This is a genomic window from Mesorhizobium sp. WSM4832 (genome assembly GCF_055811115.1).
On sequence record NZ_JBVVQH010000002.1, the window covers coordinates 56,091 to 170,441 of the forward strand.

General features: G+C 64.0%; 107 protein-coding genes (2 of these 107 running past the window's edge). 65 read left to right on the forward strand and 42 right to left on the reverse strand.

What is annotated here, in order from left to right:
• Nucleotides 1–626, forward strand: partial view of an MFS transporter gene (locus AC0L2L_RS03350; protein WP_473576174.1) — the end only. It extends 721 nt beyond the left edge of the window; the window shows 626 of its 1,347 coding nt (coding positions 722–1,347); the start codon falls outside the window, past its left edge; the stop codon is at nt 624–626.
• 7 nt (nt 627–633) lie between these two features.
• Here AC0L2L_RS03350 and AC0L2L_RS03355 read toward each other — a convergent pair whose 3' ends face one another.
• Nucleotides 634–2,304, reverse strand: coding sequence for a winged helix-turn-helix domain-containing protein (locus AC0L2L_RS03355; protein WP_473576631.1), 1,671 nt, complete (start codon nt 2,302–2,304; stop codon nt 634–636).
• Nucleotides 2,304–3,500, reverse strand: coding sequence for a winged helix-turn-helix domain-containing protein (locus tag AC0L2L_RS03360; protein ID WP_473576176.1), 1,197 nt, complete (start codon nt 3,498–3,500; stop codon nt 2,304–2,306). Before AC0L2L_RS03360 ends, AC0L2L_RS03355 begins: the two co-directional genes overlap by 1 nt.
• A gap of 131 nt (nt 3,501–3,631) precedes the next feature.
• Here AC0L2L_RS03360 and AC0L2L_RS03365 point away from each other — a divergent pair, with 131 nt between their 5' ends.
• The 4 genes from AC0L2L_RS03365 (at nt 3,632) to AC0L2L_RS03380 (ending at nt 8,206) form a co-directional block, all read left to right on the forward strand.
• Nucleotides 3,632–4,546 carry a helix-turn-helix domain-containing protein gene (locus tag AC0L2L_RS03365; RefSeq protein ID WP_473576177.1) on the forward strand — a complete coding sequence of 305 codons (915 nt, stop codon included), beginning with the start codon at nt 3,632–3,634 and terminating at the stop codon, nt 4,544–4,546.
• A 137-nt stretch (nt 4,547–4,683) separates the two neighbouring features.
• The gene (locus AC0L2L_RS03370) at nt 4,684–5,442 is read left to right on the forward strand and encodes an alpha/beta fold hydrolase (RefSeq protein WP_473576179.1); all 759 of its coding nucleotides are present in this window, start codon (nt 4,684–4,686) and stop codon (nt 5,440–5,442) included.
• Nucleotides 5,443–5,534: 92 nt separating this feature from the next.
• Entirely contained in the window at nt 5,535–6,776 is a 1,242-nt protein-coding gene (locus AC0L2L_RS03375) for an MFS transporter (protein WP_473576180.1), read from the forward strand.
• 524 nt (nt 6,777–7,300) lie between these two features.
• A complete protein-coding gene (locus AC0L2L_RS03380; protein ID WP_473576182.1) occupies nt 7,301–8,206 on the forward strand; it encodes a LysR family transcriptional regulator in 906 nt (301 codons plus the stop codon).
• Here AC0L2L_RS03380 and AC0L2L_RS03385 read toward each other — a convergent pair.
• The 5 genes from AC0L2L_RS03385 to AC0L2L_RS03405 form a co-directional block, all read right to left on the reverse strand.
• Nucleotides 8,190–8,894 (reverse strand): peroxiredoxin-like family protein, encoded by a 705-nt coding sequence (locus AC0L2L_RS03385; RefSeq protein ID WP_473576183.1) that lies wholly within the window; start codon nt 8,892–8,894, stop codon nt 8,190–8,192. The genes AC0L2L_RS03380 and AC0L2L_RS03385 overlap by 17 nt on opposite strands.
• 139 nt (nt 8,895–9,033) lie before the next feature.
• Nucleotides 9,034–10,380, reverse strand: a complete 1,347-nt coding sequence (locus AC0L2L_RS03390; RefSeq protein WP_473576185.1) for a dihydrolipoyl dehydrogenase family protein — start codon at nt 10,378–10,380, stop codon at nt 9,034–9,036.
• A 19-nt stretch (nt 10,381–10,399) separates the two neighbouring features.
• Complete coding sequence (locus AC0L2L_RS03395; RefSeq protein WP_473576186.1) at nt 10,400–11,794, reverse strand: NAD(P)/FAD-dependent oxidoreductase; 1,395 nt, start codon at nt 11,792–11,794, stop codon at nt 10,400–10,402.
• 41 nt (nt 11,795–11,835) lie between these two features.
• Complete coding sequence (locus AC0L2L_RS03400) at nt 11,836–12,993, reverse strand: patatin-like phospholipase family protein (protein ID WP_473576187.1); 1,158 nt, start codon at nt 12,991–12,993, stop codon at nt 11,836–11,838.
• A gap of 23 nt (nt 12,994–13,016) precedes the next feature.
• A complete protein-coding gene (locus tag AC0L2L_RS03405) occupies nt 13,017–13,799 on the reverse strand; it encodes a 3-hydroxybutyrate dehydrogenase (protein WP_473576188.1) in 783 nt (260 codons plus the stop codon).
• 268 nt (nt 13,800–14,067) lie between these two features.
• Here AC0L2L_RS03405 and AC0L2L_RS03410 point away from each other — a divergent pair, with 268 nt between their 5' ends.
• Entirely contained in the window at nt 14,068–14,979 is a 912-nt protein-coding gene (locus tag AC0L2L_RS03410) for a LysR family transcriptional regulator (RefSeq protein WP_473576189.1), read from the forward strand.
• A gap of 64 nt (nt 14,980–15,043) precedes the next feature.
• Here the strand turns inward: AC0L2L_RS03410 and AC0L2L_RS03415 are convergent, their stop codons facing one another.
• From AC0L2L_RS03415 to AC0L2L_RS03440, 6 genes are all read right to left on the reverse strand, one after another.
• Nucleotides 15,044–15,508, reverse strand: a complete 465-nt coding sequence (locus AC0L2L_RS03415; protein ID WP_473576190.1) for a DUF302 domain-containing protein — start codon at nt 15,506–15,508, stop codon at nt 15,044–15,046.
• Between the two features lie 44 nt (nt 15,509–15,552).
• Nucleotides 15,553–16,755 (reverse strand): MFS transporter, encoded by a 1,203-nt coding sequence (locus AC0L2L_RS03420; RefSeq protein WP_473576191.1) that lies wholly within the window; start codon nt 16,753–16,755, stop codon nt 15,553–15,555.
• Nucleotides 16,756–16,847: 92 nt separating this feature from the next.
• On the reverse strand, nt 16,848–17,330 hold the full coding sequence (locus AC0L2L_RS03425) for a cupin domain-containing protein (RefSeq protein WP_473576192.1): 483 nt from the start codon (nt 17,328–17,330) through the stop codon (nt 16,848–16,850).
• A gap of 193 nt (nt 17,331–17,523) precedes the next feature.
• Nucleotides 17,524–18,438 carry a LysR family transcriptional regulator gene (locus AC0L2L_RS03430; RefSeq protein WP_473576193.1) on the reverse strand — a complete coding sequence of 305 codons (915 nt, stop codon included), beginning with the start codon at nt 18,436–18,438 and terminating at the stop codon, nt 17,524–17,526.
• A gap of 237 nt (nt 18,439–18,675) precedes the next feature.
• Nucleotides 18,676–18,951 carry a hypothetical protein gene (locus AC0L2L_RS03435; RefSeq protein WP_269906800.1) on the reverse strand — a complete coding sequence of 92 codons (276 nt, stop codon included), beginning with the start codon at nt 18,949–18,951 and terminating at the stop codon, nt 18,676–18,678.
• A 191-nt stretch (nt 18,952–19,142) separates the two neighbouring features.
• Nucleotides 19,143–19,418, reverse strand: a complete 276-nt coding sequence (locus AC0L2L_RS03440) for a hypothetical protein (protein ID WP_473576194.1) — start codon at nt 19,416–19,418, stop codon at nt 19,143–19,145.
• Nucleotides 19,419–19,637: 219 nt separating this feature from the next.
• Between AC0L2L_RS03440 and AC0L2L_RS03445 the strand changes: the two genes are divergently transcribed.
• The 5 genes from AC0L2L_RS03445 (at nt 19,638) to AC0L2L_RS03465 (ending at nt 23,328) form a co-directional block, all read left to right on the forward strand.
• Nucleotides 19,638–20,483, forward strand: a complete 846-nt coding sequence (locus tag AC0L2L_RS03445; protein ID WP_473576196.1) for a patatin-like phospholipase family protein — start codon at nt 19,638–19,640, stop codon at nt 20,481–20,483.
• A 233-nt stretch (nt 20,484–20,716) separates the two neighbouring features.
• Complete coding sequence (locus AC0L2L_RS03450) at nt 20,717–20,986, forward strand: BufA1 family periplasmic bufferin-type metallophore (protein ID WP_473576197.1); 270 nt, start codon at nt 20,717–20,719, stop codon at nt 20,984–20,986.
• Nucleotides 20,987–21,030: 44 nt separating this feature from the next.
• On the forward strand, nt 21,031–22,065 hold the full coding sequence (gene bufB / locus AC0L2L_RS03455) for an MNIO family bufferin maturase (RefSeq protein ID WP_473576199.1): 1,035 nt from the start codon (nt 21,031–21,033) through the stop codon (nt 22,063–22,065).
• Nucleotides 22,052–22,837 (forward strand): HvfC/BufC family peptide modification chaperone, encoded by a 786-nt coding sequence (locus AC0L2L_RS03460; RefSeq protein ID WP_473576200.1) that lies wholly within the window; start codon nt 22,052–22,054, stop codon nt 22,835–22,837. The genes bufB and AC0L2L_RS03460 overlap by 14 nt, the downstream gene beginning before the upstream one ends.
• Before the next feature lie 11 nt (nt 22,838–22,848).
• Nucleotides 22,849–23,328, forward strand: coding sequence for a DoxX family protein (locus AC0L2L_RS03465; RefSeq protein WP_473576202.1), 480 nt, complete (start codon nt 22,849–22,851; stop codon nt 23,326–23,328).
• A gap of 375 nt (nt 23,329–23,703) precedes the next feature.
• Here AC0L2L_RS03465 and AC0L2L_RS03470 read toward each other — a convergent pair whose 3' ends face one another.
• Complete coding sequence (locus AC0L2L_RS03470; protein WP_473576204.1) at nt 23,704–24,375, reverse strand: FadR/GntR family transcriptional regulator; 672 nt, start codon at nt 24,373–24,375, stop codon at nt 23,704–23,706.
• Between the two features lie 224 nt (nt 24,376–24,599).
• Between AC0L2L_RS03470 and AC0L2L_RS03475 the strand changes: the two genes are divergently transcribed.
• From AC0L2L_RS03475 to AC0L2L_RS03530, 12 genes are all read left to right on the forward strand, one after another.
• On the forward strand, nt 24,600–25,478 hold the full coding sequence (locus AC0L2L_RS03475) for a fumarylacetoacetate hydrolase family protein (protein WP_473576206.1): 879 nt from the start codon (nt 24,600–24,602) through the stop codon (nt 25,476–25,478).
• Nucleotides 25,475–26,254: an alpha/beta fold hydrolase gene (locus AC0L2L_RS03480; RefSeq protein ID WP_473576208.1), complete on the forward strand. Its 780-nt coding sequence runs from the start codon at nt 25,475–25,477 to the stop codon at nt 26,252–26,254. Before AC0L2L_RS03475 ends, AC0L2L_RS03480 begins: the two co-directional genes overlap by 4 nt.
• Before the next feature lie 52 nt (nt 26,255–26,306).
• Nucleotides 26,307–27,629: a metal-dependent hydrolase family protein gene (locus AC0L2L_RS03485; RefSeq protein ID WP_473576210.1), complete on the forward strand. Its 1,323-nt coding sequence runs from the start codon at nt 26,307–26,309 to the stop codon at nt 27,627–27,629.
• Nucleotides 27,626–28,675: a branched-chain amino acid ABC transporter permease gene (locus AC0L2L_RS03490; protein ID WP_473576211.1), complete on the forward strand. Its 1,050-nt coding sequence runs from the start codon at nt 27,626–27,628 to the stop codon at nt 28,673–28,675. The genes AC0L2L_RS03485 and AC0L2L_RS03490 overlap by 4 nt, the downstream gene beginning before the upstream one ends.
• On the forward strand, nt 28,672–29,700 hold the full coding sequence (locus AC0L2L_RS03495; protein ID WP_473576213.1) for a branched-chain amino acid ABC transporter permease: 1,029 nt from the start codon (nt 28,672–28,674) through the stop codon (nt 29,698–29,700). Before AC0L2L_RS03490 ends, AC0L2L_RS03495 begins: the two co-directional genes overlap by 4 nt.
• A gap of 50 nt (nt 29,701–29,750) precedes the next feature.
• Entirely contained in the window at nt 29,751–30,992 is a 1,242-nt protein-coding gene (locus AC0L2L_RS03500; RefSeq protein ID WP_473576215.1) for an ABC transporter substrate-binding protein, read from the forward strand.
• A 23-nt stretch (nt 30,993–31,015) separates the two neighbouring features.
• On the forward strand, nt 31,016–31,801 hold the full coding sequence (locus tag AC0L2L_RS03505) for an ABC transporter ATP-binding protein (protein WP_473576217.1): 786 nt from the start codon (nt 31,016–31,018) through the stop codon (nt 31,799–31,801).
• The gene (locus AC0L2L_RS03510; RefSeq protein ID WP_473576219.1) at nt 31,794–34,013 is read left to right on the forward strand and encodes a Tm-1-like ATP-binding domain-containing protein; all 2,220 of its coding nucleotides are present in this window, start codon (nt 31,794–31,796) and stop codon (nt 34,011–34,013) included. The genes AC0L2L_RS03505 and AC0L2L_RS03510 overlap by 8 nt, the downstream gene beginning before the upstream one ends.
• 89 nt (nt 34,014–34,102) lie before the next feature.
• Entirely contained in the window at nt 34,103–36,289 is a 2,187-nt protein-coding gene (locus tag AC0L2L_RS03515; protein ID WP_473576220.1) for a flotillin family protein, read from the forward strand.
• A gap of 78 nt (nt 36,290–36,367) precedes the next feature.
• Nucleotides 36,368–36,805: an SRPBCC family protein gene (locus AC0L2L_RS03520; RefSeq protein ID WP_473576221.1), complete on the forward strand. Its 438-nt coding sequence runs from the start codon at nt 36,368–36,370 to the stop codon at nt 36,803–36,805.
• Between the two features lie 9 nt (nt 36,806–36,814).
• Nucleotides 36,815–38,320, forward strand: a complete 1,506-nt coding sequence (locus AC0L2L_RS03525) for an SRPBCC family protein (protein ID WP_473576223.1) — start codon at nt 36,815–36,817, stop codon at nt 38,318–38,320.
• A gap of 261 nt (nt 38,321–38,581) precedes the next feature.
• Nucleotides 38,582–39,220, forward strand: coding sequence for a LuxR C-terminal-related transcriptional regulator (locus AC0L2L_RS03530; protein WP_473576224.1), 639 nt, complete (start codon nt 38,582–38,584; stop codon nt 39,218–39,220).
• A 78-nt stretch (nt 39,221–39,298) separates the two neighbouring features.
• On the opposite strand, the gene AC0L2L_RS03535 is transcribed toward AC0L2L_RS03530, so the two are convergent.
• The 5 genes from AC0L2L_RS03535 to AC0L2L_RS03555 all read right to left on the reverse strand — a co-directional run bounded on the left by AC0L2L_RS03535 (nt 39,299) and on the right by AC0L2L_RS03555 (nt 44,735).
• The gene (locus AC0L2L_RS03535) at nt 39,299–41,128 is read right to left on the reverse strand and encodes a S8 family peptidase (protein WP_473576225.1); all 1,830 of its coding nucleotides are present in this window, start codon (nt 41,126–41,128) and stop codon (nt 39,299–39,301) included.
• 86 nt (nt 41,129–41,214) lie between these two features.
• Entirely contained in the window at nt 41,215–41,826 is a 612-nt protein-coding gene (locus AC0L2L_RS03540) for a hypothetical protein (RefSeq protein ID WP_473576227.1), read from the reverse strand.
• A 367-nt stretch (nt 41,827–42,193) separates the two neighbouring features.
• A complete protein-coding gene (locus tag AC0L2L_RS03545) occupies nt 42,194–42,949 on the reverse strand; it encodes an SDR family NAD(P)-dependent oxidoreductase (protein ID WP_473576228.1) in 756 nt (251 codons plus the stop codon).
• A gap of 52 nt (nt 42,950–43,001) precedes the next feature.
• On the reverse strand, nt 43,002–43,772 hold the full coding sequence (locus AC0L2L_RS03550; protein WP_473576229.1) for an SDR family NAD(P)-dependent oxidoreductase: 771 nt from the start codon (nt 43,770–43,772) through the stop codon (nt 43,002–43,004).
• Nucleotides 43,773–43,901: 129 nt separating this feature from the next.
• A complete protein-coding gene (locus tag AC0L2L_RS03555) occupies nt 43,902–44,735 on the reverse strand; it encodes a GNAT family N-acetyltransferase (protein WP_473576230.1) in 834 nt (277 codons plus the stop codon).
• Nucleotides 44,736–44,994: 259 nt separating this feature from the next.
• On the opposite strand from AC0L2L_RS03555, the gene AC0L2L_RS03560 reads away from it, so the two are divergent.
• Nucleotides 44,995–45,870: a hypothetical protein gene (locus AC0L2L_RS03560; protein WP_473576231.1), complete on the forward strand. Its 876-nt coding sequence runs from the start codon at nt 44,995–44,997 to the stop codon at nt 45,868–45,870.
• Nucleotides 45,871–45,881: 11 nt separating this feature from the next.
• On the opposite strand, the gene AC0L2L_RS03565 is transcribed toward AC0L2L_RS03560, so the two are convergent.
• On the reverse strand, nt 45,882–47,084 hold the full coding sequence (locus AC0L2L_RS03565) for an ROK family transcriptional regulator (protein WP_473576232.1): 1,203 nt from the start codon (nt 47,082–47,084) through the stop codon (nt 45,882–45,884).
• 223 nt (nt 47,085–47,307) lie between these two features.
• Between AC0L2L_RS03565 and AC0L2L_RS03570 the strand changes: the two genes are divergently transcribed.
• The 6 genes from AC0L2L_RS03570 (at nt 47,308) to AC0L2L_RS03595 (ending at nt 53,379) form a co-directional block, all read left to right on the forward strand.
• Nucleotides 47,308–48,546 carry an extracellular solute-binding protein gene (locus tag AC0L2L_RS03570; protein WP_473576233.1) on the forward strand — a complete coding sequence of 413 codons (1,239 nt, stop codon included), beginning with the start codon at nt 47,308–47,310 and terminating at the stop codon, nt 48,544–48,546.
• A gap of 86 nt (nt 48,547–48,632) precedes the next feature.
• Complete coding sequence (locus AC0L2L_RS03575; RefSeq protein ID WP_473576235.1) at nt 48,633–49,517, forward strand: carbohydrate ABC transporter permease; 885 nt, start codon at nt 48,633–48,635, stop codon at nt 49,515–49,517.
• The gene (locus tag AC0L2L_RS03580; protein ID WP_473576237.1) at nt 49,517–50,362 is read left to right on the forward strand and encodes a carbohydrate ABC transporter permease; all 846 of its coding nucleotides are present in this window, start codon (nt 49,517–49,519) and stop codon (nt 50,360–50,362) included. Before AC0L2L_RS03575 ends, AC0L2L_RS03580 begins: the two co-directional genes overlap by 1 nt.
• Nucleotides 50,359–51,381, forward strand: a complete 1,023-nt coding sequence (locus AC0L2L_RS03585; protein ID WP_473576633.1) for an SIS domain-containing protein — start codon at nt 50,359–50,361, stop codon at nt 51,379–51,381. The genes AC0L2L_RS03580 and AC0L2L_RS03585 overlap by 4 nt, the downstream gene beginning before the upstream one ends.
• On the forward strand, nt 51,381–52,319 hold the full coding sequence (locus tag AC0L2L_RS03590) for a PfkB family carbohydrate kinase (protein WP_473576635.1): 939 nt from the start codon (nt 51,381–51,383) through the stop codon (nt 52,317–52,319). The genes AC0L2L_RS03585 and AC0L2L_RS03590 overlap by 1 nt, the downstream gene beginning before the upstream one ends.
• On the forward strand, nt 52,306–53,379 hold the full coding sequence (locus AC0L2L_RS03595; protein ID WP_473576238.1) for an ABC transporter ATP-binding protein: 1,074 nt from the start codon (nt 52,306–52,308) through the stop codon (nt 53,377–53,379). The genes AC0L2L_RS03590 and AC0L2L_RS03595 overlap by 14 nt, the downstream gene beginning before the upstream one ends.
• A 30-nt stretch (nt 53,380–53,409) precedes the next feature.
• On the opposite strand, the gene amaB is transcribed toward AC0L2L_RS03595, so the two are convergent.
• The 8 genes from amaB to AC0L2L_RS03635 form a co-directional block, all read right to left on the reverse strand.
• Nucleotides 53,410–54,924, reverse strand: coding sequence for an L-piperidine-6-carboxylate dehydrogenase (gene amaB / locus AC0L2L_RS03600; protein WP_473576239.1), 1,515 nt, complete (start codon nt 54,922–54,924; stop codon nt 53,410–53,412).
• A 280-nt stretch (nt 54,925–55,204) separates the two neighbouring features.
• On the reverse strand, nt 55,205–56,479 hold the full coding sequence (locus AC0L2L_RS03605; protein WP_473576240.1) for an RNA polymerase sigma factor: 1,275 nt from the start codon (nt 56,477–56,479) through the stop codon (nt 55,205–55,207).
• Nucleotides 56,476–56,850: a YciI family protein gene (locus tag AC0L2L_RS03610; protein ID WP_473576241.1), complete on the reverse strand. Its 375-nt coding sequence runs from the start codon at nt 56,848–56,850 to the stop codon at nt 56,476–56,478. The genes AC0L2L_RS03605 and AC0L2L_RS03610 overlap by 4 nt, the downstream gene beginning before the upstream one ends.
• 109 nt (nt 56,851–56,959) lie before the next feature.
• Nucleotides 56,960–58,051, reverse strand: a complete 1,092-nt coding sequence (locus AC0L2L_RS03615; RefSeq protein ID WP_473576243.1) for a DNA topoisomerase IB — start codon at nt 58,049–58,051, stop codon at nt 56,960–56,962.
• A 269-nt stretch (nt 58,052–58,320) separates the two neighbouring features.
• On the reverse strand, nt 58,321–59,205 hold the full coding sequence (locus AC0L2L_RS03620; RefSeq protein ID WP_473576244.1) for a transglutaminase family protein: 885 nt from the start codon (nt 59,203–59,205) through the stop codon (nt 58,321–58,323).
• Between the two features lie 123 nt (nt 59,206–59,328).
• Nucleotides 59,329–61,740 carry a circularly permuted type 2 ATP-grasp protein gene (locus AC0L2L_RS03625; protein ID WP_473576245.1) on the reverse strand — a complete coding sequence of 804 codons (2,412 nt, stop codon included), beginning with the start codon at nt 61,738–61,740 and terminating at the stop codon, nt 59,329–59,331.
• Nucleotides 61,741–61,746: 6 nt separating this feature from the next.
• Nucleotides 61,747–65,106, reverse strand: coding sequence for a transglutaminase family protein (locus AC0L2L_RS03630; RefSeq protein WP_473576247.1), 3,360 nt, complete (start codon nt 65,104–65,106; stop codon nt 61,747–61,749).
• 309 nt (nt 65,107–65,415) lie between these two features.
• On the reverse strand, nt 65,416–66,612 hold the full coding sequence (locus AC0L2L_RS03635; RefSeq protein WP_473576248.1) for an acyl-CoA dehydrogenase: 1,197 nt from the start codon (nt 66,610–66,612) through the stop codon (nt 65,416–65,418).
• A 105-nt stretch (nt 66,613–66,717) separates the two neighbouring features.
• Between AC0L2L_RS03635 and AC0L2L_RS03640 the strand changes: the two genes are divergently transcribed.
• Complete coding sequence (locus tag AC0L2L_RS03640; RefSeq protein WP_473576250.1) at nt 66,718–67,629, forward strand: LysR family transcriptional regulator; 912 nt, start codon at nt 66,718–66,720, stop codon at nt 67,627–67,629.
• Here AC0L2L_RS03640 and AC0L2L_RS03645 read toward each other — a convergent pair whose 3' ends face one another.
• The 8 genes from AC0L2L_RS03645 to AC0L2L_RS03680 all read right to left on the reverse strand — a co-directional run bounded on the left by AC0L2L_RS03645 (nt 67,630) and on the right by AC0L2L_RS03680 (nt 78,443).
• Complete coding sequence (locus tag AC0L2L_RS03645) at nt 67,630–69,945, reverse strand: Tex family protein (RefSeq protein ID WP_473576252.1); 2,316 nt, start codon at nt 69,943–69,945, stop codon at nt 67,630–67,632.
• 123 nt (nt 69,946–70,068) lie between these two features.
• On the reverse strand, nt 70,069–71,247 hold the full coding sequence (locus AC0L2L_RS03650; RefSeq protein WP_473576254.1) for a serine hydrolase domain-containing protein: 1,179 nt from the start codon (nt 71,245–71,247) through the stop codon (nt 70,069–70,071).
• 23 nt (nt 71,248–71,270) lie between these two features.
• Nucleotides 71,271–72,467, reverse strand: coding sequence for a serine hydrolase domain-containing protein (locus AC0L2L_RS03655; protein ID WP_473576255.1), 1,197 nt, complete (start codon nt 72,465–72,467; stop codon nt 71,271–71,273).
• 246 nt (nt 72,468–72,713) lie between these two features.
• Nucleotides 72,714–73,742, reverse strand: coding sequence for an extracellular solute-binding protein (locus AC0L2L_RS03660; RefSeq protein WP_473576257.1), 1,029 nt, complete (start codon nt 73,740–73,742; stop codon nt 72,714–72,716).
• A gap of 46 nt (nt 73,743–73,788) precedes the next feature.
• On the reverse strand, nt 73,789–74,601 hold the full coding sequence (locus AC0L2L_RS03665) for an ABC transporter permease (protein ID WP_473576259.1): 813 nt from the start codon (nt 74,599–74,601) through the stop codon (nt 73,789–73,791).
• Nucleotides 74,594–75,541: an ABC transporter permease gene (locus AC0L2L_RS03670; RefSeq protein ID WP_473576261.1), complete on the reverse strand. Its 948-nt coding sequence runs from the start codon at nt 75,539–75,541 to the stop codon at nt 74,594–74,596. Before AC0L2L_RS03670 ends, AC0L2L_RS03665 begins: the two co-directional genes overlap by 8 nt.
• Nucleotides 75,541–76,644, reverse strand: a complete 1,104-nt coding sequence (locus AC0L2L_RS03675) for an ABC transporter ATP-binding protein (RefSeq protein WP_473576262.1) — start codon at nt 76,642–76,644, stop codon at nt 75,541–75,543. Before AC0L2L_RS03675 ends, AC0L2L_RS03670 begins: the two co-directional genes overlap by 1 nt.
• Before the next feature lie 140 nt (nt 76,645–76,784).
• A complete protein-coding gene (locus AC0L2L_RS03680) occupies nt 76,785–78,443 on the reverse strand; it encodes an amidohydrolase (RefSeq protein WP_473576263.1) in 1,659 nt (552 codons plus the stop codon).
• Nucleotides 78,444–78,614: 171 nt separating this feature from the next.
• On the opposite strand from AC0L2L_RS03680, the gene AC0L2L_RS03685 reads away from it, so the two are divergent.
• The 3 genes from AC0L2L_RS03685 to AC0L2L_RS03695 all read left to right on the forward strand — a co-directional run bounded on the left by AC0L2L_RS03685 (nt 78,615) and on the right by AC0L2L_RS03695 (nt 81,562).
• Nucleotides 78,615–79,646 (forward strand): histone deacetylase family protein, encoded by a 1,032-nt coding sequence (locus AC0L2L_RS03685; protein ID WP_473576265.1) that lies wholly within the window; start codon nt 78,615–78,617, stop codon nt 79,644–79,646.
• A 438-nt stretch (nt 79,647–80,084) separates the two neighbouring features.
• Complete coding sequence (locus tag AC0L2L_RS03690; protein WP_473576267.1) at nt 80,085–80,795, forward strand: helix-turn-helix transcriptional regulator; 711 nt, start codon at nt 80,085–80,087, stop codon at nt 80,793–80,795.
• Entirely contained in the window at nt 80,792–81,562 is a 771-nt protein-coding gene (locus AC0L2L_RS03695) for a helix-turn-helix transcriptional regulator (protein WP_473576268.1), read from the forward strand. Before AC0L2L_RS03690 ends, AC0L2L_RS03695 begins: the two co-directional genes overlap by 4 nt.
• Before the next feature lie 54 nt (nt 81,563–81,616).
• Here the strand turns inward: AC0L2L_RS03695 and AC0L2L_RS03700 are convergent, their stop codons facing one another.
• The 6 genes from AC0L2L_RS03700 to motA are packed head-to-tail and all read right to left on the reverse strand — an operon-like array spanning nt 81,617 to nt 86,501.
• Nucleotides 81,617–82,051 carry a hypothetical protein gene (locus AC0L2L_RS03700; protein WP_473576270.1) on the reverse strand — a complete coding sequence of 145 codons (435 nt, stop codon included), beginning with the start codon at nt 82,049–82,051 and terminating at the stop codon, nt 81,617–81,619.
• A gap of 17 nt (nt 82,052–82,068) precedes the next feature.
• Complete coding sequence (flhB, locus tag AC0L2L_RS03705) at nt 82,069–83,151, reverse strand: flagellar biosynthesis protein FlhB (RefSeq protein WP_473576271.1); 1,083 nt, start codon at nt 83,149–83,151, stop codon at nt 82,069–82,071.
• A 24-nt stretch (nt 83,152–83,175) separates the two neighbouring features.
• Nucleotides 83,176–84,198 carry a flagellar motor switch protein FliG gene (locus tag AC0L2L_RS03710; protein ID WP_473576273.1) on the reverse strand — a complete coding sequence of 341 codons (1,023 nt, stop codon included), beginning with the start codon at nt 84,196–84,198 and terminating at the stop codon, nt 83,176–83,178.
• A 43-nt stretch (nt 84,199–84,241) separates the two neighbouring features.
• A complete protein-coding gene (gene fliN / locus AC0L2L_RS03715) occupies nt 84,242–84,622 on the reverse strand; it encodes a flagellar motor switch protein FliN (RefSeq protein ID WP_473576275.1) in 381 nt (126 codons plus the stop codon).
• 30 nt (nt 84,623–84,652) lie between these two features.
• Nucleotides 84,653–85,591, reverse strand: coding sequence for a FliM/FliN family flagellar motor switch protein (locus AC0L2L_RS03720; RefSeq protein ID WP_473576276.1), 939 nt, complete (start codon nt 85,589–85,591; stop codon nt 84,653–84,655).
• Between the two features lie 34 nt (nt 85,592–85,625).
• Nucleotides 85,626–86,501: a flagellar motor stator protein MotA gene (gene motA, locus AC0L2L_RS03725; RefSeq protein ID WP_473576277.1), complete on the reverse strand. Its 876-nt coding sequence runs from the start codon at nt 86,499–86,501 to the stop codon at nt 85,626–85,628.
• 147 nt (nt 86,502–86,648) lie between these two features.
• Here motA and AC0L2L_RS03730 point away from each other — a divergent pair, with 147 nt between their 5' ends.
• The 31 genes from AC0L2L_RS03730 to AC0L2L_RS03880 form a co-directional block, all read left to right on the forward strand.
• Nucleotides 86,649–88,460, forward strand: a complete 1,812-nt coding sequence (locus AC0L2L_RS03730; RefSeq protein ID WP_473576278.1) for a DUF1217 domain-containing protein — start codon at nt 86,649–86,651, stop codon at nt 88,458–88,460.
• 7 nt (nt 88,461–88,467) lie between these two features.
• Complete coding sequence (gene flgF, locus AC0L2L_RS03735; RefSeq protein WP_473576280.1) at nt 88,468–89,190, forward strand: flagellar basal-body rod protein FlgF; 723 nt, start codon at nt 88,468–88,470, stop codon at nt 89,188–89,190.
• Between the two features lie 4 nt (nt 89,191–89,194).
• Complete coding sequence (gene fliI / locus AC0L2L_RS03740; protein WP_473576281.1) at nt 89,195–90,601, forward strand: flagellar protein export ATPase FliI; 1,407 nt, start codon at nt 89,195–89,197, stop codon at nt 90,599–90,601.
• Nucleotides 90,582–91,370: a hypothetical protein gene (locus AC0L2L_RS03745; protein ID WP_473576282.1), complete on the forward strand. Its 789-nt coding sequence runs from the start codon at nt 90,582–90,584 to the stop codon at nt 91,368–91,370. Before fliI ends, AC0L2L_RS03745 begins: the two co-directional genes overlap by 20 nt.
• Before the next feature lie 82 nt (nt 91,371–91,452).
• The gene (gene flgB, locus AC0L2L_RS03750) at nt 91,453–91,833 is read left to right on the forward strand and encodes a flagellar basal body rod protein FlgB (RefSeq protein WP_473576283.1); all 381 of its coding nucleotides are present in this window, start codon (nt 91,453–91,455) and stop codon (nt 91,831–91,833) included.
• 2 nt (nt 91,834–91,835) lie between these two features.
• Nucleotides 91,836–92,252, forward strand: a complete 417-nt coding sequence (flgC, locus tag AC0L2L_RS03755) for a flagellar basal body rod protein FlgC (protein ID WP_473576284.1) — start codon at nt 91,836–91,838, stop codon at nt 92,250–92,252.
• On the forward strand, nt 92,253–92,582 hold the full coding sequence (gene fliE, locus AC0L2L_RS03760; protein WP_473576285.1) for a flagellar hook-basal body complex protein FliE: 330 nt from the start codon (nt 92,253–92,255) through the stop codon (nt 92,580–92,582).
• Between the two features lie 4 nt (nt 92,583–92,586).
• Nucleotides 92,587–93,375 carry a flagellar basal-body rod protein FlgG gene (gene flgG, locus AC0L2L_RS03765; protein ID WP_473576287.1) on the forward strand — a complete coding sequence of 263 codons (789 nt, stop codon included), beginning with the start codon at nt 92,587–92,589 and terminating at the stop codon, nt 93,373–93,375.
• A 6-nt stretch (nt 93,376–93,381) separates the two neighbouring features.
• The gene (gene flgA, locus AC0L2L_RS03770; RefSeq protein ID WP_473576288.1) at nt 93,382–93,903 is read left to right on the forward strand and encodes a flagellar basal body P-ring formation chaperone FlgA; all 522 of its coding nucleotides are present in this window, start codon (nt 93,382–93,384) and stop codon (nt 93,901–93,903) included.
• A gap of 149 nt (nt 93,904–94,052) precedes the next feature.
• Nucleotides 94,053–95,141: a flagellar basal body P-ring protein FlgI gene (locus AC0L2L_RS03775; protein ID WP_473576637.1), complete on the forward strand. Its 1,089-nt coding sequence runs from the start codon at nt 94,053–94,055 to the stop codon at nt 95,139–95,141.
• A gap of 8 nt (nt 95,142–95,149) precedes the next feature.
• Nucleotides 95,150–95,755, forward strand: a complete 606-nt coding sequence (locus tag AC0L2L_RS03780) for a MotE family protein (RefSeq protein WP_473576289.1) — start codon at nt 95,150–95,152, stop codon at nt 95,753–95,755.
• Nucleotides 95,752–96,456 carry a flagellar basal body L-ring protein FlgH gene (gene flgH, locus AC0L2L_RS03785; protein ID WP_473576290.1) on the forward strand — a complete coding sequence of 235 codons (705 nt, stop codon included), beginning with the start codon at nt 95,752–95,754 and terminating at the stop codon, nt 96,454–96,456. The genes AC0L2L_RS03780 and flgH overlap by 4 nt, the downstream gene beginning before the upstream one ends.
• Before the next feature lie 18 nt (nt 96,457–96,474).
• Entirely contained in the window at nt 96,475–96,969 is a 495-nt protein-coding gene (locus tag AC0L2L_RS03790; protein ID WP_473576291.1) for a flagellar basal body-associated FliL family protein, read from the forward strand.
• Entirely contained in the window at nt 96,966–97,697 is a 732-nt protein-coding gene (gene fliP / locus AC0L2L_RS03795; protein WP_473576292.1) for a flagellar type III secretion system pore protein FliP, read from the forward strand. Before AC0L2L_RS03790 ends, fliP begins: the two co-directional genes overlap by 4 nt.
• 276 nt (nt 97,698–97,973) lie before the next feature.
• Entirely contained in the window at nt 97,974–98,960 is a 987-nt protein-coding gene (locus tag AC0L2L_RS03800) for a flagellin N-terminal helical domain-containing protein (protein ID WP_473576293.1), read from the forward strand.
• 252 nt (nt 98,961–99,212) lie between these two features.
• Nucleotides 99,213–100,283 (forward strand): flagellin N-terminal helical domain-containing protein, encoded by a 1,071-nt coding sequence (locus AC0L2L_RS03805; RefSeq protein WP_473576295.1) that lies wholly within the window; start codon nt 99,213–99,215, stop codon nt 100,281–100,283.
• A 178-nt stretch (nt 100,284–100,461) separates the two neighbouring features.
• The gene (gene fliF / locus AC0L2L_RS03810) at nt 100,462–102,108 is read left to right on the forward strand and encodes a flagellar basal-body MS-ring/collar protein FliF (RefSeq protein WP_473576296.1); all 1,647 of its coding nucleotides are present in this window, start codon (nt 100,462–100,464) and stop codon (nt 102,106–102,108) included.
• Nucleotides 102,109–102,111: 3 nt separating this feature from the next.
• A complete protein-coding gene (locus AC0L2L_RS03815) occupies nt 102,112–102,738 on the forward strand; it encodes a hypothetical protein (RefSeq protein ID WP_473576298.1) in 627 nt (208 codons plus the stop codon).
• Complete coding sequence (locus AC0L2L_RS03820; protein WP_473576299.1) at nt 102,735–104,153, forward strand: MotB family protein; 1,419 nt, start codon at nt 102,735–102,737, stop codon at nt 104,151–104,153. Before AC0L2L_RS03815 ends, AC0L2L_RS03820 begins: the two co-directional genes overlap by 4 nt.
• 164 nt (nt 104,154–104,317) lie before the next feature.
• The gene (locus tag AC0L2L_RS03825) at nt 104,318–105,676 is read left to right on the forward strand and encodes a chemotaxis protein MotC (protein WP_473576300.1); all 1,359 of its coding nucleotides are present in this window, start codon (nt 104,318–104,320) and stop codon (nt 105,674–105,676) included.
• Nucleotides 105,673–107,037: a flagellar hook-length control protein FliK gene (gene fliK, locus AC0L2L_RS03830; protein WP_473576302.1), complete on the forward strand. Its 1,365-nt coding sequence runs from the start codon at nt 105,673–105,675 to the stop codon at nt 107,035–107,037. Before AC0L2L_RS03825 ends, fliK begins: the two co-directional genes overlap by 4 nt.
• Nucleotides 106,967–107,557 carry a lytic transglycosylase domain-containing protein gene (locus tag AC0L2L_RS03835; RefSeq protein WP_473576303.1) on the forward strand — a complete coding sequence of 197 codons (591 nt, stop codon included), beginning with the start codon at nt 106,967–106,969 and terminating at the stop codon, nt 107,555–107,557. Before fliK ends, AC0L2L_RS03835 begins: the two co-directional genes overlap by 71 nt.
• Before the next feature lie 222 nt (nt 107,558–107,779).
• Nucleotides 107,780–108,448 (forward strand): response regulator transcription factor, encoded by a 669-nt coding sequence (locus AC0L2L_RS03840; protein WP_473576304.1) that lies wholly within the window; start codon nt 107,780–107,782, stop codon nt 108,446–108,448.
• A gap of 89 nt (nt 108,449–108,537) precedes the next feature.
• The gene (locus AC0L2L_RS03845; protein WP_473576306.1) at nt 108,538–109,788 is read left to right on the forward strand and encodes a flagellar hook protein FlgE; all 1,251 of its coding nucleotides are present in this window, start codon (nt 108,538–108,540) and stop codon (nt 109,786–109,788) included.
• 30 nt (nt 109,789–109,818) lie between these two features.
• A complete protein-coding gene (gene flgK / locus AC0L2L_RS03850) occupies nt 109,819–111,273 on the forward strand; it encodes a flagellar hook-associated protein FlgK (protein ID WP_473576308.1) in 1,455 nt (484 codons plus the stop codon).
• A 3-nt stretch (nt 111,274–111,276) separates the two neighbouring features.
• Entirely contained in the window at nt 111,277–112,326 is a 1,050-nt protein-coding gene (locus tag AC0L2L_RS03855; protein WP_473576310.1) for a flagellar hook-associated family protein, read from the forward strand.
• A gap of 31 nt (nt 112,327–112,357) precedes the next feature.
• A complete protein-coding gene (gene flaF / locus AC0L2L_RS03860; RefSeq protein WP_320236620.1) occupies nt 112,358–112,705 on the forward strand; it encodes a flagellar biosynthesis regulator FlaF in 348 nt (115 codons plus the stop codon).
• Entirely contained in the window at nt 112,702–113,139 is a 438-nt protein-coding gene (gene flbT / locus AC0L2L_RS03865) for a flagellar biosynthesis repressor FlbT (RefSeq protein ID WP_473576312.1), read from the forward strand. Before flaF ends, flbT begins: the two co-directional genes overlap by 4 nt.
• Nucleotide 113,140: 1 nt before the next feature.
• Nucleotides 113,141–113,548 (forward strand): flagellar hook assembly protein FlgD, encoded by a 408-nt coding sequence (gene flgD, locus AC0L2L_RS03870; protein ID WP_027165132.1) that lies wholly within the window; start codon nt 113,141–113,143, stop codon nt 113,546–113,548.
• A gap of 88 nt (nt 113,549–113,636) precedes the next feature.
• Nucleotides 113,637–113,903 carry a flagellar biosynthesis protein FliQ gene (gene fliQ, locus AC0L2L_RS03875; protein WP_040989996.1) on the forward strand — a complete coding sequence of 89 codons (267 nt, stop codon included), beginning with the start codon at nt 113,637–113,639 and terminating at the stop codon, nt 113,901–113,903.
• A 308-nt stretch (nt 113,904–114,211) separates the two neighbouring features.
• On the forward strand, nt 114,212–114,351 hold the beginning of the coding sequence (locus AC0L2L_RS03880) for an MFS transporter (protein ID WP_473576314.1). It continues 1,504 nt past the right edge of the window; only the first 140 of its 1,644 coding nucleotides appear in the window; its start codon is at nt 114,212–114,214; its stop codon lies off the right edge, out of view.

The window sequence follows — 114,351 nt, forward strand, 5'->3', positions numbered from 1 at the left end:
CGGTGCTCAGGGTGTGCCTAGTCAAAGGGGCGCTCGGCATTGGTGACTACGCTCTGATCTCCTGGCTGCCGACGCTCCTGCAGCGCACGCACGGTATGACCCCGTTCGAGGCGGGCGGCCTTGTCGCGCTGTCGATCACGACCAGCGGGGTCGTCGCATCGCTTGCCGGCGGCGCGTTGTCGGATTGGGTCGTGCGGCGCTGGGGCGTGCCGACCCGCGTCGTCCTGCTGCTCGGTTGCTACACGCTGACGATCGCCGGCGCATCGACCACGTTCTTTGCTGCCACCGGCCAGCAGGCAGCACTCGCCTTTGCCATATGGGCCTTCGGTTCGATAAGCGGCTATGTGATCGGGCACGTCGTCATGCAGGAAAGTGTGCCCAACGAAATGCGAGCCACGACGATCGCGCTGTCGCTGACCGTCACCGCGCTGCTTGGAATCGGGCTCGGTCCATCGCTGGTCCCGCTGGTGGCGGAACATGGTTTTGGCGGCGGGGCAGCAAGTCTACAAGCCTCCATGGCTACAGTCAGCCTGGGAGCCGCGCTACTAGCCTTCATTGTCATTTGGCCGCCAATCCGGAAGGGTATAGCCGTGTTGCGCCGGCCAACGGCGGGCGAGGCACCCTGACGCCGCGTCAAAATTTCGGGCGCAACGCCAGTAGCGCTTGCGCCTGTTTCAGGTCGCCAGTCCAGAACCCTTCGGTGAAGCGGTCCAAGCAAGAAGCGAGCATCTGTTCGGCCTCGTCATTGCCTCCATGCCGGCGCCAGAGCTTGACCATGCTCATGGTAGAGCGAAGCTCCCAGGCGAGTGCGTAGTCCCGCCGCGCCAGCTCGATCGACTCCAGATAGCACGCGAGGGCTCGTTCCCATTCGTGGGACTCCTGGAAGCGGATGACGTTGCCCTTGATGCGAAGGATCTCCGGGATGCCGACAATCTGGCCGCTGTTCCTCGAGAGGGCGATCGCCTCGTCAATGGCCGCGAGGCCGCCTTCGAGATCGCCTTGCCGCGCCAGTGCCTCGCCATAATTGGTGAGATAGTTGGGGTAGCGCATGCGGAAGCCGCCATCCCGCACTTCTGCCAGGGTCTCGCGGAACGCCGGCAGATCAATGGGTCGACCCGTGTAGAGGTTCAGCCGTGCATGGGGTCCCGCTGCCATTGCCCGCCAGATGGCGAGGCGGTGCCGCGTCGCATGTTCGACGCCGCGCTCGAGATAGCGATACGCGGCCTCGTAGTCCCGCACATACATGGCGATGATGAGCGAGCAGTGCAGCAGCGCGTAGCAGAGCGACACGGCATAGTTCGACGTCTCGGCATCCTCGAGCTGGCGCTTGGCTGTCTCGACGGCCTGATCGGCAAGTCCCTGCAGCCACAGCACTGTCGCCAGCGAGCCGCGTGCGGTGAGCCGCTGGTCGAAATCGAACCGTGCCGCGTCCGGACGGCGATCGGTGATCGCCGGCTTGTGTACGATACCTTGCAGCCGGTTCCGGGCTGCCCCTAATGCGCCGAGCCACGATAGCGCGGAGCCGGCCTGGGCATCCGCATCACCGGCTGCAGCCTTCTGTCCCTTGCCTTCCAGGGCGCGAATTTTCTCGGCAACGGCCATGGCCGATCGGGAATCGCCGGTCCAGAGCTCGTATTCGGAGAGCCCACGAAGGCATTCGAGCTCCATGTCCGTATCGCCCAACTGTTCGGCGATGCCGAGCGCCTTGCCGAGCGCGTCCTTCACCCGCAGCAACGGCCCCCGCGCATGCAGAAGGGTAGCGCCCAGCGTCAGATTGAGCAGTAGCTCGTCGCGTACGCTTCGATGTTCGGCGAGGCCATCGTCGAGAGCCCGTTCGACGGCGATCCGACATTCTTCGATCAGCGACATCTGCTTGCCGAAGGGAATGGACGCCACCGTCAGCTTCACACTCAAGGCGTTGCTGTCCGGGTTCGAGAAGGTCCAACGCAGCGCCCCGCGCACATCGTCGACCTTGCCGGCGTACTTGGCTACCCACTCCGCTCGAGGGAGCCGCTCGATGTCATCCTTGGCAATGGCGAGGAGGTCGAGGCAGTGCTCGGCGTGACGTCGCCGGATTGCGTGGAGCTCCCCGCTTTCCGCCAGTTTTTCCATGGCGTAGGCGCGGGTCGAGTCGAGCTGCCGGTATTCCATTTCGAGGCCGCGAAACTCGGCCGAGATGAGCGATTTGGAAATGAGTTGAGAAAGATCGGCAGTCACGGCGCCCCTGCTCGCCCCGTCGTCCATGGCGATGGCGCAGGCGGAGTCCAGGCTGAATATACCGGCGAACGCCGAGAGCCGACGCATCAGCTGCTGTTCTCCCTTGGACAAGAGGGCATAGCTCCACTCGATGGTCGCCAGCAGCGTGCGGTGCCGCTCCGGTCCCCCGCGGCGAGTTTCAAGCACACGGAACCGATCGTCCAAGGCGCCGAGCAATCCACGGACACCCAGCGTGCCGACATGCGTGGCGGCGAGCTCGATAGCGAGCGCCAAACCGTCGAGCCTCCGGCAGATTTCGGCCACTGCCGGTGCATCCCCGTCGCCCAGGCTGAATGTTTCGTCGCGGTCCACGGCGCGGTCGACGAAAAGCTGAACTGCCGGGTAGCTGAGCGCTTCGCCGGCGCTGAGTGCGCTCGATGCCGACGGCGCGGCGAGACCGGGCAGCCGACGGACGCGCTCACCCTTGATGCGGAGCGGCTCGCGGCTCGTCGCGAGAATACGGAGATTGTCCGCGCCTCTGGCGACGAGATCGACGCAGGAGGCCACCCCATCGATGACATGCCGCAGCTATCGAGGATCAGCAACATGTCCCGATGGCGCAGATATTGGCGGAGTGCCTCGAGCATGTTCTCGGAATGCGCCGTGAGCCCGATAACGGTCGCGACGGCATTTGGCACGAGGGCAGGGTCGGTCAGCGTCGACAGGTCGATGAACCACACGCCGTCGCGAGTGGTGCCGAGCGTCTGCTCGGCCAGCGCGAGGGCGACGCTCGTCTTGCCGATGCCACCAGGGCCGACGATTGAGACTATGCGCGCCGCCCGCAACTGGGCTCGGATGGTCTCGATAGCCGAGTCACGGCCGACGATACGCGTGGTTGCGGCGGGCAGATTGTGCCGGACTGGCGCTGCATTCGTTGGTGCTGTCGCCCAGTCGGGTAACCTCAACGTTTGGACCGGCCCGATGAAGCGGTAGCCACGCCCGACCACCGTCGCGATGTATTGCGGTGACGCCATCTCCTCATCGAGCGCCCGGCGCAGGGCGTTCATGTTGACCTTGAGGTTGCTTTCGTCGACGAATAACTTGGGCCAGACCCGCGCTATGAGCTCACGCTTGCCGACTGTCTCGCCTGCTTGCTCGACGAGCACGGTCAGGATGTCGAGGGCCCGGCCGCCGATCCGCACGGGCTGACCATCGCGAAGCAGCAACTGCCGCTCCGGCACCAGCCGAAACGGCCCGAAAGCGTAGGATCGGTCAGCGCTTCCGCCCGCCAGACTTTCGGCCATGCCCCCTCCATACTGCCGGACTTGGCAGCAATCTAGCACAGCCGATGCCGGGTTTAACCGCACTTAACTCGCCCGAGTACACGGCGCAGGAGAAGGTAGCACGACTGCTCAGACAATGCGGGCCAGGTTGCATGACGCCACCGATCGACGACGACAAAAAGGACCAGGGCAGCAACATCCTCACCGCAGTGGCCGTGTGGACGGGGCTGCATGTCGAGCGCCGGCGGATCGGGGCAGGCGTACATCATTGCGGTACGCAGGCAGCGAACGAGCTGGCCTATGTCCTTTCGGGACGGTCCGCCTTGCGGCGGCGGGCCGAAGGAAGGCTGCAGGAGAGGCTGGCGCTAACCGGTACGAGCTGGCTGGCGCCGGCGGGCATGGTCGAAACTGTGCTCGAATTCGATGGAGACACCGAGTGCCTAATCATCCACCTGTCTCCCCGGCTGCTCGAAGACAGCGCCCTGATCGACCACGGAATCGATCCGGCAAGGGCAGAGTTGGTTTATGAGGGTGGCTTTGCCGATCCGACGCTGTCGCAGATCGGGATGGCGATCCATGGCCTGCTGGGCCGGCCCAGCCAGTCGATCGACCGGCTGTTCGCCGAGGGTCTGCGCACGGCCCTGGTAGCGTATCTGATTGGCAACTACACCGTCGACCGCTGGCGCCATCCATCCCGCCAGCCATCGCTGGAACCTCGGCGCCTGCAACGGGTGCTGAGCTACATCGAAGAACGAATGGGCGAGACCATCACGCTTGATGACCTTGCGAGCGAGGCCTGCCTCAGCCCCTACCATTTCGCCCGCCTCTTCCACCAGGCGACAGGGCAGCCGCCACACCGCTACGTGGTCGAGCGGCGGGTTGCCGCTGCCCAGGAGCGACTGCGCACCAGGCGAGCCCCGATGGTAGAGGTGGCGCTCGACACCGGCTTCGGCACGCAGGCCAACTTCTCGCGGGTGTTCCGCAAGCTGACTGGGCTGACACCGCGCCAGTATCGCGACGCGCAGCTAGGGCTGACGCCCGCCGCCGCAATATCTGCAGAAAGATAGGCAAGCCCTGGAAATACGGGGGGCCCTCGGCCTCCCTACAGTCTTCGCATCAAAGCGGCGTGGTGCCGCTGACCCGTGCCATTGCCCCCGTCCTGCGGGCCAACGGCACAGGGCAAGCCCAAGCGAAGGAGACCAGCATGTCCATCAAAGCCACCCTTGCGGCCGCTGCCATCGGCACGGCCAGCATGGTTACTGTCGCCCTCGGCCAGGAAGCCCCCTCGATCGTGCTGGTGCACGGGGCCTGGGCCAATGGCTCCAGCTGGGCGGAAGTCGTGCCGTTGCTCCAGCAGCACGGCCTCCACGTCGTTGCTGTCCATAACCCGTCGTCCTCGTTCGAGGCCGACGTGGCCGCGACCCGCCGGGTCATCGACGACCAGCCCGGCAATGTCGTCCTCGTCGGCCACTCTTATGGCGGCGCCGTCATCACTGAGGCCGGCAACAGCGATAAGGTCAAGGCGCTGGTCTACGTCGCCGCTTTCGCGCCAGCGGTCGGGCAGTCGGTCAACGCCATCGTCGGGTCCGCACCGAAGCCGCCGGCCTGGCAGGGCGAGATTCACGCCGATGCGCAGGGCTGGCTGACCTGGTCGGGCGCTGGCATGGCCAAGTATTTCGCGCCGGACATCGCCCCGCAGGCGGCGGCGCTGCTGGCCGCCACCCAGGCACCATTATTCTCAGGCGCCTTCGACGGACAGGTGACCACAGCCGCCTATGCATCCAAGCCGAGTTGGTACGTGATCGCCGACAACGATCAGATCATTCCGCCCCAGCTGCAGCAGATTTTCGCCGACACCATGAAGGCGACGACGGTGCATGTGGCCTCCAGCCATGTCGCCATGATCTCCCAGCCGCAGGCCGTGGCCGACGCTATCCTCGCTGCGGCTGAGGCGGTCAAGTAGGTCGCCGATAACTCCCCGGGTCGGCGGCGTTGCAGCTCCCATACGCCGCCGGCCGCACCCTGACCTTCAGACTTCGCCAACGAGGAAGAGCCATGTCTAATGACGGCACCCAGGCCCATGCAGGCCTGATCGACGAAATTGGTTCGGCTGCGGGGAAGGCACGGGGACGAGGGCTGGTGCTCTTCGCCCTCGCACTAGGCACTTTCTGCATCGGCACTACCGAGTTCGCCAGCATGGGGATGATCCAGCTGTTTTCGGCCTCGCTTGGCGTCGACATCCCCACTGCGACGCACGCCATTACCGCCTACGCGATCGGTGTCGTCATCGGCGGACCTGCCCTGACGCTGTTCGCCGCGCGGCTCAACCGTCGTTCGTTGCTGCTGATGTTGATCGGGATCTTCATCCTCGGCAATGTGCTGTCGGCCATGGCCGACGGGCTGGGTATGTTCGTTGTCGCCCGTTTCGTCACCGGACTGCCGCAGGGGGCTTATTTTGGCGCCGGAGCAGTCGTGGCGTCCTACGTGGTTGGTCCCGGACATGCCGGCCGGGCATTCGCCACCGTCATGGCCGGATTGACCATCGCTACGATCCTCGGTTCGCCGATCGCCACCTTCCTGGGCCAGACCGTCGGATGGCGAGCCGCCTATCTGTGCATTGGCGGGCTGGGCGTCGCATCCCTGCTGTCGCTGTGGTTCCTGGTGCCGCGCAGCCCAGAGCTCGACGGAGCCTCGATCGATCACGAACTCAGCGGTCTGCGGAACGGTCGCGTCTGGCTGATGATGGCGGTCGCTGCATTGGGCATCTCTTCCATCTTTGCCGTCTACACTTTCATTGGCCCCTTCGTGACGGACCTGGTGATGCTGCCCCCGCAGGCTATCCCGCTCGCCCTGGCACTGTTCGGCATCGGCATGACCTTCGGCAATCTCTATGGCGGCCGCCTCGCTGATGTACACCCGAACCGCGGCATTATAGCAGGCTACGGCTATGCTCTTGTCGTGCTCGTGGCCTTGGGCATTTGGGGCGCCAACACCTGGATACTGTTCGCGGCGTTGTTCGGCGTCGGCGCGACGATGATGGCGGCAATCCCGGCCATCCAGGTGCGCCTCACCAGCCTCGCGCCGGAATCGAGGACGCTGATGGGTGCGATGAATCTCGCCGCGCTCAACGTCGCGAACGCCCTTGGCGCCTGGGCCGGCGGCCTCACCATCGGGGCGGGCTTGGACCTGCTATCGGCCGTCTGGGCCGGCTTTGCCCTTACCGCGGCTGGATTGGTGCTATTCCTTGCTACGATGGCGGCACCGAGCCGGTTGGGAGTGAGAACCAGACTGGGTTAGTCTTGTTCTGTCATCCAAGACAACTGAGCAGGAACCGCCGATCTGATGAGTGGGGGGAAAGGCGGTAGCACTCTCCCGCTACCATCACGGTTATCTAACGACCTGATATTGTTACAGATTTTTTGACAAGAAAGTTCAGCACGGCGCCCTCGGCAGTCTTGATTTCTCTCAACTCCTTGATAACAAATGCGTTTTCGCCTCGGGGATTCAAAACCCCGCCGCTGCTACACGGCTTGGATTTGCAATCACGAATGATTTTTGCGGGCCCCAGCTTGCGTTGAAAGGAGGTCTCGCTGTCACGAGGCATCTGCACAGCTGAGCGCGACCTTCGGAACCTCAAAGTTGGAATCCAGGCGAGGATGTGACAAGAGTCACCGGCAACCAGCTCGCCAAAGCCAGCGGCACTTAGACCCGATTGCACCGCCTCCACAAGCCCGCGCCTTGCCTAAGCCTCCGGTTGCGTTAGCATAGGCGCAAATTAGCTATGCCTGACGAATCGGATTTCGCTGAGGGGGCGAAAATTCATGGAAATGCAGCAGGTCCGCTATTTCCTGGCCCTGTCCAGCACTCTGAACTTCACCAGGGCCGCCGAAGAGTGCAACGTCACGCAACCTGCATTGACGCGCGCGATCAAAACACTTGAAGATGAGTTGGGCGGCGAGCTCCTTCGGCGCGAGCGCCAGCATTCTCATCTGACAGAACTCGGCCGGCGCATGCTGCCCTTGCTGCAGCAATGCTACGACGCCGCCACTTCCGCCAAGTCGCTCGCCAAGGCCGTGCAGAGCAGCGACGTGGCCCCCCTCAACGTCACCATCTCGAACAGCGTCAACATCGCGCTGCTGGTTTCACCGTTCACGGAGCTTTTCCGGGCCTATCCCGGGGTTCATCTCAAGATCAGCCGCGGTTCGCCGACTGCTGTCGTCGATGCGCTCAAGAACGGCGAGGTCGAGCTGGCCGTTGCCGGCCCGCTGGGACAGGCTTGGGATCGGCTCGACACCTGGCCGCTCTTCCAGGAGAGCATAGAACTCGTCGTAAGTTCCGATCATCCGCTTGCCCGCCGCAACGAAGCCGACGTCGCGTTAAGCCAGTTGGCTGCGGAGCCCGTGCTCAGCAGGATTGATTGGGAAACCAGCGAGGAGCTGACGCGTTGCCTTGCTGCGAAGGGTCTGGCGCCGCGGACCGCGCATGAGGTGGAGACCGACCATGATCTTCTGGCGTTGCTGGAAGCCAATGCCGGAGTTGGGTTTGTCTCAGTGACCGCTCCGCGTTCGCCTAACGTCCGCAGGCTCAAGCTGCGTGACTTGGACATTGCGCGGATCGTCGCCGTCTACGCGGTTGCCGGTCGACATCGCTCGCCGGTAGCGATGACCCTTCTGAACTTGCTGCGGTCGACGGACTGGTCGACGTTCGGCGTCAGCGAGCCCGTCTGAGCGCCGCGACCAAGTCATCGATATCCATGCGCCGACGGTAGTCGGGATCGACGAAGCGATCCGTGATCACCCCGTTCGTGTCGACGACGAAAGTCGCGGGGATCGGCAGAAACCAGCTGGCGTTGCCTTGGTAGTTTGGCAGATCATACGCAACGCCCATCAACCGCTCCATCTCGGTCCCGATCCAGATCGCGAGATTGAGCGAGAGGGCATAGCCGTTGTCCATGTCGGTCAGGAACGGAAAGTCGGCACCCACCGCCGCCTTCATCGCCTTCGCAAATCTGCGCCGCTCCGGCATGATCGCCACGACCTGCCCACCCAGCGTTGCAATCTCCTGCTGAGCTTCAACGATGCCGATCGCGTTCAACCGGCAGTAGGGACACCAGTGGCCGCGCTGAAAAGTGATCACGGCAGGACCTCGCAGGAGGATGTCGCCAAGGCCAACCAGTCTGCCCTCATCGTCGGGCAACAGAAATGCCGGCATGATATCGCCAGGCGCCGGCGCCATCGCCCCGGCCTCTTGTTGTTCCAGGCGCACAACCAAGCGGTCCACCGCATCGGCGAAACTCGGATTGAGGCGACGCACTGCGGCCGCGATCACCGCCAGCCGCTCGTTCAGGGAAGCGTCGAGTTCTATGGCAGCCTGGACGGACTGTTCAAATGTCATTGACTGGTCGTCGACGGCCATTTCCGCACTTTCATAGGTCTCATGCAGCCTATCATCGAAGACTCGCCGCCACGGCCATGTTTTTCTCGCATGGTTTTGATGCCGCGCGTGCATCATCGCAGGAGACGTTCGTATTCTGTTCGTCGCCTCACTGGATTCGTTACATCATGTTCCTGATATCCGAGGCAAAGGTCGGGAAGGCGTAGACGGTTTCGGACAGCTGCGACGCCGTGATGCCATGTCTCATGGCAAGCGCGAAGATATGGATCAGCTCCTCGCCCGCATGGCCCACCATGTGCGCCCCGAGGATCCTGTCCGTGGTGTCCTCGACGATGATCTTTGACCACGCCACGGTCTCGACATAGGTCTTGGCGGACAGCCAGCCCTGCATGTCGTTCACACGAACCTTTACAGCAAGCCCCTGCTCCTTGGCCTTGGCTTCGGTCAATCCAACGCTGGCCAGCGCCGGAACCGTATAGAGACAAGCCGGTATCTCGCCATAGTCCGGACGATGTTTCGCTCCATCGACGATGTTGCGACCGACGATGCCGCCCTCATAGGTCGCGACGGGGGAAAGCTGCGGAGAATTCCACACCGCATCACCACAGACATAGACGTCCGGGTTGGAACGCGAACGCAGGTGATCATCGATTTCGATTCGGCCTTCACGATGCACGATGACGCCGGCGCCAAGATCGAGCCGGTCGACATTGGCCACGCGCCCGGCGCAATTGACAACCCTGTCCGCATCCACGACGCATTCGACGCCATCCGCCACAAAGGTGACGCGTAACCGTCCGTCGGCTTTGTCGATCCTCTGCACCCAGGCCAGTGTGCGGACACGAATGCCGATGCGTTCGCTCTCGTCGCGGATCCGGGCAACGGCATCGGCGTCGAATGTTGCGAGCAGATGCGGCAGCGCTTCGAGGATCGTCACCTCGACGCCGGCGCGCGCGTAGACGTGACCCAGTTCGAAGGCGATGACACCGCCGCCGACGAATACCACTGCGCGTGGCAGCACCGGATCGCTCAGGACATCGTCGGAAATGGTCATATGCTCGGCGCCCGGAATCGGAAGTGGACGCGGCTTCGAGCCCGTTGCGATGACGATGTTCCTTGCTTCGAGCTCGCGGCCGTTGACGCTGATGGCATTGCTGCCGATGAACGCGGCCTCGCCGACGATGACGTCGACGCCCCGCCTGGCCATCAATCCGGACAGGCGGAACGGAATGTCACTGATGATGTCCTTTTCGCGTTCGATCAGGGCAGGCCAGTCGAGCCTCGGCCTGTCGATCGCGATCCCGTGCCGGTCGGCCCGTTCGATCTCATGGAGCGCATGGGCGGCCGCGACGAGAACCTTCTTCGGCGTGCAGCCGCGATTGGGGCAAGTGCCGCCGAGGTCGCGCGCCTCGATCATCGCCACCGACAGGCCGGCAGCGCGCGTGGCCACCGTCACACCCATCCCGGCATTGCCGCCGCCGAGGATCACGACATCATATTTTTCCACCGTCCCGGCCTCCTGGGAGTCAATGCAGTTTGACTCGCGGCCTTGTGCGTCGCGTCAAGATCCCGGCGATCGTATCCAGCGTGGTCTTGAACGTCCCTTGCACCGCGTTGAGATGCATCTTGTAGAGCGAGCGATACGTCAGCCGGGCCAGCAGACCTTCGATCTTCAACCCGCCGATCAAGCTGCCAAATGAACCGTAGTCGGCCAGTGAAACAAGGGAGCCGTAGTCGCGATAATGCAACGCCGGCGCGGCCCGTCCCTCGAGACGCGCGGCAATCACCTTGACCAGGTGATCCGCCTGCTGATGGGCTGTCTGGGCACGCGGCGGCAGCGGGCTATCCTCCCCGGGCAAGACACAGTTCGCGCAGTCGCCAATCGCAAACACGTGTTCGTCCCCCCTCGCCCGCAGCGTCTCATCCACGACCAAGCGGTTGATGCGGTCCGTCTCCAGGCCATCGAGCTTTTTCAAAAAATCCGGAGCCTTGATCCCGGCGGACCAGACGACGAGCTCCGCAGGCACGAACAGCTTCTCGCCAAGCCTGATGCCGTCCTCGGTCACTTCGGTGACCTTTATACCGCAACGTATCTGGACACCCAGATCGACGAGCAGGCGTGCCGAATCGCGTGCGAGGTGTTCGGGCAGGGCCGGCAGGATGCGCGGGCCCGCCTCCACAATGGTGATACGGATCAGCCTTTCGAAATCGATGTTATCAAGATTGTGCGACGCGATTTCCCGCATCGACTTGTGCAGCTCGGCCGCCAGTTCGACGCCGGTGGCTCCGGCACCGACAATGACGCAATGGAGCTGGCCCGGCGACAGCTGCTCGTATTGCGCATTGGCTCGCAGGCATGCGTCGATCATGCGCCTGTTGAAGCGGGCGGCCTGGCCGGCCGTATCGAGCGCGATGGCGTGACGCGCCGCGCCTGGCGTGCCGAAATCGTTGCTGACGCTGCCGACGGCCAGCACCAGCGTGTCGTATCCCAGCACACGCGGCGGGATGATCTGCCTGCCGTCTTCGTCGAAGCTTGGCGCGACAAAGACCTGGCGTTTGGCGCGGTCGATGCCGACGACCTCACCGATGCGGTAGCGATAATGGTGGCGGCTGGCATGGGCGATGTATTCCACCGCATCGGTCGACGGGTTCAACGTCCCGGACGCTAGCTCGTGCAGAAGAGGTTTCCAGACATGGGTGCGATTGCGGTCGACGAGCGTGATCGAAAGCCGTCGCTTGCCAAATTTGCGACCAAGGCGTGTCGCCAGTTCCAGTCCACCCGCACCGCCGCCAACGATGACCACACGATGCCGCGAGCTGTCCGCATGGGACGGTGTCTCCGTTATCGCACGGAAGAGCGCGGCGTCGTTGGCGAGCACGGCTTCCGGAACCAGCCGCATCCCCGGAGTGATGATCTGCATCGGTATTCTCCGTCTTCTTCTCGACGTCGCGCTCGAACCGATCACTCTTGCGATTCGTGGATGACGATGCCCTGCAACATGTCGACGTCGCATACCCATGGTTTTTCCGAGAGGACGCGCTGCCCGTGCTCGTATCCGGCCTGCCAGCGCGTGCGGATGCCTGCGCGGGTGAAGTCGATGTCCTTGGTGTGATCCTCGCCGTCGAGACGGGGCGACAGCAACCGCACAAGGTGCATGACCGACGGGCAGCCATAGGAAGCAAGTTCCTTGAACATCGGATCCTCACGCCGCTCCTCGGGAACCAGCCTTCCCATTTCACGCACGACGTGCCGGAGACGGTGCAGTTGTTCCTGTCTGGCAACATGGCTTCGGCCGCGGCTGGCGTATTGAAGGTCCTTTTGCCGGCCCATGACCTGCCAGATCGACTTCGGCTCGGTGGCGCGGGGCTGCCACATGTTGACGGCAAAGATCAGCGCGTCGCGCCGCGGACGCGCGTCGAGGACGACCTCGATGGGCGTGTTCGAATAGATGCCGCCATCCCAGTAAGGCTCGCCGTCTATACAGACCGCCGGAAACGCCGGCGGCAACGCGCCCGACGCCATGATGTGCGCCGCCGACAGGGTCATCTCTCGGGTATCGAAGTATTTGAGTTCACTGGTGTTGACGTTGACCGCGCCGACCGTCAGGCGGGTATGGCGCCGGTTGAGATAGTCGAAGTCGATCAGGTCGTTCAGCGTCCTCTTGAGCGGATCGGTGGTGTAGTAGGAGGCGTTCTCGACACCCACTTCGCGGTTCACTCCGAACATGGCGCTTGGATTCGGTTCGAAGAATCCTGGTATGCCGCGCATCACGGTGCCCATATTGGCAAAGACATTGCTTGGAACCATCATCCGGAAAAACTCATCGAACGGGCTGATCCGGCTGACGCCTTCCCAGAATTCCTGAAGCCTCGCCAGCCGAACGGTTGGTTCGTTTCCGGCAATCAGCGCCGCGTTGATGGCCCCGATCGAGGTGCCGATGACCCAATCCGGCTCAATCCCGCCTTCGACGAGCGCCTGGTAAACGCCGGCCTGATAGGCTCCCAGAGCGCCGCCGCCTTGCAATACCAATACTGTTTGCCGCTGGACGGCAGCATCGGCCGCCTGGGCGGCCTCCGGCAAAGGGTCAGCGGTCGGAGGATGTCGGGTGATCTTGTTCATGGTCTTTGCTCCTCGTTGCCGGTTCAATGAGCGGTCCAGCCGCCTTCGATCGGGATGATGGCGCCGGTGATCGAGGCCGCGTCGTTCGAGGCCAGGAACAGGCACAGCGCTGCGACCTCGGCGACGGTCACGAACTGCTTGGTCGGCTGGGCCGCCAGAAGCACATCCTTGATGACCTGCTCCTCGGTGATACCGCGAGCCTTGGCCGTGTCCGGTATCTGCTTTTCGACCAGCGGGGTGAGCACGTATCCCGGGCAAACCGCATTGACCGTGATGCCCTGTTCGGCGACCTCCAGCGCAACCGTCTTGGTCAGGCCTGCAACCCCGTGCTTGGCCGCGACATAGGCGGATTTGTATGGTGAGGCGACAAGGGCATGGGCGGAGGCAACGTTGATGATGCGGCCCCATTTGCGCTCCTTCATCGCCTGCAGCGCGCGCCGGATCGTGTAGAACGACGACATCAAGTCGATCGCCACGACCGCTTCCCATTTCTCGATCGGGAAGTCGTCGATCGGCGCGACGTGCTGAATGCCGGCATTGTTGACGAGTATGTCGATCGCGCCGAACTCGGCGATCGCCTTGTCCATCATGGCGGTGATCGCCCCCCCCTTGCTCATGTCCGCGTTGTCGTAGCGGACGGTCACCCCGTGGTCGGCGGCAAGTTTCGCGCGCAGCAGTTCGATCTCGTTGGCGTCGCCGAAGCCGTTGAGAACAATGTTGCAGCCCTTGGCCGCGAAGGCTTCGGCGACGCCTTGGCCGATGCCGCTGGTCGAGCCTGTGATGAGTGCCGTCTTTCCTCTGAGCATCGTCGTTTCCTTCGGTTGGAGCCATGGCCGGAAGGCGGGCATTGGCTGCGAGCAACGGGCTGCGCGCCCAGGTCTGATTTCTGGAGCAAGTATGGCGAGCGGCTCGAAGCAGCGGAAATGCCGTTGAGACATGGATTCGATAGCCGACGGTCAGATCATCGGTTCGACGCCGTCGCTCCAGCCGCCTTGGCTTGTTTGACGTTGGGGCAGCTAGTAAGATCGCCCGCAATACGGCCAAGCCGTATGCCAGCCGCTGGGGGAGCGTGCAGTGGAGATCAGCCAGGTCAGATATTTCTTGGCCGTCGCCAAGGAGTTGAATTTCACTAGGGCAGCCGAGCAGTGCAATGTCACGCAGCCGGCGCTGTCGCGCGCAATCAAGCTTCTTGAGGATGAATTCGGCGGGCCGCTTTTCCACCGTGAGCGCCGCTTCACCCACCTCACCGAGCTCGGTCGCATGGTCGAGACGTATCTCGAAGGTGTCTTCGAAAACTCCCGCCAAGCAAAGCAGATCGCCGAGCAATATGTGAACCTGAAAAGGATGCCGCTGAGGGTCGGCATCATGAGCACGATCGCGCCGGACGAGATCATCGAGCTGATCGCAGCTGTCCGTGGGCATCACCCCGGCGTGGAGCTTCACCTTTGCGATTCAGACGCCGTGAATCTTCGCAAGAGGCTGCTCGAAGGCGATCTCGAGGCTGCCATCTATGCGCTGCCGTCGGACGTTGCCGACGAGGAAGTGCACTCCCTACCGCTGTTTCGCGAGCAGATGGTGATGGCGGTCCACCTGGCCCATCGGCTGGCGAACCAGCGGGTTGTGCGGGTGAAAGACATGAGCAACGAAAGTTACATTCACCGCAACAACTGCGAATTTGCCGGCTACGCGGATGCCATTCTCGCCAAGCAGGGTGTCACCGTCAGTCCCGTCTACTGGAGCGATCGCGACGACTGGACCCTGGCCATGATCGCGGCCGGGCTTGGTTTCGGTTTCATGCCAGAGCACACCGCCAAGCACCCGGGTGTCGTTGCCCTGCCGATCACCGAGCCGGAATTCTGGCGCGACGTCAATCTCGTCACGGTGCGCGGCCGCAGGCATTCGCCGGCGGTTGGTGCGCTGGTTCGCGAGGCGACGCAGAAGACGTGGTTCGGCGAGCGGACGAAGGCGTTGTCTGCCGCAGAGTGACAACGCCGCGAGTAGCAACCTGCCTCGCATGCGTGGACGGCGTATCTCCGGCACACAACCGCACTCAGTTCTTTCTGATCGTCGAGGTCACGGACTGGATGACTTCAGTCGCCATCTTGAACTGCGCCTGCCGGTCGGTGATGCCATGCCGGTTGGCGATCCAGTCGAAGTCGCTGTAGGCGGCGTAAACAGCGCCGTCGGGCATCTGGTAGACCAGCACGCGCACTGGCCAGTCCAGACCCGCCTCGGGATTTGAGGTGATGAACGTCGTGCCTAGCGCCGGATTGCCGAACATGACGAGCCGCGAAGGCCTGACATCGTTGCCGGCTTTGTTGCCGAGCTTTGCCTGGTCGATCACGCCAAAGAACATGATGCCCTTCTTGAGGACGTCCTTCTTGATGCGGGCGACGGTCTCGGCGACGGAATAGTCGCTCTTGACAGTGACGACGCCATCGGAGGCGGCAGCCGGGACGACGACCGCCATCAGCATGGCGGCGCCGGTAATCATGGTTTTCAGGTAGTCGGTCATGTCAGTCTCCTCTGTTGGATAGTCAAGTTTTCGGTCTTTAGATCTCAGGTCTTTGGCGTTTGCAGCACGCGCGCCACGGCTATGGCCGCCACAAGGACCACGACGAGCGCGGCTACACATGCAGTCCAGCCGACTCGGTCGTAGATCTGTCCGATGACGAAGCTGCCGGCGAGCCCACCCGCATAGTAGGAGGCAAGGTAGATGCCGCTTGCAGCGGCCCGGTCGCGCGAAGCGGTCCGGCTGACGTGTCCTGTGGCTATCGCCTGCGCCAAAAACGTGCCGATGGCGACCAGCGCCATGCCGGCAAGAACGATCGGCAGGCTGGTCGTGAGCAACAGCAACAGACCGAGGATCGCCAGCGCAAGCGTTGCACCGATGCCCATCCTTGGGCCAAGGCCGGCGGCGACACGCCCGGCGAGGGGAGTGGTCAGCATGGAGGGCAGGAAGACGAAATAGACCAGCCCCAGCGTCATCGGCGACAGCGACAGCGGCCCGGCGACGAGCTGGAAATTCACATAGGTGAAAGTGCCGATGAAGACGAAGAGGATCAGGAAGCCGATGGCGAAACACGCGCGCAGCTCGGCGTTGTTCAGCGGTCCCTTCCAGGCTGCGCGGGCAGATTGGCCCATCGTGTCGGCGCGCATCATTGCGGACGTCTTCTGCAGCGTGAACCAGACCAGGGCCGCGCCAACCAGGTTGAGGGCGGCGAATGTCAGGAAGTTGGTGGAAATGCCGAACGTGTCTGCGACGGCGGCCGACATCAGCCGTCCGAAGAAATTGCTGGCAACATTGCCGGTCACATAGGCCGCAAGCGCGCTTGTTGTCTGGCGCGCAGAAAAATGCTCGGCCAGGTAGGCCATCGTCAGCGTGAACGCGGTCGACATACACAGGCCCTGGACGACGCGCAGCAGGGCAAACACGACGATGTTATCGGTCTGCGATAAAAGCGTCGTCGGGATCGCCAGCAGCGCAAGGCTGATCCAGATGCCGTTTCGGCGATCGAGGTTCCTGCCGAAAAGCGCCACCGCGATGCCGGCCACAGCCATGCCGAACGTGCTGGCATTGACGGCAAAGCCCATGGTCGCGCGGCTGACGCCGAACTTTGTCACCAGCGAAGGCAGGATGGCCTGAGTGGCGAACAGATCGACTAGCGTGAGAAATGCGATCAGGGCGATCAGGCCGAAGCGCCAGCTGTCGGCGGCAACCATGCGCAGCCGTGTCGGTTCAGTCTGTTCACTGGTGGTCATGACAAGGCTCCGTGGCCACACGTCCCCAGGCGATCACCCGAGGACGCGGTTTCAGTTGCTGATGCCGGAATCCGTTCGCCGCGCCGGGCGGCTTACATCATGTGGTCTTCGTGCATCGCCGGCGGCAGGACATCCGCAGAATAGAGCACTGCGGGCACCTTGCCGTTGTTCTTCCACCAATGGGCGAGCTGGCCGAACTCGGCCGTCACGTCGCCGGCCGGGTGCTCGATGCCGACCTTGCAGGTGCTGGCGTATTCGGTGATCGATCCCTCGACGACGATGATGTTGGCCGGGCGAACATTATGCTCATGCCACGGCACGACGCCGCCGGGCTGCACGACCAGCTTGCGCAGGCGCAGCATGTTGCCTTTCCAGGCCTCACCCTTGCTGCTCAGATCGATCGCCGAGAGAACCGTGTCGGTGACGCCAACCGGCTTGCTGGGATGTTCCTGGATGTCGGTCGTGGCGGCCTGGCCGGCGGGGCAGCCGCCGGCGAAGGCCGGAGCAGCGGAAAATGCAGCGGTCGCGGAAAGCAGCCCGATCGCAAGCGCAAGGTTAACCTTCTTGGTAGCCATGTTGTATTTCTCCTTTGTCGGTGCCCAAACGCGGGAGGCGGGGCATGACAAAGAGAGTGACCGGAGCAGCAAAGAAAGAGAAATGCTGACTGGCTCTTAAATCGATACCTGAAAACTATCGTGGTCATCGTGGCCGCACGTAAACGCACAGCAAGGCGCCGTCGCACGTTGCCGGAATTTCTTGGATCTTGCTTCAGGCTGCGGTCTTGTGGATCGCCTGAGGAATGGCGCTTTGCGGCCAGCCATGCGCCTTGACGCTGTTGACGAAGGCCGATGCCGCGGGCGAGAACCTGCGTCCTGCAACGACGACCAAAGATACTTCCCGCCAGACTTCTGGGTCGATAACGGGGCGGACCTGCAGGCCCGGGATCACCGCGCTGAACTCGGGGATGAAGCAGATGCCTAGCCCTCCCGAAACCATGTTCTGGATCCAATCCTCGCGCTCGCTGGCGTAAGAGATTCTGAGCTTCACGCCGCGATCCGTGCACAATCCGGCGAGGTGATCGCGATACTCGCAATTGAGCCGCCTGAGATAGTTCTCGCCGTCGAGCTCGGAGATGGCGACGTTGTCGTTGCGGGCCAGGCGGTGGCCGTTTGGAAAGGCAAGGACAAAGCGTTCGCGATACAGTGGAGTGACGTCGAAGCGGTCCGGGAAGCTGTCACTCGACGCCATGATGGCCACGTCGATCTCGCCAGATTCGAGCAGTTGCGATAGCGATGCCGGCACGCCTTCGACCAGTTGCAGCTGGATGCCCTGCTGGCGCCGGTTGAAATCGGTCAGCAGGCCGGTGAAGCGACGCGGGCCGATTGTGCACATGACCCCGACCTTGAGGTTGGCATTTTCCAGGCACAGGAATCTCGAAGCCTCCTGCCGAACACCCGTCAGCTCGTCGAGGATCTGCTGGAACCGGGGGCGCAACAGCACTCCCAAATCGGTGAGGTGGGTGAGATTTCGTTCGCGGCGAAACAACAGTCCACCGACTTCGTCCTCCAACTGCTGGATGGCACGCGAGAGCGCCGGTTGGGTGACATTGCACTTTTCGCCCGCGCGCGTGAAATTCCGCGTCTCGCAAACTGCCAGGAAATAGCGGATGTGATGAATGTCCATGCCGATTTGTTCCGATTGCAAACGAGGCTTTTCGTAGCTTCGGAGCCTGTCGCAAAGTTTGTCTCGGCGCCAATGCGCTGCGGCTATAAAGTCGATAGCGATCCGTCATGGCGGATGGTCGCCCGCTGCAGGCTATTGCGTGCAGAATCGAGGCTGAGGCCTCGCCGAATGACCTAATGGCGAGCAACCTGCTCGCCATTAGGTCGGTTCCAATGTTGCTTGAGACGGTCAGCCAGCTCAGTTGGCGCCGCCGAGCGCCTGCAGGTTGGCGCAGAATTCGGCGTGCGGCTTGCTCATCGCCGCATCCTGACATTCCTTCATCATCGCGCCCTGCTTGTCCTTGGCCATCGAATCCCAGGCGGCCTTGAACTCGGCCTTGGGCTTCATCGTCTTCATGCTGGCGTCGGTGAAGAAGGGCTGCATGTTGGACGGTTCGTCGAGCGCGCCGGCAAACGCAACGCCGCTGAGAACGGAAAGTGCAAAAGCGCCGAGGCAAATAGCTTTGATATTCATGGTGTGATCCTTCTCTGAGGTTAAGCAATCGTCCCATCGACGATTGCGGTAATGATCGGCAGCAATCCAAACTCTGCGGTTCTTGCTTGCCGGGGTGAACATTGCTGCACTCGGTGGCCAACTTGCCAATGCCATCTGCGTATGGAGTTTATGCCGGTTCTGCATTCCGCGGATGCTGGGCGTTGTGATTGTTAATTGGCTTCGCCCAAAGCAAGCACGTTGGCGCAGAATTGGGCGTGGGGCTTACTCATCGCCGAGTCGTTGCATGCCTTCGTCATCTTCACGCGGTCATGCTTCGACATAGCGAACCAAGCCTTCTTGAACCCAGCCATCGGTTTCATCGTCTTCATCGTTGCGTCCGCATAGAACGTCGGCAATGCGGCGAGGTCACTGAACGGGTCGGCTGACGCTGGACTCGCACCAAGACTGGTTGCAAGCGCAGCTACACAGGCGAGTTGTCTTCTCATCATCCATCTCCTGGTCCAGGCCGCGTTCTGACAACAGTGTCAAAGCAAGCGATACTCATCGCCAGGCCTGATCGGGGTGAAGGATGCGGCGCTCGAAGACCGGCAGCCAATGCAATCTGCCTATGGACTTCATGCCACCTTGGCATTTCGATTGGACAGGAAGATGCGGCAGTCTCTCTCCCATCGCCTTGTTGACGATCTTGGGATGGAGATCAAACCATGCTTGCCCAGTCCCCGACGAGAATAGACCAAGCCACCGTTTCGGTGGATCTTGGTGCGGAAGGCCGAACGATCGAAATCGTGCTGGCAAACGATGCGCATGGCGCGTTCATCTGGGGCGTGCTCGATCGCCTGCTCGACGAGCCGAACTGCAGCGTCAGCGGCGTCACCGCGTCGGGTTTTGCAGCGATGGAGGCGGCGGTCTTTGTCTATGGGCTAAGCGTCGGCGGCAGGCGCGGCGCGCGGACGGCACTCGCCAATTTCTGGCGGCGCGTCAGCCACGCCTCGGTTTTTGCCGACGACAGACCCAGCCTGCTTCGATCTATCCTGGAGCAGTCAATCGAGATCGAGCAGATCCGCGACGAAGGTTGCCCGGTGAAACTCAGAGTCCTGGCCGCAAACGCGCGCACGGACGCGGTGAAGGTATTCACAAGCGACCAGTTGTCGATCAATGCGATCGTCGCGGCGGCCACGATCCCCTTCCTCTCGCTGCCTGTCGAGATCGACGGCGATATCTACTGGGGTGACGGCGACCTGCTGCAGCCGACTAGCCTGTCAACTGAAGCCCGCCATCGCCTGATTGTCACCGGCAGACCTGCCGTGTTCACCACACCGTGGCAGGATCGCGGCTTCGCAGCCAGTCATTGCGTGACCAAATGCGCGCTGGTTCACACCATATTCGACAGCCGATACCGTGCCGGAGCTCCGCTGCTCATGCGGTCCTGGATAGACTGGGGCGAGTTGACCGACATGCGCGACAGGGGACGGCAGCGTGCAGCAGACTGGCTTGCGGCCGATCCGCTCGACACCGACGAAATCCCGGCTCGCGAAAGACGATACATCTAGGCGCTTCGCTCCCGCCTAGCCGCGCCTGCTTCGCATACTCCCGAATGCAGGCGCCAGGCCCTCCGGCTCCCCGGCCGGAGGGCCTTTTTCGCGCCGCTCGTCAGAACATAGTGAGTGCGTATCAATTCCATGCCGAGACAGCATTTCAGCTCCGCATCACGATCGGAGAAACTGATCTGCAGACGGGCCCAAGGCCGGTCTTTCCCTCGAAACGCCAACCAGGAGACAAGCCTGTGATCAACACCAAGTCCCTAATCGGATCGGCACTTGCAGCCGCCACCTCGCTTGCCGCGACAGCGGCATACAGTGCCCCAGCCGCCAAACCCGGCTTCGCCTTTGAGAAGTGCTACGGCGTCGTCAAGGCCGGTCAGAACGACTGCCAGACCGCAACACATTCATGCGCCGGCACTTCGACCGCCGACAACCAGCGGGATTCCTGGCTCTACGTGCCTGCCGGCAGCTGCGCCAAGATCACGGGCGGCAGCGACAAGCCGAAGGCCTAGCCAACATCCACCTCGAGCCAACCAGACTAGAATGGAGGAGACCGATGTCCAGCTTGTTTTCACCTCTTGCAATCCCCGCATCGGCGGGCATCGGCCTTCGCTCGCCTCACATCGCAGAGATGCTGACGCGGCGTCCATCCGCAGGCTGGCTTGAGGTCCATGCCGAGAACTACATGGGTGACGGGGTCGGCATCGAAGCGTTGGAACGACTACGCCAGATCTACCCGCTGTCTGTGCATGGCGTCGGTCTATCGCTGGGGAGCGCAGGAGGCCTGGACCGCGACCATCTGGAAAGGCTGCGCAAGGTCTGCGAGCGCTTCCAGCCCGATTTGGTCTCCGAGCATCTCGCCTGGAGTGTTGCCGACGGCGCCTATCTCAACGATCTGTTGCCGCTGCGCTATGACGAAGAGGCGCTGGCGATCGTCGCCCGCAATATCGAGACGCTCCAGGACACGCTGAAGCGGCGTGTGCTGATCGAGAACCTGTCGGCCTATCTTGCTTTCGCGGACTCCTCGATGAACGAGGCCGAGTTCCTGGCAGCGCTCGTGGCCCGGACCGGCTGCGGGCTGCTGCTCGACGTCAACAACGTCCAGGTCTCGGCTCACAACCTGCAATATGACGCCAAGGCCTTCATCGACACGCTGCCTGAGGAGGCTATTGGCGAAATCCATCTCGCCGGCCATGCCACCAATCAGGTCGGATCCGACACCGTGCTGATCGACGACCATGGCTCGCGGGTCCCGCCAGTCGTCTGGGCGCTCTATCGGCATGCCATAGATCGGCTCGGGCCGCGCCCGACATTGATCGAATGGGACACCGACGTTCCCGTTCTCGACGTGCTGCTTGGCGAAGCCATGTGGGCCGACATGCTGACCGCCTCGATCATGTTCAACCGCAAGCAAGCAGCGCGAGGCCAACAAACGACCCGCGCCCGAGCGACCCCGATCTGCCTTTCTGTCGAATGTGAAACGACGACCAGCATGCCGGTCCTTGCGGCGTTTGCAGCTGTCAGGGCTGCGAGACCATCCATCCCTTTGGCGCTGCCCTCGCTCCAGGAGGAATACCATGCTGCCGCTTGAGCACCTGCAGACCTCCGTGGCGCGGTCGGTGCTGGCCATGGAACCAACGATCGCCGCGACATTGCTGACCGCGGGCAAGGCCGATCCGTTGGCCCGCCTGCGCATCTACCAGAACAACACCCGCAGCTCGCTGACCGCGGTGCTGATGGCGGTTTTTCCGGTCACGGTTCGCCTGGTAGACGAGCGCTTCTTCCGCTACGCAGCAAGCGAGTTCATTCGACGCCATCCGCCGGCGGAATCGCGGCTGGCACGCTATGGCGCCGGCTTCCCGCGCTTTCTCAAATCGATCGACACGCTGTCCGACATGCCGATCGTTGCCGAAACGGCGCGGCTCGAATGGGCCATAGCCGAGTCGCTCGATGCGGCCTGGCTGCAGCCCCGCACCCTGGCTAACTATGACAAAACCGATCTCGGGCCTTCGCCCGATATCCTGCTGCAGCCATCGCTGCGGCTGATCATCTCGCACTGGTCGATCCTGTCCATGTGGATGGCGCATCAACAGCAGGCTGCTCTCGACCAGTCCCATGACTGGACAAGACGACCCGAACGCGTGGCGTTGTGGCGGACCGGGGACAGCGTTCGCCTAGTTCTTCTCGATCGCGCGAACTTCGCGTTCTGGCATTCACTGAAACACGGCCTCGGCCTGGAACAGGCAATCACCCGCGCCCTTGCTCTCGATCCGGCATTCGATCTCGTGTCCGCACTCGTGCATCTGTTCGGCGACGGGCTCGTCACGGATGTGCGGATCCGGACGCATCCCCTTTCAAACTGATGGAGACAATCATGACCGCGATACCAGAATATTCCTCATCCGCCCCGAACGGCCTTGTCGGCCTCTACAGGTGGGCCATCAAACTGCCGGAACGCATACCGTTTTCAATCGTCCAGCTCGCCGCTCGAGTCGCCGTGGCGCACGTCTTCTGGCAGTCGGCGCAGTCGAAGCTGGCATCCTGGCCGGTGACGCTGCAGCTGTTCGCCAGCGAATACAACCTGCCCTTCATCGATCCGTCGATCGCGGCGCCGCTGGCGACGACCGCCGAAATCACCGGCTCGGTGCTGCTTGTCCTGGGGCTGTTCTCGCGCCTCGGCGCGCTGATGCTGCTCGGTGTCGTCTCGGTTATCCAGATTTTCGTTTTCCCCGAGAACTGGGCCGAACACCTGCTGTGGGCATCATTGCTGCTTCTTGTGCTAACACGTGGTGCCGGCGTGATTTCGCTTGATCGTATTGCTGACAGCCTCTTTGCAGCGAAACGCCAGAGTTAGCTCGCGCCTACTGAAGGTCCGCTACTGACACCACCGCGACCTGCAGGGTGGGCGACGGTAATGTCCGCTTTGCACGAGGCGCCAAGCTGTCGTTCGCATCGTGGAAATGTACGTCGAAGGAAGCACGTGCGAGAGAACACATCGACAACGCCCGGCGGCTGCGCTTGCAACAATTGTTCGGCGAGAACGGCTCGCTCGACGCTGGCGCTTGCGCAAGGGCAGTGGCGTACCGCAACATAAAAGAACCAGGGGCAGAACAGGAAAGTCTGACAGCCAAAGAGCTGTCAGCCCGAGCACGTTCGACGCACCAATGAGGCTCGTTTTCCCTCGCAGAATCCGGCGCTTCCGATAACAGCGAATCCTGCCATCGTTTTTCTACCTTCCCAGAAGATTGCGCTCGACCGTCCTGAGATGCGCCAGCATCGCCTTGCTCGCCCCTTCCGAATCGCGCCCAAGCAATGCATCCACTATGGCTTGGTGCTCATTGCAATAGACGGCGCGACGCTCCTCGGAGAAGGAACGCTTCTTCATTTCAAACCAAGGTTTCTGGTTACGCAGAACGCGCATGAGGTTGTGGATTTCCTTGAGGAAGTCATTGCGTGAGCACGCAAAGATGCGGTGATGGAATTCCGCGTCCCAATGCTCAAACGTCGGCATATCTTCGGATGCCCAGGCAACTTTGTGCGCCTCGCGCACGGCGTTCAATTCGCCGGCGCTCGCATTGGTCGCGGCGAAGGACGCGGCCGCCGGCTCCAGCAGTTGCCTGATCTCCATCATGTCGGCCGGGCTGGTCCCTTCCATACGCGCGACGGCCGCGGCCATGGAATCCGGATTGGCCGCCGTCAAAAAAGTTCCACGGCCCACATGCCGCACGACGGTGCCGTCATCCTCGAGCAGGCCGACGGCGCGGCGCACCGTGTTACGCGCCACGCCGAATTCACTGGCGAGGTCGCGCTCGGGCGGCATGCGGCCGTTTTCCAGCCACTCGCCTAGCGAAATCCGTTTCCTCAAGGCGATGGCGATATCGTTGGCAACAAGCTTGGGCATGTTCGTCAGCGTTTATCTGATCCAATAATGAACCATTCATAGCAGCTTTTCGCTCGCCCGTCCATCATGCAGGCCGCTGGACATTTCTGCATTTGTCCGCTTTTCAGCATTGGAATTATTTGATGCGGCCAATCCGAATCCAGCTTGCGGGCTAAGCCAATTGAAGCTAGCGTGTACTGAAAGAGCGAAAAATTGGCTCAATATTGGTTCACGGGAGGAAACGGATGCGGGTCGCGACTTTCTCGCTCGCCGGCGAAAGGCGGGTTGGCCTGGTGGATCTCGCCGCGCAGACTGTCGCGCCCTTCGATCTCGCCGTCGAGCGCGCCGAAGCGGGACTCCTGGCGTTGATCGAGCGCAACGGAGCCGGCCTGCCGCGCACCCTCTCCCCAATCCCGCTGGCAGGGGTGGAGATCGAAGCTCCGATTCCGCAACCGCGCCGCAACATCTTCTGCGTCGGCAAGAACTATTACGAGCACGCGCATGAGTTTGCCCGCAGCGGCTTCGATTCCAGCGCCGGCGCCGGCGCCGTGCCTAAGCACCCTATCATCTTCTCCAAGGTGCCGGAATCGGTCGTCGCCAACCACGCCAGCGTGCTGATCGATTCCTCCGTGTCGACGGCGATCGACTATGAGGCTGAGCTCGCCGTCATCATCGGCAAGGGCGGCCGCCGCATCTCGAAGGAAGAGGCCCTCGACCACGTCTGGGGCTACACGATCGTCAACGACGTCACGGCGCGCGACCTGCAAGGCAAATACAGCCAGTGGCTGATCGGCAAATCGCAGGACACGTTCTGTCCAATGGGTCCGTGGGCCGTCACCAGGGACGAGCTCGATATCGAAAACGCGGGGATCCGCTGTTTCGTGAACGAGGACCTGCGCCAGGATTCCAGGATATCGCTGCTCATTTTCGATATCCCGACCATCATCGCGACGCTGTCGCAGGGCATCACGCTGAAGCCTGGCGACATCATCGCGACCGGCACGCCCGTCGGTGTCGGCATCGGCTTCGATCCGCCAAGATATCTCAAGCCCGGCGACGTCGTGCGCATCGAGATCGACGGCATCGGCATACTGGAGAACCGTTTCGTGGAGAGGCCGCAATGACGACCGTGACTGTCGGCCAGGTCGTCGCCGAGGTGACAGGCGAAGGCGCGGTCGTGGTGATGATCCACGGTCTCGGCGGAACTTCGAACATGTTCCAGCCGCAGATGGGTGCGCTCTCCGGCTACCGCGTCATCCGGCTCGACCTGCCGGGGTCGGGCCGCTCGCCACGCCCGATCGAGCCGCTCACCATCGATGGGATGAGCGAAGCCGTGATCCGCGCGATGTCTGGCATGGGCGTCGCCAAGGCACATCTTGTTGGTCATTCGATGGGCACCATCGTGTGCCAGCAGATCGCCGCCATGCAGCCCACGCTGGTCGCCTCGCTGACGCTGTTCGGCGCCCTGGCCGAGCCTGCCGAAGCGACCCGGCAAGGCCTGGCCAACCGGGCGCGGCTTGCGCGCTCGGGCGGCATTGCCGACATCGCCGATCAGATTGTCGCCAATGCGATTTCGGCCCACACCCGGGAAACTTCGCCCGCCGCCGCCGCTTTCGTGCGGGAATCTATCACCCGCCAGGACCCCGAATCCTATGCCCGCACCTGCGAGGCGCTGGCGAAGGCGACCGCGGTCGACGCGCGGCGGATTTCGGCGCCAACCCTGCTCGTCACCGGCGACGCCGACACCGTCAATCCGCCGGGCGTTGCCCAGGCGCTTGCCGACAGGATCAAGGGAGCCGTATTCTCCTCGCTGGATCGGTGCGGACACTGGGCCACAGTGGAAAGTCCGCGTGAGAGCAGCCAGAAGCTCGCCGATTTTTTGAGACGGGTTGATAGGTGAGGATTTCGGATCGGGCGTAGGATTGCGCGCTCGGCAAGTTGGGAGGCTTGTTATGGCAGACGAAAGCTGGGCTGGAAACGGGTCGGGCGGCACGCTCTTCACCAATGTGCGCGTGCTCGACGCCACCGGTGAATATCCCTACACCGGCGAAGTGCTGGTGCAGGGCAATCGCATCAAGCAGATCACCAAGGGTTCGTCCCGCTTCGGCTCCTCCTCGTCCTATGGCGGCGGCGCAACCGTCATAGACGGCATGGGCGCGACGCTGATGCCGGGCATGATCGACGCGCATCTGCATCTGTCCTGGAACAACGCGCCCGGCATCGATCCGATCCAGATGATGGAGATCGAGGAGCACATGCTGGTCACCATGGAGATGGCCAAGCTGGTGCTCGATGCCGGCTTCACCGCCGGACGGGGTGCGGCCGCCGCCAAGCCGCGGCTCGACGTCGTCGCCAAGAAATTCATCAACCAGGGCCGGTTCCCGGGCCCGCGTTACCTCGCGGCCGGGCCGGAGATCACCACGGTCGGCGGCCTCGGCGACTCCGCGCCCTCGCATATTCCGCATGAGGGCCTCAATCTCGGCATCGTCGTGTCCGGCCCGGAGGAGATCCGCCGCACGGTGCGCCAGCTGATCAAATACGGCGTCGATTCCATCAAGCTGAACCTGTCTGGCGAGAGCATCACCGGCATGGGGGCGGAAGAGACCCCGATGTCCGAGGAAGAGGTCGCCATGGCGGCGTCCGAAGCGCGCTGCCGCAACAAGGTGCTGTCGGCGCATGCGCGTTCTTCCGGCTCGGTCAAGCAATGCGTCCGCCACGGCATCCAGAACATCTACCATGCTTCCTTTGCCGACGAGGAAGCGCTCGACATGCTCGAGGCGGTCAAGGACAAGCACTTCGTCGCACCCGGCATCGCCTGGCTGATCAACACAGCGCGTTATGCCGAGCAATGGGGCATCAAGCCCGGCTCGCCGCTGTCGCTCGAATATGAGCGCGAGCTGGAAATGTGCATCGACACGATGAAGAAGATGCACCGGCGCGGCATCCGCGTGTGCATCGGCGGCGACTACGGCTTTGCCTGGACGCCGCAAGGCACCAACGCCAAGGACATCCAGACCTTCGTCGAGATGCTCGGCTTCTCGCCGATGGAGGCGATCCAGGCCGGCACCAAATATGGCGGCCAGATCATGGGCATGGGCGACGAGCTCGGTCTGATCAAGGAAGGCTACCTCGCCGATATCCTGTTGATCGACGGCGATCCGATTTCGGATGTGCGTATCCTGCAGGACAAGAACCGCATCCTCGCCATCATGAAGGACGGCAAGTTCCACAAGGCGCCGCGCATGAACGAGCAGCGCCGGCGGCTGACCGCATGAGCATACTCGACCAGCCATCATCCTCGTCGCTGTCGGGCGGCGGCATGACGCGCCGCCAGGCCTGGGGCCTTGTCGGCCTGCTGGCCGCGGCGGTCGTGGCATGGCTGGTCTTCGCCGTCTGGCCGAACTGGCTCAACGCGATCCTGATCTCGAAAAAGGCGTTCGTCAGCGCCATCCTCAATGGCCTGACGCTTGCCGGTCTCTATTTCCTGGTCGCCAGCGGGTTCACCCTGATCTTCGGCCTGATGCGCAACATCAACCTGGCGCACGGTTCGCTCTACCTGCTCGGCGCCTATATCGGTTACGAAGTCACCAGCCGCACCGGCTATTGGCTGCTCGGTGTCGCCGCCGGCTTCGTCGTACTGGCCATCATCGGCGTCGTCATGCAGGTTTTCGTCTTCCGCCGCCTGGAAGGCGACGATCTCAGGCAGACCCTCGTCACCATCGGCATCTCGATCGTCGCCGCCGATCTGATGCTGGCAGTGTGGGCTGGTGGCACTTACCAGATCGCCACGCCGGAATGGCTCGACGGCGCCTTGACCTTGCCCATCATCACCGCCGTACGCTCGAACGGCGCTTCGGTTTTCCTGACCTATCCGCTTTACCGCGTGGTCGTGCTGGCGGCGGCGATCGTCATCGGCGTCGGGCTGTGGTTGATGCTGCACAAGACCCGCGTCGGCATGATGATCCGCGCCGGCGTCGACGACCGCGCCATGCTGCAGGCATCCGGCGTCAACGTGCATGCGGTGTTCGCCATCGTCTTTGCGGTCGGCGCGGGACTTGCCGGGTTCGCCGGCGTCGTCGGCGGATCGGCGCTCTCGGTCGCGCCCGGCGAGGACGTGCGCTATCTGCTTGCCTCGCTCGTCGTGGTCATCGTCGGCGGCATGGGCTCGATCACCGGCGCGGCGATAGGCGCCCTGCTCATCGGGCTGGCCGAGCAGATCGGCCTCGTCTATTTCCCGACCTATGGCGTGGTGCTCACCTTCGTCATCATGGTGGTGACACTGGCGGTCCGCCCGCAAGGCATCATGGGGAAGGCAAGATGAGCCTGACCACCGCCACTGACGGCGCGATGCCGCAGCAGAACTGGCTGGACAAGCTCGGCGCTGCGCACGTCATCCTTGCCGTCGCGCTCGTTCTCTATCCGCTGGTGGCGTCGGATTTCTTCCTGACGCAGATCGCAGGCTACTCGATGATCTTCGGCGTGCTGGCGCTGTCGCTGATGCTGCTGGCCGGCTATGGCGGGATGCTCAGCCTGGCGCAGATCACGGTCGCCGGCATCGCCGCCTACGCCGTCGCCATCCTCGGCAGCAACAATTCCAACGTGCTGGGCTTCGGCTGGCCCTGGTGGATCGTCGTCCCTTTCGCGGTTGCCGCGGCGGCGGTAGCGTCGGCGCTGATCGGCTGGATCTCGGTGCGCACGGAAGGCATCTACACGCTCATGATCACGCTGGCGATCGCGACGGCGACCTTCTACTTCGCCCAGCAGAACTACGCGATCTTCAACGGCCATTCCGGCTACGCCGGCATCCACGCGCCGGTCTTCTGGAGCATCGACTGGCGCGATCCGAAACCCTTCTATTATCTCTGCCTTGGCCTCGCCGCGCTGTCTTACGCAGCAGTGCTATACGGCTCCCGTTCCACCTTCGGCATGACCTTGCAGGCGATCCGCGACAACCCGCGCAGGATGCGGGCGCTGGGCTACCATGTCACCGCGCACAAGGTCTTCGCCTGGTTCCTGGCCGGCATCCTAGCCGGGCTGGCGGGCGTGCTGCTGGTCTGGTTCAACGGGCGCGTCTCGCCGGGCACAATCGGTGTCGACGTAGCGATCGACATCCTGATCATTGCCGTCATCGGCGGCCTGCGCCACCCGATCGGGCCGTTCGTCGGCGCGATCGTCGTCATACTGATGCAGACCTTCGCCATCGACATCGTCGGCGCCGAGCGTTTCAACACGCTGATCGGCCTGGTGTTCCTGGTGATCGTCTTCGTCTCGCCGGATGGAATTCTTGGGTTGTGGGGGAGGATCAAGCCACATCTTGCCCAGGAGTCCTTGCGCGCCGGCCCCTAGCGGCCGGCGCGGATGAACCACTGCAAACCAATCAATGGGAGGAACTGAGGATGCACAGACGTACACTGCTGGCCCTGGCGCTGTTCACTGGGTTGACCGCGCCTTCAATAGCGCTCGCCGCCGACGACACGATCAAGATCGGCTTGCTGGCCACTTTCGAGGGACCGTTCACGGTGCTTGGCGAGGACGGCGAACGCGGCGCCATGACGGCGGTCGCCGAGACCAACGGCGCCGTCGCCGGCAAGAAGATCGAGATCGTCAAGGGTTCGTCCGACGCATCGCCCGACAGCGCGGTGCGCGCAGCGCGCAAGCTGGTCGAGCAGGATGGCGTGAAGGTGCTGGTCGGCCCGCTCTCGGGCGATGAAGGCCTCGCGGTCAAAGACTATGCCAAGACCAAGCCCGACGTGACGTTCATCAACGGTACCTCGGCCGCGCAGGACACGACGCTGCGCAATCCGGCCGAGAACTTCTTCCGCTTCTCCACCGACGGCGCGCAGTGGATGGCGGGTCTCGGCACTTATGCCTTCAACGAAAAGGGCTACAAGAAGGTCGCCACCGTCGCCGAGGATTACTCCTTCCCCTACACCCAGGTCTTCGGCTTCATGGCCGAGTTCTGCAAGGCCGGCGGGCATGTGCCGTCGAAGTCCTGGGTGCCGATCGGCAACAAGGACTTCTCCTCCGTCATCGCGGCGATCCCCGAGGATGTCGACGCCATCTATGTGGCGCTCGGCGGCGCCGACGCCGTCAACTTCCTGACGCAATACCAGCAGGCCGGTGGCTCGGCTCCGCTCATCGGCGGCTCGATCACCGTCGACCAGACCGTGCTGACCTCGAAAGGCAAGCTGCGCGACGTGCTCAAGGGCACGCCGTCGGCGGGACCGACCGCCGACACCAATGACGCGCCGTCCTGGAAGGCGTTCGTCGACGCCTACAAGAAGCAGCCGGGCGCCTTCCCCTCGCCGTCGCTCTTTGCCCATGGCTATTACGTGAACATGAAGGCGACGCTGCTGGCGCTCGATCAGGTCGGCGGCGACGTCTCCGATGGAGGCAAGAAGTTGCGCGAAGCGCTGTCGAAACTGTCTTTCGACACGCCGACGGGCAAAGTCTCGCTCGACAAGAACCGCAACGCGGTCGCCGACATCTTCCTGACCGAGGTGACCGAGGGCTCCGACGGCAATCTTCTCAACAAGCTGGTCAAGGTCGTGCCGCAGGTCAACCAGACACTCGGCATCCCCGAGGACGACTTCATGAAGCTCGGGGCGGTCAATCGCGACAATCCGAGCTGCCCGTAACGGCGCCTGCAAGAGTATCGTCAGTGACCGAAAACTTGGCTGCGAACCGTCTGCAGAGCACCAGTGCCTACGCGCTGGAGCTCGATGGCGTGGCGCGGCATTTCGGGGCGCTGGTGGCGCTCTCGGGCATCGACATGAGGATCGCGGCCGGCGAGCGGCGCGCGGTCCTCGGTTCCAACGGCGCCGGCAAAACCACCCTGTTCAACGCCGTGACCGGCGACTTCCTGCCGACCGCCGGCCGCATCCGCTTCTTCGGTGAGGATATCACCGACCTGCCGCCGCACGAGCGCATCCGGCGCGGCTTGCGGCGCACCTATCAGATCTCGCAACTGTTCAAGGGCCTGTCGGTCCTGGATTCCATCTTTCTCGCCTGCCGGGGCGTCTCGCGCCGCCGATTTTCGCTGCTGAGGCCCACCGCTGCCGACGTCAACATGGTGCAGGCGCGATCGATCCTCGAGGCAGTCCATCTCGAAGCGTATCGCGACGTCCTGGTGGCGACGCTGAGCCACGGCCAGCAACGCCAGCTGGAAATCGCGCTGGCGCTTGCCGGCGCGCCGCGCTTCATCCTTTTCGACGAGCCGGCGGCGGGTCTTTCGCCGACCGAGCGGCGCGACCTCGTCGCAATCCTCAACGCACTGCCGAAGCATATCGGTTTCATCATCATCGAGCACGACCTCGACGTCGCGCTGCGCGTGGCGGACTACGTGTCGATGATGCACAATGGGCACCTGTTCAAGGAAGGCACGCCGCAGGAAATCGAGGCCGATCCGGAGGTCCAGCAAATCTACCTCGGAGGCAAGCATGGCTGAGCGCCCCGCCGGCAAAAGCGCCAGGGCGGTGCTGAAGATAGAGGACCTGCAAGTCTTCTATGGCGAGAGCCATGCATTGCAGGGGATATCGCTGACGCTGGAGAGCGGCGTGCTTTCCGTGGTGGGCCGCAACGGCATGGGCAAGTCGACGCTGTGCAACACCATCGTCGGATTGAAGCGCGCGCGCTCCGGCTCGATCCGTTTCGATGGCCGCGAGATCACCGCGCTCGAACCGCACGAGATCCATCGCCTCGGCATCGGCTATGTCCCGCAAGGGCGCCGCGTCTGGCCGAGCCTGACGGTCGACGAGCATCTGCGCCTTGCCGCCGGCAATCGGCGCGACGCGAGCTGGACGGTCGAGCGCGTCTACCAGACCTTTCCGCGCCTGGCCGAGCGTCGCGGCAATGGCGGATCGCAACTGTCGGGAGGCGAGCAGCAGATGCTCGCCATCTCGCGCGCCCTGCTCGGCGATCCGAAACTCCTGGTTATGGACGAGCCGACCGAGGGCCTGGCGCCGATCATCGTCGACCAAGTCGAAAAGATGCTGGTCGAGCTTGCCGCGGAAGGCGAGATGGCGGTGCTCGTCATCGAGCAGAATATCGGCGTGGCGACCGCCATCTCCAGCCAGGTCGCGATCATGGTCAATGGCCGCATCAACCGGCTGATGGACGCGGCAGCGCTTGCTGCCGACCGCGACCTGCAGCAGCGCCTGCTCGGCGTCGGACGCCATGCCGAGGAAGCGCCTGTCACGCCGACGGAAGCGGCGCAGGCGAAGGAGCAACTGGCGGCCGTCTATCGCGTCGATCGGTCGGTCGGCGGATCGCTCGATCCGGTGGAGCGCGATGGCGCCTACCGCCCTGTCACCCAATTGCCCAACCGCTGGAACGTGCCGGTTACCGAACTGCGCCAGGCAGCTGTCGACAAGACCGCGCCCCAGGACGACCCGAGGAAGGTCTTCGCCATCCCCTTCGCCGAACGCGTCGGCAGGACGGTGCTGGTCGTCGGCACCTTCGACACCAAGGGAAAGGAATTGCGCTTCGTCGCCGACCGGCTGAAGTCGCTGGGGCTGCCCGTGCGCACCGTCGACCTGTCGACATCGGGAAAACCGACAAGTGCCGATGTTCCAGCCATGCAAGTGGCAGGCATGCACGCGCGAGGATCTTCCGCCGTCTTCACCGATGATCGCGGCGGCTCGGTCAGCGCCATGGCGGAGGCCTTTGCGCGCTGGATCGAGCGCGAGCCGCGCATCGGCGGCGTCATATCGGCAGGCGGCTCCGGCGGCACGACACTGGCGACATCGGGCATGCGGGTCCTGCCTGTCGGCATCCCCAAGCTGATGGTCTCGACCGTGGCGGCCGGCGACGTCGCCAAATATGTCGGCGGCGCCGACATCATGATGTTCCATTCGGTCGCCGATGTGCAGGGGTTGAACTCGATCACCGAGCAGGTGCTGTCCAACGCCGCGCACGCCATGGCCGGCATGGTCGCGCAACTGCCCAATGCCGAGGCCTGGGAAGCCAGACGCAGGCTGGCGCGCCCTGCAGTCGGCATCACCATGTTCGGCGTCACCACGCCGGCGGTGCAGGCGGTGACCAAGCGGCTTGAAGCCGACTATGACTGCCTCGTCTTCCATGCCACCGGCATCGGCGGACGAGCCATGGAGAATCTCGGCGACTCCCGATTGCTGTCGGCCTTCCTCGATCTGACAACGACCGAGGTGGCCGACATGATCGTCGGCGGCGTATTCCCGGCGACCGAGGATCGTTTCGGGGCGGCGATCCGCACCAGGCTGCCCTATGTCGGCTCGGCCGGCGCGCTGGACATGGTCAATTTCGGCTCGCGCGACAGCGTGCCGGAGAAATTCCGCGACCGTAAATTCGTCATCCACAATCCGAACGTCACGCTGATGCGCACGACCCGCGACGAGAACCGCGCCTTCGGCGAATGGATCGGGGCGCGGCTCAACGCCATGGACGGTCCGGTGCGCTTCCTGCTGCCGGAGGGCGGCGTGTCCATGCTCGATACGCCCGGCCAGCCTTTTCACGACCCGGAGGCCGACAATGCGCTGTTCGAAGCGATCGAGAGGACCGTTCGCCGGACGCCGCAGCGCCATGTCGAGCGGGTGCGCGCGAACATCAACGACACGCCTTTCATCGATGCGGTGATCAACGCTTTTCACGCGATCACTCCGAAGCTGCAGAGGCGGGCATGAAGCGTTGGACCTCGCCGAACGGCTGGCGGATCTTTGAAATCAGTGCCGGTCGCCTCGCGCTGACCGGATTGTGCAGGGGAGGATAGATTATGGACGCGCAGAGCTTTGGCGCTTTCCTGTTGTGGCTGATCGTTACCGCGGTCGTCGTGGTGATCGCCGTCTACATCTTGCGGTGGCTCTATCGCCGCTCGACGAAGGAGACGGCATTCGTGCGCACCGGCTTCCTGGGCGAGAAGGTGGTGGTGAACGGCGGTGCGTTCGTCATTCCCGTCCTGCACGAGATCACCCCGGTCAACATGAATGTGCTGCGCATCGAGGTGCGCCGCGATGACGCGCTGGCGCTGATCACCAGGAACCGCATGCGCGTCGACCTGATCGCCGAGTTTTTCGTCCGCGTCGGAGCGAGCCGGGAACTCGTCGCCGCGGCCGCGCAGACGCTTGGCCGGCGGACGCTGCAGCCCGACAGCCTGCGCGAATTGCTGGAGGGCAAGTTCGCCGGCGCCATGCGCACCGTCGCTGCCCAGATGACGCTGGAAGAGATGCACGAACTGCGCGGCGACTATGCCGCCAGGGTTCGAGCGCTTGCTTCGGAGTCGCTGGCCGCCAACGGGCTTGAGCTGGAGAGTGTGGCCATCGTCGATCTCGACCAGACGAGCCTCGAATATTTCGATCCGTCCAACGCCTTCGATGCCGAGGGCCTGACGCAGCTGACGGAATCCATCGAGACCCGGCGCCGCATGCGCAACGAGATCGAGCAGCGCACCCTGGTCGACATCCGCAACCAGAACCTCGACACCCAGCGCAAGGTGCTGGAGATCGAACGCGACACCGAATACGCCCGCCTCGAGCAGGAGCGTGAAGTCGAGATACGCCGCGCGGCGCAGCGCTCCGAGCTCGCCAGGGAACGGGCGGTGCGCGACCAGGAGGCCGAACAGGCGCAGCTTTCGGCACGCGAAGCCGTCGAGAAATCGCGCCTCGCCCAGGAGCGCAGCATCACCGAGGAGCGCATCCGCAGCGAGGAGGACACACAGCGTCGCGAGATCGCGCGCCGGCGCGCGCTCGACGAGGCCGAAATGAAGATGCGCGAACTGACCGAGCGCGAGCAGATCGCCTTGGAACTGTCGCTGGAGAAGGCGCGCATCGAGCGCGAGGGCGCGCAGAGCGGGCTCGAGATCGAGCGCAGGAAATCGCTCGAGATCGCCGAGCTCGAACGCCAGGTGGCACTCGCGGAAAAGGCGCTGGAAGTCACCAGGGCCGAGGCGGAAAAGCGCCGCGCCGAGATCGTCGAGAGCCAGGCGACCGAAACCGCGCGCATCGAGCAAGAGCGTGCCGTCGACGAGGTTCGGATCGCCAGGGAGCGTCATCTCGAAGCCCTGCAGATCGCCAAGCGGCAGGCCTTCGAGGAAGCCGAGATATCGGCCGGCGAAGAGGTCGAGCGGGCCCGCATCACCACAGAGCGCGGCATTGAGGAGGCGCGCCTCATCAAGGAGCTGGACCTGCGTCAGCTCAGCGTCGACCGCGACCAGAAGATCGAGATCGCCGAGATCCAGAAGGCCATCGATGTCGCCAAGAAGACGCAGGAGCGGTCCTCCGCGATCGCCGCTTCGGAGGCGGTCCGCGCCAAGGCCATCCAGGCCGAGGAACAGGCCTTGACCGCCCGCGAACGCGAGATAGCCGAGCGCCGCAAGCTGACCGACCTGATCGCGGCGCAACGCGAGGCGGAGCGCGAGACGCTGCGCGTCACCGCCGCCGCCGAGGCTGAGATGAAGGCTGCGAAGAGCTTGGCGGAGGCGCAGAAGATCGCGGCCGTAGCCGCCGCGGAATCGGAGAAGATCCACGCTCTTGCCGCGGCACAGCGCTACGAAGTCGACGCGGCCGGCCATCGGCAGCTCAACGAAGCGGAGAACCTGCTTTCCAGCGAGGCTCGCGCCGGACGCCTGCGCGGCAAGCTGCTGGATCACATGGAGGGCATCATCCGCGAAAGCGTCAAGCCGATGGAGAAGATCGACGGCATCAAGATCCTGCATATCGACGGCATGAACGGCGGCCCGGGCGGCAATCGCAACGTCACCGACGAAGTGATCGATTCGGCGCTGCGCTACCGCGTGCAGGCGCCGATGATCGACAATCTGATGAAGGAGATCGGCATCGAGGGCGGCTCGCTCGGACGGATGACCGACGTGCTGCGCGACGCCAAGGACATTTCGAACCTGGCCCGCGACAAGAAGGGCAAGGGCAAGGCCGCCAAGGACGATGATGACGACCGCGACCATTGAGGTGAGGGCGGGGGTCGAGCTGGCGCGGCGCGAGACAATGCATGCGCGGACTGCCATGCCCACAGCCGGCTCTCAGGCATGACCAAGGTCTATGTCTCTTCGGTCATTCCGGCGCCGGCAGCAGAGGTGTGGAAGCTCGTCCGCAACTTCAACGCATTGCCAAGCTGGGCGCCGTTCGTCGCCGAGAGCCGCATCGAACAGAACGCGCAGGCCGACCAGATTGGCTGCATCCGCAATTTCACGCTGAAGGACGGCGGACGGATCCGTGAAAAGCTGCTGGCGCTGTCGGATTACGATCTCTCCTGCAGCTATGCGATCCTGGAAAGTCCGATGGCGGTGGAGAACTATGTCGCCACCTTGTCGCTGACGCCGGTAACCGACGGCAACTTGACGTTAGCTGAATGGCAGGCCGAGTTCGATTGCGCCCCCGAGCGCGAGGCGGCGCTGACGCGCCAGATCGGCAGCGGCGTGTTCCAGGCCGCGCTGACAGCGCTGAAGCAGCGCTTCGGACGCTGACCACCGCGAATGGTCCAGATCCGCCAGAGCACGATCATCGATGCGCCGATCGAAGAGGTCTGGGCGATCCTGCGCGATTTCAACGGCCACGACCGCTGGCATCCGGCCATCGCGTCGAGCGAGATCGATGGCGGCGAGCCGGCCGATGCGGTCGGCGCGGTGCGCCATTTCCGTCTGGCCGATGGCGGCGAACTGCGCGAGCAGCTTCTCATGCTGTCCGACAAGGACCGCCGGCTGAGCTACTGCCTTCTCGAAGCGCCGCTGCCGCTCATGGGCTATGTCGCCTCGATCAAGCTGAAGCCGGTGACCGACGGCAACGCCACCTTCTGGGAATGGCGCTGCGAATTCCATCCGCCGCCGCATCGCCGCGACGAGCTGGTGACGCTGGTCACCGAAGGCATCTATCAGGCCGGCTTTGCCGCGATCCGCGATCTTCTGAAGCGCCGCGCCATCGCCGTGCCTGCCGCGGCGGCGCTCGCTGCGTCGCCGCCGGCGGCGACACCCAGCCTGGCCCAGCCCATGGCATTCGAGACGAAAGAAACGACGCGCGCGATCCTTGTCGAGCGCTATGGCGGACCAGAAGTGCTGCAGCTGAGGGAAATCGCATTGCCGCCGCCGGCACCCGACCAGGTGCGGATCCGCCATACGGTGATCGGCGTCAACTTCATCGACGTCTATTGCCGCACCGGCTTCTTCGATCTCCTGCAGCCGCCCGGCGTGCCCGGCATGGAGGCGGCAGGTGCCATCGAGGCAATCGGTTCGGCGGTGTCCGGCCTGTCGATCGGCGATCGAGTGGCGTATGCCTGCCCGCCGGTCGGCGCCTATGCCGAGCGTCGCAACATGAGGGCCGACCTGTTGGTGCGCTTGTCGGACGACATATCGGACGAAGCGGCCGCGGCGAGCCTGCTCAAGGGCGTGGCAGCCAGTTTTCTCCTGCACGACGTCCATGCGGTCCAGCCGGGCGAGGTCGTGCTCGTCCACGCCGCCGCCGGCGGCATCGGCCAACTGCTGGTGCAGTGGGCCCGCCACCTCGGAGCGACCGTGATCGCGACGGTATCAAGCGATGACAAGGCACGGATCGTCCAAAATCTTGGCGCGCATCACGTCATTGTCTATTCGCGCGAGGATTTCACCGAGGCAGTCATGCGGCTGACTGCTGGCGCAGGCGCAAACGTCATTTACGATGCCGTCGGCATCGATACTTTCGCTGGCTCGCTCGCAACCCTTGCCACGCGCGGTCATCTCGTCAGCTTCGGCCAGGCATCGGGACCAATCGGCAACTGGGACGTCGGCCGTTTCGCCTCCAAGTCCATCACTGTTTCACGCCCCAATTACGGGCACTACACCGACACGCCGGAGAAACTCGCGCCGCATGTCGGCCGCTTCTTCACCGCGTTTCGCGAGCGCGCCGTCAGGATCGCGTCGCCAACGCGCTATGATCTGGCTCGGGCCGCGGACGCTCATCGCGACCTTGAATCGCGCAATACCGCCGGTGCGCTGGTCTTGGTGGTGTAGGCACGCATTCTGCCACGGGACTGTCGGAGCGAAGCTGCACTTCGCGTCGTCGAAGATAGAAGTCCGCTTCAGGTGGTTTCCGGTCGTCTTTCCGCGAATACGCGCCCGAATTTATGTGCTGGAGCCGATCTCGACATTCGAGAACAGCGCGGCTCTGCCATACAAATGTCATAGCCACGAGGTACACTTTCTCTGCGCTTCCGTGACAACCTTCGTCGATTCGGCTCAACCTTCGGAATGGTTCTGCAGGCGACGCTATTCATGCAGATCAAGCTTTTCATATTGGGCGATGTGCGGCTGCATCGCGAGGGACTGGCCCTTCAACTTGCGGGCTGCCCGAATTTGAAAGTCGTCGGCGCGGGCCTGTTGGACGAAGCGGTCCAGTCGCTTCGATCGACTCCCGCTGATGTTGCCTTGCTCGATTCGGTCCAGCTTGAAATCTCCGCAGTGGTTGACGCCTTGCGACAATCGCTCCGGCCGCTGCGGATTGTCGCGATGGGCGTACGCGAGGTCGAAAGCGAGGTGCTGGCGTGCGCGGCCGCCGGCGTTGACGGCTATGTGCGGATGGACGCCGCGGTCGACGATGTGGTCACCGTCGTTGAAAGTGTCATGCGCAACGAACTCGTTTGCTCGCCCAAGGTCGCCGCGTCGCTGTTTCATCATTCGACTGCTTCGCAGGGCGGCACCGATGGCGGCGCTTCGCTGACAGGCCGCGAGCTTCAGGTCGTCGAGTTGATAAGTCGCGGCCTTTCCAACAAAGAAATCTCACGTAGTTTAAATATCGAGACCTGCACCGCTAAGAACCATGTGCAGAATATACTGCAGAAACTTAGTGTCCACCGTCGCGGCCAAGCGGCGGCAAAGGTTAGAAGCTCGCTTATCGGCCAGCGTTTCGGCTGACCTCCCGCCTTCTTATTCCTCAACCGACCCGTTTCGCCGCGTCAGTGGGCGCCGACTGGGGCCGTGCGTTTGCTTGGCTCAGATCAGTCCAGCGGCGTGTAGCTGCATCAGCGCCATCGCGCCCGGCGGAGCGCCGACGGATGGTGGGAATCGTTCGCCGAGGCCTTCCTTCGCGCCGCCAAAGACGCCGAGATTCTGCATGGTCTTGTTCCATGCATCGGCGTTGGACGCGCCCATTCCCGCCACCCCCCGAAAATCCGGTAGTCCGGCGCCGACGCGGGTCGGGTCGAAGACAGGACGCGTGGCGGAGGCGAGTACGAGTTCGAACAGCGCATTGACTCTCTGTTCGCCTCGACTTGCATAGACGCCCCGGAACAGCGGATGATGAGCCAGGACCAAGGCGGCGAAGCCGACAACATGGGCCGCCGCGATCGCGCCGCCGTCGCGAGCCGCCAGACCGCCGCCCGGGACGCTCGAAATGACCGCAACGCCCGGCGCGCAAACCCCGACTTGGGGGCCGGCGCCGCTGAAGTTCGTCGCGAATACGCCGACGGACCCGATAAATTCGGGGATCGCCGTCAATGCGTGATGCGTGTCGGCTGGAAATTCGCCAAGTCTGCCAACCGCTGAAACGCACAACACCCCTGGAACCATGCCGGGAAATCGTACCGGCCCGCCTTCATCGCCCGAAGTCGCAATGCAGGCGACGCCCCGGAGCCGAGCTTCGATAATTTTCCGTGCGACGAGCTCCGAAACCTGATTGGCGCTAACTCCGAGATGGACGATATCAATCTGACGCTCGATACATTGATCCAAAGCCTCGATCAGATCGCTGAAACGGCCGCCCGGAGATAGTTTGAAGACATGAATCTCGGTGCCTGGCGCAATGCCCGACACACCCAGCGCTGAATCGCCGGTGCCAGCGATGATCCCCGCGCAATGCGTGCCTTGGCCGATCTCGTCGCGAGTCCAGCCCTCGGCACCGTTGCTGCGGGTCAGGTCCACCCCCTTCGCCACGTGGCGAAGCGAAGGATGACTGTTGTCGCAACCTGAATCGATCAGCCCTATCTTGACCCCGACGCCCGTCAGCCCGGCGGCGAGCCGGCCGAGGCCCATCAGTTCCTGTGTCCAGGCGGCGGGCCGCTTTTCGCCCACCGGTTTGTTGGCGGCGTCCGGGAGCCGCTGCGAGGACAGCGGACGCAGCCTGACGACGTTCGTTTCGGCCGGATTCAGTATTGGGCGCTGGATAAAGCATTCCCAATGATCGGCCGCGGGCTGCACATAGATGGCGCCGACGTCCTCAAGGTCGGCCTCCGCGTCAAGGATCGCGACGCTGGCTGTTCCCGCCTGATCGGTAATGGCGAGGGCGCCGAAGCTGCGGCCAAGAACAGTTACGCCCGCGCTGGCGAGCGGCTGGTCGCCCTCGCCGAGAACCTGGAACTGGACCTCGCGGCGCCTGCGCGGCGCGGCAAGAGACGCTGGGAACATCGACATCCCGGTTTCAATCCGCGCATCCTCTTCGATCACGACATGCGGCGGAGCACTCTGCTGCAAGGTTTCGGCGCGCTGGTCGTCCATGCGCACGACGATGATTTCCTGAGCGCCGGGCTGCGCGCCAGCGCCCAGCCCCTTGAACCCCTTTGGACGCAGGCGGCGAAGGATTTCAACGTCCTCCATCTGTTTCAAGGTTTCATGGACTGAATTGGCGGGCGAAGCTGCAAAGCCTGGGAGCGTTCGGATGGCGATCAGATATTGCCGCTTGCGCCGCGTGAGGATGCCCGATGTAGCGCTCCATGTCTCGTTGAGGCCCGCCGGTTTCTCGCCCGCGGCTTGCGTCGTTCGCTTCGCCGGGCCTGAACCTGCCGGTCGGCCCGCGTGGTTGCCGTTCTTCTGTTGCTGCTCGGCCATGACAGTCTCTCCTTGGACCTTGAAAGGAGGCGGCCTTCGGGTCGCCAGGGAAGGCGATCCCAAGGCCCTTCGAACTCAGCATGGATCTAATTGACCCATCCGTGACGGAACTGCCCCGGCTGCTGGCTCGCCAGATATTGGGCGAGCTGCTGCATTGCCTGTTGCTGCAGCGCCTGGTTGATCGGGTTAGGCGTGTTCCATCCATAGGATTGCAGGAATGGTTGGCCGATCTGACCGGCGTTGAAGGCGCCGCCCATGCTTTGGCCGAACTGCGGCTGCCCTTGGCCAAACTGGCCGAACTGCGGCTGCCAGCCGATCGACTGTTGAGCATATTGTTGCGCCGCCAGGTGCTGGACGATTTGCTGCAGCGCCTGAGCGCACTGGAGCGCGTGCACGGCTTGTCTTGCGGCAATGTGCTGGGCAGCCTGGACGACCGACTGAACCGGATTGGATGCCTGCTGCTGCGGCCAGAGCGCGTTCGGTTGAGAGAGGTTCTGCGCCCACGGGTTGTGCGGCGCGAAGGCTGCATTGGGAACACCGCCTGCGCCAAAGCCGCCATATCCTGTACCGATCCCTGCGCTGCCGACAGGGCCAAAGACGCCGGGATTGAATTGGCCGCCAACGGCCGCCGGATTGAACAACTGGGCGAGGTAGCCCTCGTAATTTCCATAATTTCCGTTGGTGTGCAGTTCTGTCATGTCAGCTCTCCGTGTCTGCTGCGCCAGGGATGATGCCGAACAGCGACGGATCGCCGATGCGGGGCCGCGTCGCCTCGACTGGAGCGAGGCTAGGTTAGGCGCCGGTTGAAGTAAATGAGCCGAAAATGGCCCCGAATCGACCCTCGCGCGCAGGCTCAATGGCCTGATCCGAATGGCTTAGATCGCGAGGTAAATCGTTGGTCCGCAAACGCCTTTGGCACGGTGAGGGGGACGAAAAAATGGATGTGGGGCGTGAGTAGCCCTCGTGGCTACCTGTCGACGCGGAACCGGTAGTTCGATGGGTGTGGGCAAAGGCGGTAGCGTCTCCCGCTGCCATCCCCCACCACTTTTGCTTTCGCGCCCGTGGTCATCCCTTGCGTTCCTGCAGGATGTTGCCGCCGTCCACGACGAGAACGGCGCCATTGACATAACTGGCTGCGTCGGAGGCCAGAAACAACACGGCCGCTGCGACTTCCCCGGGGCTGCCGGCGCGCCCAAGCGGCGTGTTGCGGGCAGCGGCGAGTTCCTCTGGAGTCGAGGCGCCAGTCGCGATCCAACCCGGCGCCACGGCGTTGACCGTGACGCCGCTGCGGCCGACCTCCAGGGCAAGCGCGTGCGTCAGCCCGATCATGCCGGCCTTGGCCGCGGAATAGGCGGCCTCGCCTTCATTGGAGACGTAAGGCCCGGTCACCGAGGCCATGTTGACGACGCGCCCATGGCCGCGCTGCACCATGCCGGCCAGAAATCCGCGTGTGCTCAAGAACGCGGTTTTCAGGCTGACATCGATGCCGCGATCCCAATCGCTTTCGCTGAGATCGAGAAACCGCCGCTGCAATGCCGGCTGGCCAACAGTGCCCATCCCGGCATTGTTGACGAGGACATCGATTTCGCCCGCCTCGGAGCGTAAACGCTCGACATCGCCCGAGCGCGTCAGGTCGGCCACAAAAGCGCGGACGTCCAGCCCATCCGCCCGCAGTTCCTCGGCCCGTTGACCGACGCGTGCGGACGAAGCGGTGATGACGACCGAAAGACCGGCCTCGCCAAGCGCTCGCGCGGTCGCGATGCCGATGCCGTCGGCAGCCCCCGCGCCGGTCACCAGCGCCTTGCGGGATTTGCGAAACACGATCATTTCCTCTCCACGACGCAAATGCCGATATGCCGGCGCGGGCAATCGGTCAGTAGCCGGCGCTGACGCCGAAATCGATCGAAAGCGCGGCCCCGGTGATCGGCGCCGCGCCCGGCTGGCAAAGATAGTGGATGAAGGACGCAATCTCTTCCACCTGAATGAACCTTGCCCTGTCGCCTTGCGGATAGAGCCCCAGAAGCCGGCGTTTGTAGCCGTCGGGATCGCCCGCGCCATAAGTCCTGGCCTGATATTCGATCATTGGCGTTGCCGTGTCGCCGGGACAGACGGCGTTGACCCTGATGCCTTGCGGGGCGAGTTCGAGGGCAAGAGCCTTGGTCAGCAGCACCAGGCCGCCCTTCGAGGCGCAATAGACGGCCGCCCCATTGTTGCCGACGATGCCGGCGTCGGACGCGATGTTGACGATCATGCCTTGCGCCGCCGACAGATGCGGGATGGCCGCCGAGATCAGGAAGAACGCTCCTTTGAGATTGACATCCAGCACAAGGTCCCACTGGTCTTCCTCGACCCCGTTTGCCGGTCCCTCGAGCCAAACCCCGGCGGCATTGACGAGAACGTCGATTGAGCCGCCCCAGTTCCTGGCCTTGCCCACCACGTCGCGGCAGGCAGCGACGGAGCGGATATCGAGCGGCAAACCGATCGCATCCGCTCCGGTCGCGGCGATCCTCGCCACGGCGGCGTCGAGCTTGGGGCCGGGAAGATCGGCAAGCGCGATCCGCTCGCCGTCGGCCGCGAGGCGCAGTCCGGTCGCAAGGCCCATGCCCCCGGCGCCACCGGCGATCAGAACCGTCCTGCCAGCCATCCGATAACCTCCACGAAACGCAGCGCCGGGCACCGGCAACCATGCCCCCAAATCACGTCATCGGGCCATGTCGCATGGACCAGCCGGGCAAAACAATGGTCTCGGCAGCCTCTGCCGTGCCGCCCGCGATCATCCCAACTCCAGCGTCGTGATGCCGAAAACCATCGACCGGGCGCTGCTGGGCTTGCCGCCCTTGTACATGCGTGTCGTCGTGAAGCCCGCAACCATCCCGGCAGCCTGAAGCATGGCGGTGAATTGAACCTGGCCGGCCGGCACGTCGATATGCAATGCCTCATTGCCGATCCTGCCCGAGAACCCCGCCACCAACGCCAGGGCATGGTCCGTCCCGTCCGCGAAAAGCGGCCCGACCTTGAAACCTTCGCGGCACCGGCGCGCCACGCCATAGCCGGCGATGCCGGCCGATGCCGCGGAGAGCAGCGCGATCCGGGGCTGCCGCAGCCACTCCCGAAGGAAGGCTTCCCGCGGCGCCGGGAAGCACTGGCGATCATAGGCGAGTATTCCGGCCGTGCCGGAGGCTGTCACGGGCCGTATGTCGCCACCCTGAGGCAATCCGGCGGGGTGACCGCTGTAGCGGACGGTCTCATAGACAGGCACGAAGCCCATGCGCTGGTAGTTGGCCCGCTGCTCGGCCACCCCGTCGAGACCGATGATGCGGTCGCCGAGGCGAGCCATGCCGGCGTCCCAGACCGCCTTGCCATGGCCTTCGCCACGCCGGTCTGGCCGGCAGATGTAGAGGCCGATGAAACCGAAACCCGGGCCGTATGCGACAGCCGAAATACCGGCCACCATCTCACCGCCGACGAAGGCGCCGATGAACCCCTCCGGATCGGCCGTCCGTAGCGCCGCGGCATCGCCGATGCCTGGATTCCAGCCCTCCATTGCCGCCCAGTCGACGAGCGTTTCCACTTCGCTGGCGGTCAGCGTCCGGATTGTTCTCGGCATCGTTTCACTCTATGGGCGGCGGGGGCGCCATGGTCAGGCATCAGCCGTCAGGATAGGCCGCCATCGGCAGACTGCAAGGCTGCGAGGCCTGACCATCGGAACGTTATCGACCGGCGCGTTTGCTGTGCTGGCTTTGGTCGCAACCGCGCGGCCTGCGGCAACTCTTTCGCCGTTGTTCCAATGAACAACTGGACACAACCGGCGAAGACTGGGAATCTTCTTTTGTCGTTGCTTGGAATCGCATGGAGTGCCGCAGGAAATGCCGCTGAGTCCCGCAGAGATCGCCCGTCACCCGGCAGCGCTTCGCGGTGTCCAGGAACAGTCGCGCGCGCTCATCCATATTTACGAAACAAGCCCGCGGCTGGCCGCCGTCTTTGCCACCCAGCAGCGCTGGCTGCTCGGTCATGTCGGCCTTGCCCTGCATTTCCGCCGTGATCCCAATGACCGCCGCACCGAAATGACGATCGCGCGCTTCATCGAGGTCGTGCGCCGCAATTCCGTCGCCAGCCGCAACACCGCCGAAGCCTTCGTCAAGGAGATGCTACATTACAACATCGCCGAATATATTTCGGCCAGCGGTGATGGCCGTGCCCACCCCTTGCGGGTCACTCAGGGCACCATCGAGACCTTCACCGGCTGGATCCATGCGCATCTGAGAACGCTGGACCAGATAGACGGCGGAGGCCGGCTGGCGACCTTTCTCGATCGACCCGACATGCTGTCCACCTTGCAGCCGCTGATCGCCGACGGATTGCTGACCTGCCAGGACGTGCGGGAACCAAGGCAGACCTTCTCGTTATTTATCTGGCTGAACAACGGCGGCATCGTCATGGACTGGCTGATGTCGGGTGTCGATCCGGAGGACGCTCATCTCGACAGGATACCGACCAGCGTCATCTCGGTCAGTGAATTCGCGCACTGGCTGAAGCTCTCGCGTACCCATCTGGCGCGCAAACTCCATGATGCCGAGGCGCTCGGCAGCATCGGCTGGGTCGGCCAGCGCGGTCATTCCGTGATGTGGGTCTCGCGGCAGTTCTTCGACGAATACATGGCCGTCCAGGCGTCCAAGCTCGCGGTCGTCGATGAGGCCTTCGAAGCGGCCTTTGCAGCCAGCACGACGCCCGGGATCGGTTGACTTGCGCTTTCCTACCCGGCCTTGAGGATAGCGGAAAAACGCGGATCGAAGGCCCGGCTGATCGGCTCGGCCGCGGCGCCTACGGCGATCGCCCAGGGGTCAGTGGTGCCGAGTTGCAGGCGCGGCAGGCGCCGAACGGGGCGATCCGCAATCGATGGCAGCAGCGGATGCATGGCCTGGAGCAAAAGCCGGGCCAGCGCCTCGGGTGCGCTGCTGGTCAGGATGACGGTCTGCGGATCGAAGATCGTTTCGATCAGATGCACGCTCCAGCGCAGGTCGGAGGCGGCTCTTTCGACCCAGCCCATGATCCTTGGGTCCTGCGCAAGCGACAGCGCGCCAAGCTTCTCGTAAAGCCCTTTCTCGGTGGGGTCGACGCCGAGATGCTGGTAGAGCGAGGCGAGCGAGGCCCGATGCTCTAGAGGCGTAGAGCCCGGGCCGGCCGGCGAAAGCAGCGCCATGCCGACCTCGCCCGCATTGCCGTTGCCGCCACTGTAGAGTTCGCCGTTGAGGATCAGCCCGGCGGCTATGCCGTAACCGACATAAAGACAGACGGCGTGGTCGACGCCATGCGCTGCGCCGACGATCCGCTCCGCCGTCGCACAGGCCGCCGCATCGTTCTGCAGGCCGACATCGAGCCCGGTACCGGCCGCAAGCGCCTCCACCAGCGGAAATTGCTGCCAGGCCGGCATCATCCATTTGTTGTCGGGGTTCTTCAGCCCGAACGGCCCCGGCATGGCGACGCCCAGTCCAACCAGCCGCCGCTCGGACTGGACAAAAAGTCCAGCCAGTTCGCGCCTGACGCGGTCGATCAGTCCGAGGATGATCTCGGCTCCTGACGAGGGCTCGTCCAACGGCAGCGCCGCCTCGGCGCGCGCGATCACCTTGCCGACGAGGTCGACCACCACAACGCGCGTCAAATGCCGGTCTATCTGCAGGCCGATGGCGAAGGCCCCCTCGGGGACCAGCCGATAGGGCGTGAAAGGCTGCCCCCTGCCCTTGCGCACCGCGTCCAGCGCCACGACCAGGCCGTCCTGCTCGAGATCCTCGATGATGTTGGAAACCGCCTGTTTGGTAAGCTGCGTCGCCCGCGCCAGGTCGGCTCGCGAAAGCGCGCCGTTGAGCCGCAGCGCCTCGATCATGACGCGGCGGTTATGCGCGCTCGTGCCTTCCTGGTTGGTGCCGCTTTTGGCACGGATCGGACCGATGTCGTGCACTGTCGTTTCCCCTCTTGACTCCATTAAAAGATTGATCGACTAATTAAGTCAAGCGAATTGACTTAATAGGTGAAACCCAGGCGGTTCGACAAAAAGACGGCAGATGCCTCAAGCTCTCGCCGCACGCCGTTCGGGACAGATCCGGTCACACGCGAGGCGCATTCGAGGAAGCGGCACAGCCTTCGCCGCCTACTCGCAGCTGTCGAAAATGGGAGAAAGACAAATGCTGAAATCGATCGGTAAGACACTTCTGGGCGCGGTGTTCGTTGGCGGACTGTTCGTCCCTCACGCCTTCGCCGAAACCACCTTGAACGCGCTCTTCATGGCGCAGGCGGCCTATAGCGAAGCCGACGTGCGCTCGATGACGGAAGCCTTCACCAAGGCCAACCCGGATATCAAGGTCAATCTCGAATTCGTTCCTTATGAAGGCCTGCACGACAAGACGGTGCTCGCGCAAGGGTCGGGCGGCGGCTACGACGTGGTGCTGTTCGACGTCATCTGGCCGGCCGAATATGCGACCAACAAGGTGCTGGTCGACGTATCGTCGAAGATCACCGACGACATGAAGAAGGGCGTGCTGCCCGGCGCCTGGACCACCGTGCAGTATGACGGCAAGTACTATGGCATGCCGTGGATCCTCGACACCAAATACCTGTTCTACAACAAGGAAATCCTGGAGAAGGCCGGCATCAAGGCGCCGCCGAAGACCTGGGAAGAGCTTGGCGAGCAGGCCAAGACCATCCAGGACAAGGGCCTGCTGAAGACGCCCATCGCCTGGAGCTGGTCGCAGGCCGAAGCCGCGATCTGCGACTACACCACCCTGGTCAGCGCCTATGGCGGCGACTTCCTGAAGGACGGCAAGCCGGACTTCCAGAACGGCGGCGGCCTGTCGGCGCTGAAATACATGGTCGACAGCTACAAGTCGGGCCTCACCAATCCCAATTCCAAGGAATTTTTGGAAGAGGATGTCCGCAAGGTATTCGAGAACGGCGATGCCGCCTTCGCGCTGAACTGGACCTACATGTACAACATGGCCAACGACCCGAAGGACTCCAAGGTCGCCGGCAAGGTTGGCGTCGTGCCGGCGCCGGGCGTTGCCGGCACCAGCGAGGTCTCGGCCGTCAACGGCTCGATGGGCCTCGGCATCACGGCGGTGTCGAAGCACCAGGACGAAGCCTGGAAATACATCGAGTTCATGACCTCGCAGGCGACTCAGAACCAGTTTGCCAAGCTCTCGCTGCCGATCTGGGCCTCGTCCTATGACGATCCGGCCGTCACCAAGGGTCAGGAAGAACTGATCGCCGCCGCCAAGCTCGGTCTCGCCGCGATGTATCCGCGCCCGACCACACCGAAATACCAGCAGCTGTCGACGTCGCTGCAGCAGGCGATCCAGGAATCGCTGCTCGGCCAGACGACGCCGGAAGACGCGCTCAAGACCGCCGCCGAAAATAGCGGCCTCTGACACGGCGTTCCTCGACTGCGGGCGGCCTCATCCACGAGCGCCGCCCGTGCTATTTCTGACCGAATGAAGGAAGAGAGGCGCCTCTGATGTCAGGCACCTGGATGACGCTTCGCGCGTGGCTGTTGATGCTGCCGCTGCTGGTGATCATGGTCGCCGTCATCGGCTGGCCATTGGTCGATACCGTCAGGCTTTCCTTCACCGACGCCCAACTGGTCGGCACGGCGGGCAACTACGTCGGCTTCGACAACTACACCAAGATGCTGACGAGCTCGAATTTCACCCGCACGCTCTCGACCACCACCTGGTTCGCCGTCATCTCGGTCGCCGCCGAGATGGTGATCGGCGTTCTTGCAGCACTTCTGCTCAACCAGGAATTCCGCGGCCGCGCCGTGCTGCGCGGGCTGATGATCCTGCCCTGGGCGCTGCCCACCGTGGTCAACGCGACGCTATGGCGGCTGATCTACAATCCCGAATATGGCGCGCTCAATGCCGCTCTGACGCAGCTCAATATCATTGGCGACTACCGCTCATGGCTGGGCGAGCCCGGCACGGCGCTTGCCGCGCTGGTCGTCGCCGATTGCTGGAAGAATTTTCCGCTCGTGGCGCTGATCGCGCTCGCCGCGCTGCAGGCGGTGCCGCGCGACATAACCGCCGCGGCGCTTGTCGACGGCGCCGGCCCGTTCAACCGCTTCCGCTTCGTCATCCTGCCTTATCTCGCGGGACCACTGATGGTGGCATTGGTGCTGCGCACCATCGAGGCGTTCAAGGTCTTCGACATCATCTGGGTGATGACCCGCGGCGGCCCGGCCAACAGCACGCGCTCGCTGTCGATCCTCGTCTATCAGGAGGCCTTCTCTTTCCAGCGCGCCGGCTCCGGCGCCTCGCTGGCCCTGATCGTCACCTTGCTCGTCACCGTGCTTGCGGTCGCCTACGCGACGCTGGTCCGCAAGACCGCCGGGAGTGCAGCCTGATGGAACGCAAGAGCCCGGTCTTCAGCGCTTTCATCTATCTCTGCGCCATCCTGCTCGCAGCCGTGATCCTGGCTCCGCTCGCCTGGCTCTTCGTCATGAGCATATCGCCGGCGGCCGATCTCGCCGCCAAGCCGCTGCGCTGGTGGCCGCAAGTGACCGACTTCTCCCGTTACGCGCAGCTTTTGTCGACGGTCGAGAACAGTGCCGGCGCCGCCTTCACCGCATCGCTGCGCAACAGCCTGGAAGTTGCCGGCATGGCGACACTCGCCGCAGTCGTGCTTGCCGTGCCCGCCGGCTGGGCCGTCTCGCGCACGCCTTCGATCGGCTGGTCGCTATCGATGGTGATCGCCACCTACATGCTGCCGCCGGTGGCGCTCTCCGTGCCGCTTTACATGGGCCTGTCGTATCTCGGCCTGCTCAACAATGTCTTCGGCCTGGCGCTGATCTATCTGACGATCCTCGCGCCCTTCACCACCTGGCTGATGAAATCGGGATTCGATTCCATCCCGCGTGAGATCGAGGCCGCCGCCATGATCGACGGAGCGGGGCTGCTCCAGACCTGGCGCATCATCACCTTGCCGCTGGCGGCACCCGTGGTGGCGACATCGGCGCTGTTTGCCGTGCTGCTTGCCTGGGACGAGTTCTTCTATGCCTTGCTCTTCACCTCGGACCAGCGGGCAAAGACGCTGACGGTCGCCATCGCCGATCTCGCCGGCGGCCGCGTTTCCGACTACGGACTGATCGCCACCGCCGGCGTGCTTGCGGCCTTGCCGCCGGTGCTGATCGGCCTCGTCATGCAACGCGCGCTGATCTCGGGCCTCACCAGCGGCGGCGTGAAAGGATAATGATGACTGCAGAAGAGAAACGCCCGGCAGGCCTTGTCGCGATCGACCGCGAGATGGCGCGCCAGCATGAGGATGCGCTTGCCTCGTTCGAGAGCAATCGGGAGGTGGCTGCCAAGGTCGCCACCTCGATCAGGCGCAACGGCAGGCTCCTCCTGCTCGGCATGGGCGCCTCGCATGCCGTCGCTCGCGCTGTCGAGCCGCTCTACCGCGCGCATGGCATCGATGCCATAGCGCTGCCGCTTTCGGAACAACTCGGCCAGCCGCTGCCGCTGGCCGGCAAGACGGTGATCGTCACCTCGCAGTCCGGCGAAAGCGCCGAAGTGTTGCGCTGGTTTGCCGAGACCACCGATCGAGCCGAGACCTTCGGGCTGACGCTGGAGGCAGGCTCGTTCCTGGGGCGTACAGTGCCTTGCCTTGTCGGCGCCGGCGGTACCGAGCTCGCCTTTGCCGCGACCCGCAGCCTGACCGTGACCTTCGCCCTGCATCTCGCCATCCTGGCCGCGCTCGGCGACAGCCCCGACGCCGCGCTTGCTGCGCTTGAGGTGCCGGAGACGGTTGCGATCGACGCAGCACTTGCGGCCCTCGGCAACGTGGCGACCGTGGTCACATCCGGCCGCAGCCTTCAAGGCGTGGCCGAAGCATTGGCGCTCGGCCTCACGGAACTGTCGCGCCTGCCCTGCTACTCCCTCGAGGGCGGCCAGCTTCGCCATGGGCCGATGGAGATGCTCAGCGAAAAAATCGGCATCGTCCTCTTCCGCGGTGACGATCCGACATCCGGCCTGGCCACCGCCATGGCTGCCTCGGTCGTAGAGGCCGGCGCGCGGCTCATCGTCTTCGATGCCTCTGGCAAACCGGAAGTCGCAGGCGCCGCCACATTGACGTTCAAGCCCGCCTCCGGGCTCGCTGCGATCTTTGCCATGCTGCCGGTGGCGCAGCGCCTGATGATCGCCTTCGCCGATTCCCGTGTCGAGAATGCCGGCACGCCGGTGCGCACCACCAAGATCACGCGGAGCGAATGATGCGGCCGCTCGCGGTGATCGGCAACGTCAATGTCGACCTGATCGTCGGGCCGGTCGCGCCCTGGCCGAAGGCAGGAACCGAGACCGTCGTTGACCATGACGACCTGCGGGTCGGCGGCCAGGCCGGCAACACGGCGCTGGCCTGGCAGGCGCTGGGCATCGATTTCGAGATAGCCGCCAATCTCGGTGACGACCAGTTTGGCCGCTGGCTGCGCGAGGCCTTCGGATGCCGTGCGCAAAAATGGCCGGTTCGTCCCGAAGGCACGACGCTGTCGGTCGGCATGACCCATCCCGATGGCGAGCGCACCTTCTTCACCACGCGCGGCCACCTGCCCCGCTTCAGCCTGGGTGACGTGCTCTCCGTGCTCGATGGAAAACGGCTTTCCGGCGGCTATGCGCTGCTCTGCGGCTCTTTCCTCACCGACGACCTGACGCGCGATTACGACGCCTTCTTCGACTGGGCCGATGCTCACGGCGTCGCCGTTGCGCTCGACACCGGCTGGCCGATCGACGGCTGGACGGAACCGAATTGCGTGGCGGCGCGCGGCTGGCTGTCGCGCTGCGAACTGGCCCTTCTCAACGAGGTCGAGACGACCACGCTGGCCGGCCTGGCAAGTCCGGCGGAAGCGGCGCGCAGGATCCGCGACGGCATGAAGGGCGGGGCGACGGTCGTCGTCAAGCGCGGACCGGACGGCGCGATAGCCATCGGCGCCGACGGCGAGCTCGTCGAGGCGGCAGCCCCGCGCGTCACTGTCGTCGACACGATCGGCGCCGGCGACGTCTTCAACGCGGCCTTCCTGGCTGCGCTGGCACAAGACCGGCCGCTGCAGGACTGCCTGGCCGTCGCCATCCGGGTGGCGTCGCGCGCTATCTCAACTTTGCCCCGCGACTATGGCGGGCCGATCCAGTTCGAGGATGCCGTTCATGAGCGCGCTTGAAATCCGCGATGTCCGCAAGAACTACGGCAGCGTCGAGACGCTGAAAGGCATCGACATCGCGCTCGAAAACGGCGAGTTCCTGGTGCTGCTCGGCTCGTCCGGCTGCGGCAAGTCGACCCTGCTCAACATCATCGCGGGTCTCGCAGAGGCAACCAGCGGCGACGTGCTGATCGGCGGCCGCTCTGTGCTTGGCGTGCATCCGAAGAACCGCGACATCGCCATGGTCTTCCAGTCCTACGCGCTCTATCCGAACCTGACCGTTCACCGCAACATCGGCTTCGGCCTGGAGATGCGCAAGGTTCCTGGCGTCGAGCGCGACAAGGCTGTGCGCGAGGCGGCGAGGCTCTTGCAGATAGAGAACCTGCTCGACCGCAAGCCCGGCCAGCTGTCCGGCGGCCAGCGCCAGCGCGTCGCGATCGGCCGGGCACTGGTGCGCAAGCCCCAGGTCTTCCTGTTCGACGAGCCGCTCTCCAACCTCGACGCCAAGCTGCGCCTCGAAATGCGCACGGAATTGAAGCGCCTGCACGAGATGCTGCGCACCACGGTCGTCTATGTCACGCACGACCAGATCGAGGCGATGACGCTGGCAACCCGCATCGCCGTCATGCGCGACGGCCGCATCGAGCAGCTCGGCACGCCGCAGGAGATCTACAATCACCCGGCGACGCTCTATGTCGCGGGCTTCGTCGGCGCGCCGGCGATGAACATGCTGGAAGCGGTTGTCGAGGACGGCAAGCTCGCGATCGCCGGCACGGATGCGCGGCTGGCGCTGCCGGCACGCTACACGAATGCGGCCGGTAGCGGCGCCCGGGTCATTGTCGGCGTAAGGCCGGAAGCGCTCCGCCTCGGTCCGGGCAGTGGTGACCTGTCGCTGCCGGTCGAGATCGATGTCGTCGAACTGACCGGCCCCGAGCAGGTCACCACCGCCCGAATCGGTACGCAAAGGCTGACGGCAACGCTGCCGCCGCAAGCCCGCGTCGCCAAGGGCCGGTCATGCGCGTTTGTCTTCGACGCGGACACGCTGCGTCTGTTCGATCCAGCAACCGGCAAGGCTTTCTGAGAAGCGCCGCTTTGGCGGCGCCGCTTCGATTCAGTCGATGTCGAAGGACACGCCCTGCGCGAGCGGCAGCGCCTTGGAGAAGTTCACCGTGTTGGTGGCGCGGCGCATATAGGCCTTCCAGGCGTCCGAGCCACTCTCGCGGCCGCCGCCGGTCTCCTTCTCGCCGCCGAACGCCCCGCCGATCTCGGCGCCCGAGGTGCCGATGTTGACGTTGGCGATGCCGCAGTCCGAACCGTCGACGCCCAGGAACCGCTCCGATTCCTGCAGGTCGCGGGTGAAGATCGACGACGACAGGCCTGCCCCGACCGCGTTGTGCTGCTCCAGCGCCGCGTCGAAATCGGAATATTTCATCACATAGAGGATCGGCGCGAAGGTCTCTTCCGTCACGGGAGACACTTGCTTCGGCATCTCGACCAGCGCCGGATGCACATAATAGGCGTTCGGACGGCCGTTTTCGACGCGCGCCCCGCCGGTCACCTTGCCGCCATGCGCTTCGGCTTCCTTCAGCGCCTTCTGCATATTGTCGAAGGCCGCCTTGTCGATCAGCGGACCAACCAGCGCCTTGCCTTCCAGCGGATTGCCGACCGAAACGGACTGATAGGCCTTCTTCAGCCGCGGCAACAGCGCGTCATAGACGCTGTCATGCACGAACAGGCGCCTGAGCGTCGTGCAGCGCTGGCCGGCCGTGCCCATGGCGCCGAAGGCGATGGCGCGCAGCGCCATGTCGAGATCGGCGGTGGGGCACACGATGCCGGCATTGTTGCCACCGAGTTCCAGCACCGCGCGGGCGAAGCGCTTGGCGAGCCTGGGACCGACCTCGCGGCCCATGCGGGTCGAGCCGGTCGCCGAGACCAGCGCCACCTTGGGATGGTCGACCAGCACCTCGCCGGCGGCGCGGTCGCCGATCAGCACCTGCAGCAGGCCGTCCGGCGCATCGGCGCCGAAACGCTTGGCCGCTCGCTTGAAGATCGCCTCGCAGGCAAGCGCCGTCAGCGGCGTCTTTTCCGACGGCTTCCACACCACCGCGTCGCCGCAGACGAAGGCCAGCGCCGAATTCCACGACCACACCGCGACCGGGAAGTTGAAGGCGGAAATAACGCCGACCACGCCGAGCGGATGCCAGGTCTCCATCATGCGGTGTCCGGGGCGCTCGGTGGCGATGGTAAGACCATACAATTGCCGCGAGAGACCGACGGCGAAATCGCAGATGTCGATCATTTCCTGGACCTCGCCCAGACCCTCGGACGGGATCTTGCCGACCTCGATCGACACCAGCCGGCCGAGCTCGTCCTTATGCGCGCGCAATTCCTCGCCCAGCAGCCGCACCAGTTCGCCCCGCTTCGGGCCCGGCACCAGCCGCCAGGCCTGGAAGGCCTTGTGCGCGGCATCGATAGCCTTGCCGGCATCGGCGGCCGAGATCGACTTCAGCGCCGCGACCTGTTCGCCCGTCACCGGGCTGCGCACGATCAGGTCGCCGCCCGAAAGCGCATCCCTGGCAACACCAAGTTTCTCCAGAAGTGAGGCCGTTTCGTTCGCCAATGTCATTTTTGTCCCTTTCAGATCCCGCCTCTCATAGGGCGGAAGTGGAAGCCATGCGCCATGTCGTGGTCCGTGCCGTCAGGCACAGCTGGGCGCTTTCATGGCGTGGCATTACTCGTTTCGGGGAAAAACCGCCACCCCGGCATGGTCCAAGGCCGGGTCGCGAAATTGGGCCAGACAACAGCGGATGATCCCGAGAACCGGTTCTCGGAGAAGATCATGCTTCAACAAAGAGTTAGATCAAGACGACGATTCAACGAAACGTCATCCTTGATCTAGAGCCGGATCAGCGCGCCTTTTGGAAAGAAGACTTTTCGGCGCTTTCCTTGATCAGCCGATCGATATGCATGCGGATATGCGCCGCCTCGGCGGCGGTGTTGGCCAAAGCGATGGCGCGGTCGAAGGCAACGCGCGCCTCCTCGTTGCGCCCAAGCTGCATAAGCAGCCCGCCCCTCAGCCCGAAGAAGTGGAAATAACCCGACAACCGGTCTTCCAGGGGCTCGATCATGGCAAGCGCTTCCTCCGGGCCACGGACCTTGCTGACCGCGACGGCGCGGTTCAGCGTCACCACCGGCGACGGCTGCATCTGCTCCAGCAGGCCGTAGAGCAGGTCGATCTCGGTCCAGTCGGTATCCTCGGCCGTCGCCGCGCGGGCATGCAGCGCCGCGATTGCCGCCTGCACCTGGTAAGGGCCGGGCTTGCGGTGACGCAGCGCCTTGTCGACTAGCGCGAGGCCCTCGTCGATCATCTTGCGGCTCCAGAGCGACCGGTCCTGGTCCTCCAGCAGCACGATCTCGCCATTCTCGTCGAAACGCGCCGGCGCTCGTGCATGCTGCAGCAGAAGCAGCGCGGTGAGCCCCATGATCTCCGGCTCGGCCTGGAAGAGCCTGAGCAGCAGACGGGCGAGGCGGATCGCTTCTTCGCAAAGCGGCGCGCGGGCCGGCGCCTCGCCGCCATTGGTCGAGTAGCCTTCGTTGAAGATCAGATAGACCATCGCGGCGACAGCGGCGAGCCGCTCCGAACGCTCGACCGCACCCGGCGTTTCGAACGGCACGCCGGCATCGGCAATGCGAGCCTTGGCGCGGGTGATGCGCTGTTCCATGGCGCTCTCGCCGACCAGGAACGCGCGCGCGATCTGCTTGACGGTGAGGCCGGAGACGATGCGCAGCGCCACCGCGATCTGCTGCGTCGCCGGCAAATCCGGATGGCAGCAGATGAACAGGAGCCGCAGGATGTCGTCACGGTAATGCGCGCCATCGAGCCGCTCGGCGATGTCGCTCTCGGCGTCGTCCAGATCGGAAATCTGGTCTTCCTCCGGCATCGGCGCCTGCTTGGCGCGTTTGCGCACCGCGTCGATGCCGCTGTTGCGGCCGACGAAGATCAGCCAGGCGGCCGGATCGCGCGGCGGGCCGTTCTTCGGCCAGTTGTTGAGCGCCCTGAGACATGCATCCTGGAAAGCCTCCTCCGCGGCGTCGAGATCGCGGAAATAGCGCAGCAGCGCGCCCATCGCCTGCGGACGGGCGTTGCTGATTGCGGTGCTTATCCAGGCAAGCTCGGTCATACCGCGACCTTTGTCGGATTGAACACCGAAACCGGCCGGATCTCGTAGGAGCCGCCGCTCGGATTGACCTCGGAAAGCTCACGCGCGAATTCGACGGCCTCGTCGAGATCGCTGCATTCGAGCGTGTAGAAGCCGAGAAATTGTTCCTTGGTCTCGGCGAACGGTCCATCGAGCACGATCGCTTCGCCCTTGACCCTTCTCAGCGTGGTCGCCGCAGTCGTCGGCAAAAGGCGCGCCACCGGACCGAGTCGGCCGGCCTTGGCGTATTTGTCCTGCACGTTGAGGAGCTTTGCCATGACCTCGTCGTCCTGTTCCTTGCTCCAGGAACAGACAACGTCTTCGGAGGCATAGCAGAGGATGGCGTAGAGCATGGCAGGTCCTTTCCGTATCAAAGGACGCGACAGTAAGACCCTTCCCGACACAAGGTCGATAAAAAAATTCGACGCGCGATCACGAACTTGGCGACTTTCCGGCCGGTCGTCAGGCGCCGTGCGCCTGCAGCCATCTGAGCACCAGCGCTTCTTCCTCGTCGAGACCGGGCATTAGCCGTTTGCGCTTGTTGGCTTCAGCAATTTCGTCAAGCAGGCGCCCTTCGGCCCACGCCTCGAACACCATGGGGTGAATATAGCAATTGCGGCAGACGGCACGGGTATTGCCCAGCCGCTCGGCGACCTTGTCGACGACGCTGTTTATCACCCGGTTTTGCTGCGTCTTGTTTTCAGGAAGCTCGGTCTGCGCAAACAGCGAGGCGGCATGAATGGTACCGCCCCAGGTGCGGAAATGCTTGGAGCTGAAATCGGCGCCGCAAGCCTCGCGAATGTAGCGGTTGACGTCCTCCGAGCGCACCGGCCGCCGATCTCCATCCTCATCGAGATACTGGAACAGTTTCTGCCCGGGCAGATCCTGGGCGCCGCGCACGATCTTGGCGATGCGGCGATCAACCAGCCTCAGCTTCCATTCCTTGCCGGACTTGCCCTTGAAGGCGAAGCGCAGGCTGGAACCCGTGATCTCGACATGACGGTCGCGCAGCGTGGTCAGCCCGAAACTCTTGTTGTCCCGTGCATAGGCGGCGTTGCCGATCCGGATCATGGTGTTGTCGAGCAGCCAGACCACCGAGGCGACGACGCGCTCCAGAGGCAGCCCGTGCCGGCGCAGATCGGCATCGATCTGACGCCTGAGAGCGGGCAGGCTTTCCGCGAAGGTGACGAGGCTCGAATATTTGACGCCGTCGCGTTCCTCGGTCCATTGCGGGTGATAACGATACTGCTTGCGGCCGCGCTGATCCCGGCCCGTCGCCTGGATATGGCCGTCCGGATCGGGTGAGATCCACACATCCGTCCAGGCCGGCGGAATGACGATCGTCTTGATGCGGGCAAGCGTGGTTTCGTCGACGGCTCTGCCGTCGGGTCCCAGGTAGAAAAATCCCGTGCCTTTCCTCGACCTGCGGATGCCGGGATCGGCATCGCTCACATAGATGAGCGACGCGCTCTCGGCGGAGGTCTGCGCACCGTTCCTCCGCGTTTCCTCGTCCCGCGCTGAACGGGCCGAGGACGATCGTGACTGCTGCAACATGCGGGCTCCGCGAAATTGTCCGTAGATAAAGCCGCGCGCCGGTGACTGGTTCCGAAAGCACTTCTCAGCCGTGTTGGATGACCGATACATCCGCCATCCAGAGCTCGCCATCGTCGGCATGGGCGGGAAAATTACCTCGCCCGGTCGGTACGGCCTCGGGGATCATTCCCGCCTCGTCCGCCAGATAGTCGTAGCCGATTGATTGGGGTGCCCAGGATACCGACGGCAGTCGTGCTTGAGAAACGCCTATCGGGCAATCGGCTTTGTCGTCACACCTTTTCGACAACGACCGGAATGACGTCGACCGCCTGCTCGCCGGCCTGGCCGCCCGTCGTCTTCAACACACCGACGATCGGCGCCACATCGGAATAGTCGCGGCCGTAGCCGACGGTGATATGATCGTTGCTCGCCCGCATGCCGTTGGTCGGGTCGAATTCCTGCCAGCCCGCGTCGCGCCCGCACCACGCCTTGACCCAGGCATGCATGGCGTCGGCGCCTTCGAGCCGCGGCTTGCCCTTCGGCGGGATGGTGCGCAGGAAGCCGCTGACATAACCGGCCGGGATCCCCAGCCCGCGCAGACCGGCGATCATGATATGCGAAAAATCCTGGCAGACCCCGCGCTTCAGCGCGAAGGCGTCGCTGGCCCGCGTCTGCACCGTCGTCGCCTTGCCGTCATAGGTGAAGTCACGGTGGATGCGATTGCAAAGATCGACCGCCGTAGCGACCGCCGAGCCGGCGAGGCTTTGCCGCGCATAGGCCGTGATCGCCGCGTCGATGCCGGCGTGGTCGCTTGCGGCGAGGAAATGATGCGGCGAAGCCGGCGTCAGCAAGCGCACCGCCTCCAGTTCGGCCCGCAGGCCGTGAATGTCGGGCGAGACATCGAGACCTGGCTCAGGCCGCGAGACGGAGACACGTGCGCTCATTCGGATGTCGAGCGTCTCATGCGCGTCGCGAAAGGCAATGGAGGTGACGTTGTTGCCGAAGAAATCGGTGAAATCGGCGCGCTCGGCAGGTGTTGGCGCGAAGGACAGCGAGGCGGCGATCACCCGCTGCACCCCGGCAATCGTCTGCGGCATGACCCGCACCTGGTGCCGGCCGCCGCCGGCGGCGCCGGCATAATCATAATGCAGTTGAAGTTTGATGTCGTAGAGCACTAGAGCAATTCCAGCAAAAGCGCGCGGCGATTGGGCTCGGCGTCTTCGCCGCAGCCTTGCGCCTGGAATCGCGTAAAAACAAAGAGATAGAGCATTGTAGGCGGTCCTTTCGCTGCAGATGCTCTACCCGAAATAGGCTCTGGAAAGACTGTTGTAGAGATCGCCGATCTGGCCGGCGAAGTCATCGAGCACCTTGGCGCTCATGTCCGACGGCTCCATGACGGCGATCGCCGTGTTGAGCTGCAGGATCTCCTTGGCGGCGGGCGACATATGGCCCTCGCCGCCGACCGAGGGCAGCAGGCCGATTTCCGCCTTCAGCCGCTCGAGCTGGAACAGAATGGAGCGCGGATTGAGCGGGTCGAGCGCCAAAAGGTCGATCACGGTGCGCCGCCCCGCCCGCACCGGGTATTGCCGGCGATGGGTCATGACGCTGTCGCCGATCTCCAGCATCATGTCGAGCGCCCCTTCCGGCGCCTCTTTCCTGGTCAGCCGGCCTAGCGTGCGGGCGATCTGGATGCCACGCTCCAGCCTGCGGCCGATCTCCAGGAAGCGCCAACCGGTGAAGCGGTACATGTTCTCGTGCAGCAGGCCGGAAAAGCCCGCCAATTTGCGCAGCAATACCGTCATCGCGCGCGTCGCGTCGTCGCCGGGCGCCACGATGCCGGCGAACCTATGGATGGTCTTCGACAGGTCCTTCAGCGCCAGCCAGCCATCCGGCGAGAAGCGGTCGCGGATTTGCCCTGCGCTGTAGACCGCGCTGTCCAGCGTGTCGATCAGCCCCGACGGGATCGCCGACTCGACGTCGATGCCGAACGGCTCGAGATAGTCCTTGACATCGGCAAGCAGCGGCATCTCGGGGTCGGACGTCTCCGCCAGCCTGACGTGATAGGCGCGCAGCACCCGCACCGTGTCTTCCGAGCGCTCGATATAGCGGCCAAGCCAGGTCAGATTCTCCGCCGCGCGGCTGGGCAGGCTGCCCGGCATGGTGCGGGTGAAGCCCTCATGCTCCTGCGGCAGGAGCGTCTCGCGCTCCACGGGCTTGTCGCTGACCACCCAGACATCCGCCGCCTGACCGCCGCGCTGCATGGCAATCGCGGTCGGGTCGAGCGAGAAGCCGACACGGGCGAAGCCGCCGGGCATTACGCTCCAGCCTTCTTGCGTTCGCGCCAGATAGACGCGCAGACTGGCTGGCCGCGGCTCCAGCCGGCCGTCGACAAACACCGGCGTGGTCGACAGCGTCACCGCTTCCTGGCCGACAAAGCCGGCGCCATCCGCCTCGATCCGCGCAACAAGCTCGGCCCGTTCCCCCGCCGAAAGCGCCGAACCGAGCCTGGTCGCGCCATCGTCCTCGAAGGCGAGCCGCGTCGACAGCGCCGGGCCAACCACCATGCGGTCGATATTTGCAAGCACGTGGTCGCGTTCGTTCTTCTGCCCGCACCACCAGGTGGCAACGTTCGGCAACGAAAGGTCTTCACCCTGCAGTTCCCGCGCGATCCTGGGCAGGAAGGAAAGCAGCGCTCGCGTTTCCACCAGGCCTGAACCCAGGGCGTTGACCGCTGAAACCGTGCCGCGCCGGATCGCTTCGACGAGCCCCGGTGTACCGATTTGCGACTCCGGCCTGAGCTCCAGCGGATCGGCGAAGGCGGCATCGAGCCGCCGCCACAAGACGCCGATCGGCATCAGCCCCGAAACGGTGCGCACCATCAGCCGGCCGTCGGAGACGGTCAGGTCCTCGCCCTCGAGCAGCATGATGCCGAGATAGCGGGCGATATAGGCGTGCTCGTAATAGGTCTCGTTGAGCGGTCCCGGCGTCAGGATGGCGACGCGGCCGCCGGAATCCTTCGCCATGCCGCTCAGCGCGTCGCGGAAACGGCGGAAGAAGCCGGCAAGCCGGTGCACATGCATCTCGCCATAGATTTCGGACAGCGCACGCGTGGTGGCGACGCGGTTTTCCAGCGCGAAGCCCGCGCCCGACGGCGCCTGGGTGCGATCGCCCAACACCCACCAGCGGCCATCCGGCCCGCGTCCGAGCTCGAAGGCGACCATATGGAGGAAATGCCCGCTGGCCGGCCGGATGCCGGCGACAGGCCGCAGATATTCCGGGCTTGCGGCAATCAGCCCGGCCGGCAGGATGCCCTTCTCGATCAGCCGGTTCGGCCCATAAATATCGGCCAGGATCGCCTCGAACAGGTCAGCACGCTGGACGAGACCGACGCTTATCTCGGTCCATTCCTTCTCGTCGATCAGCAACGGGACATGCGCCAGCGGCCATTCCCGTTCATTGGCGCCGGCTTCGTCGTAGACACGATAGTAGACGCCTGCATCGCGAAGATATTGATCGGCGCGGGCAAAACGCTGCCCAAGCCGCTCCGCTCCAAGCTCGTCCAGCGCATCGACGAAACTGCGCCAGGCCGGACGCGGGCTGCCTGACGCGTCGACCATCTCGTCGACGACGCCTTCGATCGGCCGGTAGCGCTCCAGCAGGCTATGCGCCCGCGGCCTGCCGCTCGCCCGTTTCTGATTCCCCTTGGCCATTCTCGATCAGAGTCTCGCCGGTCGCCTGAGGTCAAGGGTCATCGGGAACTCTTCAGAGACTTCTTCTTCACGCATCACATAGCCGCCCGGCGTGTGGCCGCGCGGTTCGAACCGGGCAAGCCGCCTGGCCTCGGCCTCATTGCCGTTGACCGGGAAGGTGTCGTAACTGCGGCCGCCCGGATGCGCGACATGATAGACGCAGCCGCCGACCGAACGGCCCGACCAGCGATCATAGATGTCGAAGACCAGCGGCGTGTTGACCGGCAGCGCCGGATGCAGGCCGGACGCAGGCTGCCAGGCCTTGAAGCGTACGCCCGCGACCGCGACCTCGCGATTGCCGGTCACCTTCATCGGCACGATGCGGCCGTTGCAGACGACGGCGTGGCGCTCCGGATTGAGGCCTTCCGTCTTCACCTGCAGCCGCTCGACCGAGGAATCGACGAAGCGGACCGTGCCGCCGATCGCGCCCTGCTCGCCCATCACATGCCAAGGCTCCAGCGCCTGCCTCAGTTCCAGCTTGACGCCGGCATGCTGAACCTCGCCGCAGAACGGAAAACGGAATTCGAGTTGCGCCGCGAACCATTCCGGGCGGAAGTCGAAGCCGTTTTGCTTCAAATCCTCCAGCACATCGAGGAAATCCGCCCAGACATGATGCGGCAGCATAAAACGGTCATGCAGCGAGGTGCCCCAGCGCACGAAGCGGCCCTCGAGCGGGTTTTTCCAGGCTCGGGCGATGATCGCTCGGACCAGAAGCTGCTGCGCGAGCGACATGCGCGCGTTGGGCGGCATCTCGAAGCCGCGGAACTCGACCAGCCCGAGCCGACCGGTCGGGCCATCCGGTGAAAACAATTTGTCGATGCAGATTTCCGAACGGTGCGTGTTGCCGGTCACGTCGGTCAAAAGATTGCGGAACAGCCGATCGACCAGCCATGGCAGAGGTGCGGCGCCTTTGTCCGGATGCGGCACCTGCGCCAGCGCGATCTCCAGCTCGTAAAGCGAATCGTGCCGCGCCTCGTCGAAGCGCGGCGCCTGGCTGGTCGGGCCGATGAACAGGCCAGAAAACAAATAGGACAGCGACGGATGCCGCTGCCATTGCAGCACCAGGCTTTTCAACAGGTCGGGCCGGCGCAGGAACGGACTGTCGTTCGGCGTGGCACCGCCGACCACGACGTGGTTGCCGCCGCCGGTGCCGGTATGGCGGCCGTCGATCATGAACTTGTCGGTGCCGAGCCGCGACTGCCGTGCTTCCTCGTAAATGGCCGTGGTTGTTGCGACGCATTCCTGCCAATTGGCTGCCGGATGGATGTTCACCTCGATGACGCCTGGATCCGGCGCCACGCGGATGACGTTGAGCCGCGGATCGTGCGGCGGTCCGTAGCCCTCGATATGCACAGGCAGGCCGATGGCCCTGGCCGCGTTCTCCGCCGCTGCCACCAGTTCGAGATAGTCTTCCAGCGCCTCGACCGGCGGCATGAACACGCAGAGCCGCCCGTCGCGCGGTTCGACCGAAAGTGCCGTGCGCACCGCACCGCCGATCTCGGTGATCTCCTGCTCGACGCGGTCTTGCTGGCCGGTCGTGGCGGTGAACGACACCGCCTGCTGGCGGCGCGCCATTTCGTCGGCGCCTTCGAGCTCTGCTGGAGCAGCCCTGGGCAAAATCGCCGCGCGCGCCGGCAGCGGGCCGCGCGGCAGCGACGGATCGACCGGGACGATATAGGGGAACTGCGCCGGCGGCACGTAAGGCAGCGTGCCGAGCGGCAGGCGGTAGCCGACCGGTGAATCGCCCGGTACCAGGAACAGGCGCCCGCGACGTGTCTTCCATTTCTCCGAACGCCAGCGATGTTCCGCGGCCTGGCTGTTCCAGCGCTGCACCGGCAGCACATAGCCCGACGGCTTGGTCAGGCCACGCTCGAAGACGCGCGCCATGCGGCTGCGCTCCTCCGGGTCTTCCAGCTTGGAGTTGGAGGGATCGACATTGTCCGGCAGCTTGCCCTCCTTGAGCAGCCATTCGGCCGGATCCTCATAGGCCTCGCTGACCATCGCCTTGTCGATGCCGAGCTCGCCGGCAATCGCCGTCAGCAGGCTTTCGGCCTGCTCGGGCCCGACCGCGGCGCTGCTCTTCTCGCGCGCGATCAGCGAAGGATCGCGCCACACCGGCTCGCCGTCGGCGCGCCAATAGAGCGAGAAGGTCCAGCGCGGCAGGCTCTCGCCCGGATACCATTTGCCCTGCCCGTAATGCAGAAAGCCGCCCGGCGCAAAACGCTCGCGCAGCCGGCGGATCAGCTCATCCGCCTTGTCGCGTTTGGTCGGACCGACGGCCGCCGTGTTCCATTCGGCGGATTCGAAATCGTCGATCGACACAAAGGTCGGCTCGCCGCCCATGGTGAGGCGCACGTCGCCGTCTCTCAGCGCCGTGTCGACCTTCTCGCCCAGCACGTCGAGCGCTTCCCAGCTTTCGTCAGAGAACGGCTTGGTGATGCGCGGATGCTCGGCGATCCGGTCGACGCGCATGTCGAAGTCGAAATCGACATTGGCGAAGCTTGCCATGCCGGAGATCGGCGCGGCGTTGCGGAAATGCGGCGTCGCGGCGAGCGGCACATGGCTTTCGCCGGTCAGCAACCCGGAAGTCGGGTCGAAACCGATCCAGCCTGCGCCCGGAAGATAGACCTCGCACCAGGCATGCAGGTCGGTGAAGTCGACGGCGGTTCCGGGCGGTCCGTCCAGCGCGACCAGATCGGGCTTGAGCTGGATCAGGTAGCCGGAAACGAAGCGGGCTGCGATGCCAAGGTTGCGCAGGATCTGCACCAGCAGCCAGCTCGAATCCCGGCACGAGCCCTTTTTCGCGGCAAGCGTTTCCTCCGGCGAAAAGACGCCGGTCTCCATGCGCACGATATAGGCGATCTCGCGCTGCAGCCGCGCATTGAGGTCGACTAGGAAATTGACGGTGTTCTTCGGGCTCCGGTCGATCGTCGCCAGGAATGCCGAGAGCAGCGGCCCTGCCGGTTCCGGCATGCGGTAGATGGCAAGGTCGTCCCTGATCTCCTCGGGATAGTCGAACGGAAAGGTCTCGGCCGATTCCTCGACGAAGAAGTCGAACGGGTTGTAGACCGTCATGTCGGCGACGAGGTCGACCTCGATCTTCAATTCGCTCACCGGCTCCGGGAAGACGAAGCGGGCGAGGAAGTTGCCGTAGGGGTCTTGCTGCAGGTTGACGAAGTGGTTTGCCGGTTCGACCTTCAGCGAGTGGCTGAGCACCTTGGTGCGCGAATGCGGCGCCGGCTGCAGCCTGATCACCTGAGGGCCGAGTATGACCGGCCGGTCATATTTGTAATGGGTCAGGTGGTGGACGGCTGCCAGAATTGCCATGGTGCCCCGGGGTTCGGCGTTTCAGTAGCCGAACCCTGACACAGATAGTAGCCGATCTCCAAGCGGATGTTGCGGTGCACCCAATCGAACGCCTTGTTTCGCCTCCCCGAGCAGGTCGACCCTCACTCTCGGCTTTGCCCAGCCACCTCTCCCCCGGAGGAAGGGTGCGAACCTGTTCCGGCTGGCTCCCTTCCTCTCCCTCCGGAGGGGGGAGAGGTGGCTCGGCAAAGCCGAGCGGAGTGGGGGAAGGCGGTCCTCAATCGCGCGACGTCTGTAGGCGCGCACATTGCCTGCATAGCGCTGCCTGTCTCAAAAAAACGCCTGGATACCCGTCTGCGCCCGCCCGAGGATCAGCGCATGGACGTCATGCGTGCCCTCATAGGTGTTGACCGTCTCCAGGTTCTGCGCATGGCGCATCACGTGGTAGCCGATCTGGATGCCGTTGCCGCCATGCATGTCGCGGGCCTGGCGGGCGATGTCGAGCGCCTTGCCGCAATTGTTGCGCTTGACGATCGAGATCATCTCCGGCGCCATCTTGCCTTCGTCCATCAGCCTACCGACGCGCAAGCTACCCTGCAACCCCAGCGCGATCTCGGTCTGCATGTCGGCGAGCTTCTTCTGGAAGAGCTGCGTGCCGGCAAGCGGCTTGCCGAACTGCTTGCGGTCGAGGCCGTATTGCCGCGCGCGGTGCCAGCAATCCTCCGCGGCGCCCATGGCGCCCCAGGAAATGCCGTAGCGTGCCCGGTTGAGGCAGCCGAACGGACCGCCGAGGCCCCTGGCATTGGGCAGCAGCGCGTCTTCGCCGACCTCGACGCCTTCCAGCACCACCTCGCCGGTAATTGATGCCCGCAGCGACAACTTGCCGCCGATCTTCGGCGCAGACAGCCCCTTCATGCCCTTTTCCAGCACGAAGCCACGAATCTCATCCTTGCCGTTATCGCCCTTCAGCTTCGCCCAGACGACGAAGACATCAGCGATCGGCGCGTTGGAGATCCACATCTTGGAGCCGGAAAGCCTGTAGCCGTTCGCGGTCTTCTCGGCGCGTGTCTTCATGCCACCCGGATCGGAGCCGGCATCCGGCTCGGTGAGGCCGAAGCAGCCGATCCATTCGCCGGAGGCCAGCTTCGGCAGGTATTTCTTGCGCTGCGCTTCCGAACCGTAGGCATGGATAGGATACATGACCAGCGACGACTGCACGCTCATCATCGAACGATAGCCGGAATCGATGCGCTCGACTTCGCGCGCCACCAGCCCGTAGGTCACATATCCGGCGCCAAGCCCGCCATATTCTTCCGGGATGGTGATGCCGAGCAGGCCGGCCTCGCCCATCTCGCGGAAGATCGACGGGTCGGTCTTCTCGTCGAGATAAGCCTCCTCGATCCGCGGCGCCAACTTGTCGGCGGCGAAGGCAGCGGCGCCGTCGCGAACCATGCGCTCATCCTCGGAAAGCTGGTCCTCGATCAGGAAAGGATCGTTCCACACGAAGGCATTCTTCTCGGCGGCCATGGCCCGCTCTCCCGGCAATTTTTTGAGGTGCCCGGCTTATCGGCCTCTGCAAGGGAAAAATCAAACGAAATTGCATCACGGATCAATGAGCGTTAGTAATAGATCATGAACGTCCAGCGCCGTCTTTTGCCGAACACCGCCGCCCTTGCCGCCTTTGAGGCGGTGGCGCGCTTCGGCTCCTTCACCGCCGCCGCGCGCGAGCTCGACCTGACGCAAGGCGCCGTCAGTCGGCAGATCAGCCTGCTTGAGGAACAGTTCGGCCGGCAGCTGTTCGAACGCGACAGCCGCAATGTCCGGCTGTCGGCGGCCGGCGAGATCTACGCCGAAGCGGTGCGTTCAGCGCTCGGCCAATTGCGCGATGCCGCGCTTGGATTGATGAGCAATCGGCATAGCGGTGTTCTCAACCTTGCCATCCTGCCGACCTTCGGCACGCGCTGGCTGATGCCGCTGATCCCGGATTTCGTCGCCCGGAACCCCGACATAACGATCAACTTCGCCACCCGCATTGGGCGGTTCGACTTTGCGCGCGAACGGCTCGATGCCGCGATCCATCACGGCCTGCCCGACTGGCCCGGCGCCGACTGCACGCTTTTGATGCGCGAAACCGTGATGCCGGTGGGTTCACCCGAATTCCTGGCCAGCCGCGACATCGCCACGCCGGCCGATATCGGTCGCCTGCCGCTGCTGCACATGGCGACGCGACCCGGCGCCTGGAGCGAATGGTTCGAAGAGCAGAGTCTGAGCGCGCCGACTGGCCCCGGCATGCAGTTCGAGCAGTTCGGCACCGTCGCCCAGGCCTGCATGGCGGGCCTCGGCGTGGCGCTGCTGCCGGAAATCCTGATTGCCGGGGAATTGCAGCGTGGCCAGTTGGTGCCAGCCCCCGGCCAGCCGATGCAAAGCCGCAGCGCCTATTATCTGGTCGTGCCGCATGACAAGCGTAGCCATCCGCCGGTTGCCAGTTTTCGCGAGTGGCTGCTGGGTCAGATCGGCAAGGAGCCGGCTGTCCTGGCGTGGTAGCTACTTGCGCTTCATCGCCTCGGCGAGCGCCGCACCGAACGCGCCCTGTGCCGGCTTTTCCGGCTGGCGCTGCGGCGCCGGCGAGCGCGGCGCCGGCTTGCCGCCGCCACTGTCACGCTGGCCATTGCGAGGCGCCTCACCGCCGTCCTTGCGCATCGAAAGCGCGATGCGCTTGCGCTTGATGTCGACATCGACGACCCGAACCTTCACCACATCGCCTGCCTTCACCACCTCATGCGCGTCCTTGATGAAGCGGTCGGCCAGTTGCGAGACGTGCACCAGACCGTCCTGGTGCACGCCGATATCGACGAAGGCGCCGAATGCCGCGACATTGGTGACTGTGCCTTCAAGCAGCATGCCGGGCTTCAAATCCTTGATGTCGTCGACGCCCTCGGCAAAGGTCGCCGTCTTGAAGCCGGGGCGCGGATCGCGTCCAGGCTTTTCCAGTTCCGCGATGATGTCGCGCACCGTCGGCAGGCCGAAGCGCTCGTCGACGAAGACGCGCGGGTCGAGCGCCTTGAGCGCGGCGCTGTCGCCCATCAGCGCGCGCACGTCGCGACCGCAGGCGGCGACGATCTTCTTCGCCACGCCATAGGCTTCCGGATGCACCGCCGAGGCATCGAGCGGCTCATTCCCGTTTGGGATGCGCAGGAAGCCGGCGGATTGTTCGAACGCGCGTGGCCCGAGCCGGGACACCTTGAGCAGATCCTTCCGGCTGGCGAAGGGGCCGGTCGCATCGCGATGCGCGACGATCGCATCGGCAAGCGACGGGCCAAGGCCGGAAACCCGCGCCAGCAGTGGCGCGGAAGCAGTGTTGAGATCGACGCCGACGGCGTTGACCGCATCCTCCACCACAGCTTCCAGCGAGCGTCCGAGCCGATACTGATCGACATCGTGCTGGTATTGGCCGACGCCAATGGACTTCGGCTCGATCTTGACCAATTCCGCGAGCGGATCCTGCAAGCGCCTGGCGATCGACACCGCGCCGCGCAACGATACGTCCAGGCCGGGGAATTCCGCCGCAGCCGTCGCCGACGCCGAATAGACCGAGGCGCCAGCCTCGCTGACGATCACTTTCAATGGCTTCGGCCCGCCGTCGGACGGCATGTCGGACAGCATGTCCGCCACCAGCTTCTCCGTCTCGCGGCTGCCGGTGCCGTTGCCGATGGAAATCAGCTCGACCTTGTGCAAGCGGATGAGCTTGGCGAGCTCCGCCTGCGTGCCGCGCACATCGTTCTTCGGCGGGAACGGATAGACTGTCGTCGTTGTCAGCACCTTGCCGGTGCCGTCGACCACCGCCACCTTGACGCCGGTGCGGATGCCGGGATCGAGCCCCATCGTCGGCCGCGAGCCGGCGGGGGCCGCCAGCAAAAGATCCTTCAGGTTGCGGGCAAAGACATGGATCGCCTCTTCCTCGGCCCGTTCGCGCAGGTCACGCATCAGATCGAGCGTCAGGTGCAGCGAAAGCTTGATCCGCCACGTCCAGCCGGCAACCTCCATCAGCCAGCGATCACCCGGCAGGCTGCCGCCGATGGCATAGGCATTGGCGACCATCCGCTCGACCGGCTTCACTGGCGAGGTGTCATCGGCATCGACCTCGATGTCTAGCGACAGCACCTCTTCGTTGCGGCCGCGCAACATGGCCAAGGCGCGGTGGCTGGGCACGCCCGACCAGCGCTCGACATGGTCGAAATAGTCGGAGAATTTCGTGCCCGCCTCCTGCTTGCCGTCGACGACCCGGGCGCGCAGGAAGGCGCGCTCCTTCATATGAGCGCGCAGCTTGCCGACCAGGTCGGCATTCTCCGCGAACTGTTCCGACAAGATGTCGCGCGCGCCTTCGAGTGCCGCCTTGGCGTCGGCCACCTCTTCCGTGACATAGGCGAGCGCGAGCTCGGCAGGCACTGCCGACCGGTCGGCCAGGATCGCCTCGGCCAGCGGCCCGAGCCCGCGCTCCCTGGCGATTTCGGCCTTGGTCCGGCGCTTCGGCTTATAGGGAAGGTAGATGTCTTCCAACTCGGCTTTGGTGCTTGCCGCGGCGATCTTGGCCTCGAGCTCTTCGGTCAGCTTGCCCTGCTCGCGGATGGAGCCGACGATCGTCTCGCGCCGCGCATCGAGCTCGCGCAGATAGGAAAGGCGCTCGGAAAGGTCGCGCAACTGCGTGTCGTCGAGGCCGCCGGTGACTTCCTTGCGGTAACGGGCCACGAACGGCACCGTTGCGCCTTCGTCGAGCAGCCCGATGGCCGCCGCTGCCTGCTCCGGCCGCGCCCTGATCTCGGCCGCGATGATTGCTGCGATGCGCTTGATGTCCGATGCCATGCTGGTCCCTGCCGAAAAGAGCGGCGACCATAGGCCGGGATGCCTGCTGCGCCAACCGCTCTGTTTTCGTTGGGTCGCTAGGTTCCACAGGAAAACATAGGTTCGAGGCGCCGCCGGCTCCGCTCAGACCATCCCGCTCAACGCCTCGAGAAAGGCGACGATATCGACATCGAGCCGATCGTCCACCGGCTCAGGCTGCGACGACATCTTGGCGATGACCACTTCCGCCTTCGGATTGACGTAAATCCACTGGCCGTGGATGCCGATGCCGCAGAACGCGCCGCTGTCGTGGCCGGTCTGGTACCATTTGTTGCGGTAGCGCCCCTTCGGGAACAGGAACGCCATCGTGCCGCGCTGCCAGGCTTCATGGCTGCCGCCGGCGGCAACCGTGTCGCGCACCCAGGCTTCCGGCACGATGCGGCGGCCATTGACTGTCCCGCCCTGCCGCATCATCTCGCCGATGCGGGCAAGATCGCGCGGCGTCATCGACATGCCGCCGGCGGTGCGCGCCGTGCCTTCCATATCGACCGTCACCGACATCTCGCTCGCGGCGCCCAGCGGCAGCCACAGTTTCTCGCTGAGCAAATCACCGATGCGCTTACCCGATGCCCGCTCCACCAGCATGCCGAGCACGTCCGAATTGGGCGAGCGATAGCGGTAGGTCTGGCCGTGCGGCTCGGCGAGCCGCGGCAGAGTCAGCAGGAATGCCGCCAGGCTCTCGGACCCGCCGCCGGGATTCCACAGCATCGCGCGGCGATAACGGGCGAAGGCGCTTTCCGGATCGAGATAGGCTTCCTCGAAATCGAGGCTGACTGTCATGTCGAGCACATGGCGCACGCTTGCGTCGCCATAGGCCGAACCTTTGGCCTCGGGGATGTACTCTGTCATCGGCGCTTCCGGGTCGAACACCCCCTCGCCCTCCAGTATGCCGGCGAGCACCGCAGTCACCGACTTGCTGATCGAGAAGATGATGTGGCGCGCCCCGAACGCCATGTTGGGCGCCGTCCAGTCGCCGACCGGCTTGCCGCCCTTCAGGATCGTCAGCCCGTCTGTATCGGAACGCTGGAGGAAGGCCTGGACGGTTTCGGCGCCGCCGGCCAGCCCGACCCTTTCGTCCAGCAAGCTGCCAAGGGATTTCGCTGGCTCCTCGCCACCCGGCGCGGCCTCGACAAGCACGCTCGGCACCAACTCGCCGACATTCTGGAACGACCATTGGCTGAACGGCCTCAGCCGCCAGTTGTCGAGCCGCACATCCTTGCGGGCAAAGCCGTATTTGGTCTCGAACGTGGTCTTGCCGGCCATGATACTTTCCCGGTTTGAGGTTTTCAGGCCAGCGCGGCGGCGATGGCATGCACCGCCTTCTGCGTCGCCACCGAATAGGCGGCGTTGATGAAATCCGGATAAGTCGAGAGCTTCACCACGACCATCCTGTGCTCCCAGCTTATGTGGATCAATTGGCCGAACACGCCGCGGCACATCAGCGAGCGTGAGCGCGAATCCTCGATCCAGAACTGGTTGCGATAGCTGCCGTCCGGAAGGCTCGGGCTGAAATTCGGCCCATGCTGGCCGTTGCGCGTCGCCTCGACCCATTCGGCCGGGATCACGCCGCCGCCATTGTCGAGGATCAATTGCCCGAAGCGGCCATAGTCGCGCAGCGTCGCATTGAAGCCGCCGTCGGCCAGCGCATAGCCGGCGCTGTCGACGGTGAAGCAGGCGCTCTCATCGGCGCCGAGCTTCTGCCAGAGTTCTTCCGAGACAAGCTGCGCCAGGCGCTTGCCGCTCACCCGTTCCATGATGAAGGCGAGCACGTCGGTCTCGATCGAGCGGTATTCGAAGGCCTCGCCGTGCGGGCGTACCTTGTCTTTCAGCCGCAGGATCAGCTCGAACAGATGCGAAGGCCAGGGAAACTCCGGATCGCTGCCCGGCGGGATCGGCTTCCAGCCGGTGGCGACATCGACCTGGCCGATCTCGGAATAGCGATCGGTGTATTCTTCGGAAAAGCGCACGCCCGTCGTCATGTCGAGCACGTGTTGCACGGTGGCGCCAGCCCAGCCGGTTTCGCCGAGTTCCGGCAGATAGTCGGTCACCTGCTTGGCAGGATCGATAAGGCCGCGCCCGACCAGGATGCCGCACACCGATCCGGTGACCGACTTCGCCATCGATTGCGACAGGTGCAGCGTGCGCTCGTCCATGCCGTTGAAATAGCGCTCATAGGCTATTCTGCCGTCCTTCAGCACCAGGAAGCCGTCGGCATAGGTCTCGTCGAGCAAGCCAGCGAGTGTCGTCGGCGCTCCGTTGCTATCGACCACCCGCAGATCGTCGAGGTCGACTTCCGCGCGCTCCAAGCGATGGCGATGGCCGTTGCCGCGCCAGACCTCGACCGTCGGCAAGAATTCGCGGATATGCTGGAAGGCCCAGCGGTTCCACGGCGGTCGGTCCCAATCGAGCTTCGGCGGCACCAGCGTGGGCGGCGATCCTTGCATGATTGGCGGCCGCGGATCGGAGTTGCGGTAAGACGTCATCCTGTCCTCCCCAGAGCAATTCCAGGAAAAAAGTGAAGCGGTCGGGTTCGGCGACTTCGCCGTAACTTTCCGTCCGGAATTGCGTCAAAACAAAGAGATGGAGCGGGTCGCCGTTTCCATGAAACGGTGAAACGCGCCAATGCATGTCGCCCAAAGTGGGCAGTGGTCTTGGGAAAACGACATGCACAGAAACAGTCACACGAAGGGGAGGCCGGAGCCTCCCCTCCTGTCATGCATTCCTGCAGATTACTTGCGCAGGTTGGTCCAGATCTTGTTGTAGATCTCCACCACCTCCGGCGGGCATGGCGGCACGAATTCCGGCGTCGGCGACCCGGCCGGCGGCATGATTTCCGGCGAATTGGCGAATTCCGGCGGCAGGAATTTATGGCTGCCGGCAATGCCGTTGTCGTAGCCGGCGAAATCCGAGATCATGGCCGCGTTCTCCGGTGCCATGATGAAGTCCTGGAACAGCTTGGCGTTGTCGAGGTTCTTGGCGCCCTTCAGCACCGCGACATTGTCCATCCAGCCTTCGATGCCTTCCTTCGGATAGGCATATTTGACCGCCGGCATCGCCTTGCGCGAGCGATAGGTCGCGCCGTTCCACTGCTCGGTCACGATCACGTCGCCTGAGGTGATCTTGGTGATCGTGTCGTAGCTGAACGTCTTCCACGACGGCTTGGCGGCCATCAGGATGTCGTTGACCTTCTTCAGATTGGCCTTGTCGGCGCCGCAGCGCGGCACGCCGGCATAGCGCTCGGCCGCGTGCATGACGGTGTTGACGTCGTCGAGCACGTTGATCTGGCCCTTGAGCTCATCCGGCGGATTGAACAGGATCGCCAGCGTGTTGATGTCGCCCTTGAACTTGTCGGTGTTGACGGCGAAGGCCGTCGTGCCGAACTGCCAGGGCGCAGTGTAGTGGCGGCCCGAATCCCAATAGACATCGAGGAAGCGCGGATCGATGTTCTTGCCGTTCGGCATCGCGTTGGGCTCGGTCTTTTCGAGCAGGCCCTCTTCGACCATGATCTTCACGGTGTAGTCGGACGGCACGACGATGTCGTAGCCGGAATTGCCGGCACGCACCTTGGACAGCATGGTTTCGTTGGAATCGTAGTCGTCCAGCGTCACCTTGACGTTGTACTGCTTCTCGAACTTCTCGATCAGCTTGGGGTTGGTGTAGTCGCCCCAGTTGTAGATGTGCAGTTCGCCGTCGGCGAGCGCCGGCACGGCCCATAACAGCACCGCCGCGGACACGGCCGCCATCAGTTTTTTAGACATTTTATGTTTCTCCTTGCCTTCCCATTGTTGTGTTGGAGCTCTCAAGTCATTTTGCGCGTCGCCGCGCGATCAGGAACGAGACCGAGACGAACAGGATCGACACCAGGAGCAGGATTGTGGAGACGGCGTTGATCTCAGGCGTCATCGGTCGCCGGATCTGGTTCCAGATGTAGAGGGGCAGTGTCGTCTGGCCGGGCCCGGCGACGAGCTGCGTGATGGTGAAATCGTCGAAGGAGACGATGAAGGCCAGTGCCCCGCCCGACATGATGCCGGGAACCAGCAGCGGCAGCGTTATGCGCCTGAAGGCGTTCCATGGCGTCGCATAGAGGTCTGCCGCCGCGTATTCGAGCGTCAGGTCCATGTCCTCGAGCCGCGCCCTGATCGGCATATAGGCGAAGGGGATGCAGAACACGGTATGGGCGAGGATCAGATTGCCGATGCCGAAATTCAGCCCGAGCGTGCCGGCGATCAGCGCGAAGAAGGAAAGCGTCGCCACCGCCGTGATGATCTCGGGCACCATCAGCGGCAGGTTGATGACCATGAAGGCCGCGGCGAGCCCGCGCCATGGCTTGACCCTGGTCATGCCGATCGCCGCCAGCGTCGCGCAAATCGTCGAGACGATCGTCGCGGTCACCGAGATGATCAGCGTGTTCTTCGCGGCGCTGTGGAACTCCCCGTTGAGCAGCGCGCTGCCGTACCAGTTGAGCGAGACGCCTTCCCATTGCGTGACCAGCGAACCGCTGTTCAGCGAGAAGATCATCAGGATCAGCACCGGCACATAGAGCACCAAAAGGCAGATGATGGCGATCGAGCGGAAGCCCGGCTGGTCCTTGATGTCCATGATGCGGGGTTCAGCCATGCTGCAGCTTCCCCGACGTGTTGCGGACATAGAAGAAAAGCGCCACCAGCACCGCCGCCATCAGGATCAGCGCCTGCGCGCAGCCGAGCGGCCAGTTGCGCCCCGATCCGAATTGCTGCGCGATGAGATCGCCGATCATCAGGTGCACGCCGCCACCCAGGATCAGCGGCGTCACATAGGCGCCGAGCGCCGGGATGAAGACCAGCAGGCAGCCGGCGATGATGCCGGGCTTGGACAGCGGAATGATCACCCGCCACAGCACCTGCCGACGCGTCGCGTAGAGATCGTAGGCCGCTTCGATCAGCCGGAAATCGAGCTTCTCGAGACTGGAATAGAGCGGCAGCACCATGAACGGCAGGAAGGCGTAGAGCAGGCCGAGCTGGATGGCGAAGTTGGTGTAGAGCATGGTGATCGGCTTATCGATCACGCCTAACCCGATCAGCGCGTTGTTGATCAGGCCCTCGTCGCGGATGATGAACATGATCGCCAGCGTGCGCACCAGAAGGTTCGACCAGAACGGGATGGTGATCAGAAGCACCCACCAATTGCGCTGCGCCGGCGGCCGTGTCGCCATGAAATAGGCGGTCGGGAAGCCGAGCAGCAGGCAGATGATGGTCGTCACCACCGCGAACAGGAAGGAGCGCAGGTAGATGATCAGGAAGTCCGGCGTGAATTGCAGCGTGTCGTCGAAAATGTCGCGCTGGAACAGGAAGTTCAGATAGGCGTCGGTCGAGAACTGCCACTGCACCCCGCCATAGGGCGCGGCGACGAGGAACGAGTAGACGCAGATGATGATGAGCGGCAGCACGCCGAATATGCCGATGATGATCAGCGCCGGCAGCGACAGCAGCCGGTTGCGCCGCGCGCCGGCCTTCTCCGCCTGGGCTTCGAACGATGCGGCCTTGGAGAGCGGGATTGGGGCGAGTGTGGCTGTCGTCATCAGTCTTTCAGGACGCGGGCGGCGTCCTCCTCGAACTGGATGCCGACCTTGGCGCCGGTCTCGAAGGTCACCGCGCTCGAACGGCTGTTCTGGTGGCGCACGATGAAATCCTCACCGCCGCCGTCGAGCTTGACGTGATAATGCGTGTCGGTGCCGAAATAGACGATGTTGGAAAGCGTTCCGGCAATCGTGCCCTTTGCTGGATCGGGCACAAGATCGGCATGCTCGGGGCGCACGACCAGCGTGACCTCGCCAGAAGGATCGAACCCCTCCGGATAGCCGGCGGAGATCGTCGCGTTGCTGGCGAACTTGACCGTCGCCATACCGGGCTTCTTCGACACTACCGTGCCCGGCAGGAAGTTGGTCTCGCCGATGAAGTCGGCGACGAAACGTTCGGCCGGCCGGTCGTAGATGTCGTGCGGCGTGCCGACCTGCAGGATCTTGCCGGCCGACATCACCGCGATGCGGTCGGACATGGTCAGCGCTTCTTCCTGGTCGTGGGTGACGAAGATGAAAGTGATGCCGGTTTCGTTCTGCAGCCGCTTCAGCTCGATCTGCATTTCCTTGCGCAGCTTGTAGTCCAGCGCCGACAGCGGCTCGTCGAGCAAAAGCACCTTCGGCTGCGGCGCCAGCGCGCGGGCCAGCGCCACACGCTGCTGCTGGCCGCCCGAAATCTGGCTGGTGCGGCGCGCCTTCAACGCCTCCATCTTGACCAGCTTCAGCATCTGGGCGACGCGCGCTTCGATCTCGGCCCTTGGCTTGCCGAGCATTTCCAGCCCGAAACCGATATTCTGTGCCACCGTCATGTGAGGGAAGAGCGCGTAACTCTGGAAGACGGTGTTGACCGGTCGTTTGAAGGGTGGCAGCGGCGCGATGTCCTGGCCGTGCAGCAGGATTTCACCCGCGGTCGGGAAATCGAAGCCGGCAATCAATCTCAGCAGTGTCGTCTTTCCGCATCCGGACGGTCCGAGCAGCGTGAAAAACTCGTTCTCGCGGATCGACACCGATACCGTGTCGAGGGCGGCTACCTGGTTTTCGCCGGTTCCAAAAACCTTGCGAACACCGCGAACTTCGATCGCGTTCTTACCCGGTTGTTCCGGCACGATTACCCCATTGAGAGAGCCTGCTCTTGTCGGCAGGTGTGTTCCTTTTTGATTGTCACCATAAGCTTGGCGGCTTGGCAACTGCGGAGCAGTGACTCGATCTGAGTGTCGAGTTCAATTAAGCAATTCCTATGCCATCGTTAGGCTTGGTAGGTGATCTTCCCTCCACAAATGGTGGTCACCGGACGCACCGTGTGCAGCGCTTCCGGTGCCGTCGTCTCGATATCAGCCGACAAAACGACGATATCGGCGAGATACCCGACTTTCAGGCGACCCTTGCGGTGTTCCATGAACTCGGCATAGGCGCCCTCGACCGTGTAGCTTTCTATTGCTTCCTGCACCGAGAAGCTCTGGTCCGGCATCCCTTCTGCCCAAGGTTTGCGCATGACTGCCGCCTGGATGGACAGGATCGGATCGACCGGCGAAACCGGCCAGTCGGAAGCGAACACCACGCGCGCGCCGGCGTTTTTCAGCGTGCGCCAGGCATAGCTCAATGGCCACTTGTCGCGGCCGATGCGCGAGATCGTCGGCTCCATCGGGAAGTTCAGCGCGCCCGGCGGATGCGCTGGCTGCATCGACGCCAGCACGCCGAGCTCGGCGAAACGCGGCACGTCGGACGACGTGGTCACCTCGATATGCTCGACGCGGTGCCGGCTGTCGCGCCGGCCGTTCTTCTTCAACGCCGCCTGGTAGCCGTCGAGCACGGCACGTACCGCGCCGTCGCCGATCGAATGCACGGCGATCTGCAGGCCGCGCCTGTCGGCCTCGACCGCCACTTCGGCGAAATGCTCCGGCGAAAACAGCGGCTCGCCGCGCCATCCGGGCCGGTCGGCATAGTCGTCGACCATCACCGCCGTCCAGGAATCCAGCACGCCGTCATAGAAGACCTTGACCATGCCGGACGACAGCCACTCGGAATTGTAGGCCGCGGCCATCCGCGAGGCTTTTTCCAGCATGTCCAGCTTCATGAAGTTCTTGAAGTGAAACGGGATCTTGGTGCGACAGATGAGGCGGCCCTCTTTTTCCAACCCGGCCAGCAGCTCGAGCTGGTAAAGATTGCCGTCCATGTTCTGGATCGAGGTGATGCCGTGCTTGGCGCACCACTCAAGGCCGCGATGCATCAGGTCGCGATCGGCTGCCAATTCCTTCGCGGAAGGATATGGATCCGGCTCGGCGCCTTCGAGGCCAAGTCGCGTCCGGCTTGCCCCGTAATGGTCGAGGACCGGCCCGAACGCCTCGCCCTCGCGCAGCTCGCCGGCGGCAAGCCCGTCCGCGCCCATGACGATCTCGTTGCCCTGCCCGACCTGCCTGCCATGGAGCAGCCCGGCCTCTTCCAGCGCCTTGGTGTTCGCCCACATCGTGTGGTGGTCGGAGGCCGACATGGCGAAAGGCCGGTCGGGAATGATGCGGTCGAGATCGTGGCGCGTCACCGGCTCCGGCAGGATGGCGTAGTCGACGCCGGCGCCGATCAGAAGCCTGGCGTCCGGGCGCTTGGCAGCAAAACCCTGGATCGCGTCGCGCAGCGCGTCGAAGCCATGCACGCCCGCCAGATGCAGATTGTCGAGCTCGGCCGCACCGCCGAACAGATGCATATGCGCTTCGATGAAGCCCGGCAGGACGGAACCGCCCTGGGCATCGATGACGCGCGTGCCGGGGCCTTTGTAATCGCGCACGCTATCGCGATCTGCGATCGCAATTATCTGATCGCCCTTGATGGCAATCGCCTGAGCGCGAGGGGTGTCCGGATCAATCGTCAATACACTGGCGTTCTCGACGATCAAATCGGCCGTTTGCGGCATCATTTTCTCCCATTTGCGCCTAGGCTAGCAGAGTATTGGCGTCTGGCAAGCCGTCCCATGCTGGCCTCAGACAACAATTTGCGATGCCTCTTGGCGGCGCCGGAAACCTCTGCCACAAAGCTGTTCGAGACCCACCGAAACTTGAACCCGAAGAGCGAGCCAACTCCCAAAATGAAGACAGTTTTCTCTCCTCTCCACGCCGGCCATGCCGGGCAGATGGAACTGGTCACGTCGGCAATCGTGCCGGGTTTCGAGAAGCCGTCGCGGGCAGAATTCATAAAGGCGCGGGTGGAGAGCGAGAAGCTCGGGCCGATCATCGGACCGGTCGAGCACGACCTCGCGGCCGCCAAGCGCGTGCATGAAGCGCACTACATCGATTTCCTGCCGACGGTGTGGCCGGAATGGGTCGCCGCCGGTTTCAAGGGGTCGGCCATGGGCTTCACCTGGCCGACGCGCGGCCTGCGCGGCGACGTGCCGCCGAAGCGCGTCGATGCCTTGCTCGGCTACTATTCCTTCGATGCCGGCGCGACCTTCGTCGAAGGCACCTGGGCGGCGATCAAATCGTCCTATGACGTCGCGCTGACAGCCGCCGCCCTGGTCAAGGGCGGCGAGCGGACCGCATTCGCGCTTTGCCGCCCGCCCGGCCATCACGCCGGCGCCGCCTTCATGGGCGGCTATTGCTTCATCAACAACGCCGCCGTCGTCGCGCAATGGTTCCGCGACCAGGGCGCCAAACGCGTCTCGATCCTCGATGTCGATTACCACCACGGCAACGGCACGCAGGAGATCTTCTACCGCCGCGGCGACGTCCAGGTGCTCAACCTGCATGGCGATCCCATGGTCGAGTATCCCTTCTTCCTCGGCCATGCCGACGAGCGCGGCGAGGGCGAAGGCGAAGGCTTCAACGTCAATTACCCGATGCCCTTCGGCACCGGCTGGGACGGCTGGAGCGCGTCGCTGGAGGACGCCTGCGCCAGGCTTGCGGCCTACGCCCCCGATGTGGTCATCGTCTCGCTCGGCGTCGACACCTTCGAGAAGGACCCGATCAGCCAGTTCAAGCTGAAGAGCGAGGACTATCCCAAGATCGGCCGCCGCATCGCCAGCCTCGGCCTGCCGACATTGTTCGTGATGGAAGGCGGCTACGCTGTGGAAGAGATCGGCATCAACGCCGTCGGCGTGCTGACAGGCTTCGAGGATCGTTAATCCGCGTCCGATTGAAGCACACACGCCTTCGGATGCAGTCCGGGGGCGTATTTTTTGCGACCCCCGCCGGGAATCATCGGCGGGGTTCGACTTTGAAATCACCCTCAAGTAACGCGGCGACGGGCCGCTGAGTCGCAATGCGAGTCCATTAGATTCGATTTTGTCAAATCGCGTTTGATGTCAGATTCAACTGCGGGTAGATTAGACCCGAATCAGCCGGTCCATGGGGGGCGCGGCGACCACCCAAAGTCTCGAGTTCCGGCGCCAGGCCGGCACCAGACGCGGACGGTTTCGCGTTCCCTAGAGGGATTCGGCGCGGTTGGGCGCCGTTCGCGCCCGTGAGTGTGTCTTCGTAAACGTGACGCGTTTCGGGTCCGGCCGTTGGCTTCGCCAACACCGGGCACAAGGATCGATTCCGGCAAGAATCCAAGAATACAAATGAGCAGTCCCGCCGCGCTTCTCCAATCCGATGCTTTAGGCTCGCGCCTGACGTCGCGCGGCGATCTCACCAGTTTTTTCATGCAGCTTGCCGCCGATATCGGCGCCGACAGCTATATGCTGGTCGCCATCGTGCACGACCAGGACCGCAACGATGCGCGCATCGTCTCCTCGAACTGGATTTTCGACGCCATAGAGCTGATCGGCAAAAGGCTGATCGCCAACCTGGCGCTGGGCCCCTTGACCGTGGCGCCCGGCATACGCCCAAGGCCGCTGGTGGCGGCGCACGCGCCTGACGCCGGTGCGTTGCTGACCGGGGAAGAGGCCCGGCTGCTCGACGTGCTTGGCCACGCCGAAATCTATTCGTTGCGGCTCAATGTCGGCCGGCAGCGCCTGTTCGTGCTGTTCTCGGCTGCCGAGGCGGGCAAGATCGACCTGACCGCCCTGATGAAGGCGCAGCTCAAATGCTGCTATGCGCTTTCCGGCATTCCGCAGCTGATCGCGGCGGCGTCCATGCAGGATCCGCTGTCGGACCGCGAGCGCGAATGCCTGTTCTGGGTTTCGGAAGGCAAGACCACCGATGAGGTGGCCGTCATCCTCGGCGTCTCGTCGAACACCGTCAACAGCTACATCACGCACGCCATCCAGAAGTTTGCGGCCAGCAACCGCGCGATGGCGATCGCGACGGCGATCAGGAGCGGCATCATTTGAAGCACGTACAGGTCAGAGAGGCCGCCGAGGCCCTTTTCAACGATCAGCGCAGTCCGTTCGGCGCCTTCTCGCTCGGTTCCGAGACCCATCACGCGGCCACCATTCCGGATGCAGTGCGCCGTTGCCGCTGGATCGCCGTCGATATCAACGCGTCGGCCTTCGGCCTCTATTTCGTCAGCCCCTCGCCCGAGCGCGAGCGTCTCGTGGCATGTTTCGATTCCGATTATCCCGGCACGGCGGTCGCGACCAAATTCATCTCCGGCGCCAATGGCGAGGATATGGTGCGCCACAGCCGGCTCTCGACGACCCCGCGCTGGTGGGCCGACGAGGGCACCGCCGGATCGCGGCATGCCTTCCAGTCGCTAGCCTGGGCCGAGCCGGCCGCGCCGCTGGCGCCCGGCACCAATGGCATAGCCCTCCCCGTGCATGCCGATCGCGGTCAATGCGGGCTGGTCGTCTTCCTGGGCTCCGAGATCGCACTGTCCGACGACACGCTGTGCGAGATCCACGCTCGCTCCTTCGCGCTGTTCGCGGCGGTCGCCCGCATCCGCCCCGGCGACGCTGGCAGGACGCGTTCGATCTCCAAGCGCGAGATCGAGTGCCTGAAGCTGACCGCCAACGGCAACACCAGCGAAGAGATCGCCAAGCTCCTCAAGCTCTCGGTGCACACCGCCAACCAGTACCTCACCCAGTCGACGCAGAAGCTCAACGCGGTCAACCGCAACCAGGCGGTCGCCAAAGCGTTGCGGCTCGGCCTGATCGAATAGCCGCGCTAAGCGCACCGCTTTGAACGCGCCGCAGCGAGTTTCGGGGCGACCGCATCAAAAGGCGAGCGGCTCGGTCCTGCGGATTCGTGCCTCTTCGATCGCGTCCTCGAGCAAGCAAGTGTTGTGCTCGGGCGTCTCGCCAGGCTTCTCGAACGACACGTAGTTGACCACCACGGAAGCCTCGTGCTCGGTCAACGTCAGCTGGAAATACACCGTCACGCCGCGCGGCCGGAGCTCGAGATCGAGCACGATGCGCGGGCTGCCGCCCCAGTCGACATGTGCCTCGCCGCCATGGCCGAGCCGCAGCGTGCCCGGCCGGAAGTAAAGCTCGGCGGCCGAATCCACCAGGTCCGACAGGCAGGCGAAATGCTCGAGCCGGATGAAGGCGATATAGTCGGCAACGTCGATGAGCCTCAATTCGCCCACCACGGCCTCGATGGCGCTGGCGACGATCAGCTCGCGGGAATTGGCGTGTGGTTGCCGGTCCATGGATTAGCGGCGTCCGTTCATTGGGTTGCCTTGCGCGCGGCCTTCTTCGAGTAGACGATCCGCACCAACTCGGCGACTGCCTGGTAGAATTGCGACGGGATCACGCTATCAACCGAAACTTGCTTGTACATGGAGCGCGCAAGCGCCACGTCCTCGAAGATCGGGATGTTGTTCTCCCTGGCGATCTCGCGGATCTTGAGCGCGACCAGATCCTGTCCCTTGGCCAGCACGATGGGAGCGGAATCCTCCTCGCGCACATATTTCAGCGCGATCGAATAGTGCGTCGGGTTGGCGATCACCAGCGTCGCGCGCGGCACCGCCGTCATCATGCGCCTGCGCGCCCGGTCGCGCGCCAGCGAGCGCAGCCGTGACTTGACGATCGGATCGCCTTCCGACTGCTTCATCTCGTCCTTGACCTCCTGCTTGGTCATGCGCAGGTCGCGCCGCCAATGGAAACGCGACCAGACGATGTCGACGACCGCGATCAGCCCCATGACGAAAACGATCGCCACCAATATGTCGACGAAGATGCCGCGGATGACCAGGCCGAACGAGACCGGATTGGTGATCATGCCGGCGAGCAGCTTGCGGTGATCTTGCGACAGCGTGAAGCTCAGCACCGATATAGCGAAGCCAAGCTTGGCCAGTGACTTCAGGAACTCGACCCATCCCTGCACGCCGAACATCCGGCTCCAGCCCTTGGCGATCGAGATGCGTGACAGCTGCGGCCTGATCCGTTCGCCGACGATTTGCGGCATGTTCTGGAAAATCGAGGCGCCGATGCCGGCGACCGTCAGCAGCACCAGCAGGCTGACGACGGCGCGGCCGATCTCGGTCATCACCTGCTTGTAGAGCGAGATGACGTCGGTCTCGGTGTCCATCGGCCAGGCTTCCGGCTTTTCCAGAAACGTCGACAGGAACATGCCGAGATCGACAACCGCGTCCTTGGCGTAGAAGACGGCGAAAACCAGTATGGCGAGGAAGGACGCAAAGATCGCGGTCTCGCGCGAATGGGGCAGCTTGCCCTGTTCGATCGTGTCGCGGATCTTCTTTTCTGTGGCTTCCTCTGTTTTGGAATCCTTGTCGACCGCTTCAGCCATGGCGCTCTGACCGGCCGCTTATCGTCAGGCGGCTTCGGCGGTGGCGGTCTGCGTCGAAGGCAGCTCGAAAGCTCCTTCGCGCGACAGCCGGATGGCGGCGACCGATATGCTCTTGCGGGCCGCCATGATGTCGGCGAGCGCAATGCCTTCCGATCCCTGTCCAAGTTCGGACTCGATCATGCGGCGAGAGCGCGCGCCGATCGCCGATAGCGCGGATTCGGCCAATTCCGGCGGCGCGCCGCGCAGTGCCAGCGTGACGAGTTCTGTGGACAGCCCGTCGAACAGCAGGACCCGGGCTTTCTGTGGCAGCAGCGGCAGATCGTCGAAGGCGAATAGCCGCGACTTGACGCCGGCGAGATCTGGCGTGCCGACCTGCTCCAGGTCCTGCATGAGGTCGTCCAGTTCCGGCTTCGCCATTTCGTTGAGCATGCTGGCGACGCGTTCCTGGCCGGCCGAGGTGTCCCTGCTCGTCTTCTGCGACAGCACGCTCACGCGCAACTGGTTCTCGACGATGCGGGATGCCGTATCCGGGATGTTGGCCATCGTCACCATGCGCTTGATGATCTGGCTGCGCATCGGCTTTTCCATGGTGAGCAGCACATTGGCGGCTGTCTGCGGCGCGAGCTTTGAGAGCACCATGGCCGACGTCTGAGGATGCTCGCCGGCAAGGAAGGTGCCGAGCCGCGCCGGCTCGAGCTTTTCGAGGTCCGGCCATATCGGCGCGGGTCCTTCCGCGACCGGCTCGAACTTCTTGTCGCCCATGATGGCGCTCATCTCCTCGGGCGACAGCGATTCGTTCAGGATCGTATCCATCCGATCGGCGGAATCGAGCAGGCCGGCGCCTTCGGTAAACTCGGCTTCGAACTCGGCGACGATGCGCTCCAGGTCGGCCTGCGGAATGGTGCGCAGCAGACGCGCGCCCTCGATCAGCGCCTTAAGCTCATCCTGTTTGAAGAATTTGAGCAGCCGGCTGGCCGCGGGCTTGCCCATGGCCACCAGTATGGCTGCCGCCTTTTGCGGACGTGTGAGCGCCAATGCCGTCGTCATGCGTGTTGCCCTCGCTGCCGATTGATCCGCCCGCCGACCATTCTCAGGCGCTCTTCGTCGCCGCGATTATCTCGGTGAGCCGGATGCCGAAGCGCGTCGGATCGCTTTCCAGCACAGTGATCTCGCCGCGCGCGATCTTGCGGCCGTTCACCACGACGTCGACGGGTTCGCCGATGCGGCGGTTGAGCGCGACCGTGGAACCCTTCTGCAGCGCCATCAACTCCGACACCGGCATCTCCGTGCTGCCAAGGATGATCTGCACGTCGACCGGAATGGTCATGATGATCGAGGAATTGGCGCCCGAATGGAAGGCGGCATCGGGGCGATTCTCTTCTTCCCGCAGCACGCCGCGCAGTTCCTCGATGGCCTTATCGAGCTGTTCGTCGGGCTGATCGGCTTCGGCTTCCACGTTGGTTTTTGCCATCTGTCGTCTCCATAAATCCCGGGCCTGGCGTCAGCCCGGCATCAGTCCGTCGATGAAATCCTGCCCGGCATCATGCGGATGGCTGATGCGGACGGTGTAGTTCTGTCCCAGCTTGCCGAACTCGCAGACAAACAGCGTCTTGTCGCGGGCGCTCAGCCTGGCGTTGAGCTGCGCATTCTCCTCGAATTCGATCACCTGGCCCGGCTCCAACGCGGCGAGGTCGCCGAGCGTCAGCCTGGCGAGCGGCATCGTCGCCTCGAGCCGGACGGTCGAGCGCATCACCTCTTCGGAGAAGCGGGCCCGCCAGTCGAACTCCGTGGTGTCGCCGTCCTCGCCCGTGGCAGCCTCGCCGCCACGCGAGGTAAGCAGCAGGCGCTGCGGGATCATCACCGTGAGCGTGCCGCTGTCGGACGGCGTCGACAGGCCATAGGCGATCCGCACGGCGGCGCCGTCGCGCAGCACGCGCCGCCTCGCTTCGTTGCCGGACATTGCCTTCGGCACCGGCAGGCGCAGCTCGAGCGAGCGTTTGCCGGATCCGTTGAGCGCCGCGGCGACCTCCTGGAACACAGTGGTCGCGACATCGGCTTCGATCTGCGACAGGTCGCGCTCGATCGGCGCGACCGGCTGGTCGGGATCGCCGCCGAACAGCGCGCTCACCATGACGGCGACCGCCTGCGCGTCCATCACCAGCGTCATGGCGTCGGCCGAGGCCGGCGAAGGGATGATGCTCAGCGCGAAGGCCTCACCGGCGCGTGCGCGCGCCTCGGGAACGCGGCTGACTTCCACGGCCTGCAGATCGACCGTGACCGGCGCGCCGAGCTCGCCGGCAAGCGCCTTCTGCAACAGCGGCAGCGCCCGTTCGGCCATGCCGCGGCCGACGCCGATCACCTGCGCGGCCTCGCCGCTGTCGCCGACGAGGCGCTCGATGATCAAAGCCCGGGTTTGCGAAGGACTGCCCGGACTTGTCATGACGGCAAGCGGCCCTGTCTGAGATGCTGCATGCTCAGGCCGCCTTCTTCTCGGCGGCGCCGGCGTTCATGGTGCTCTGCTCGACGGCATCGATCGTCGGACGCTCGTAGGAGGATATGGTCTTGCGGCCGAACTCGATCGCCACCTGCGGCAGGGCGCCGTTCATATACGCAAGCAGCGTCTGCTTGACGATGATGTAGAGGCGGTTCTTCTTTTCGCGCACCGTCTTGATCTTGGTGGCGACCGGACCGACCACCGCATAGGACAGGAAGATGCCGAGGAAGGTTCCGACGAGCGCCGCGCCGATCAGACCGCCGAGGATTTCCGGCGACTGGTCCAGTGCGCCCATCGCCTTCACCACGCCGAGCACGGCGGCGACGATGCCCAGCGCCGGCAGGCCGTCGCCGACCGCGACCATCGCGTGATAGGCCTTCAGCTTGTCGGTGCGGATCGTCTGGATCTCCTCATCCATCAGCGCCTCGATCTCGTGCGAGCGGGCATTGCCGATGATGATGATGCGGCAGTAGTCGCAGATGAAATGCGTCAGGTCGTGGTTCTTCAGCACGGTCGGGAAGGCCTGGAAGATGGCGGATTCTTCCGGATTGTCGATGTGCGCCTCGACCTCGCTGCGCGACTTCGAGCGCAGTTCGCGCATCAGGCTGTGCAGCACGCCCAGCGTCTCGAGGTAATCGCGTTCCTTCGGCACCGCCTGCTTGAAGGCTTCGAGAATGCCCTTGCCGGTGTCCTTGACCGTCTTCATCGGATTGGCGACGAGGAAGGTGCCGAGCGCGGCGCCGCAGATGACGACCGCTTCCCATGGCTGCAGCAACACATGCAGATGGCCGCCCATGGCCATGAAGCCGCCGAGAACGCAGCCGAGCGTCACCACAAGTCCGATCAGAATGCCCACGACTGGTCCTTCCGCATGTCACATCGCGGATCAGGGATAGTCCCCGTGCCTTGTGTGAGGCTTGAATCGAAGGCAGCGGATGCGATTCAGCTTCGCGCAAGGAAGTGGCGTTATTGTGCCGGGATAGCTTCGGCCGGAGGCGCGTCCTTGCTCAACACCTACATCAGCTATCAGTTGATTGCCAAAGACATCAACAAATCGATCGATCGCATCGAGCAACAGCCGACGGTCGATCGCGATACCCAATATTATCTGGCCAACATCACCAAGGTGAAATCGATCGACGATTTCGTCAACAACGACCGCCTGTTCAAATATGCCATGAAAGCCTACGGGCTGGAGGACATGGACTACGCCAAGGCCTTCATGGTCAAGGCGCTCAAGGAAGGCGTTTCCGATCCGGACAGTTTCGCCAACAAGCTGACCGACAAGCGCTACGCCCTGTTCGTCAGCGCTTTCAATTTCACCGCCAACGGCGCCGATGCGACCGTCTACAACAAGGCGCAACAGCTGGTGACCAGCAACTACGCGCTGCAAGTCCAGATCGGCGCCTCGCAGCCGGGGCTCTCTTACTACCAGAGCGAGACCGCCTACTACGCCACCAACATCTCCAAGGTGAAGTCGATCGACGATCTGATGGGCGACAGCCGCCTGCTGACATATGCAATGGCTGCATTCGGGCTGGATGCCGAAACCGAACCGGCGGCGACCGTCAGGGCGATGCTGGAAGGTGGCGTCAGCGATCCCAACAGCCCCGCCAACAAACTGGCCGACAAGAGCTACGCCAACTTCGTCTCCGCCTTCAACTTCGCCCAGTACGGCGACCAGACGACCACACGCGACGATGTCCAGCAGGCGGTGCCCAAGAGCTACGTCACCGGAGCTGGATTGACGTCGGTCAAGCCTAGCGCCGACTACATCAAGGGCGAAGCCGCTTATTACGCGGCAAACATCTCCAAGGTGAAATCGATCGCCGACCTCATGGCCGACAAGCGCCTGTTGACCTTCGCCATGGCTTCCTACGGACTGGATGCGTCCACCGAAACACCGCGGCAGATCCGCACGATGCTCGAGGGCGGCGTCAGCGATCCCGTCAGCCCTGCGAACCAGCTGAAGGACAAACGCTACGCCAACTTCGTCACGGCCTTCGACTTTGCCCAATATGGCGATCAGACCGCGTCGCGCGACGCGGTGCAGAAAGACACGCCGAAGATCTATACGACAGAGTCGACGCTTGGCCTGATCCAGCCCAATGCGGATTACATCAAGTCGGAGACTGCATACTACCTGGCGAACGTCACGAACGTGAAATCCATCGATGATCTGATGGCCAACAGCCGGTTGTACAATTACGCACTCTCCGCTTATGGGCTCGATCCGTCCAAGGAGAGCAAGGATCTCATCCGCAGCGTGCTGGCCGGCGGCATTCGCGACCCCGACAGTGTCGCCAACAAGATGACCAACAAGGCTTATGCCGGGCTCGCTGCCACCTTCAACTTCGAGCAGTACGGCGAAGCGGCCACCACCATCAATCCGGCGCAGCAGCCTACCGTCGACATGTACATGCGCCAAACGCTCGAGGAAGATGCCGGCAAGACCAATGAAGGCGTCCGGTTGGCGCTCTATTTCGAGCGCAAGGCGCCCAACATCACCAGCTGGTTCGACGTGCTGGCCGATACCGCTTTGGCCAGCGTGGTGCGAACCGCGCTCGGCCTGCCCGATTCCTTCGCCACCGCCGATATCGATAAGCAGGCGCAGCTGTTCGAGCAGAAGCTCGACATCTCGGATTTCACCGACCCGGAGAAGCTCAGCAAATTCCTGACCCGCTTCACCAGCATGTATGAGATCAACCACCCGACCTCGACGGCCGTGACGTCGGTCAGCGTGCTGTTCGCGCAGCCGACCAGTGTCGGCATCTCCACCGATCTGATGATGGCCATGCAGCAGTTGAAGTTCTGAGAAAATCATGCAGGACAGCCTTTACGTCGCCCTTTCCTCGCAGATCGCGCTCGAGCGCCGTCTCGACACCATCGCCGACAATGTCGCCAATGCCTCGACCATCGGCTTTCGCGCCACTGGCGTGAAGTTCGAGGACATCGTCTCCGGCACGGGGCCCAAGTCGGTTTCCTTCGCCTCGTCCGGCAACACCTATCTCTCCGGCGCGCATGGCGCGCTGACCGAAACCGGCAACCCGTTCGACTTCGCCGTCCAGGGCGACGCCTGGTTCGCCATCGAGACACCCGCCGGCACAGTGATGACGCGCGACGGCCGGTTCTCCATGAACGAGAACGGCGAACTGATGTCGATCGAAGGCTATCCGGTGCTGGACGGCGGCGGCGCGCCGATCCAGCTCGATCCGCGCAACGGCCCGCCCAAGGCAGGCGCGGACGGCTCGCTGAGGCAGAACGACCTGCTGGTCGGGACTATCGGCCTCTACAATTTCGACCCCGGCGAGAATTTCGTCCGCTACGGCAATTCGGGCGTCGTTCCGGCGCGAACGCCAGAACCTGTCACCGATCGCTCGGACGTCGGCATAGCGCAAGGATTTCTGGAAGAATCGAACGTCAACCCGGTGCTGGAAATGACCCGGCTGATCCAGGTGCAGCGCGCTTTCGAGAACACGGCGGCGCTGATGCGGCAGACCGATTCCTCCACCGACGACGCGATCAAGACGCTCGGCTCGAAGTGACGCCATGACGACCGGCTCGTCCCTGTTGCGCGCTTCTGACGACCCGGCGGATACCGGACGGACCGACAGGCTGGCCTCGCTCGAACGCGTCTGGCGGCGGTTCGACGATCCGCAGGCGCTGCTTTCGCACGGCGGCCGCGTCGCCGAGATATCGCCGACGCATTACAAGGTCCGCGGCCTGTCCAAAATTGCCAGGCTGGGCGACATCGTCGAGCAGCGCGGCAAGGCCGGCGCACGGCGCGGCGAGATCGTCAAGATCGGCAGCGACGAGGTGGTGGTCGCGCCCTTCGAACGCAGCGCCGATGCCGGCATTGGCGACGCCGTCTTTCGCCGCGGGCCGCTCGCGATCGCGCCGCATGTCTCCTGGCGCGGACGCGCCATCGATGCCTTGACCCGCGCCATTGACGGCGGCCCGCCATTGGTCAGGCCGGACGCTGCAAATGCAGCGCATGGCGCGACGCCTGGCGCCCTGTCGCGCCAGCGCGTCGGCACCGGCTTCCTCACCGGCGTCAGGGTGATAGACATCTTCACCCCGCTCTGTTTCGGCCAGCGGCTCGGCATCTTCGCCGGTTCCGGCGTCGGCAAGTCGACGCTGCTTGCCATGCTCGCCGGCGCCGAGGCCTTCGATACGGTGGTCGTGGCGCTGATCGGCGAGCGCGGCCGCGAGGTGCGCGAGTTCCTCGAGGATACGATCGGCGCCGAGAGCATGGCCAAGACCGTCGCCGTCGTCGCCACCAGCGACGAAAGCGCCATGATGCGCAGGCGCGCGCCCGATACCGCCATGTGCGTGGCCGAGCATTTCCGCGACCAGGGCCATCGCGTGCTGCTGGTGCTGGATTCCATCACCCGCTTTGCCCATGCGCTGCGTGAGGTTGCCACCGGAACCGGCGAGCCGCCGGTTGCGCGCGGCTATCCGGCCTCGGTCTTCACCGACCTGCCGAAGCTGCTCGAACGGGCCGGGCCGGGTGCCGAGGGAAAGGGGTCGATCACCGCCATCATCTCCGTGCTGGTAGACGGCGACGACCACAACGACCCCGTTGCCGACTCGGTGCGCGGCATCCTCGACGGCCATGTCGTGCTTGACCGCGCGATCGCCGAGCAGGGTCGCTACCCGCCGGTCAACCCGCTGTCGTCGATCTCGCGCCTTGCCGACAAGGCCTGGAGCGCGGAGCAGCGCATGCTGATGACAAAGCTGAAATCGATGATCGCGCGCTTCGAGGATACGCGCGACATCCGTCTGCTGGGCGCTTACCAAACCGGCGCCGATACCGAGCTCGACATCGCGGTGCGACAGGTGCCGCTGATTTACGAGGCGCTGACGCAATCGCCGAGGGACCGCGCATCCGCCGATCCGTTCGCCGACCTCGCCCGCCATCTCAAGGGGAAGCTGAATGGCGATCAAGGAGACTGAGCTCCAATACACCGAGCGCATGTTGCGCGACAGGCTTGCCGAGGCCGAAGCAGCGGAGAGGGCCCAGGCCGACGAAGCAAGAATTGCCAGGAATAGGGCCGCGCGAGCCAGGACGGAGAAGGCGACATCTCTTCTGAGCAGAGCCAACAGGCCGCATCCGCCGATGGCATCCACCGCCAAGACCGCGGACGTGGCAGAGGCCAGCCGTGATTCGTTGCTCAACGGGCTTTTTCCTCGCGCCGAGTGGCCGGAGCCGCCGAAAGCCCAGTTCCCGCGCCTGGTCGACAGAAGCGCCGACCGCCGCAGCGATCTTGTCATCGCCGCGCTCGGCATCACGCTCGGCCTGATCTGCGCGTTGTTTCCCTGGTACATCTTCTTCAACCAGGAGCAGTTCGGCGTCCAGTCCATCAAGTTCGGCGGCAGCGGCCACAATTCCGGACGCCAGGGCGGCGGCATTGTGGCCGAACGCAGCGGACCGCTGGCGGCCAAGGACGTTCCCAATCCCGATATCGACTTGTTTGCCACCGGAACGGTGCAGGACGACCCCGCGCCGGCTCCCGGCGACCAGCCCTTCCCGGCTGCCGCTTCCGAATTCAAGATGGTGCATGTCGCCAACGGTCGCGCGATGATCGAGGACGATACCGGTCTGTGGCTGGTTCAGCGCGGCTCCGTCCTGCCGGATTCCAGCCGCGTTGCCTCGATCGAGCAGCGCGGCGGCAAGTGGGTGATCGTCACCAGCACCGACAAGGTGATCAAGCTCTCCAGGTGAGACCCGGCCGCATGGCCGTCCCGCGCAAGGTCCGCGCAAGACTGACCGCCTAGTCTTGTGCGTACTTGCCCGGGAGATTCCCATGGAACCCGTAAATCTTTTTGATCTCGCCACGCGGCAGTCGCAATGGCTGGCCGTGCGCCAGTCGGCGATTGCCTCCAACATCGCCAACGCCAACACGCCTGGCTACACGGCCAATGATGTCGAGCCGTTCGAAAAGGTCCTTGACCGGACCGCGGTGACGCTTGCCGCCACGCAGGCCGGCCACCTTGGCGCTGAAGCGGCCAATGCCGGCTTCAACGTCAAGCCGCAGGACGCTAACGGCGCGATCATGCCGTCGAAGAACACCGTCGTTCTCGAGCAGGAGCTGATGAAGGCAGGCGAGGTCCGCCGCTCCTTCGAACTCAACACGGCGATCGTCAAGGCTTTCCATTCGATGATGACGATGGTGGTGAAGAGCTGACCATGGACGCCCTTACTGCAGCCCTCAAAGTCGCGGCATCCGGCCTTGGCGCCCAGTCGGAGCGCCTGCGCGTGGTTTCGGAAAACCTCGCCAACGCCCAGTCGACCGGCAACACGCCCGGCGCCGACCCCTATCGTCGCAAGACGATCACCTTCCAGTCCGAGGTCGACCGCGCATCCGGCGGCTCGCTGGTGGAAGTCAGCTCGATCGCCCGTGATCCCTCGGATTTCCCGATCGAATTCCAGCCCGGCAACGAAGCCGCCGACGCCAAGGGGTACGTCAAGATGCCCAACGTCAACACGTTGGTTGAAATGGCCGACATGAGCGAGGCGAACCGCTCCTATGAAGCCAACCTGCAGGTGATCAAGCAGGCTCGCGATCTGATTTCCATGACCATCGACCTGATGAGGAACCAGTAAATGATCGGCGGTATCGGGGCACTACAGTTCAAACCGGCAATCGACGGCGCAGACACAGCCGCGCCCGGCCTGCTTCAAGGCGGCGTCGGCACACAAGCCGGCGAAAGCATCGGCAGCACCTTCGCCGAAGTCCTCGGCCAGGCCGCGACGAAGACCGTCAACACGCTGCAGGGCGCCGAACAGATGTCGATACAGGCCCTGAAGGGCGATGCCGATACGCGCCAGGTCGTCGATGCGGTGCTGAGCGCTCAGCAGGCGCTGCAGACCACCATCGCGATCCGCGACAAGGTCGTCTCGGCCTACCTCGAAATCAGCCGCATGAGTATTTAGCATCATGAAAGCACTCGCCATCGCCGCCACCGGCATGAACGCCCAGCAGACCAACCTGGAAGTCATCGCCAACAACATCGCCAACATCAACACCACCGGCTACAAGCGAGCGCGGGCCGAATTCTCCGACCTGCTCTACCAGGTCGACCGCACTCAAGGCGTGCCCAACCGTTCCAACACCTCGCTGGTGCCGGAGGGCGTCTCGATCGGTCTCGGCGTCAAGACGACGGCGGTGCGCAACGTCCATACCCAGGGCGAGCTGACCAGCACCGGCAACAGCTTCGACCTGGCGCTGACCGGCAGGGGCTGGTTCCAGATCGAGGGTGCCGACGGCGGCACGCTCTACAGCCGCGCCGGCGCCTTCAACACCAACGCCACCGGGCAGTTGGTGACCGTCGACGGCGCCAACGTCATTCCGGCCATCACCGTGCCGACCGACGCGGTCGAGGTGATCGTCAACAAGACCGGCCAGGTCTTTGCCCGCATCGACGGCCAGACCGATCTCCAGCTGCTCGGCCAGCTTCAGATCGTCAACTTCGCCAACGAGGCGGGCCTGGCGCCGCTCGGCGACAACCTCTTCCAGGAAACGGCTGCCTCGGGCTCGGCCAATGTCGGCGTTCCCGGCGATCCCGGCTTCGCCACGATCCAGCAGGGTTATCTGGAGTCCTCCAACGTCGATCCGGTGAAGGAAATCACCGAGCTGATCTCGGCGCAGCGCGCCTATGAAATGAACTCCAAGGTCATCCAGGCCGCCGACGACATGGCCTCGGTTGTCTCCAAGAACATCAGGTAACGGACGATGGCCAGGCCGATCTCCTCCGCGCTCCGCCGTGCCGCGCTGGCCACCGTCCTGGTGGCCGCCGGCACGCCGGCTTTCGCGCAGGAAACGACTGGCCAGTCGGCAAACCAGATCGCCGCCGGCCAAACCGTCGGCGAGGCCGTGCTGATCCCCAACCGGGTCATCTATCCCGGCGAGACCATCGAATCCGCCTCGCTCAAGCAGGTGACGCTTATCCCCGGCAAGCACAAGCCGGACGGCATGGCGACGCGAGCCGAGGAACTCCAGGGCAAGGTTGCCAAGCGCACGCTTCTGCCCGGCCGCTATATCCCGGTCGCCGCCATCCGTGACGCCTGGCTGGTCGAACAGGGCGCTTCCGTGCAGGTCTATTTCACCGCTGGCGCGCTGACCATTTCGGCGGCCGGCGTCACGCTGCAGCCCGGTGCCGCCGGCGACCAGATCAAGATCCGCAACATCGACAGCGGCAAGATCATTTCCGGCACCGTAATGACCGACGGCACCGTCAAGGTCGGCGCTTCGTGACGCGCGTCCTTGTCCTTCTGCTCGCCGCGGCCATCGGTGTCCAGCCGGCTTTGGCGGATGGGCTGACGCCCAAGGCCAAGCGCGAGCTCGCGCAGAAAAGTGGCGGCGTCTACGACGATCCGGAATACGATCCGGCCACGACCCAACGCATGTTCCGGGTCTCGACCGGGCCGAGCACGCTGCCGCCCGGCCAGGTCGCCGCGCGCATCAAGGACATCGCCCAGTTGCAGAGCGCGCGCGACAATCAGCTCGTCGGCTACGGCCTGGTCATCGGCCTTGCCGGAAGCGGCGACAGCCTGCGCAACTCGCCGTTCACCGAACAGTCGATCCGCGCAATGCTGGAGAATCTCGGGATCGCCACCGAAGGCGGCAGAGCGCGTGCCAAGAACGTGGCCGCCGTCATCGTCACCGCCAACATGCCGCCTTTCGTCCAGTCGGGCAGCCGCATCGACATCGACGTCTCCTCGATGGGCGACGCCACCTCGCTTGCCGGCGGCACGCTGGTGATGACGCCGCTGAAGGCCGCCGATGGCGAGATCTATGCCGTCGGCCAAGGCTCGGTGATCGTGGGCGGCTTCGTCGCGCAGGGCCAGGCCGAGCAGTTGACGCAAGGGGTGCCGACCGCCGGCCGCGTGCCGAACGGCGCCATCGTCGAGCGCGCGGTGCCGGCCGAGTTCGACGACCAGGGCGTGCTGACGCTGCAGTTGCGCAATCCCGATTTCTCCACCGCCATCCGCATCGCCGACGCCATCAACGACTACACCTCGCAGCGCTTCGGCATGCGGGTCGCCGCCGAGCGCGATGCCCGCACCGTGCAGATCAGGCGGCCGAAGAATGTCTCCGCCGCGCGCTTCTATGCCGAGATCGAAAACCTCGTCGTCGAGTCGGACGCCCCAGCCCGCGTCGTCATCGACGAGCGCACCGGCACCATCGTCATCGGCAGCAATGTCAGGATCTCGCGCGTCGCGATCAGCCATGGCACGCTCACCGTGCGCATCACCGAAGCGCCGAAGGTGGTCCAGCCAGAACCCTTCTCCAAGGGCGAGACCGCGATCGAGCCTTTCACCGCCATCGAGGCAACCCGGCCCGACGCGCGCGTTGCCGTGCTCGACGGCCCCGACCTCGAGACGCTCGTCTCCGGTCTCAATCGCCTCGGCGTGAAGCCCGACGGCATCATCGCCATCCTGCAAGGCATCAAATCGGCCGGCGCCTTGCAGGCCGACCTGGTTCTCCAATAGGCACGCCGATGATCAAGTTCCTCTCCTCGAAGACGCACCGCCCTCTCGCAATAATCGCCGCCGCGGCAGTGGCCGCGCTTCTTGGCAGCGCCTCTGTCGGTGCGGAGGAAGTTCGGCAGGTTCTGCCCGGCGGACCGGCGCCGGCCCAGCCGGCTCAGCTCACGCGCGAGCAGGAGCCGGTGCAGCCAGCAGCACTTGCGGGTGGGAAGGCACCCGACGAAAGCGAGATCCAGCGCTTCTGTTCCAACATTGCGGACGCCGCTCGCGACCGCCGCTACGCTCTGCAGGCCGAGGAATTGAAGCAGCTGCAGGCCGGCATCGACGAGCGCATGAAGGCGCTGGAGGCAAAGCGGGCCGAGTACGAGGAATGGCTGAAGCGCCGCGAAGTGTTCCTGGCGCGCGCCGAGGAAGGCGTCGTCAAGATCTATGCCGGCATGAAGCCCGACGCGGCCGCCGAGCGGCTGGCGATGGTCAATGCCGAACTCGCGGCGGCGATCCTGATGAAGCTCGATTCGCGCAAGGCCGGCGTCATCCTGAACGAAATGGACCAGAAGGCGGCGGCGACGCTCACCGGCATCATGGCCAGCGCGGCGCGAAGGGTTGATCCGTCATGAAGTTGAAATTGCTTGTCCTGGTCTCTGTCGCGGCGCTGTCCGGCTGCGGCACCAATTTCAAGGAGATCGGCAGGGAGCCGGCCTTGTCGCCGGTCGGTTCCGGTATCGGCGACGGTGCCTCCGGGCCTTACAGCTATCCCGAGCCGCCCGCCGCGCGGCCGAAGAAATTCTCGCTGTGGGACGATCGCCAGAGCCGGCTCTTCACCGATCCCCGCGCGCTGCGCGCCGGCGACATCCTGACCGTCAACATCAGGCTCAACGACAAGGCCAATTTCAAGAACCAGAACGATCGCAGCCGCACCGCCGCGCGCAAGCTCGGCTACGACGTCAATCTCGGCTGGGAGGCGGCGAGCACCAGCGGCAAGGGCGACGCCGGCCTGAGCTCCAGCACGGAGACCAATGCCGACGGCGAGATCAAGCGCTCGGAAAACCTGGAACTCAATGTCGCCGCGGTCGTCACCGATGTGCTGCCCAACGGCAATCTGATGATCAGGGGCTCGCAGGAGGTCCGCGTCAACTACGAGCTCCGGGTGCTGACCATCGCCGGCATGGTGCGTCCGTCCGACATCGGCGCGGAGAACACCATTCCCTATGAGCGCATCGCCGAGGCGCGCATCTCCTATGGCGGCCGTGGCCGCGTGAGCGAGGTCCAGCAGCCGGCCTATGGCCAGCAGGTCCTCGACCAGGTTCTTCCTTTCTAGGGCCGGGAGAGCGCGGCCGTGGCGAATGTCGAGCAAGTCCAGCCCAGGAAAGGACCTTCCGTGGTGATCCAGCTCGCCATGCTGCTGGTCATGACGGGTGCGGCCGTCGGCATGGGCTGGGTGTCCGGCGGCTATCTCAAGCAGGGCGAAACGCCGGCGCCGGTGCCCGCGGCTCCTGAAAACGCCGGCACGGCGGAGAAGCCCGCCGAAACCGGCAAGCCGGCCGCAGGGCCGGCGCTGGTTCCGCTGGCGCCGATCACCACCAATCTCGCCTCGCCGTCGGAGGTCTGGATCCGGCTGGAGGCTTCGCTGCTCTATGATGGCCCGCAGCCGCCGGAAATGACCGAGCAGATCCACCAGGATCTGCTCGCTTTCGTGCGCACGCTCAAGCTGCATCAGATCGAGGGCGCCAGCGGCTACCAGCATCTCAAGGCCGATCTCGACGAGCGCGCGGCGCTGCGCAGCGGCGGCCACGTCAAACAGGTTCTCATCAGGACGATGCTGCTCGAATGAGAAAATTCCTCATAGCCACGGCGCTCGTCGTCGTCACCACATCCGTCGCCGCGGCCCAGCAGCTCGATCTTGGCGGCATCGGCAAGGCCGACGGAACGACCATTGGCTACCTGATCCAGATGTTCGGCCTGCTGACCGTGCTTTCGGTGGCGCCGGGCCTGCTCATCATGGTGACGAGCTTCACCCGTTTCGTCATCGCCTTCTCGATCCTGCGCGCCGGCATCGGCCTGCAGTCGACGCCGGCAAACCTGATCCTGATCTCGCTGTCGCTGTTCATGACATTCTATGTCATGGCGCCGACCTTCGACCAGGCCTGGAACACCGGCATGAAGCCGCTGATGGACAATCAGATCACGCAGGCCGAGGCATTCGACAAGATCTCCGGCCCGTTCCGCGACTTCATGCTGCGCAATGTGCGCGACAAGGATTTCGACCTTTTCGCCGACCTCGCCCGCGAGCGCGGCCAGGTGGTTGCCAAAGACACCGTCGACCTGCGCATCCTGGTGCCCGCCTTCATGATCTCGGAGATCAGGCGCGGCTTCGAGATCGGCTTCCTCATCGTTCTGCCGTTCCTCGTCATCGACCTCATCGTCGCCACCGTCACAATGGCCATGGGCATGATGATGCTGCCGCCGACGGTGGTGTCGCTGCCGTTCAAGATCCTGTTTTTCGTGCTGATCGACGGCTGGAACCTTCTGGTCGGCAGCCTGGTGCGATCCTTCACTTAGAGCGTTTCCCCGGCGAAATAGCCGAGCCTAACCGTTTGACACTTTTCCTGGAATTGCTCTGACGCCGCACGGCCCAGCGCCGGGATACTGGCTCGAACTTTAGGCAATATATTTTCGATTAACCCTGCGATTTAGCTGTTTGGTAGGGACTGGCCCGCATATTGCTCGCAGATGGCGGGTGATCGGGTTTCAGAGATCATTGGCATGATGCCGCACCGTCATACCGGACATGCCGGTATGTCAAAAAAATCCGTGTAAAAACAAGGTACGAGTACCATGGCCAGTATCATGACCAACGCCTCGGCGTTGACCGCTCTGCAGAGCTTGAGCGCCACCCAGAAGAACCTCGACACCACCCAGTCCCGCATCTCGACGGGTTACCGCGTCTCGCAGGCTTCGGACAACGCCGCCTATTGGTCGATCGCCACCACGATGCGTTCCGACAACCAGGCGATGTCCACCGTTTCGGACTCGCTCGGCCTCGGCGCTTCGAAGGTCGACACCGCCTACACCGGCATGAGCAGCGCAATCACCACCATCAACCAGATCCAGCAGAAGCTGACCGCATCTTACGGCCAGACGGATGCTTCCAAGGAAAAGACCCAGGTCGAAATCGCCGCTCTTCAGAATCAGTTGAAGGCCTATGCCGATGGCGCCACCTTCTCCGGCACCAACATGCTGTCGGTGACCAACGCCACCGGAGCGTCCGCCGACGTCAAGATCGTTTCGGCCTTCAACCGCAGCGCCACCGGTTCGGTTTCGATCTCGACGATCGACGTCAACGTTGAAAGCATCAAGCTGTATGATGGTGGTGCGACCCCGACCACGAAGGGTATCCTCGACGCCAACCGCGTCGGCGCGACCGGCGCCATCGTCGGCACGGCGCAGAACCCGACCCTGGGTGCGGCTGCGGCGGCCGGCGACACTTACTCGGTCGCCTCCATGAAGATCTTCTCCGGTACCACCGCTGCCAGCGACACCCAGATCGCGGAGATGATGAAGGTCGTCGACGCCGCGCTCAAGGACATGACCACCGCCGCCACCAAGCTCGGCGCCGCCAAGAGCTCCATCGACCTGCAGAAGACCTTCACCTCGAGCCTGATGGACTCCATCGATCGCGGCGTCGGCCAGCTTGTCGATGCCGACATGAACAAGGAATCGACCCGCCTCCAGGCGCTGCAGGTTCAGCAGCAGCTCGGCGTCCAGGCGTTGTCGATCGCCAACGGCTCGTCGCAGTCGATCCTGTCGCTCTTCCGCGGCTGATCGCTCTCAAACGGCTACATCGGACAATCGGGCCGCGCCAAAAGCGCGGCCCGATTTGCGTTTGCACAAGGCTCGCGCAACCCTCGTTCCCTAACTTCTCGAAGCCAACTTTTAACAGGCCATTAACCATATCGGGCTAGGTATGGTTAACCAATGACTTAGGTTTCGAATCGGCCCGACCGGCAGATCGCAACCGATGGCAAGCCAAACCCGGCCTGTGTGGCATGCGGCTTTTGAGAAGGAGCGAGTTTCTTGGCGAGCATCATGACGAACGCTGCGGCGTTGACTGCACTTCAAAGCCTCAACGCCACCAACAAATCGCTCGAGCAGACGCAGGCGAGGATCTCGACCGGCTACAGGGTCTCCGAAGCTGCCGACAACGCCGCCTACTGGTCGATCGCCACCACGATGCGCTCCGACAACCAGGCGCTGTCGACCGTGCAGGACGCGCTCGGCCTCGGCGCCTCGAAAGTCGATACGGCCTATACCGGCATGAACAATGTCCTTTCGACGATTGGCCAGCTCAAGACCAAGCTGCTGTCGGCCGTCGGCCAGTCGGATGCCAACAAGGCAAAGACGCAGACCGAGATCACCTCGCTTCAGGCGCAGATGAAGTCGTTCGCGGATGCCGCCACCTTCTCCGGCTCGAACTTCCTTTCGGTCACGTCCACGCAGGTCTCGGCTGCCAATGACGGCGTCCAGGCCGACGCCAAGATCGTTTCCTCGTTCAACCGTTCTTCGACCGGCGCCATCTCGCTCGGCACGATCGACATCAATATCGAGAGCACAAAGCTGTTCGATTCCGGCCTCTCCACGGCCGTCAAGAACCAGGGCATCCTCGACCGCCAGACTTCGATATATTCCACGGCCGCGGACCAGTCGGCATATGACGCCGCCTATGCCACCGCGATCGCCGGTGGCGCAACCGACATCGCCGCTAACACCACCGCCCAGGGCGCCGTGACGGGCACGCCCGTCAAGATCGACAACGTCTCCGCCTTCAATCTCGATATCACGGCATCGGGTGTGACCGACGACATCATCACGCAGATGGTCACTAAGATCGACAACGTCATGGGTCAGCTCACCGACTCCGCCACTATCCTCGGCGCCGCCAAGAGCTCGATCGACCTGCAGAAGACCTTCACGCAGAGCCTGATGGACTCCATCGACCGCGGCGTCGGCCAACTCGTCGATGCCGACATGAACAAGGAATCGACCCGCCTCCAGGCGCTGCAGGTTCAGCAGCAGCTCGGCATCCAGTCCCTGTCGATCGCCAACAGCTCCTCGCAGTCGATCCTGCAGCTGTTCAAGAACGGCTAAGCCGACCGACCGCCTCGACCAACGAAAAAGGCCGCGTCTGAAGCGCGGCCTTTTTCGTTGCTCAGGAAGAAGTCGCCGGTTCGGCACTTCGCCCGCACTCGGCAACACGCCTATCATCCTCGCACAAGCTTCGCGGTCTAGTCTTCCGGCGGACAGTCATGCTGGGAGCGGTTGAATCGTGCCTGAACAGATCCAGAGCATCATCGCGAATTTCAAGAGCTTCGGCGTCAGGCGTCTGGCGCTCATGGGCGGCATCGCGGCCCTGGTCATGGCTGTCATCGGCATCGCCTCGGTCTACCTCAACCGTCCGGCCTATGAGACGCTTTATGTCGGCCTCGAGCGTTCCGACGTGAACCAGATCGGCCTGGTGCTGGCCGATGCCGGCATCGGCTTCGATGTCGGCTCCGACGGAACCTCCGTGCTGGTACCCGCCGGCACCACGGCGCAGGCGCGCATGTTGCTTGCCGAGAAAGGCCTGCCGACCAGCGCCAATGCCGGCTACGAGCTGTTCGACAATGTCGGCTCGCTCGGCCTCACCTCGTTCATGCAGCAGATCACGCGCGTGCGCGCGCTGGAAGGCGAGATCGCGCGCACCATCCAGTCGATTTCCGGCGTCAAGGCGGCGCGCGTCCATATCGTCATGTCCGAGCGCGCCAATTTCCGCCGCGACGAGCAGCAGCCCTCCGCCTCGGTGGTCATCCGCTATGCCGGCAGCGACGCCGAGAAGAGCGCCATGTCGATCCGCCATCTCGTCGCCGCGGCCGTTCCCGGCCTCTCGGCCGACAAGGTCACCGTGCTCGATTCCAACGGCAACCTGCTGGCCGCCGGCGACGATCCTTCCAACACGAGCGCCGCGCGCACGCTCGGCGTCGAGCAGACGGTCGAGGCGCAGATCGGCGACAACATCCGCCGCGCGCTCACACCTTATCTCGGTCCCGACAATTTCCGCGCCAGCGTCAAGGCCGACGTCAACACCGACACCCGCCAGACCGAGGAAACGATCTTCGATCCGAACTCGCGCGTCGAGCGTTCGGTGCAATCGGTGAAGACCAACGAGGCCAGCAACCAGAAGCAGGCCTCGAGCCCGACCAGCGTCGAGCAGAACCTGCCCGAGACCCAGACCACCACCACCGAAGGACCGCAATCCACCTCGCAGAACGACCGCAAGGAAGAGATCACCAACTACGAGATCAACTCGAAGAAGATCGCCACCGTCTCCAATGGCTACACGGTCAACAAGATGTCGATCGCGGTCGTCGTCAACCAGGATCGGCTGAAGACCATCCTCGGCAAGGACGCCACGCCGGAGCAGATCGCCAAGCGCGTCACCGATATCCAGAAGATGGTGGCCTCGGCGACCGGCTTCGACGACAAGCGCGGCGACGTCATCGACGTATCGGCGGTCGAGTTCATCAACGGCCTCGACGGCGAGCCGATCGATCAGCCGGGCATCCTCGCCTCGATTGGCACCTATACCGGCACGCTGATCAATGCCGGCGCCTTCATCGTCGTCGTTTTCCTGGTTGCCTTCTTCGGCCTGAAGCCGATGGCCGCCGCGCTGACGGCATCGGCGAAGCCCGCGGCCATCGCCGGCCCAAGCTTCGATGACGTGCAGCGCTCGCTGCCGACACCCGATTCGCCGGTCGCCGCAATCACCGCCGAAGCCCCGTCCGGCGCGCGCGCCGGCGCAAACCCGCTCGATGATCTGCGCCAGAAAATCCGGCCGGCGCCGCAGGAGCGGCTTGCGCGCATGGTCGACCTCAATGAGGAGCGCACCGCGCAGATTCTGCGCAAATGGGCAGCGGTCCCGGAAGCCGTGGGTTAGGCCATGGCCACGGCAGCCCTGTTCGATCTCCTGCCCGACTTTGGTTCGCGGACCTCGGCAGCCGGCCCGGCGCCGGTCGCACGCGACGCCGAACACAGGCCGGCCGCGCCGGCGCCTCAGGCCGATATCGGCGCGCTGATCGCCGAGGCGGTGGCCGACGCGGAGGCAGCGCTCGAGGCGCGCCTTGCGCTCGCCCACCAGGCGGCGCTCGACGCCGAGCGCCAGGCCAATGACGATGCGGCGAAAGCTTTCCTTGAAAGTTTCGGCGGCGATCTCGGCACCGCTGTCGCCACGCGGATCGACGCAATGGAGCGGCGCGTCGCCGAGCTTGCCGGCGCGACCGTCGCCCGCATCGTCGGCGGCCTTCTCAGCGACGACCTGCACGAACGTTCGCTCGCGGCGCTGTCGCGCGCCATCAGTGCCGCGGTCGCCGACGGCGAGGCGGTGCGCATCGGCGTTCGGGGACCGCTCTCGCTGTTCGAGCCGCTGCAGGCGGCGCTCGGATCCCGCGTCGCCAATCTCGACTTCACCGAGGCACCCGGCTTCGACCTGACCGTCACCATTAACGAAACGGTATTCGAGACGCGTATCGCCGAGTGGTCGGCGTCCTTGTCCGAGGTCCTGTCATGAGCGCCATCGACCATGCCGAGCCCAGGCACGAGATCATCATCGTCAAGCGCAGTCACGACGGTCATGACGACGCTCACCATGGCGGCGTGTGGAAGATCGCCTTCGCCGACTTCATGACGGCGATGATGTGCTTCTTCCTCGTCATGTGGCTGATCAACGCCGCCAACGAGCAGACCAAGGCAGCCGTCGCCAGCTATTTCAATCCGGTCGAGCTGATCGATCGCAATTCCAGCCGCAAGGGCCTGGAAGATCTCGGCGACGGTCCGAGCAAGGTCGGGCTGACCGCGGACAACCCCCAGGAGGGCGCGACCAAGGCGGGCGATGACGGCAAGGGCGGCGCCGGCTCCTCCGAACGCCGGCAGACCAAGCAAGGGGCGCAAGACGCCCAGCTCTCCGATGAAAAGCTGTTTGCCGATCCTTATGCGGTGCTGGCGGAGGTCGCCGCCGATACCGGCGTCTTGCAGAACGTCAGCGCCAAGGGCGAAGGCGGCGCACAGGCGGCCGGCCCGGCGACCGGTGCTTCCGGTGGCGAATCCTACCGCGATCCGTTCGCGCCGGATTTCTGGTCGCAGCAGGTGGCAACGCCCGTCGCCGAAGCCACCGCTGAACGCGCCAAGGTCGATGGCGATCCGCTCAAGCCCGGCGAGAAGGTCGCCACGGTCGCGGTGCCTAAGGTGAAAGCGGCCCCGGCTGCTCCCCCACTGACGGCCGCGCCGCTCGAGCCGCTGGCTACCCCGGAAAAGGCCGATGCCAAGGGCGGGCAAAAAGCCGTGCAGACCGAGGCCGGGAAGCCGTCAAGCGAAAGAAAAAAGAGCGAGAAAACACAAGGCGAGAAAGCCGCAGCCGACAAGCGCGAGGCCCAAGCCGCCGACGCCAAGGCCGAAGCGGCAAAGGCGGAAAAAACCGAAGCCGAACAGACCGCCGACAAGGGCGACAAGGCTCCGAGCAAGGACACCCTCCAGGAAGCGGCCGATATCAAGAAGGAGCTCGCCAAGGCATTCGCGCCAGGCGAAAAGCTCGCCGACGGCGTCTCGGTCGAGGCCACCGACAAGGGTGTCGTCATTTCGATCACCGACCAGCTCGATTTCGGCATGTTCGAGATCGGCTCGGCGATGCCGCGCCGCGAGCTGGTGCTGGCGATGGAAAAGATCGGCCACATCATCAACGAGAAGAAAGGCACCATCACCATCAGCGGCCATACCGATGCGCGGCCGTTCCGCAGCGACACTTACGACAACTGGCGGCTGTCCACCGCGCGCGCTCATTCGGCCTATTACATGCTGGTGCGCGGCGGCGTCGACGAAAGCCGCATCACCGAGGTCGCAGGCTTCGCCGACCGGCAGCCCAAGATCGCCTCCGACCCGATGGCGGCCGCGAACCGCCGTATCGAAATCCTGATGGCGGCCGGCGGATGAGGGGCGGAACCGTCATCGGCCGCGCGATAGAGCATTTCACCGTTTCATCGAAACGGCGAACCGCTCTATCTCCTTGTTTTGACGCAATTCCGAACGGAAAACCGTGTCGCACTTTTCCTGGAATTGCTCTGGCGCTGCTATTGATTGCCGCGGGATCGCCATCCGTGGCCTCCGCACAGGACGCCCTGCAACCCTATCAGCTGGTGCGTTCGCTGCAGCTGATCCAGGATCGCATTGCCGGCGGTGACCATGCCGCGCTGCCGATGCAGGCAAAACTCCTCGAAATGATCGACGCCCGGATGCGCGATGCGAATGCCGAGGATTTCAAGGAGCCGAAGAATTTCCGCGCCCTGCTCGTTTATGGCATGAGCGGCGGCAATCCGGTGACGGTTGCGGCGGCGGCTGCGCGCGCCATAGCAGACCCGCATAGCCTCGCCATCGCCAAGGGCGTCGTCGCCTATCTCAACGGGCGGCCGGCGGAGGCGATCGACATGCTGAAACCGATCGATCCGATGAGCGTACCGGCCGACATCGGCGCCTTCCTGGCGCTGGTCAAGGGCTCGCTGCTTGCAACCGATGATCCGGCCCAGGCGCTCGCTCTGCTGGACGAGGCGCGCCTGCTCAGCCCTGGCACGCTGGTCGAGGAGGCAGCGCTTCGCCGCTCCGTGGGCATCGCGGCCACGCAAGGCGACGCCGCCCGTTTCGCGCTGGCTTCGACCCAGTATGTCGCGTCCTATCTCTATTCGCCCTACGCCAGCCAGTTCGCCGATGCTTTCGTTTCCGGCGTCATGACGCTGCACATGGCGATCAGCCAGGATAAGATCGCCGACATCACCTCGATGATGGATCCCGAGCGCGAAAAGGTGATCTACCTGCGCATCGCGCGCCGTGCCGCGATCGACGGGATGACGGAGCTCTCGGCCTTCGCCTCGGAGAAAGCGGAACTGGGCCGCAACGGCAACGGCAACCAGGACGACCCACGCACCCAGCTCTATTCGAGCCTTTCCACCATGACGTCGGCCAGTGTCGACGACGTGCGCGCCAAGCTCGGAAAAATCGATCGCGGCAAGCTTTCGCAAAGCGACCGCGACCTGCTTGATGCCGCACAGGCTGTCGCGGGCGAAGTGGTGGCGCCGGTGAAAGCGGCCGCCAAGGCAGAAGCTGCACCAGCCGTTGCAAAAAGAGACGAGGCAAACCCGGCACCCGACGCCTCGTCCGGCAATCAAGCCGATGCGGACTTGCCCCTGGTGGAAGGGGCGATGCCGGACCAGCCGGCGGCCGCGGCGGTTGATCAAGCCAAGGACATGCCGTCGGCGGCTTCGCCGCCCCTTGCCCCACAACCAGCGCAACCAATCGCCGCAACGACGCCGGCACCACCGGCGCAGGCTGGCGTCGCACCGGTGGTGCCGGTGTCCGCGCCTGCGACAGCCCCAGATGCGCACGACCCTATCGATGCGACGCTGTCCAGCACGCGCCGTCAGCTCGACCAGATCGACCAACTACTTGGAGCAGCCCCAAAATGACCAGCGTCAACCAGACCCTGCCGGGCTTTGCTTCGACCCAGTCCCAGCCCCGGCAGCACGCTGCCGGCGACCAGGATGGGGACCAGAATTTCGGGGAGATGGTGTACCGGACAGAGAAGCCCGATCGGCCGCAGGACAGGCACACGAGCGGACCGGTCATGCCGGACGCTCATCCGGCAAAGCGCTCGCTAGCCGACAACGCCAAGGAGGGGCCGGACCCGCAAGGGAAGACCGGCTCGCAGAAAGCAGCGTCTGGAAAGTCCGCGAAGACCAACGGCCAGGCCGAGCAGGCGCAGTCGGCGGCGAGCAAGGATGCCACGGCGCAGGCCGGCAATTCCGCGCCGCTGCAGGACCGCTTGCCTTTGCTGATGGCGCTGAGCGACATGAAGCATTTCGCGCAATCGTCGGGCACGGGCGGCAAGGCTTCCGCTGACGGTGAAGAGGGCACTGGCGAGCGCGGCTCGCTGGAGCTGCGGCTGCGCGCGGGCAAGCGTGCGGCAGTCGACAATTCCGCTGAGCCGCAGTCGCGATCCGCCGGCTCGACGGCAGCGGAAGAGTCCGGGCCGGATTTCGGGCAGAGGCCGGTGAAGGCGGCAGTGGCCCTCGACATGCCGGGCCGTCGCGACGCCAACGCGTTGCCGAAGCAAGGGGACGAGCCACAGCCCGATAGCACATTGCCTCCCCCGGGTTGGCGGCCGACCTCCGCTGCCAAGGCCTCGCAACAGTCTCAATCCGCGCAGCAGGCATCGGCCAAGCCATCTTCCTCGGCCGGGCGCATGGACGTCGTCAGCCAGCAGAGCTTTCCGGCGCCGGCGCAAAACCCGATGATCGGCCAGACGACATCGGCGCTGGTTGAAGCGGTTGCCTCCGACAAGGGCGTTCAGCAGGCCTTTGCGAGCGCCTCGACGGGCTTGCAGACGACCAATTCTGTTGCCGTTCCGACACATGTGCTGAAGATCGAGCTCCACCCTTCGGAACTCGGATCGGTCATTGCCAGCCTGCGGCTCTCCGGGGAGCAACTGTCGATCGAGATGAAGCCCGAGACACACGAGGCATATCGTCGTCTGACCGCCGACAGCGACGCCATCATCAAGTCCATGCGCGGCCTCGGCTTCGACGTCGACAAGGTTACCATCCTGCAACCTTCGATAGCAGCGCCCGCAGCCAGCCGCACCGACGCGAACAGCGCCATGCCGATGTCGACAGGTCGCGACCAGCCTTCGTTCCAACCCGGGAACTCGGGCGGCAACAGCGCGGGGGGCGGTCGGCAACCAGGAAGGAACGAGGGCAATGGCGCACAGGATTTCGGGCGTGCCGCTTCGCCTTTTGGCGAGCGCGCTGGCGACGATATGTTTATATAGTTTCGCTGCCGGCACGGCCAACGCCGCCGCCAATCCCTGCGAGCCGGAAATCCTGCGTGCCGCCGATCGCTACGGCGTGCCGGCGGGCATTCTCTATGCGGTCGGCCTGACCGAGACCGGTAAGAAGGGCAGCCTTCAGCCTAATGCCTTGAATATAGAGGGAAAAGCAGTCTTTCCGCGCAGCCGGACTGAGGCGCTCGCCACGTTCGGGAATGCCCGCCGCGAGGGCAAGACATTGATCGACCTCGGCTGCATGCAGATCAACCACCACTATCATGGCGATCATTTCCGCAGCGTCGACGACATGCTCGACCCGCATCAGAACGTCGACTATGCGGCACGCTTCCTGGCGAGCCTGCACGCCCGGCATATGACCTGGTCGATGGCTGTCGCCCGCTACCATGCCGGTCCCGACAACGACCCTGCGCAAAAGGTCTATGTCTGCCGCGTCATCGCCAACATGGTCGCCACCGGCTTCGGCAAATGGACGCCGAATGCCAGCGTTTTCTGCAACCAATAGTTGCTCAATCCTGAATGCCGATCGGCCTTCGCCGGCCTATCCGCCGACGCCAATATTCGCCTGCCAACTGCCGGCGCGAATACAACTGCACAACCCCTTTTATTACGGCTCCCAAAAAAACTCCCAAGAAAATAGCTACAAGAAATGACGGTTGTTCAGGATTCGTCGAGCCGGCTACCCCTTTACGCACGGGGCAAATGCATTGATTCGGAGGGCGGGCCGATGATCGTGATCGTTGACGAGCGGGAGCTCGTGACAGAGGGTTACTCTTCACTTTTCGATCGCGAGGGCGTGGCCACGGCTGGCTTCGCGCCAGGCGAATTCGGCGAGTGGGTGAGTTCCGCCGCCGACACCGATCTCAGGTCCGTCAGGGCCTTTCTCATCGGCGACTGCCGCGATGGCGCGATATCGCCGCGCCAGATCCGCGACCGCACCGGCGCGCCGGTGATTGCGCTCAGCGAACATCACTCGCTCGAAAATACGCTGAGGCTGTTCGAAAGCGGCGTCGACGACGTCGTCCGCAAGCCTGTCCATATCCGCGAGATCCTCGCCCGTATCACCGCCATCCGCCGCCGCGGTTCCGAAGAGGCCGCCTACACCGAAGTCGGCTCGATGCGCATCTTCATGGATGGCCGCGATCCGGAGATCGACGGTGAGCCGCTGCCGCTGCCGCGGCGCGAGCGGCGCATCCTGGAATATCTGGCCGGCAACCGCGGCCGGCGCGTGACCAAGACGCAGGTCTTCAACGCCATCTATGGCATCTTCGATGACGAGGTCGAGGAGAACGTGGTGGAGAGCCACATCTCGAAACTGCGCAAGAAGCTGCGTGAGAAGCTCGGCCGCGACCCGATCGATTCCAAGAGGTTTCTCGGCTACCGGCTGGTGTTTTGATGGCCGCCCAGGGCTCATCCCGCCAGCCTCGCGCAAGACACGAGGCATAGCTTTATGGCCTCCTACCCAGGCACTGCGGAGATGTATCGATGAGCCTCTATGGAATGATGCGGACCGGCGTTTCCGGCATGAACGCCCAGGCCAACCGCTTGTCCACCACGGCCGACAACATCGCCAATTCGGATACCACCGGCTACAAGCGCTCTTCGGCCGAGTTTTCGACGCTGATCATGCCGGGCACTGGTGGCGCCTACAATTCCGGCGGCGTGACGACGACGATCCGCTCCGCGATCAGTTCGCAAGGCGTCATGCAATACACGACCTCGGTCTCCGACCTCGCCGTCAATGGCGACGGTTTCTTCGTCGTGCAGGATGCCGGCGGTACGCCCTATCTGACGCGCGCCGGCTCGTTCGTTCCGGATGCCCAGGGCAGGCTGGTCAACGCCGCCGGCTACCAGCTGATGGCCTATAGCTACGCCAATGGCGAGCCGGCCGCGACCGCCAACGGCTTCGAGGGCCTGGTGCCGGTGCAGATCTCCGACCAGCAAATGACGGCGACGCCGAGCACCGCGGGCAATTTCTCGGGCAACCTGCCGGCGGGTGCGACGCCGCCTTCTGGCCCGCTGCCCTCCGCCAACGATCCGGCCTCGCAGTACACGTCGAAAACCTCGTTGGTTGCCTATGACAATCTCGGCAACAAGAAGCTGCTCGACGTCTATTTCACCAACACCGGCGCCGGCGCATGGCAGGTCTCGGTCTTCGACCAGTCGAAGGCTACCGCAGGCACCTCCTTCCCCTATACCGGCGGCGCCTTGGCAACACAGAACCTCACCTTCGACACCACCACTGGCAAGCTTACCGGCACGAACAGCATCACGTTCACAGTCCCGGGCGGCTTGCCCCTCAAACTCGATCTCTCCAAGCTGACGCAGCTTGGCACCGGCTTCACCGTTGCCGATGCCAAGGTCAACGGCAACGCGCCGAGCGCGATCCAGAAGGTCCAGATCAGCCAGGACGGCGTCATTTACGCGCAATTCGAGGACGGCTCCACCAAGCCACTCTACAAGATCCCGCTGGCCGACGTTCAGAGCCCGGACAACCTGACCGCCATGCCGGGCAACGTCTATGTGCAGAGCACGGACTCCGGCGCCGTCCATATCGGTTTTGCCAACGAGGGCAAGCTCGGCTCCGTCGTGTCGGGAGCGCTTGAGAACTCCAACGTCGATATCGCCGAGGAACTGACCAACATGATTGCGGCGCAGCGCAGCTACACCGCCAATTCCAAGGTCTTCCAGACCGGTTCGGACCTGATGGACGTCCTCGTCAACTTGAAGAGATAAACGACGGGCGCCCGCCCGTGAAAGATCAGCATGTCGCTTTCATCCGCACTAAGCATTGCCCAGTCGGCGCTCCTGGCCACGTCCAAGCAAACCAGCGTCGTATCGCGCAATGTGGCCGATGCGTCGAACCCGGACTATACCCGCCGCATCGCTGTCGTGACCAGCACGGCGCCCGGCGCCCGGATGGTGGAAATCCAGCGCGCCGCGAATGATCTCCTGTTCCGCCAGAACCTTTCGGCGCTGTCGGCATGGAGCGGCCAGAGCGCGCTTTACAACGGCATGGATCAGCTCGATCTGTCGGTCAACGGGGTCGACAACGCGTCGTCCCCCTCGACCGCAATCGCCAATTTGCAGCAATCCCTGCAGCTTTACGCCACTACGCCATCGAACCAGAACCTCGGCACCAGCGTCGTCGACGCCGCCAAGCAGGTGGTGAATTCGCTGAACAGCGGCACCAAGGCGATCCAGGATTTCCGCACCCAGGCGGACAGCCAGATTGCCACCGCCGTCAACGACCTCAACTCGCTGCTCAGCCAGTTCCAGGACGCCAACAAGGCCGTCATCTCAGGCACCCGTTCGGGCACGGACGTGTCGGATGCGCTCGACCAGCGCGACGCGCTCCTGAAGAAGATATCGGAATATGTACCGGTTTCGACTTTCACGCGCGGCGACAACGACATGGTCATCACCACCAAGGATGGCTCGACGCTGTTCGAGACCATACCGCGCTCGGTGACCTTCACGCCGTCGGCCGGTTACACGGCCGGCACGCCCGGCAACACGGTCTACATCGACAACGTGCCGGTTTCGGCGGGCATCGCCGACAGCGCCACCGCCGACGGCAAGCTTGCGGGCCTGCTGAAGCTGCGCGACGGCGTCGCCTCGACCATGCAGAGCCAGCTCGACGAAATCGCGCGTGGCCTTGTAACGGCATTTGCCGAAACCTCGTCGTCGCAGCCCAACGCGACCGGCCTGTTCACCTGGTCCGGCGCGCCGGCAATTCCGGCCGCCGGCACCCTGGTCGACGGCCTCGCCGGCTCGATCAGCGTCAATGCCGCCTTCGATCCGAGCTCTGGCGGCAATCCGGCTCTATTGCGCGACGGCGGCGCCAACGGCGTTGCCTATGTCGCCAACACCGGCGGCGACGCATCATATTCGGACCTGCTGATCGGCTACGGCGACAAGCTGGATCAACCGATGGCTTTCGATAGCTCGGCTGGCATCACCGTCAGTGCCGGTATCTCCGACTATGCGGCCAATGCCATTGGCTGGTTCGAAGGCGTGCGCCAGCAGGCCTCGACCAATGCCGACAGCAAGCAGGCGCTGGCCGCACGCACGGCCGAGGCGCTGTCCAACGACACCGGGGTCAATGTCGACCAGGAGATGTCGCTGCTTCTCGACCTCGAGCACACCTATCAGGCCTCCGCGCATATGATGAAGACCGTGAGCGATATGCTGGACGCGCTGATGAGCGCGGTAGGATAATTCATGAAAGCGACAGCCGTCTCCTCAGCTGCCATCTCCAACGCGCTGCGTTACCAGCAAGCAAAGATGCAGGCCGACCTCGTCAAGGCGACGAAGGAATCACAGACCGGCGCGGTCGCCGATATCGGCCTGGCGCTTGGCAGCCGCACGACCCAAGCCGTCACCTTCCAGCGCGATCTCGACCGGCTGAACGGCATCGTCGATTCCAACGCGCTCGTCACCGCGCGCCTGACATCGACCCAGGATTCGCTGGGCCAGATCGCCGATACCGCGCAGAGTTTCCTGTCGGCGCTGACCAGCGGCGTGTCGGGGGACTCCTCGACCAATATCCTGCAGACCGCCGGCGCCTCGGCGCTGCAGCAGATGACGGGTATCCTGAACACCAGCGTCAACGGCGAATATTTGTTTGCCGGCACCAACACCGACGTCAAGCCGATCGACGATTTCAACGCCGCCGGCTCGCCGGCCAAGGCTGCATTCGATGCCGCCTTTTCGAGCTATTTCGGCTTTACCCAGACCGCTCCGGGCGCGGCCAACATCACCGCCGCGCAGATGGACGACTTCATCACCACGAAGGTCGAGCCGCAATTCCTGGGTTCCGGCTGGCAGACCAACTGGTCGAGCGCCACCGACAATCAGATCACCAGCCGCATTTCGCTCAACGAAACCACACAGACCTCGGTCAGCGCCAACCAGCAGGGCATCCGCAAGCTCGCAATGGCGGCCGCCATGGTCAGCAGCCTGATGACCGGCAGCATCAGCGAGGCCGCGCAGAACGCGGTCGTCACCCGCGCCCAGACGCTTGTCGGCGAAGCCATCGGCGGCATCACCCAGGTGCGGGCCGAAACGGGCCTCGCCCAGCAGCGCGTCTCCGATGCCAGCGACCGCATGAAGACCCAGGTCGACCTTTTCGAGAAGCATATCATCGATCTCGAAGGCGTCGATCCGACGGAAGCGGCCACTCGCGTCGCCGACCTAACGCAGCATATCGAGACGTCCTTCGCCTTGACCGCGCGTCTGCAGCAGCTCAGCCTGCTGAACTATCTGACCTGAACACAGAAACCGGAACGCCAGAGCGCCGACCATGTATCAATTCTCCTACGCCGACATCCAGACCGACTCCGTCGCCGATGCCAAGGACCGGGAGCGGCAGCTGCTCACCCGCTCGATCGACATGCTGGCCGCGGCAGCCGCCATTGGTACCGATTCGATGGAAGCGGTCGAGGCGCTGCATTTCACCAACCGCGTCTGGACCACCTTCGTCGAGGATCTCGGCTCCAGCGACAACGCCCTGCCCAAGGAGCTGCGCGCCAACCTGATCTCCATCGGCCTGTGGCTGCTGCGCGAGACGGAAGACATCCGCCAGGGTCGCACCAACAATTTCGAAGGATTGATCGAGGTCTCCCAGATCATCCGAGACGGTATCCAATGACCAACACGCTGAAGATATCGCTGAAGCCGAACGAGAAGATCTATATCAACGGTGCGGTCGTCCGCGTCGACCGCAAGGTCACCATCGAGCTGATGAACGACGTGCAGTTCCTGCTCGAAAGCCACGTCATCCAGGCCGACCAGGCATCGACGCCGCTCAGGCAGCTTTATTTCATCGTGCAGATCATGCTGATCAACCCGGCGGGCGCCGCGGAAGCGCGCGACATGTTCCGCCGCTCGCTGCCGATGCTGATTGCAAGCTTCGACAACCAGGACATCTGCAAAGGCCTGAAGCAGATCGACCGCATGGTCGGCGAGGATGATATCTATGAGGCGCTGAAAGCGATCCGCGCGCTCTATCCGCTCGAGCGCAAGGCGCTCGAAGACAATGACGACATTCCCGAAGCGCCGCGCGCATTGGCTGTAGGAGCATAAGATGGCCGTCGACATGACGACAACGATCCCGGTTGGCGCCAACCAGGCCAGCCAGCAGACGTCGAAGACGGCGGTGGATTACCAGTCGTTCCTGAAGCTCTTGATCGCCGAGATGAAGAACCAGGATCCGACCAAGCCGATGGATTCGACGCAGTATGTCGCCCAGCTCGCGACCTTCTCCCAAGTCGAGCAGTCGGTGCAGACCAACACCAAGCTCGACCAGATCATGCAGTCCTCGGCCTTGTCGCAGGCCGACGCGCTGATCGGCCGCTCGATCACTTCGGCCGACGGCAAGACCACCGGAACGGTGGCTTCGGTGACGCTCTCCAGCAGCGGATTGATCGCGGTGCTGCAGGACGGCACCCAGGTCCCCGTCGGCGCCGGCGTGTCGATCAAGCCTGCCGCCTAGAGCATGATGCCGAAAAGTGCGAAGCGGTTTCGGACGACATCATGCTCCATTTCTTTGATTTAGAGCCGGTTTCGCATAGAGTCGGCCCATGAACGAGGCCGACGCCCTCGATATCGTCCAGTACGCGGTGTGGACGGTTCTTACCGCTTCCGCCCCGGTGGTGCTGGTGGCGATGGTGGTCGGCATAGGCATCGCGCTTATCCAGGCGCTGACCCAGATCCAGGAAATCACGCTGACCTTCGTGCCGAAGATCGTCGCCATCATGCTTGTGGTGGCGCTGACCGGCCCGTTCATCGGCAGCCAGATCTCGGCCTTCACCAACGTCATCTTCGAGCGCATCGAACACGGTTTCTGACGCAAAGCTGAAGGCGAGCGTCTGACGTAATTCCAGGAAAAGTGTGAGCGGTTAAGTTCGCCGTCATCGCCGTAACCTTCCCCGGAATTGCGTCTGACGGCATCGGCGCAAGCCGGATGATCGCTTGCCCTGCGCGCCGAGGCGAAAAACGGGAAATAGCCAGAAATTGGTCCAGACCGGCCAGACGCTTGGTTTAAACCTTCGCCGACGCATTTTCGCCTTTGCCATCCTGTTGTTGGGTCGCACTCTTTGGCGAGTCGCCGGCCCATCCGGGCCGGCGAACTTATATAGCGGACGAAGGCGCAACCATGATCGACGACGAGCCGGAAAGCGAACGCGTCTCCGCGCTGGCGCCGTTCCGGCATGGCATCTTCCGCGCCGTCTGGTCGGCCAGCCTGGTGTCGAATTTCGGCGGCCTGATCCAGGGCGTGGGCGCCGCCTGGATGAT

Excerpts from the sequence above, each read along its gene's own strand:
- AC0L2L_RS03355 (WP_473576631.1), bottom strand. The coding sequence starts at position 2,304 with ATGCGTCGGCTCTCGGCGTTCGCCGGTATATTCAGCCTGGACTCCGCC.
- AC0L2L_RS03360 (WP_473576176.1), bottom strand. The coding sequence starts at position 3,500 with ATGGCCGAAAGTCTGGCGGGCGGAAGCGCTGACCGATCCTACGCTTTC.
- AC0L2L_RS03365 (WP_473576177.1), top strand. The coding sequence starts at position 3,632 with ATGACGCCACCGATCGACGACGACAAAAAGGACCAGGGCAGCAACATC.
- AC0L2L_RS03370 (WP_473576179.1), top strand. The coding sequence starts at position 4,684 with ATGTCCATCAAAGCCACCCTTGCGGCCGCTGCCATCGGCACGGCCAGC.
- AC0L2L_RS03375 (WP_473576180.1), top strand. The coding sequence starts at position 5,535 with ATGTCTAATGACGGCACCCAGGCCCATGCAGGCCTGATCGACGAAATT.
- AC0L2L_RS03380 (WP_473576182.1), top strand. The coding sequence starts at position 7,301 with ATGGAAATGCAGCAGGTCCGCTATTTCCTGGCCCTGTCCAGCACTCTG.
- AC0L2L_RS03385 (WP_473576183.1), bottom strand. The coding sequence starts at position 8,894 with ATGGCCGTCGACGACCAGTCAATGACATTTGAACAGTCCGTCCAGGCT.
- AC0L2L_RS03395 (WP_473576186.1), bottom strand. The coding sequence starts at position 11,794 with ATGCAGATCATCACTCCGGGGATGCGGCTGGTTCCGGAAGCCGTGCTC.
- AC0L2L_RS03400 (WP_473576187.1), bottom strand. The coding sequence starts at position 12,993 with ATGAACAAGATCACCCGACATCCTCCGACCGCTGACCCTTTGCCGGAG.
- AC0L2L_RS03405 (WP_473576188.1), bottom strand. The coding sequence starts at position 13,799 with ATGCTCAGAGGAAAGACGGCACTCATCACAGGCTCGACCAGCGGCATC.
- AC0L2L_RS03415 (WP_473576190.1), bottom strand. The coding sequence starts at position 15,508 with ATGACCGACTACCTGAAAACCATGATTACCGGCGCCGCCATGCTGATG.
- AC0L2L_RS03420 (WP_473576191.1), bottom strand. The coding sequence starts at position 16,755 with ATGACCACCAGTGAACAGACTGAACCGACACGGCTGCGCATGGTTGCC.
- AC0L2L_RS03425 (WP_473576192.1), bottom strand. The coding sequence starts at position 17,330 with ATGGCTACCAAGAAGGTTAACCTTGCGCTTGCGATCGGGCTGCTTTCC.
- AC0L2L_RS03430 (WP_473576193.1), bottom strand. The coding sequence starts at position 18,438 with ATGGACATTCATCACATCCGCTATTTCCTGGCAGTTTGCGAGACGCGG.
- AC0L2L_RS03435 (WP_269906800.1), bottom strand. The coding sequence starts at position 18,951 with ATGAATATCAAAGCTATTTGCCTCGGCGCTTTTGCACTTTCCGTTCTC.
- AC0L2L_RS03440 (WP_473576194.1), bottom strand. The coding sequence starts at position 19,418 with ATGAGAAGACAACTCGCCTGTGTAGCTGCGCTTGCAACCAGTCTTGGT.
- AC0L2L_RS03445 (WP_473576196.1), top strand. The coding sequence starts at position 19,638 with ATGCTTGCCCAGTCCCCGACGAGAATAGACCAAGCCACCGTTTCGGTG.
- bufB (WP_473576199.1), top strand. The coding sequence starts at position 21,031 with ATGTCCAGCTTGTTTTCACCTCTTGCAATCCCCGCATCGGCGGGCATC.
- AC0L2L_RS03460 (WP_473576200.1), top strand. The coding sequence starts at position 22,052 with ATGCTGCCGCTTGAGCACCTGCAGACCTCCGTGGCGCGGTCGGTGCTG.
- AC0L2L_RS03465 (WP_473576202.1), top strand. The coding sequence starts at position 22,849 with ATGACCGCGATACCAGAATATTCCTCATCCGCCCCGAACGGCCTTGTC.
- AC0L2L_RS03470 (WP_473576204.1), bottom strand. The coding sequence starts at position 24,375 with ATGCCCAAGCTTGTTGCCAACGATATCGCCATCGCCTTGAGGAAACGG.
- AC0L2L_RS03475 (WP_473576206.1), top strand. The coding sequence starts at position 24,600 with ATGCGGGTCGCGACTTTCTCGCTCGCCGGCGAAAGGCGGGTTGGCCTG.
- AC0L2L_RS03480 (WP_473576208.1), top strand. The coding sequence starts at position 25,475 with ATGACGACCGTGACTGTCGGCCAGGTCGTCGCCGAGGTGACAGGCGAA.
- AC0L2L_RS03485 (WP_473576210.1), top strand. The coding sequence starts at position 26,307 with ATGGCAGACGAAAGCTGGGCTGGAAACGGGTCGGGCGGCACGCTCTTC.
- AC0L2L_RS03490 (WP_473576211.1), top strand. The coding sequence starts at position 27,626 with ATGAGCATACTCGACCAGCCATCATCCTCGTCGCTGTCGGGCGGCGGC.
- AC0L2L_RS03495 (WP_473576213.1), top strand. The coding sequence starts at position 28,672 with ATGAGCCTGACCACCGCCACTGACGGCGCGATGCCGCAGCAGAACTGG.
- AC0L2L_RS03500 (WP_473576215.1), top strand. The coding sequence starts at position 29,751 with ATGCACAGACGTACACTGCTGGCCCTGGCGCTGTTCACTGGGTTGACC.
- AC0L2L_RS03510 (WP_473576219.1), top strand. The coding sequence starts at position 31,794 with ATGGCTGAGCGCCCCGCCGGCAAAAGCGCCAGGGCGGTGCTGAAGATA.
- AC0L2L_RS03515 (WP_473576220.1), top strand. The coding sequence starts at position 34,103 with ATGGACGCGCAGAGCTTTGGCGCTTTCCTGTTGTGGCTGATCGTTACC.
- AC0L2L_RS03520 (WP_473576221.1), top strand. The coding sequence starts at position 36,368 with ATGACCAAGGTCTATGTCTCTTCGGTCATTCCGGCGCCGGCAGCAGAG.
- AC0L2L_RS03525 (WP_473576223.1), top strand. The coding sequence starts at position 36,815 with ATGGTCCAGATCCGCCAGAGCACGATCATCGATGCGCCGATCGAAGAG.
- AC0L2L_RS03530 (WP_473576224.1), top strand. The coding sequence starts at position 38,582 with ATGCAGATCAAGCTTTTCATATTGGGCGATGTGCGGCTGCATCGCGAG.
- AC0L2L_RS03535 (WP_473576225.1), bottom strand. The coding sequence starts at position 41,128 with ATGGCCGAGCAGCAACAGAAGAACGGCAACCACGCGGGCCGACCGGCA.
- AC0L2L_RS03540 (WP_473576227.1), bottom strand. The coding sequence starts at position 41,826 with ATGACAGAACTGCACACCAACGGAAATTATGGAAATTACGAGGGCTAC.
- AC0L2L_RS03550 (WP_473576229.1), bottom strand. The coding sequence starts at position 43,772 with ATGGCTGGCAGGACGGTTCTGATCGCCGGTGGCGCCGGGGGCATGGGC.
- AC0L2L_RS03555 (WP_473576230.1), bottom strand. The coding sequence starts at position 44,735 with ATGCCGAGAACAATCCGGACGCTGACCGCCAGCGAAGTGGAAACGCTC.
- AC0L2L_RS03560 (WP_473576231.1), top strand. The coding sequence starts at position 44,995 with ATGCCGCTGAGTCCCGCAGAGATCGCCCGTCACCCGGCAGCGCTTCGC.
- AC0L2L_RS03570 (WP_473576233.1), top strand. The coding sequence starts at position 47,308 with ATGCTGAAATCGATCGGTAAGACACTTCTGGGCGCGGTGTTCGTTGGC.
- AC0L2L_RS03575 (WP_473576235.1), top strand. The coding sequence starts at position 48,633 with ATGTCAGGCACCTGGATGACGCTTCGCGCGTGGCTGTTGATGCTGCCG.
- AC0L2L_RS03580 (WP_473576237.1), top strand. The coding sequence starts at position 49,517 with ATGGAACGCAAGAGCCCGGTCTTCAGCGCTTTCATCTATCTCTGCGCC.
- AC0L2L_RS03590 (WP_473576635.1), top strand. The coding sequence starts at position 51,381 with ATGCGGCCGCTCGCGGTGATCGGCAACGTCAATGTCGACCTGATCGTC.
- AC0L2L_RS03595 (WP_473576238.1), top strand. The coding sequence starts at position 52,306 with ATGAGCGCGCTTGAAATCCGCGATGTCCGCAAGAACTACGGCAGCGTC.
- amaB (WP_473576239.1), bottom strand. The coding sequence starts at position 54,924 with ATGACATTGGCGAACGAAACGGCCTCACTTCTGGAGAAACTTGGTGTT.
- AC0L2L_RS03605 (WP_473576240.1), bottom strand. The coding sequence starts at position 56,479 with ATGACCGAGCTTGCCTGGATAAGCACCGCAATCAGCAACGCCCGTCCG.
- AC0L2L_RS03610 (WP_473576241.1), bottom strand. The coding sequence starts at position 56,850 with ATGCTCTACGCCATCCTCTGCTATGCCTCCGAAGACGTTGTCTGTTCC.
- AC0L2L_RS03615 (WP_473576243.1), bottom strand. The coding sequence starts at position 58,051 with ATGTTGCAGCAGTCACGATCGTCCTCGGCCCGTTCAGCGCGGGACGAG.
- AC0L2L_RS03625 (WP_473576245.1), bottom strand. The coding sequence starts at position 61,740 with ATGGCCAAGGGGAATCAGAAACGGGCGAGCGGCAGGCCGCGGGCGCAT.
- AC0L2L_RS03630 (WP_473576247.1), bottom strand. The coding sequence starts at position 65,106 with ATGGCAATTCTGGCAGCCGTCCACCACCTGACCCATTACAAATATGAC.
- AC0L2L_RS03635 (WP_473576248.1), bottom strand. The coding sequence starts at position 66,612 with ATGGCCGCCGAGAAGAATGCCTTCGTGTGGAACGATCCTTTCCTGATC.
- AC0L2L_RS03640 (WP_473576250.1), top strand. The coding sequence starts at position 66,718 with ATGAACGTCCAGCGCCGTCTTTTGCCGAACACCGCCGCCCTTGCCGCC.
- AC0L2L_RS03645 (WP_473576252.1), bottom strand. The coding sequence starts at position 69,945 with ATGGCATCGGACATCAAGCGCATCGCAGCAATCATCGCGGCCGAGATC.
- AC0L2L_RS03650 (WP_473576254.1), bottom strand. The coding sequence starts at position 71,247 with ATGGCCGGCAAGACCACGTTCGAGACCAAATACGGCTTTGCCCGCAAG.
- AC0L2L_RS03655 (WP_473576255.1), bottom strand. The coding sequence starts at position 72,467 with ATGACGTCTTACCGCAACTCCGATCCGCGGCCGCCAATCATGCAAGGA.
- AC0L2L_RS03660 (WP_473576257.1), bottom strand. The coding sequence starts at position 73,742 with ATGTCTAAAAAACTGATGGCGGCCGTGTCCGCGGCGGTGCTGTTATGG.
- AC0L2L_RS03665 (WP_473576259.1), bottom strand. The coding sequence starts at position 74,601 with ATGGCTGAACCCCGCATCATGGACATCAAGGACCAGCCGGGCTTCCGC.
- AC0L2L_RS03670 (WP_473576261.1), bottom strand. The coding sequence starts at position 75,541 with ATGACGACAGCCACACTCGCCCCAATCCCGCTCTCCAAGGCCGCATCG.
- AC0L2L_RS03680 (WP_473576263.1), bottom strand. The coding sequence starts at position 78,443 with ATGCCGCAAACGGCCGATTTGATCGTCGAGAACGCCAGTGTATTGACG.
- AC0L2L_RS03685 (WP_473576265.1), top strand. The coding sequence starts at position 78,615 with ATGAAGACAGTTTTCTCTCCTCTCCACGCCGGCCATGCCGGGCAGATG.
- AC0L2L_RS03690 (WP_473576267.1), top strand. The coding sequence starts at position 80,085 with ATGAGCAGTCCCGCCGCGCTTCTCCAATCCGATGCTTTAGGCTCGCGC.
- AC0L2L_RS03700 (WP_473576270.1), bottom strand. The coding sequence starts at position 82,051 with ATGGACCGGCAACCACACGCCAATTCCCGCGAGCTGATCGTCGCCAGC.
- flhB (WP_473576271.1), bottom strand. The coding sequence starts at position 83,151 with ATGGCTGAAGCGGTCGACAAGGATTCCAAAACAGAGGAAGCCACAGAA.
- AC0L2L_RS03710 (WP_473576273.1), bottom strand. The coding sequence starts at position 84,198 with ATGACGACGGCATTGGCGCTCACACGTCCGCAAAAGGCGGCAGCCATA.
- fliN (WP_473576275.1), bottom strand. The coding sequence starts at position 84,622 with ATGGCAAAAACCAACGTGGAAGCCGAAGCCGATCAGCCCGACGAACAG.
- AC0L2L_RS03720 (WP_473576276.1), bottom strand. The coding sequence starts at position 85,591 with ATGACAAGTCCGGGCAGTCCTTCGCAAACCCGGGCTTTGATCATCGAG.
- flgF (WP_473576280.1), top strand. The coding sequence starts at position 88,468 with ATGCAGGACAGCCTTTACGTCGCCCTTTCCTCGCAGATCGCGCTCGAG.
- fliI (WP_473576281.1), top strand. The coding sequence starts at position 89,195 with ATGACGACCGGCTCGTCCCTGTTGCGCGCTTCTGACGACCCGGCGGAT.
- AC0L2L_RS03745 (WP_473576282.1), top strand. The coding sequence starts at position 90,582 with ATGGCGATCAAGGAGACTGAGCTCCAATACACCGAGCGCATGTTGCGC.
- flgB (WP_473576283.1), top strand. The coding sequence starts at position 91,453 with ATGGAACCCGTAAATCTTTTTGATCTCGCCACGCGGCAGTCGCAATGG.
- flgC (WP_473576284.1), top strand. The coding sequence starts at position 91,836 with ATGGACGCCCTTACTGCAGCCCTCAAAGTCGCGGCATCCGGCCTTGGC.
- fliE (WP_473576285.1), top strand. The coding sequence starts at position 92,253 with ATGATCGGCGGTATCGGGGCACTACAGTTCAAACCGGCAATCGACGGC.
- flgG (WP_473576287.1), top strand. The coding sequence starts at position 92,587 with ATGAAAGCACTCGCCATCGCCGCCACCGGCATGAACGCCCAGCAGACC.
- flgA (WP_473576288.1), top strand. The coding sequence starts at position 93,382 with ATGGCCAGGCCGATCTCCTCCGCGCTCCGCCGTGCCGCGCTGGCCACC.
- AC0L2L_RS03775 (WP_473576637.1), top strand. The coding sequence starts at position 94,053 with ATGTTCCGGGTCTCGACCGGGCCGAGCACGCTGCCGCCCGGCCAGGTC.
- AC0L2L_RS03780 (WP_473576289.1), top strand. The coding sequence starts at position 95,150 with ATGATCAAGTTCCTCTCCTCGAAGACGCACCGCCCTCTCGCAATAATC.
- flgH (WP_473576290.1), top strand. The coding sequence starts at position 95,752 with ATGAAGTTGAAATTGCTTGTCCTGGTCTCTGTCGCGGCGCTGTCCGGC.
- fliP (WP_473576292.1), top strand. The coding sequence starts at position 96,966 with ATGAGAAAATTCCTCATAGCCACGGCGCTCGTCGTCGTCACCACATCC.
- AC0L2L_RS03800 (WP_473576293.1), top strand. The coding sequence starts at position 97,974 with ATGGCCAGTATCATGACCAACGCCTCGGCGTTGACCGCTCTGCAGAGC.
- AC0L2L_RS03815 (WP_473576298.1), top strand. The coding sequence starts at position 102,112 with ATGGCCACGGCAGCCCTGTTCGATCTCCTGCCCGACTTTGGTTCGCGG.
- AC0L2L_RS03820 (WP_473576299.1), top strand. The coding sequence starts at position 102,735 with ATGAGCGCCATCGACCATGCCGAGCCCAGGCACGAGATCATCATCGTC.
- fliK (WP_473576302.1), top strand. The coding sequence starts at position 105,673 with ATGACCAGCGTCAACCAGACCCTGCCGGGCTTTGCTTCGACCCAGTCC.
- AC0L2L_RS03835 (WP_473576303.1), top strand. The coding sequence starts at position 106,967 with ATGGCGCACAGGATTTCGGGCGTGCCGCTTCGCCTTTTGGCGAGCGCG.
- AC0L2L_RS03840 (WP_473576304.1), top strand. The coding sequence starts at position 107,780 with ATGATCGTGATCGTTGACGAGCGGGAGCTCGTGACAGAGGGTTACTCT.
- AC0L2L_RS03845 (WP_473576306.1), top strand. The coding sequence starts at position 108,538 with ATGAGCCTCTATGGAATGATGCGGACCGGCGTTTCCGGCATGAACGCC.
- flgK (WP_473576308.1), top strand. The coding sequence starts at position 109,819 with ATGTCGCTTTCATCCGCACTAAGCATTGCCCAGTCGGCGCTCCTGGCC.
- AC0L2L_RS03855 (WP_473576310.1), top strand. The coding sequence starts at position 111,277 with ATGAAAGCGACAGCCGTCTCCTCAGCTGCCATCTCCAACGCGCTGCGT.
- flaF (WP_320236620.1), top strand. The coding sequence starts at position 112,358 with ATGTATCAATTCTCCTACGCCGACATCCAGACCGACTCCGTCGCCGAT.
- flbT (WP_473576312.1), top strand. The coding sequence starts at position 112,702 with ATGACCAACACGCTGAAGATATCGCTGAAGCCGAACGAGAAGATCTAT.
- flgD (WP_027165132.1), top strand. The coding sequence starts at position 113,141 with ATGGCCGTCGACATGACGACAACGATCCCGGTTGGCGCCAACCAGGCC.
- fliQ (WP_040989996.1), top strand. The coding sequence starts at position 113,637 with ATGAACGAGGCCGACGCCCTCGATATCGTCCAGTACGCGGTGTGGACG.